109 protein-coding genes and 2 pseudogenes (1 of these 111 only partly in view) are annotated in these 111,201 nt (G+C 72.7%); 34 read left to right on the top strand and 77 right to left on the bottom strand.

Annotation, left to right across the window (positions count from 1 at the left end; translation table 11 throughout):
* Positions 1-1,437: the 3' portion of an ATP-dependent zinc metalloprotease FtsH gene (ftsH, locus tag ACFVHB_RS10205; RefSeq protein ID WP_380318099.1), read on the top strand. It extends 489 nt beyond the left edge of the window; only the last 1,437 of its 1,926 coding nucleotides appear in the window; its start codon lies beyond the left edge, outside the window; its stop codon occupies positions 1,435-1,437.
* 70 nt (positions 1,438-1,507) lie between these two features.
* On the opposite strand, the gene ACFVHB_RS10200 is transcribed toward ftsH, so the two are convergent.
* The 26 genes from ACFVHB_RS10200 to ACFVHB_RS10075 all read right to left on the bottom strand — a co-directional run bounded on the left by ACFVHB_RS10200 (position 1,508) and on the right by ACFVHB_RS10075 (position 22,403).
* The gene (locus ACFVHB_RS10200; protein ID WP_380318096.1) at positions 1,508-1,945 is read right to left on the bottom strand and encodes a universal stress protein; all 438 of its coding nucleotides are present in this window, start codon (positions 1,943-1,945) and stop codon (positions 1,508-1,510) included.
* 125 nt (positions 1,946-2,070) lie between these two features.
* Positions 2,071-2,700, bottom strand: coding sequence for a V-type ATP synthase subunit D (locus tag ACFVHB_RS10195; RefSeq protein WP_380318093.1), 630 nt, complete (start codon positions 2,698-2,700; stop codon positions 2,071-2,073).
* Positions 2,697-4,073: a V-type ATP synthase subunit B gene (locus ACFVHB_RS10190; protein ID WP_380318090.1), complete on the bottom strand. Its 1,377-nt coding sequence runs from the start codon at positions 4,071-4,073 to the stop codon at positions 2,697-2,699. The genes ACFVHB_RS10195 and ACFVHB_RS10190 overlap by 4 nt, the downstream gene beginning before the upstream one ends.
* Positions 4,070-5,788, bottom strand: a complete 1,719-nt coding sequence (locus ACFVHB_RS10185; RefSeq protein ID WP_380318087.1) for a V-type ATP synthase subunit A — start codon at positions 5,786-5,788, stop codon at positions 4,070-4,072. The genes ACFVHB_RS10190 and ACFVHB_RS10185 overlap by 4 nt, the downstream gene beginning before the upstream one ends.
* A complete protein-coding gene (locus ACFVHB_RS10180) occupies positions 5,781-6,323 on the bottom strand; it encodes a hypothetical protein (protein ID WP_380318084.1) in 543 nt (180 codons plus the stop codon). The genes ACFVHB_RS10185 and ACFVHB_RS10180 overlap by 8 nt, the downstream gene beginning before the upstream one ends.
* Positions 6,320-6,538, bottom strand: a complete 219-nt coding sequence (locus tag ACFVHB_RS10175; protein WP_380318081.1) for a V-type ATP synthase subunit F — start codon at positions 6,536-6,538, stop codon at positions 6,320-6,322. The genes ACFVHB_RS10180 and ACFVHB_RS10175 overlap by 4 nt, the downstream gene beginning before the upstream one ends.
* Positions 6,539-6,540: 2 nt before the next feature.
* Positions 6,541-6,957 carry an ATP synthase subunit C gene (locus ACFVHB_RS10170; RefSeq protein WP_380318078.1) on the bottom strand — a complete coding sequence of 139 codons (417 nt, stop codon included), beginning with the start codon at positions 6,955-6,957 and terminating at the stop codon, positions 6,541-6,543.
* Entirely contained in the window at positions 6,954-8,339 is a 1,386-nt protein-coding gene (locus ACFVHB_RS10165; protein WP_380318075.1) for a V-type ATPase 116kDa subunit family protein, read from the bottom strand. The genes ACFVHB_RS10170 and ACFVHB_RS10165 overlap by 4 nt, the downstream gene beginning before the upstream one ends.
* Positions 8,340-8,343: 4 nt before the next feature.
* A complete protein-coding gene (locus ACFVHB_RS10160; RefSeq protein WP_380318072.1) occupies positions 8,344-9,264 on the bottom strand; it encodes a hypothetical protein in 921 nt (306 codons plus the stop codon).
* Positions 9,237-9,701 carry a hypothetical protein gene (locus ACFVHB_RS10155; protein ID WP_380318069.1) on the bottom strand — a complete coding sequence of 155 codons (465 nt, stop codon included), beginning with the start codon at positions 9,699-9,701 and terminating at the stop codon, positions 9,237-9,239. The genes ACFVHB_RS10160 and ACFVHB_RS10155 overlap by 28 nt, the downstream gene beginning before the upstream one ends.
* 230 nt (positions 9,702-9,931) lie before the next feature.
* Entirely contained in the window at positions 9,932-10,174 is a 243-nt protein-coding gene (locus ACFVHB_RS10150; RefSeq protein ID WP_380318066.1) for an acyl carrier protein, read from the bottom strand.
* A complete protein-coding gene (locus tag ACFVHB_RS10145; RefSeq protein WP_380318063.1) occupies positions 10,171-11,547 on the bottom strand; it encodes a dihydrolipoamide acetyltransferase family protein in 1,377 nt (458 codons plus the stop codon). Before ACFVHB_RS10145 ends, ACFVHB_RS10150 begins: the two co-directional genes overlap by 4 nt.
* 1 nt (position 11,548) lies before the next feature.
* Positions 11,549-12,544: an alpha-ketoacid dehydrogenase subunit beta gene (locus tag ACFVHB_RS10140; protein ID WP_380318060.1), complete on the bottom strand. Its 996-nt coding sequence runs from the start codon at positions 12,542-12,544 to the stop codon at positions 11,549-11,551.
* Complete coding sequence (gene pdhA / locus ACFVHB_RS10135) at positions 12,541-13,476, bottom strand: pyruvate dehydrogenase (acetyl-transferring) E1 component subunit alpha (protein WP_380318057.1); 936 nt, start codon at positions 13,474-13,476, stop codon at positions 12,541-12,543. The genes ACFVHB_RS10140 and pdhA overlap by 4 nt, the downstream gene beginning before the upstream one ends.
* Before the next feature lie 83 nt (positions 13,477-13,559).
* On the bottom strand, positions 13,560-15,284 hold the full coding sequence (acsA, locus tag ACFVHB_RS10130) for an acetate--CoA ligase (protein ID WP_380318054.1): 1,725 nt from the start codon (positions 15,282-15,284) through the stop codon (positions 13,560-13,562).
* 276 nt (positions 15,285-15,560) lie between these two features.
* Complete coding sequence (locus ACFVHB_RS10125; RefSeq protein ID WP_380318051.1) at positions 15,561-16,241, bottom strand: CBS domain-containing protein; 681 nt, start codon at positions 16,239-16,241, stop codon at positions 15,561-15,563.
* A gap of 648 nt (positions 16,242-16,889) precedes the next feature.
* A complete protein-coding gene (locus ACFVHB_RS10120) occupies positions 16,890-18,413 on the bottom strand; it encodes an ABC transporter permease (protein ID WP_380318048.1) in 1,524 nt (507 codons plus the stop codon).
* Positions 18,410-19,078 carry an ATP-binding cassette domain-containing protein gene (locus ACFVHB_RS10115; protein ID WP_380318045.1) on the bottom strand — a complete coding sequence of 223 codons (669 nt, stop codon included), beginning with the start codon at positions 19,076-19,078 and terminating at the stop codon, positions 18,410-18,412. The genes ACFVHB_RS10120 and ACFVHB_RS10115 overlap by 4 nt, the downstream gene beginning before the upstream one ends.
* A gap of 172 nt (positions 19,079-19,250) precedes the next feature.
* On the bottom strand, positions 19,251-19,529 hold the full coding sequence (locus ACFVHB_RS10110; RefSeq protein WP_380318042.1) for a hypothetical protein: 279 nt from the start codon (positions 19,527-19,529) through the stop codon (positions 19,251-19,253).
* The gene (locus ACFVHB_RS10105; protein ID WP_380318040.1) at positions 19,526-20,305 is read right to left on the bottom strand and encodes a PspA/IM30 family protein; all 780 of its coding nucleotides are present in this window, start codon (positions 20,303-20,305) and stop codon (positions 19,526-19,528) included. Before ACFVHB_RS10105 ends, ACFVHB_RS10110 begins: the two co-directional genes overlap by 4 nt.
* A gap of 84 nt (positions 20,306-20,389) precedes the next feature.
* A complete protein-coding gene (locus ACFVHB_RS10100; protein ID WP_380318037.1) occupies positions 20,390-20,704 on the bottom strand; it encodes a hypothetical protein in 315 nt (104 codons plus the stop codon).
* 7 nt (positions 20,705-20,711) lie between these two features.
* Entirely contained in the window at positions 20,712-20,834 is a 123-nt protein-coding gene (locus ACFVHB_RS10095) for a hypothetical protein (RefSeq protein WP_380318035.1), read from the bottom strand.
* A complete protein-coding gene (locus ACFVHB_RS10090; protein WP_380318032.1) occupies positions 20,834-21,544 on the bottom strand; it encodes a methyltransferase family protein in 711 nt (236 codons plus the stop codon). The genes ACFVHB_RS10095 and ACFVHB_RS10090 overlap by 1 nt, the downstream gene beginning before the upstream one ends.
* A gap of 5 nt (positions 21,545-21,549) precedes the next feature.
* Positions 21,550-21,819 (bottom strand): hypothetical protein, encoded by a 270-nt coding sequence (locus tag ACFVHB_RS10085; RefSeq protein WP_380318029.1) that lies wholly within the window; start codon positions 21,817-21,819, stop codon positions 21,550-21,552.
* A 10-nt stretch (positions 21,820-21,829) separates the two neighbouring features.
* Positions 21,830-22,078 (bottom strand): DUF2933 domain-containing protein, encoded by a 249-nt coding sequence (locus tag ACFVHB_RS10080; RefSeq protein ID WP_380318026.1) that lies wholly within the window; start codon positions 22,076-22,078, stop codon positions 21,830-21,832.
* Between the two features lie 49 nt (positions 22,079-22,127).
* Complete coding sequence (locus ACFVHB_RS10075; RefSeq protein ID WP_380318247.1) at positions 22,128-22,403, bottom strand: SHOCT domain-containing protein; 276 nt, start codon at positions 22,401-22,403, stop codon at positions 22,128-22,130.
* A 195-nt stretch (positions 22,404-22,598) separates the two neighbouring features.
* Here ACFVHB_RS10075 and ACFVHB_RS10070 point away from each other — a divergent pair, with 195 nt between their 5' ends.
* Entirely contained in the window at positions 22,599-25,322 is a 2,724-nt protein-coding gene (locus tag ACFVHB_RS10070) for a heavy metal translocating P-type ATPase (protein ID WP_380318023.1), read from the top strand.
* A 28-nt stretch (positions 25,323-25,350) separates the two neighbouring features.
* Here ACFVHB_RS10070 and ACFVHB_RS10065 read toward each other — a convergent pair whose 3' ends face one another.
* From ACFVHB_RS10065 to ACFVHB_RS10040, 6 genes are all read right to left on the bottom strand, one after another.
* Positions 25,351-25,521 (bottom strand): hypothetical protein, encoded by a 171-nt coding sequence (locus ACFVHB_RS10065; protein WP_380318020.1) that lies wholly within the window; start codon positions 25,519-25,521, stop codon positions 25,351-25,353.
* Between the two features lie 53 nt (positions 25,522-25,574).
* Entirely contained in the window at positions 25,575-26,645 is a 1,071-nt protein-coding gene (locus tag ACFVHB_RS10060; RefSeq protein ID WP_380318017.1) for a cytochrome bc complex cytochrome b subunit, read from the bottom strand.
* Positions 26,642-27,169 (bottom strand): hypothetical protein, encoded by a 528-nt coding sequence (locus ACFVHB_RS10055; RefSeq protein ID WP_380318014.1) that lies wholly within the window; start codon positions 27,167-27,169, stop codon positions 26,642-26,644. The genes ACFVHB_RS10060 and ACFVHB_RS10055 overlap by 4 nt, the downstream gene beginning before the upstream one ends.
* A gap of 353 nt (positions 27,170-27,522) precedes the next feature.
* Entirely contained in the window at positions 27,523-28,362 is an 840-nt protein-coding gene (locus ACFVHB_RS10050; protein WP_380318011.1) for a universal stress protein, read from the bottom strand.
* 207 nt (positions 28,363-28,569) lie between these two features.
* The gene (locus ACFVHB_RS10045) at positions 28,570-31,500 is read right to left on the bottom strand and encodes a cation-translocating P-type ATPase (protein WP_380318008.1); all 2,931 of its coding nucleotides are present in this window, start codon (positions 31,498-31,500) and stop codon (positions 28,570-28,572) included.
* Positions 31,497-32,378: a universal stress protein gene (locus ACFVHB_RS10040; RefSeq protein WP_380318005.1), complete on the bottom strand. Its 882-nt coding sequence runs from the start codon at positions 32,376-32,378 to the stop codon at positions 31,497-31,499. Before ACFVHB_RS10040 ends, ACFVHB_RS10045 begins: the two co-directional genes overlap by 4 nt.
* Before the next feature lie 276 nt (positions 32,379-32,654).
* Between ACFVHB_RS10040 and ACFVHB_RS10035 the strand changes: the two genes are divergently transcribed.
* From ACFVHB_RS10035 to ACFVHB_RS10025, 3 genes are read left to right on the top strand one after another with little or no spacing between them, the layout of a single operon-like run.
* Complete coding sequence (locus tag ACFVHB_RS10035; RefSeq protein ID WP_380318002.1) at positions 32,655-32,849, top strand: hypothetical protein; 195 nt, start codon at positions 32,655-32,657, stop codon at positions 32,847-32,849.
* Positions 32,850-32,886: 37 nt separating this feature from the next.
* Positions 32,887-33,873 (top strand): Acg family FMN-binding oxidoreductase, encoded by a 987-nt coding sequence (locus ACFVHB_RS10030; protein WP_380317999.1) that lies wholly within the window; start codon positions 32,887-32,889, stop codon positions 33,871-33,873.
* Positions 33,870-34,511 (top strand): CBS domain-containing protein, encoded by a 642-nt coding sequence (locus ACFVHB_RS10025; RefSeq protein ID WP_380317996.1) that lies wholly within the window; start codon positions 33,870-33,872, stop codon positions 34,509-34,511. Before ACFVHB_RS10030 ends, ACFVHB_RS10025 begins: the two co-directional genes overlap by 4 nt.
* Positions 34,512-34,681: 170 nt before the next feature.
* Here the strand turns inward: ACFVHB_RS10025 and ACFVHB_RS10020 are convergent, their stop codons facing one another.
* From ACFVHB_RS10020 to ppsA, 5 genes are all read right to left on the bottom strand, one after another.
* On the bottom strand, positions 34,682-34,912 hold the full coding sequence (locus ACFVHB_RS10020) for a hypothetical protein (protein WP_380317993.1): 231 nt from the start codon (positions 34,910-34,912) through the stop codon (positions 34,682-34,684).
* 84 nt (positions 34,913-34,996) lie between these two features.
* Entirely contained in the window at positions 34,997-36,277 is a 1,281-nt protein-coding gene (locus tag ACFVHB_RS10015; RefSeq protein ID WP_380317990.1) for an NAD(P)/FAD-dependent oxidoreductase, read from the bottom strand.
* Between the two features lie 421 nt (positions 36,278-36,698).
* Positions 36,699-37,394 (bottom strand): helix-turn-helix domain-containing protein, encoded by a 696-nt coding sequence (locus ACFVHB_RS10010; RefSeq protein ID WP_380317987.1) that lies wholly within the window; start codon positions 37,392-37,394, stop codon positions 36,699-36,701.
* A 33-nt stretch (positions 37,395-37,427) separates the two neighbouring features.
* A complete protein-coding gene (locus ACFVHB_RS10005) occupies positions 37,428-38,309 on the bottom strand; it encodes a universal stress protein (protein ID WP_380317984.1) in 882 nt (293 codons plus the stop codon).
* 275 nt (positions 38,310-38,584) lie between these two features.
* Positions 38,585-40,945, bottom strand: a complete 2,361-nt coding sequence (ppsA, locus tag ACFVHB_RS10000) for a phosphoenolpyruvate synthase (protein WP_380317981.1) — start codon at positions 40,943-40,945, stop codon at positions 38,585-38,587.
* 361 nt (positions 40,946-41,306) lie between these two features.
* On the opposite strand from ppsA, the gene ACFVHB_RS09995 reads away from it, so the two are divergent.
* The 3 genes from ACFVHB_RS09995 to chrA all read left to right on the top strand — a co-directional run bounded on the left by ACFVHB_RS09995 (position 41,307) and on the right by chrA (position 43,850).
* Positions 41,307-41,954: an OsmC family protein gene (locus ACFVHB_RS09995; protein WP_380317978.1), complete on the top strand. Its 648-nt coding sequence runs from the start codon at positions 41,307-41,309 to the stop codon at positions 41,952-41,954.
* Positions 41,951-42,472, top strand: coding sequence for a CBS domain-containing protein (locus ACFVHB_RS09990; RefSeq protein WP_380317975.1), 522 nt, complete (start codon positions 41,951-41,953; stop codon positions 42,470-42,472). The genes ACFVHB_RS09995 and ACFVHB_RS09990 overlap by 4 nt, the downstream gene beginning before the upstream one ends.
* A gap of 193 nt (positions 42,473-42,665) precedes the next feature.
* Positions 42,666-43,850 carry a chromate efflux transporter gene (gene chrA, locus ACFVHB_RS09985; protein ID WP_380317972.1) on the top strand — a complete coding sequence of 395 codons (1,185 nt, stop codon included), beginning with the start codon at positions 42,666-42,668 and terminating at the stop codon, positions 43,848-43,850.
* A gap of 87 nt (positions 43,851-43,937) precedes the next feature.
* Here the strand turns inward: chrA and ACFVHB_RS09980 are convergent, their stop codons facing one another.
* Positions 43,938-44,681: an SDR family NAD(P)-dependent oxidoreductase gene (locus tag ACFVHB_RS09980; protein WP_380317969.1), complete on the bottom strand. Its 744-nt coding sequence runs from the start codon at positions 44,679-44,681 to the stop codon at positions 43,938-43,940.
* 176 nt (positions 44,682-44,857) lie between these two features.
* Positions 44,858-46,132, bottom strand: coding sequence for a PP2C family protein-serine/threonine phosphatase (locus tag ACFVHB_RS09975; RefSeq protein ID WP_380317966.1), 1,275 nt, complete (start codon positions 46,130-46,132; stop codon positions 44,858-44,860).
* Positions 46,133-46,461: 329 nt separating this feature from the next.
* Here ACFVHB_RS09975 and ACFVHB_RS09970 point away from each other — a divergent pair, with 329 nt between their 5' ends.
* Together ACFVHB_RS09970 and ACFVHB_RS09965 are read left to right on the top strand one after the other, a co-directional pair.
* On the top strand, positions 46,462-47,238 hold the full coding sequence (locus ACFVHB_RS09970) for a PspA/IM30 family protein (protein WP_380317963.1): 777 nt from the start codon (positions 46,462-46,464) through the stop codon (positions 47,236-47,238).
* A 28-nt stretch (positions 47,239-47,266) separates the two neighbouring features.
* Positions 47,267-47,539: a hypothetical protein gene (locus ACFVHB_RS09965; protein ID WP_380317960.1), complete on the top strand. Its 273-nt coding sequence runs from the start codon at positions 47,267-47,269 to the stop codon at positions 47,537-47,539.
* A 437-nt stretch (positions 47,540-47,976) separates the two neighbouring features.
* On the opposite strand, the gene ACFVHB_RS09960 is transcribed toward ACFVHB_RS09965, so the two are convergent.
* Genes ACFVHB_RS09960 through ACFVHB_RS09940 form a run of 5 tightly spaced genes read right to left on the bottom strand, consistent with a single transcriptional unit; the run spans position 47,977 to position 51,321 of the window.
* A complete protein-coding gene (locus ACFVHB_RS09960; RefSeq protein WP_380317957.1) occupies positions 47,977-49,071 on the bottom strand; it encodes a hypothetical protein in 1,095 nt (364 codons plus the stop codon).
* Between the two features lie 21 nt (positions 49,072-49,092).
* Positions 49,093-49,329 (bottom strand): hypothetical protein, encoded by a 237-nt coding sequence (locus ACFVHB_RS09955; protein WP_380317954.1) that lies wholly within the window; start codon positions 49,327-49,329, stop codon positions 49,093-49,095.
* A 37-nt stretch (positions 49,330-49,366) separates the two neighbouring features.
* The gene (locus ACFVHB_RS09950) at positions 49,367-50,167 is read right to left on the bottom strand and encodes a sigma 54 modulation/S30EA ribosomal C-terminal domain-containing protein (protein ID WP_380317951.1); all 801 of its coding nucleotides are present in this window, start codon (positions 50,165-50,167) and stop codon (positions 49,367-49,369) included.
* A 54-nt stretch (positions 50,168-50,221) separates the two neighbouring features.
* Entirely contained in the window at positions 50,222-50,512 is a 291-nt protein-coding gene (locus ACFVHB_RS09945; RefSeq protein WP_380317948.1) for a hypothetical protein, read from the bottom strand.
* Positions 50,449-51,321 (bottom strand): Vms1/Ankzf1 family peptidyl-tRNA hydrolase, encoded by an 873-nt coding sequence (locus ACFVHB_RS09940; protein WP_380317945.1) that lies wholly within the window; start codon positions 51,319-51,321, stop codon positions 50,449-50,451. Before ACFVHB_RS09940 ends, ACFVHB_RS09945 begins: the two co-directional genes overlap by 64 nt.
* 835 nt (positions 51,322-52,156) lie before the next feature.
* Between ACFVHB_RS09940 and ACFVHB_RS09935 the strand changes: the two genes are divergently transcribed.
* The 5 genes from ACFVHB_RS09935 to ACFVHB_RS09915 all read left to right on the top strand — a co-directional run bounded on the left by ACFVHB_RS09935 (position 52,157) and on the right by ACFVHB_RS09915 (position 54,699).
* Positions 52,157-52,579 carry an Hsp20/alpha crystallin family protein gene (locus ACFVHB_RS09935; protein WP_380317942.1) on the top strand — a complete coding sequence of 141 codons (423 nt, stop codon included), beginning with the start codon at positions 52,157-52,159 and terminating at the stop codon, positions 52,577-52,579.
* Positions 52,580-52,721: 142 nt separating this feature from the next.
* Positions 52,722-53,057, top strand: a complete 336-nt coding sequence (locus ACFVHB_RS09930; RefSeq protein WP_380317939.1) for a helix-turn-helix domain-containing protein — start codon at positions 52,722-52,724, stop codon at positions 53,055-53,057.
* A 57-nt stretch (positions 53,058-53,114) separates the two neighbouring features.
* On the top strand, positions 53,115-53,423 hold the full coding sequence (locus ACFVHB_RS09925) for a transposase (RefSeq protein ID WP_380317936.1): 309 nt from the start codon (positions 53,115-53,117) through the stop codon (positions 53,421-53,423).
* Complete coding sequence (locus tag ACFVHB_RS09920) at positions 53,420-54,292, top strand: IS3 family transposase (RefSeq protein WP_380317933.1); 873 nt, start codon at positions 53,420-53,422, stop codon at positions 54,290-54,292. Before ACFVHB_RS09925 ends, ACFVHB_RS09920 begins: the two co-directional genes overlap by 4 nt.
* Complete coding sequence (locus ACFVHB_RS09915; protein WP_380317930.1) at positions 54,289-54,699, top strand: pyridoxamine 5'-phosphate oxidase family protein; 411 nt, start codon at positions 54,289-54,291, stop codon at positions 54,697-54,699. Before ACFVHB_RS09920 ends, ACFVHB_RS09915 begins: the two co-directional genes overlap by 4 nt.
* Before the next feature lie 203 nt (positions 54,700-54,902).
* Here the strand turns inward: ACFVHB_RS09915 and ACFVHB_RS09910 are convergent, their stop codons facing one another.
* Both ACFVHB_RS09910 and ACFVHB_RS09905 read right to left on the bottom strand, forming a co-directional pair.
* Positions 54,903-56,534, bottom strand: coding sequence for a serine/threonine-protein kinase (locus ACFVHB_RS09910; RefSeq protein ID WP_380317927.1), 1,632 nt, complete (start codon positions 56,532-56,534; stop codon positions 54,903-54,905).
* Between the two features lie 376 nt (positions 56,535-56,910).
* Complete coding sequence (locus ACFVHB_RS09905; protein ID WP_380317924.1) at positions 56,911-58,308, bottom strand: flavin monoamine oxidase family protein; 1,398 nt, start codon at positions 58,306-58,308, stop codon at positions 56,911-56,913.
* A 296-nt stretch (positions 58,309-58,604) separates the two neighbouring features.
* Here ACFVHB_RS09905 and ACFVHB_RS09900 point away from each other — a divergent pair, with 296 nt between their 5' ends.
* Positions 58,605-59,144, top strand: coding sequence for a TetR/AcrR family transcriptional regulator (locus ACFVHB_RS09900; protein ID WP_380317921.1), 540 nt, complete (start codon positions 58,605-58,607; stop codon positions 59,142-59,144).
* Positions 59,145-60,242: 1,098 nt separating this feature from the next.
* Here the strand turns inward: ACFVHB_RS09900 and ACFVHB_RS09895 are convergent.
* The 3 genes from ACFVHB_RS09895 to ACFVHB_RS09885 all read right to left on the bottom strand — a co-directional run bounded on the left by ACFVHB_RS09895 (position 60,243) and on the right by ACFVHB_RS09885 (position 63,130).
* On the bottom strand, positions 60,243-61,691 hold the full coding sequence (locus ACFVHB_RS09895) for a wax ester/triacylglycerol synthase family O-acyltransferase (protein ID WP_380317919.1): 1,449 nt from the start codon (positions 61,689-61,691) through the stop codon (positions 60,243-60,245).
* Positions 61,685-61,999 (bottom strand): hypothetical protein, encoded by a 315-nt coding sequence (locus ACFVHB_RS09890; RefSeq protein ID WP_380317916.1) that lies wholly within the window; start codon positions 61,997-61,999, stop codon positions 61,685-61,687. Before ACFVHB_RS09890 ends, ACFVHB_RS09895 begins: the two co-directional genes overlap by 7 nt.
* A gap of 417 nt (positions 62,000-62,416) precedes the next feature.
* Positions 62,417-63,130, bottom strand: coding sequence for a CBS domain-containing protein (locus ACFVHB_RS09885; protein ID WP_380317913.1), 714 nt, complete (start codon positions 63,128-63,130; stop codon positions 62,417-62,419).
* Between the two features lie 461 nt (positions 63,131-63,591).
* On the opposite strand from ACFVHB_RS09885, the pseudogene ACFVHB_RS09880 reads away from it, so the two are divergent.
* Both ACFVHB_RS09880 and ACFVHB_RS09875 read left to right on the top strand, forming a co-directional pair.
* Positions 63,592-63,935 (top strand): annotated as a pseudogene (locus ACFVHB_RS09880) (phosphoribosyltransferase); the annotation flags it as partial.
* A gap of 113 nt (positions 63,936-64,048) precedes the next feature.
* Positions 64,049-64,582: a flavodoxin domain-containing protein gene (locus ACFVHB_RS09875; RefSeq protein WP_380317910.1), complete on the top strand. Its 534-nt coding sequence runs from the start codon at positions 64,049-64,051 to the stop codon at positions 64,580-64,582.
* Here ACFVHB_RS09875 and ACFVHB_RS09870 read toward each other — a convergent pair.
* Together ACFVHB_RS09870 and ACFVHB_RS09865 are read right to left on the bottom strand one after the other, a co-directional pair.
* Entirely contained in the window at positions 64,579-66,312 is a 1,734-nt protein-coding gene (locus ACFVHB_RS09870) for a SulP family inorganic anion transporter (RefSeq protein ID WP_380317907.1), read from the bottom strand. The two genes, ACFVHB_RS09875 and ACFVHB_RS09870, sit on opposite strands and share 4 nt — an antisense overlap.
* A 1,048-nt stretch (positions 66,313-67,360) precedes the next feature.
* Positions 67,361-67,771, bottom strand: coding sequence for a hypothetical protein (locus ACFVHB_RS09865; RefSeq protein WP_380317905.1), 411 nt, complete (start codon positions 67,769-67,771; stop codon positions 67,361-67,363).
* Between the two features lie 637 nt (positions 67,772-68,408).
* On the opposite strand from ACFVHB_RS09865, the gene ACFVHB_RS09860 reads away from it, so the two are divergent.
* Together ACFVHB_RS09860 and ACFVHB_RS09855 are read left to right on the top strand one after the other, a co-directional pair.
* The gene (locus tag ACFVHB_RS09860) at positions 68,409-68,576 is read left to right on the top strand and encodes a hypothetical protein (RefSeq protein ID WP_380317902.1); all 168 of its coding nucleotides are present in this window, start codon (positions 68,409-68,411) and stop codon (positions 68,574-68,576) included.
* Entirely contained in the window at positions 68,573-68,815 is a 243-nt protein-coding gene (locus ACFVHB_RS09855) for a hypothetical protein (RefSeq protein WP_380317899.1), read from the top strand. Before ACFVHB_RS09860 ends, ACFVHB_RS09855 begins: the two co-directional genes overlap by 4 nt.
* 369 nt (positions 68,816-69,184) lie before the next feature.
* Here ACFVHB_RS09855 and ACFVHB_RS09850 read toward each other — a convergent pair whose 3' ends face one another.
* The 3 genes and pseudogenes from ACFVHB_RS09850 to ACFVHB_RS09840 all read right to left on the bottom strand — a co-directional run bounded on the left by ACFVHB_RS09850 (position 69,185) and on the right by ACFVHB_RS09840 (position 70,769).
* Entirely contained in the window at positions 69,185-69,574 is a 390-nt protein-coding gene (locus ACFVHB_RS09850) for a Tn3 family transposase (protein WP_380317897.1), read from the bottom strand.
* A gap of 22 nt (positions 69,575-69,596) precedes the next feature.
* Positions 69,597-69,683, bottom strand: a pseudogene (locus ACFVHB_RS09845) (hypothetical protein); the annotation flags it as partial.
* A 24-nt stretch (positions 69,684-69,707) separates the two neighbouring features.
* Entirely contained in the window at positions 69,708-70,769 is a 1,062-nt protein-coding gene (locus ACFVHB_RS09840; RefSeq protein ID WP_380317894.1) for an amidohydrolase family protein, read from the bottom strand.
* 90 nt (positions 70,770-70,859) lie between these two features.
* On the opposite strand from ACFVHB_RS09840, the gene ACFVHB_RS09835 reads away from it, so the two are divergent.
* The gene (locus ACFVHB_RS09835; RefSeq protein ID WP_380317891.1) at positions 70,860-71,594 is read left to right on the top strand and encodes a TetR/AcrR family transcriptional regulator; all 735 of its coding nucleotides are present in this window, start codon (positions 70,860-70,862) and stop codon (positions 71,592-71,594) included.
* Between the two features lie 371 nt (positions 71,595-71,965).
* Here the strand turns inward: ACFVHB_RS09835 and ACFVHB_RS09830 are convergent, their stop codons facing one another.
* The 3 genes from ACFVHB_RS09830 to ACFVHB_RS09820 all read right to left on the bottom strand — a co-directional run bounded on the left by ACFVHB_RS09830 (position 71,966) and on the right by ACFVHB_RS09820 (position 74,134).
* Entirely contained in the window at positions 71,966-72,247 is a 282-nt protein-coding gene (locus tag ACFVHB_RS09830) for a dsRBD fold-containing protein (protein ID WP_380317888.1), read from the bottom strand.
* Positions 72,244-73,089 (bottom strand): slipin family protein, encoded by an 846-nt coding sequence (locus tag ACFVHB_RS09825; RefSeq protein ID WP_380317885.1) that lies wholly within the window; start codon positions 73,087-73,089, stop codon positions 72,244-72,246. The genes ACFVHB_RS09830 and ACFVHB_RS09825 overlap by 4 nt, the downstream gene beginning before the upstream one ends.
* 196 nt (positions 73,090-73,285) lie before the next feature.
* On the bottom strand, positions 73,286-74,134 hold the full coding sequence (locus tag ACFVHB_RS09820) for a universal stress protein (RefSeq protein ID WP_380317882.1): 849 nt from the start codon (positions 74,132-74,134) through the stop codon (positions 73,286-73,288).
* A gap of 592 nt (positions 74,135-74,726) precedes the next feature.
* On the opposite strand from ACFVHB_RS09820, the gene ACFVHB_RS09815 reads away from it, so the two are divergent.
* Positions 74,727-76,985, top strand: a complete 2,259-nt coding sequence (locus ACFVHB_RS09815) for a heavy metal translocating P-type ATPase (RefSeq protein ID WP_380318244.1) — start codon at positions 74,727-74,729, stop codon at positions 76,983-76,985.
* Positions 76,986-77,313: 328 nt separating this feature from the next.
* Here the strand turns inward: ACFVHB_RS09815 and ACFVHB_RS09810 are convergent, their stop codons facing one another.
* The 10 genes from ACFVHB_RS09810 to ACFVHB_RS09765 form a co-directional block, all read right to left on the bottom strand.
* Entirely contained in the window at positions 77,314-78,027 is a 714-nt protein-coding gene (locus ACFVHB_RS09810) for a VIT1/CCC1 transporter family protein (protein ID WP_380317879.1), read from the bottom strand.
* A 95-nt stretch (positions 78,028-78,122) separates the two neighbouring features.
* Positions 78,123-78,335: a ferredoxin gene (locus ACFVHB_RS09805; protein WP_380317876.1), complete on the bottom strand. Its 213-nt coding sequence runs from the start codon at positions 78,333-78,335 to the stop codon at positions 78,123-78,125.
* Complete coding sequence (locus ACFVHB_RS09800) at positions 78,332-79,621, bottom strand: NADH-ubiquinone oxidoreductase-F iron-sulfur binding region domain-containing protein (protein WP_380317873.1); 1,290 nt, start codon at positions 79,619-79,621, stop codon at positions 78,332-78,334. Before ACFVHB_RS09800 ends, ACFVHB_RS09805 begins: the two co-directional genes overlap by 4 nt.
* Positions 79,618-80,310: a ferric reductase-like transmembrane domain-containing protein gene (locus tag ACFVHB_RS09795; RefSeq protein ID WP_380317870.1), complete on the bottom strand. Its 693-nt coding sequence runs from the start codon at positions 80,308-80,310 to the stop codon at positions 79,618-79,620. Before ACFVHB_RS09795 ends, ACFVHB_RS09800 begins: the two co-directional genes overlap by 4 nt.
* Positions 80,307-81,248 (bottom strand): FAD:protein FMN transferase, encoded by a 942-nt coding sequence (locus tag ACFVHB_RS09790; protein ID WP_380317868.1) that lies wholly within the window; start codon positions 81,246-81,248, stop codon positions 80,307-80,309. Before ACFVHB_RS09790 ends, ACFVHB_RS09795 begins: the two co-directional genes overlap by 4 nt.
* Complete coding sequence (locus ACFVHB_RS09785; protein WP_380317865.1) at positions 81,245-81,682, bottom strand: hypothetical protein; 438 nt, start codon at positions 81,680-81,682, stop codon at positions 81,245-81,247. Before ACFVHB_RS09785 ends, ACFVHB_RS09790 begins: the two co-directional genes overlap by 4 nt.
* A 100-nt stretch (positions 81,683-81,782) precedes the next feature.
* Positions 81,783-83,138 carry a sensor histidine kinase gene (locus ACFVHB_RS09780; RefSeq protein WP_380317862.1) on the bottom strand — a complete coding sequence of 452 codons (1,356 nt, stop codon included), beginning with the start codon at positions 83,136-83,138 and terminating at the stop codon, positions 81,783-81,785.
* Positions 83,135-83,824, bottom strand: a complete 690-nt coding sequence (locus ACFVHB_RS09775; protein WP_380317859.1) for a response regulator transcription factor — start codon at positions 83,822-83,824, stop codon at positions 83,135-83,137. The genes ACFVHB_RS09780 and ACFVHB_RS09775 overlap by 4 nt, the downstream gene beginning before the upstream one ends.
* A 130-nt stretch (positions 83,825-83,954) precedes the next feature.
* Positions 83,955-84,629 carry a hypothetical protein gene (locus ACFVHB_RS09770; protein WP_380317856.1) on the bottom strand — a complete coding sequence of 225 codons (675 nt, stop codon included), beginning with the start codon at positions 84,627-84,629 and terminating at the stop codon, positions 83,955-83,957.
* 593 nt (positions 84,630-85,222) lie between these two features.
* Complete coding sequence (locus ACFVHB_RS09765; RefSeq protein ID WP_380317853.1) at positions 85,223-86,026, bottom strand: exodeoxyribonuclease III; 804 nt, start codon at positions 86,024-86,026, stop codon at positions 85,223-85,225.
* Between the two features lie 337 nt (positions 86,027-86,363).
* Between ACFVHB_RS09765 and ACFVHB_RS09760 the strand changes: the two genes are divergently transcribed.
* Positions 86,364-87,143 carry a GntR family transcriptional regulator gene (locus tag ACFVHB_RS09760; RefSeq protein ID WP_380317850.1) on the top strand — a complete coding sequence of 260 codons (780 nt, stop codon included), beginning with the start codon at positions 86,364-86,366 and terminating at the stop codon, positions 87,141-87,143.
* Between the two features lie 155 nt (positions 87,144-87,298).
* Here ACFVHB_RS09760 and ACFVHB_RS09755 read toward each other — a convergent pair whose 3' ends face one another.
* Positions 87,299-88,480, bottom strand: a complete 1,182-nt coding sequence (locus tag ACFVHB_RS09755) for an ROK family protein (RefSeq protein WP_380317847.1) — start codon at positions 88,478-88,480, stop codon at positions 87,299-87,301.
* Between the two features lie 452 nt (positions 88,481-88,932).
* On the opposite strand from ACFVHB_RS09755, the gene ACFVHB_RS09750 reads away from it, so the two are divergent.
* The 3 genes from ACFVHB_RS09750 (at position 88,933) to ACFVHB_RS09740 (ending at position 90,838) form a co-directional block, all read left to right on the top strand.
* The gene (locus ACFVHB_RS09750) at positions 88,933-89,670 is read left to right on the top strand and encodes a class I SAM-dependent methyltransferase (RefSeq protein WP_380317844.1); all 738 of its coding nucleotides are present in this window, start codon (positions 88,933-88,935) and stop codon (positions 89,668-89,670) included.
* Positions 89,671-89,806: 136 nt separating this feature from the next.
* Positions 89,807-90,109 carry a hypothetical protein gene (locus ACFVHB_RS09745; protein WP_380317841.1) on the top strand — a complete coding sequence of 101 codons (303 nt, stop codon included), beginning with the start codon at positions 89,807-89,809 and terminating at the stop codon, positions 90,107-90,109.
* Positions 90,110-90,400: 291 nt separating this feature from the next.
* Entirely contained in the window at positions 90,401-90,838 is a 438-nt protein-coding gene (locus ACFVHB_RS09740) for a GNAT family N-acetyltransferase (protein ID WP_380317838.1), read from the top strand.
* A gap of 92 nt (positions 90,839-90,930) precedes the next feature.
* Here ACFVHB_RS09740 and ACFVHB_RS09735 read toward each other — a convergent pair whose 3' ends face one another.
* The 4 genes from ACFVHB_RS09735 to bioB form a co-directional block, all read right to left on the bottom strand.
* Positions 90,931-91,377, bottom strand: a complete 447-nt coding sequence (locus ACFVHB_RS09735; RefSeq protein ID WP_380317835.1) for a hypothetical protein — start codon at positions 91,375-91,377, stop codon at positions 90,931-90,933.
* Positions 91,378-91,479: 102 nt separating this feature from the next.
* Entirely contained in the window at positions 91,480-92,220 is a 741-nt protein-coding gene (gene bioD, locus ACFVHB_RS09730) for a dethiobiotin synthase (RefSeq protein ID WP_380317832.1), read from the bottom strand.
* Positions 92,217-93,533, bottom strand: a complete 1,317-nt coding sequence (locus ACFVHB_RS09725; protein ID WP_380317829.1) for an adenosylmethionine--8-amino-7-oxononanoate transaminase — start codon at positions 93,531-93,533, stop codon at positions 92,217-92,219. The genes bioD and ACFVHB_RS09725 overlap by 4 nt, the downstream gene beginning before the upstream one ends.
* Positions 93,534-93,559: 26 nt before the next feature.
* Entirely contained in the window at positions 93,560-94,888 is a 1,329-nt protein-coding gene (bioB, locus tag ACFVHB_RS09720) for a biotin synthase BioB (RefSeq protein ID WP_380317826.1), read from the bottom strand.
* Between the two features lie 237 nt (positions 94,889-95,125).
* Between bioB and ACFVHB_RS09715 the strand changes: the two genes are divergently transcribed.
* Entirely contained in the window at positions 95,126-95,983 is an 858-nt protein-coding gene (locus ACFVHB_RS09715) for a hypothetical protein (protein ID WP_380317823.1), read from the top strand.
* A 218-nt stretch (positions 95,984-96,201) separates the two neighbouring features.
* Here ACFVHB_RS09715 and ACFVHB_RS09710 read toward each other — a convergent pair whose 3' ends face one another.
* On the bottom strand, positions 96,202-98,694 hold the full coding sequence (locus tag ACFVHB_RS09710; RefSeq protein WP_380318241.1) for a DEAD/DEAH box helicase: 2,493 nt from the start codon (positions 98,692-98,694) through the stop codon (positions 96,202-96,204).
* Between the two features lie 339 nt (positions 98,695-99,033).
* Between ACFVHB_RS09710 and ACFVHB_RS09705 the strand changes: the two genes are divergently transcribed.
* Both ACFVHB_RS09705 and ACFVHB_RS09700 read left to right on the top strand, forming a co-directional pair.
* The gene (locus ACFVHB_RS09705; protein WP_380317820.1) at positions 99,034-100,257 is read left to right on the top strand and encodes an 8-amino-7-oxononanoate synthase; all 1,224 of its coding nucleotides are present in this window, start codon (positions 99,034-99,036) and stop codon (positions 100,255-100,257) included.
* Positions 100,258-100,325: 68 nt separating this feature from the next.
* Positions 100,326-100,859, top strand: a complete 534-nt coding sequence (locus tag ACFVHB_RS09700; protein WP_380317817.1) for a hypothetical protein — start codon at positions 100,326-100,328, stop codon at positions 100,857-100,859.
* A 187-nt stretch (positions 100,860-101,046) separates the two neighbouring features.
* Here ACFVHB_RS09700 and ACFVHB_RS09695 read toward each other — a convergent pair whose 3' ends face one another.
* The 3 genes from ACFVHB_RS09695 to ligD are packed head-to-tail and all read right to left on the bottom strand — an operon-like array spanning position 101,047 to position 103,783.
* Positions 101,047-102,057 carry an aminoglycoside phosphotransferase family protein gene (locus ACFVHB_RS09695; RefSeq protein ID WP_380317814.1) on the bottom strand — a complete coding sequence of 337 codons (1,011 nt, stop codon included), beginning with the start codon at positions 102,055-102,057 and terminating at the stop codon, positions 101,047-101,049.
* Positions 102,054-102,719: a GNAT family N-acetyltransferase gene (locus ACFVHB_RS09690; protein ID WP_380317811.1), complete on the bottom strand. Its 666-nt coding sequence runs from the start codon at positions 102,717-102,719 to the stop codon at positions 102,054-102,056. The genes ACFVHB_RS09695 and ACFVHB_RS09690 overlap by 4 nt, the downstream gene beginning before the upstream one ends.
* 56 nt (positions 102,720-102,775) lie before the next feature.
* A complete protein-coding gene (ligD, locus tag ACFVHB_RS09685; protein ID WP_380317808.1) occupies positions 102,776-103,783 on the bottom strand; it encodes a non-homologous end-joining DNA ligase in 1,008 nt (335 codons plus the stop codon).
* 66 nt (positions 103,784-103,849) lie between these two features.
* Between ligD and ACFVHB_RS09680 the strand changes: the two genes are divergently transcribed.
* Positions 103,850-104,911: an ATP-dependent DNA ligase gene (locus tag ACFVHB_RS09680; RefSeq protein WP_380317805.1), complete on the top strand. Its 1,062-nt coding sequence runs from the start codon at positions 103,850-103,852 to the stop codon at positions 104,909-104,911.
* Positions 104,912-105,007: 96 nt separating this feature from the next.
* Here the strand turns inward: ACFVHB_RS09680 and ACFVHB_RS09675 are convergent, their stop codons facing one another.
* Complete coding sequence (locus ACFVHB_RS09675; RefSeq protein ID WP_380317802.1) at positions 105,008-106,348, bottom strand: serine hydrolase domain-containing protein; 1,341 nt, start codon at positions 106,346-106,348, stop codon at positions 105,008-105,010.
* 280 nt (positions 106,349-106,628) lie between these two features.
* On the opposite strand from ACFVHB_RS09675, the gene ACFVHB_RS09670 reads away from it, so the two are divergent.
* The 4 genes from ACFVHB_RS09670 to ACFVHB_RS09655 all read left to right on the top strand — a co-directional run bounded on the left by ACFVHB_RS09670 (position 106,629) and on the right by ACFVHB_RS09655 (position 110,797).
* Positions 106,629-107,594 (top strand): ABC transporter ATP-binding protein, encoded by a 966-nt coding sequence (locus tag ACFVHB_RS09670; RefSeq protein ID WP_380318238.1) that lies wholly within the window; start codon positions 106,629-106,631, stop codon positions 107,592-107,594.
* Entirely contained in the window at positions 107,591-108,247 is a 657-nt protein-coding gene (locus ACFVHB_RS09665; RefSeq protein WP_380317799.1) for a hypothetical protein, read from the top strand. The genes ACFVHB_RS09670 and ACFVHB_RS09665 overlap by 4 nt, the downstream gene beginning before the upstream one ends.
* A 297-nt stretch (positions 108,248-108,544) precedes the next feature.
* Positions 108,545-109,573, top strand: coding sequence for an L-threonine 3-dehydrogenase (tdh, locus tag ACFVHB_RS09660; RefSeq protein WP_380317796.1), 1,029 nt, complete (start codon positions 108,545-108,547; stop codon positions 109,571-109,573).
* A 30-nt stretch (positions 109,574-109,603) separates the two neighbouring features.
* The gene (locus ACFVHB_RS09655) at positions 109,604-110,797 is read left to right on the top strand and encodes a glycine C-acetyltransferase (RefSeq protein WP_380317793.1); all 1,194 of its coding nucleotides are present in this window, start codon (positions 109,604-109,606) and stop codon (positions 110,795-110,797) included.
* The last annotated feature ends 404 nt before the right edge of the window (positions 110,798-111,201 follow it).

Genomic DNA, 111,201 nt, shown 5'->3' with positions numbered 1-111,201 from the left:
GCGATCGGCCGCTCCCGCGCGAAGATCATCGAGGCGGAGCGCCCGGACACCCGGTTCGCCGACGTTGCCGGCTACGAGGGTGTGAAGCAGGAGGTCAGCGAGGTCGTCGACTTCCTGCGCAGCCCCGAGCGGTATGCGGCCGCGGGGGCCAAGGGCCCGCGCGGTGTGATCATGGTCGGCCCGCCGGGCACCGGCAAGACGCTCCTCGCCCGCGCGGTCGCCGGCGAGGCCCAGGTGCCGTTCCTGTCGGTGACCGGCTCGGCGTTCGTCGAGATGTTCGTCGGCGTCGGCGCCTCCCGGGTCCGCGATCTGTTCGACGAGGCGCGCAAGCGGGCACCCTCGATCATCTTCATCGACGAGATCGACGCCGTCGGCGGCCGCCGCGGCGGCGGCACGAGGCTCGGCGGGAACGACGAGCGCGAGCAGACCCTCAACCAGCTGCTCGCCGAGATGGACGGCTTCGACCAGTCCACCGGCATCGTCGTTCTCGCCGCCACCAACCGGCCTGACGCGCTGGACCCGGCGCTTCTGCGGCCCGGCCGGTTCGACCGCCAGGTCACCGTGCCACTGCCCAACCAGGCCGAGCGCTCCGCGATCCTCTCCGTCCATGTGCAGGGCAAGACCCTGGCTTCCGATGTGGACCTGGACCGCATCGCCCGCGCCACCCCCGGCTTCTCCGGCGCCGACCTCGCCAACCTCGTGAACGAGGCCGCCATCAACGCGGTGCGCGCAGAGCGCGCCACCATCACCGCTCACGATCTGGACACCGCCCGCGACCGGGTGCTGCTCGGGCGCAGGGAGTCCTCCAACGCCCTCCTGCCGGAAGAACGCCGCTCGGTCGCCGTGCACGAGTCCGGGCACGCCCTCATGGCCGCCCTGTGCGAGCACGCCGACCCCGTCGCCAAGGTCACCATCCTGCCCGCAGGCATGACCCTCGGCGCGACCGAGCAACTGCCCGAGGCGGAGCGGCACCTGTACAGCGAGAGCTACCTGATGGACCTGCTGACCGTCCAGCTCGGCGGCCGGGCGGCCGAACTGGTCGTCTTCCGCGAGGGATCCACGGGTGCCGCCAACGACCTGGCCAACGCCACCCAGGTCGCCACCCGCATGGTCCGCGAGTTCGGCCTGTCCACCGAACTCGGCCCGGTCGGATACGCCACCACCGCCCCCCAACACCTCGGCCCCACGCCGGAGGACCTGCTCCGCAGGCCCTACTCCGAATCCACCCAGCGCACCGTCGACGAGGAAGTCGCCCGCCTGCTCAGGCAGGCAGAAGCCCGGGCAGTGGACCTGCTGCGCAGCCACCGCCGGCAACTGGACGAGCTCGCCGCGCTGCTCGTGGAACACGAGACGGTGGACGGCACGGTCGTGCTCGGCATCCTGCACCGGCATCAGGAGCCGCCCGACCTCGGCCGATCGCAGGAAAGCGGGAAATAGCGTGTGGGGCGGCCGGGAGCGTGCGGAACGGCCGAGCTGAGGCCCCACGACGAGCACGCCGAGTGGGGCGCTACTGCGGTCGGACGATCACGACCGGGCAGGGTGCGTGCAGTGCGCACTGCTGGCTGACCGAGCCCAGCAGTGCCCTGGCGAAGGTGCCGCGGCCGCGGCTGCCGACGACCAGAGCTTCGGCTCCCTGCGCGGCGTCGAGCAGCGCCTCGGCCGGGTTTGCGCGGACCACGTGCGGCCTGACCTCCACGGGCCGGTCCTCGCCCAGCACCTTGTCCAGCTCCTCCGCGAGCCGGCGGTGCGCCACGTCGACGTCGAGGTCGGGTGGCACGGCCGGTGCCGACCATCCGTACAGGGCCGGGAACTCCCACCCCGTGACGGCGTCCACCACCCCGCCGACCAGCTTCGCGTGCTTCACCGCCCACCGGAGCGCGGCGTGCGACGACGGCGAGCCGTCGAGCCCCACCACGATGCGGGGAGGCGATTCGCTGCTGCCCATGGCCCGGCACCTCCTTGCGACGTCCCTCCCTCTTCCACGCTGCGCGACGATCGGGAATCCGCCAACTCGGGGGCCCGGGACGATCGAGGACCCGTCGGTCCTGTTCATGAGTCCGCGCGGCCTGGTCACCGGGCACTGCGGTGCCGGTTCTGTGCCGCCGCCCAGCGCCGCCGTACCGCGTCCTCGTGCTCGGCCTGCTCCAGGGCCTGGTCCGAGGCCGTCAGCTCGGCGCTCAGGCGCGGGATCCAGTGCCGGCGCAGGGCACGGAGCCGCCGACCGGTCCGCTCCGTCTCCGCGGCCATGAGCCCGGCCGCCGTCCGGGCGGCGGCGAGGGCGGCCGCTGCCCGGACGGCCTCGCGGTAGGTCGCCTCGGCCCGGAGCAGGGCGGTGTTGGCGGGCGCAGGCTCGTGGTCGGCCCGCACGGCGTCGGTGCAGGAGGGCGCGGAAGGGTGGCGTACCCCCATGGAGACGGTCCACTCGACGGCGATGTCGGCGCGGCCCGCCACCGCTGCCGTGGTCAGGGCCCGCTCACCGCTCAGCAGCAGCCCGCGCAGCAGCCAGGTCTCGGCTTCGCCCAACCGCTCGCGCCAGGTCCGCTCGGCGTCGTGCTCCTGCTCGACCAGTTTCCGGTGGTGGTCGCGGAGAATCCGCAGTTTGCGTTCCAGCAGGTCGGCGCCGCGTACCGCGATATCCAGGCTGTGCCGCAGGCGCAGCCGGGAGACCCGTCCGGGCGGCGTGCGGCGCCGGGCGGTCACCGCGCACCGCGTGCGTCGAGGAGTTCGGACGGCAGCATGGTCAGTTGACTGCGCGGCAGAGAGAGCAGGACCTCCCAGGCCTGGTTCAGTGCCTCGTCCAGCGGCCGGTTCTCGTCGGGCCGCTGGGCGAGGAATCGGTGCGGATAGGCCTCGTCGAGTTCCAGGTAGCGCAGGTCGGCGGGGCTGAGCGCCGAGCGGCCGATCAGGTCGGCGAGTTCGTGGACCTGACGGGCCCGGGCGAGCGCGGCGAGCAGCTGGGCGGCGACGTCGAGGTGGTCCTCGCGGGTGCGGCCGGGCCCGGCGCCGCGCCGCATCAGCCGGGAGAGCGAGGAGAGCGCGTCCAGGGGCGGATAGACACCGCGCGCGTGCACCTCGTGGCTCAGGACCATCTGTCCTTCGGTGATGTAGCCGGTGAGGTCGGGCACGGGGTGGGTGATGTCTCCGGCGGGCATGGTGAGCACCGGGAGGACGGTGACCGATCCCGGCCGTCCCTTGATCCGGCCGCAGCGCTCGTACAACGAGGCGAGGTCGCTGTACAGGTAGCCGGGGTAGGCCCGCCGGGCGGGGACCTCACCGCGTGCGGCCGACACCTCGCGCAGGGCCTCCGCGTACGCGGTCATGTCGGTCATCACCACCAGTACGTGCCGTCCGCCCTCGAACGCGAGGTGCTCCGCCACGGTGAGGGCGATGCGAGGCGTGAGCAGCCGCTCGATCACCGGGTCGGCGGCGGTGTTGAGCAGCAGGACCAGCTCGCCCTCCTGGGAGCGTTCCGCGAGGGCGTCTCGGACGAAGGCGGCGTCGGCGTGGGTGAGGCCCATGCCGGCGAAGACCACGCTGAACGCCTCGCCGCCGCTGGTGGACTGGGCCGCGATCTGTACGGCGAGTTCGAGGTGCGGCAGGCCCGCCACCGAGAAGACGGGCAGCTTCTGCCCGCGCACCAGGGTGGTGAGTACGTCGATGGCGCCGACCCCGGTCAGCACCGGCTCGGCGGGCGGCTCACGCCGCACCGGGTTCACCGGGGTGCCGCCGACCGCTGCGGTGGCGCGGCCGAACACCGGCGGCCCGCCGTCGACGGGCTCGCCCCGCCCGTTGCAGATCCGCCCCAGCCAGCCCGGTCCGACCGGGATGCGCAGCGGACTCCCCGTGAAGGCGACCCGGGTGGCGGCCGGGTCCACGCCTGAGGTGTCCTCCAGCACCTGCACCACGGCGAGGTCCCGGTCCACCTCCAGCACCAGGCCGTGCCGCTGCTCACCCGATTCGAGGGTGACCCGGACGAACTCGTCCCAGCCGACCCCGGCGACCCGGCCCACCACCAGCAGCGGTCCGCGCAACTCGCGGACATCGGTGTACTCGATCTCGTCCCGGGAGGTCATAGCGATCCCAGTGTGTCGAGCACCGCGTCCCGGCGGGCGAGGACGCCGGCAGCGTTCGTGGGGCCGACCTCCTCGCGGGCCCGCAGCAGCGGAGTGAAGTCGGCCTCTTCCACGGCGTCCACCGGTGTGCCGGCATCAAGCACGTCCCGGCAGCGGGCGACGACCGCGAGAACGGCCTCCGCCAGCGCCGCGGTCTTCTGTGGCGTGCAGTACGCGTCCCGGGCCGACAGCGCGCTCTGCTGGAGCAGCGCCTCGCGGACCAGCCGTCCGGCGAGCACGCTGATCCGCTCCCGGCCGGGCAGCGCGGTGATGCCGACCAGCTCGACGAGGTCGGCCAGCCGGTCCGCCTCGGCGAGCAGTTCGGCGATCCGCGTGCGGCGCTCGGCCCAGGACGGGTCGCCGCCCCGGGAGTGGGCGGCGGCCAGTCGGGCGGCGTCGCGGGAGAACGAGCCCGCCCAGGAGACCGCCGGGTAGTGGCGGGCGTACGCGAGGTCGCGGTCGAGCGTCCACAGGCAGCGTACGAAGCGCTCGGTGTGTGCGGTGACGGGTTCCGTCAGGTCACCGCCGGGTGGTGAGACGGCGCCGAGGACGGTCACCGAGCCGAGCGCGCCGCCGAGTGTGCGCACGGCCCCGGCGCGCTCGTAGAAGGCGGCCAGCTCGGAGGCGAGCCCGGCGGGGTAGCCCTCCTCGGCGGGCAGTTCTCCCATCCGGGACGCGAACTCCCGCAGCGCCTCGGCCCAGCGCGAGGTGGAGTCGGCGATCACCACGACGTCCAGGCCCATGTCCCGGAAGTACTCGGCGACGGTCGCGCCGGTGTGGACGCTCGCCTCGCGGGCCATCATCGGCATGTTGGAGGTGTTGGCCACCACGACCGTGCGTTCGGAGAGCCGCCCGCCGGTCCGCGGATCGTCGAGACGGCCCAGCTCGGCGATCACCTCGGCCATCTCGTTGCCCCGCTCGCCGCAGCCGACGTAGACGATGACGTCGGCGTCGCACCACTTGGCGATCTGCTGCAGCAGCACGGTCTTCCCGGTCCCGAATCCGCCGGGGACGGCGACCGTACTGCCCCGGGCCACCGGGAAGAGCAGGTCGATGGCGCGCTGGCCGGTGTGCAGCGGCTGGTCGGCGTCCACCCGCTCCCGCACCGGGCGGGGCCGGCGGATCGGCCACTCGGTGGCCATCCGGACCTCGGCGCCGCCGACCACCGCGAGGACATCCTCCGCCCGGTACCGCCCCTCGGGCGCGATCCGGGTCACCGGCCCCCGGGCGCCAGGTGGCGTCAGGACGCGGAAGGAGACCGATCCGCCGGTGATCTCCCCCAGCACCGATCCCTCTGCCGACGTACTGTCCTCCGCCGTTGGGACGAAGTGCCACGTTCTGTCTTCATCGGTGCCGACTCCCTTGCCGGGCGCCAGCCAGTCGTGGACGGCCGTCAGCGGCCGCAGCAGGCCGTCGAAGACGCTGCCGAGCAGCCACGGCCCCAGGGCGGCGCGCAGCGGCCTGCCCTGTGGGCGAACCGGCTGCCCGGGTGCCAGGCCGCCGGTGTACTCGTACGCCTGCACGGTCGCCGTGGCGCTGGTGATGGCCACCACCTCCCCGGGCAGCCCCGCCCGGCCGAGCAGCACCACGTCGTGCATCGCGAGGCCGCCGTCGTGCCCGATCTCGACCAGCGGCCCGGCGACTCGGAGCACGGTCGGCGGGCCGGCGTCAGCCACCGGACTCACCGGGTCCCGGGCACCAGAGCGTCTCCGCCTCCGCGCCGAGCCGGTCGAGGGCGCGCTGCACGAGCGTCGGCAGACCGAAGTCGATCAGTCGGCCGGGAACCGTGGCGAGCAGTCCGCCCTCAGGGTGGGCGGTGATCCGTGCCTCGGCGCCGAGGCAGCCGCGGGCCCGCTCAATCAGGCCTGCCGCGACAGCGGAATCGGCCTCGTACAGTTCGCGGACGCGTTCGGTCGCGCGGTGGCGCAGCTCGGCGTATGCCTCGCCCTGGGCGGTCAGCTCCGTTGTACGGGCGGCGCGGCGGGCGCGGGCGACTTCACCCGCGGCGGCGGCCCGTCCGTCCGCCTCCCCGTGCCGCCGGGCGCGGTCGAGGACTGCCTCAGCCTCGGCCCGGGCACCGGCGACGATCTCCTCGGCTTTCCGGCGTGCCTCGACGCGAAGAGCTTCGGCCTCGGCCCGGGCGGCGCGCAGCAACTCGGCCCGGACGGGTTCCAGAGCGTCCGCCTGCGGGGGCGCCACCTCTCCCGTCACGGCATCACCGCCGTGAGCGGCCGGGTGGCGGCCAGCCGTTCCGGGCCGAGCGCCCGCGCTGCTGCCGGGGTGACGATCACCAAAGCCGTGCCCTCGGGCAGGTCCGCCCACGCGTCCAGCACCTCCTGCGGACGCTCGGCTACGAGTACGGTGACCCCGGCCAGAGCGAACCCGGCCACCCTGGTCCGCTCGCCGATGGCGGCGACGGCACCCACGGTCAGGCCTTCCCGATCAGCAGGATCGCGACGACCAGCCCGTACACGGCGATGCCCTCGGCCAGTCCCACGATGACCATGGCCCGGCCGAAGAGTTCGGGTCGTTCGCTGAGTGCGGCGATCGCTGCGGCACCGGTGTAGGCGACGGCGATCGCGGCGCCGATGGAGGCGCCGGCCACGGCGATCCCCGCCCCGATCAGCGCCGCCGAGCCGGACCCTGAAGCCGCCGCCGCGACGGGCGTGTCGGCCCGGGCGGAGTCGTCGAGCGCCGTCACCAGCAGGGCGAGCGCCCCGCCGAGCACGACGGCGTTGATGCCGAGCAGCCAGCGTACGGCCGCCCGCCCGCGCCGACGGGTCAGCAGGCGCACCGCGCCGAAGGCGGTGGCCAGGACGGGCAGCGCGACCAGCCAGGTGATCACGGGGAGACCTCCGTTCGTCGGACGGGCAGGTGCCAGGGCCGGAACGGTCGGCCCAGGCTTTCGAACACCCGGGAGAACAGCTCGTAGAACTCCAGCCGCAGCGCCTGCACCCCGGCCACCAGTGCCTCCAGCGCGAAGGTCACCGCGTTGCCGACCGTGAAGACCAGTACCGCGCCGAGCACAGCCCACGAGCCGCGCTCGGCCAGTCCTGACGTGCCGTGCCAGACCACCTGCCCGAGCGCCGCATGGGTGAGCCCGAACGCGGCCAGGCGCGCGAAGGAGACGGTGTTCGCGAAGATCCGCAGCACCGCGTCGAAGAGCTGTACCGCGGTCTGCGCCGCCCCGCCGATCCCGCCGGATCCCGCGGCGAACAGGCCCGCCCCCGCCAGCCCGAGTCCGGTCGCTGCCGCCGCCGCTCCGGCGACCAGGAGCCCGGGAGCGTGCAGGTACCATCCACCGCCGACCGACACCAGGCCGAGGAAGAGCGCGCAGCCGGCCACGCCGGAGACGGCATACAGCGCCTTGGCCGGGCCGCCCTCGCGCCACCGGTTCACCGCGCCGCCGGCGTACGCGAGCGCAAGCAGCACCCCACCCAGACCGACCGCCGCCGCCAGCAGCCGCGTCGGCCGGTCCAGCGGGTTCAGCCAGAGAACCGGCAGGACCCCGCTCGGGCCGAAGAACTCGCCGTACGCCAGGCCCGCCAGAGTACTGGTCAGCCCGGCCGCGGCAACGAAGGGCCACAACCGGTGCAGCCGCGCGGCCCGCCGGGGACGGCCGAGCCGCAGCAGCAGCGCGGCCAGGAACAGCAGCGCGCCGTGCCCCGCGTCACCGAACATCAGACCGAACATCAGGACGTACACGACGCCGGCGGGCCAGGTCGGGTCCACGTCCCGGTACGGCACCGTCCCGTAGGTGGTCACCACCGGCGTGAACGCCCGGCGGACCGGCCCGGTGGCGCGCAGCACGGTCGGCGGGGTGACGCCGCGCGGCGCCCGCAGCGGCACCAGGGTGCCACCGGCGGCGGAGAGCCGATCGGCCAGGGCCGCGACCGCGCCGACGGGGCACCAGCCGGCCAGCGCGGCCACCTCGCCCTGCCGCACCGCGCTCGCCTCGCACTCCTCGACCTGGGCCTCGCCCGCGAGCAGGTCCCACCGCCCTTCCCGTTCCAAGGCGCCGGGATCGGGTCGTGCCCCGGCCAGGGCGGCGGCGGGAGCACCGGGTACGGCGGTCAGCCGCCGGAGCCGGCTCCCCGCCGGGCCCGGCGGGGGCTCCTCGACCCGGTCGACCTCGACGCAGCCCGCCTCGGCGACCAGCAGCAGCGTCTCGCGCAGGGCGGCGTCCGGCGCGACGATCGCCACCCGCTGCATGCGTACCGGCGTCATGGCCTCAGCCCAGCGCATCGAACGCCTCCAGCGGTTCGCCACCGCGACCGGCGAGCTCCAGGGCGGCGCGCACCCGCCAGGCGTCGGCGGAGAGCACCGCGACCGCTCCGACCAGCGGCCCCGGCCCGTACCGGGTGCCATGCAGCAGGTCGCCGCCGTCCCGGTCGAGCGCCGTCCACCAGCGTGCCTCGGCCTGCCAGAGGCCGTCGGGGCCGGGGATGCCCGCCACCGCCCAGGCGGCCGCAGGTTCCAGACGTTCACGGAACTCCTCGAACGATCCGGCCTCGACCGCCTGTGCCCCGAGCAGCCGGGAAGCGTGGCCGGCCGCAGCCTCGGGGAGCGGGCGGCCGGTGACGAACAGGCAGCGGGCGGCAAGCAGCGCCGCCCGTCCCAGCGCCCACCGCCGCGCTGCGGGCACGGCCTCCGCCGTACGGGCCGCCGCCGCCATCCGCAGTGCGGCGGCCACGGTCGCCGGATCCTCGCTGCCCGGGTCGCCCCATGCGGAGGCGGCCAGGGCGGCCCGCAGCTCCGCGGGGGTGCGGGCCCGCTCCACCCTTCGCCACGCCGTGGCCAGTGCCCCGAGCCGGTACGGCTGCGGCACCGGCAGACCGCCGATCGCCCGTAGCCGGTCCTCGACGTTGGCGAGCTCGAAGCCTGCAGCCAGGGCCCTCAGCGCCTGCGCCCCAGCACGGGGCTGCCAGCCCGCGAGGACCCGCAGATGCCACAGCAGAGTGGCGGAGACCGCCCGCTGAGCCTCCGCGACGGTGGCGTCCGGAGGCAGGAACCGCCGGTACGGCGTTGTCGCCAGCTGCCGCAGGGCGTCCGCGAGAGGGGAGGCCGCGAGATCCCGGGCGCCCTGCCGGCCCACGCGGCGCGAGAGCAGGCCCCTCGCCCGGGTCACCCCGCCGACCCACCCGGCGCCCACCGGGACCTCCTCGGTGCACCCACCCTGTCCAGGGCATCCTCCACCACCCGGTCGACCAGGGCAGGCATCCGTCCCGCCGCCCGGTCGCGCACCTGGGCGGCGGCGCGTTCCGCGGCTGCCAGCAGCTCGGCCGCCTGGGCCTCCGCCGCGAGCCGAGCCGGTCCGGCGGCCTCGGTGCGGGCCTGCGGCGCACGGGCACGGGCGTCATCGACGATCCGCTGCGCCCGCGCTGCGGCGTCGTGCCTCATGCGTTCGGCATCGGCGACCGCCTCGGCACGGATGGCCGCGGCCTCTTTCTGCGCCTTCGCCAGTGGCGCGAGTGAGGGGGCCAGCTCGGCCTCCAGCTCCGCCGCCCGGTCGGCGGGGACGCCGGTTACGGCCGCCCCCGGGGCGCCTCTGGGGCGGAACCGTGCGAGGTAATCCCGGAGCCGCACCAACGAGCCCTTCTGCCGGTCGATCCCCCACTCCAGTTTCCACGCCTGTCCGGTCCTGTCGCCCGCTGGTGGGCCGTTTGCGGAAAGCCGTCCGTGCCCGGCACGGCCTGGGGTCCGGAAGAGACGCACCGCGCGGCTCGGGGCGGACCGCTGCTCGGCGCTCTCACCGGTCCGCCGGCCGAGTCCGCGCCGCGCACGCGGCAGGAATTCGACGGGGCGGATGCGGCGTCCGGTCAGGCCCGCTCGGCGAGCAGGTCCGCGCTACCGGCGAGGGTGGCCAGGCGGGGGTAGTCGTCCTCGTCGATCCGGCAGCCGGCGCGCTCGGACAGCCGCTCCACCAGGTTGAGGAAGTCGAGCGAGTCGAGCTCCAGGGCCGCGCGGTAGTCGGCGTCCGGGCCGATCTCGGTGAAGTCCGCGTCCGGGACGATCTCGGTGAGCACCTCTCGGACGAGGGTGAGGGCCTGGCCGTGGTTCACAGTTCCTCCGGTGTCTGCAGCAGTCGGTCGAGTGCCGACAGGTAGCGGGCGCCCGTGGCGCCGTCGCTGGCCCGGTGGTCGGCCGAGAGGGTGGCCGTGACCACGGGCCGCACCCCGATCATGCCCTCGACGGCCCAGGGCCGCTCGACCACGCGACCCAGGCCGACGAGGGCGACCTGCGGCGGATAGATGACGCCGAACACCGCCTCGACGCCCTGGTCGCCGAGGCTGGTGACGGTGATGGTGGGGTCCGTGGTCTCGGAGGCGCGCAGCCGCCCGGCCCGCGCCCGGGCCACCAGGTCGCGCAGCCGTGCCATGAGGTCGGGAACCGCGAGGTCGGCGGCGTCGTGGATGGCCGGGGCGATCAGTCCGCCGCCGCGCAGCGCGACGGCGACGCCCAAGTGGACGGTGGGCGCGGGCGTGAAGCCGTCCGCGGTCCAGAACCCGTTGAGCTGTGGCACCTCGCGGGCGGCGAGCGCGGCCGCCTTGAGCAGCACGGCGGCGGGTACCAGCCGCTCGGGGACGGGGAGTCTGCGGTTGCGCTCACGGAGCCAGCCGGTCGCGGCGGCGAGATCGACGGTGGTGGACAGGTAGTAGTGGGGGATCTCCCGTTTGGAGCGGGCCATCAGATCGCCGACGGCGCGGCGCATCGCCTCCGGCCGGCCGACGGCTGCCTCGGGCGCGTGTCCTGGCGGTGGGGCCGCCGCCGTCCTGGCGGCGAGGGCCGCCCGTACATCGGAGGCCCGGACCGCGCCGCCCTCGCCGGTTCCCCGCACCTCGGCGAGGTCGATCCCCGACTCGGCCGCGATGCGCCTGGCCATCGGGGTGGTACGCACCCGGGTGCCGGGCCGGGGCGCGGCCTGCGGCCGCCCGCCGGCCACCGGTGCGGTCGGGGCCGCGAGCCGGGGCTCCGGTCGGGCCCGGTCGGGTCGGGCGGATCCGGGGGCGCCGGTCACATCGGCGCGGGTGATCCGTCCGCCGGGGCCGGTTCCCTGTACGGCGGCCAGGTCGACCCCGCTCTCCTCGGCCAGGTGCCGTACGAGCGGGGTGGCGGGCGGTACCGCTGCCGGCCCGGCCGGTTCGGCTTCCGGCGAGGTTCGCGCACCCGCCTTCGCCGCGGGCCGCGGCCCTGGCTCGCGGCCCGTAGTGATGACGGCAAGAGCGGCCCCGACGGGTACGGTCGTCCCCGGCTCGACGAGGAGACGTTCGACGGTGCCGGTCTCGAAGCATTCGACCTCGATCGCCGCCTTGGCGGTGTCCACGACGGCCACGATGTCGCCCCGGGCCACCTGGTCGCCGGGGTGGACGAGCCATTCCACCAGGGTTCCCTCGGTCATGTCGGCGCCGAGCGCGGGCATGGTGAACTCGGCCATCTCAGCCGACCGCCCGCCGGGCCGCCGCCACGATGTCACCGGTCTGCGGCAGAGCGGCTTCCTCCAGCTGCCGGGCGTACGGCACCGGTACCTCGGCACCGCACACCCGCTCCACGGGTGCGTCCAGGTCGTAGAACGCCTGCTCGGTGATCCGCGCGACCACCTCGGCCGAGAGGCCGCCGGTGCGCCATCCCTCGTCGATCACCACCGCCCGGTGGGTGCGCCGAGCCGAGCCGACGACGGTCCCGTCGTCGAGCGGGCGGAGCGTGCGCAGGTCGACGACCTCGGCGTCGATGTCGTCGGCGGTGAGCTGTTCGGCGGCCGCCAGGGCTTTGCCGAGCGACCCGCCGTAGGTAATCAGGCTGACGTCGGTGCCAGCGCGCCGGATCGCGGCGCTGTCGAGATCCACCGGTCCGGCGTCGGGTGTCAGGGGCCCGGAGGCGTTGTACAGCGAGCCGTGCTCGAAGATCACCACTGGGTCGGGGTCGGCCAGGGCCGGCGCGAGCATGTGCCTGGCGTCCTCCAGCGTGGCCGGTGCGAGGACCCGGATCCCGGGGATGTGGGCGTACCACCCCTCGAGGCTGTGCGAGTGCTGGGCCGCCAGCTGGCGGCCGGCACCGGTGGTCATCCGGATCACCAGCGGCACAGCGACCTGTCCGCCCGACATGTGCAGCAGGGTGGCGGCGTTGTTCAGGATCTGGTCGAGGGCGAGCAGGCTGAAGTTGACGGTCATCACCTCGACGATCGGGCGCATGCCGGCGATGGCCGCGCCGATGCCGGCCCCGACGAAGGCCGACTCGGACAGCGGCGTGTCGCGAACGCGGTCCGGTCCGAACTCGTCCAGCAGTCCGAGGCTGACCCCGAAGGCCCCGCCGTAGCGGCCGACGTCCTCGCCCATCAGGAACACCCGCTCGTCGGCCGCCAACGCCTCGCGCATGGCCTCCCGGAGCGCCTCGCGGTAGGTGACCGCCTCCGGTGTCGTCTTCGCCCTGGTCACGACGGCTCCCCGGTCGGGGTGCGGACGAAGCGCAGCAGGTCCTCGACGGGTTCGAGGCCGCCCTTCCGGGCCTGCTCGGCCGCCCGGTCCAGCTCCTCGGCGATCTCCTTCTCGACCAGCTGCAGCCCGTCGTCGTCAAGACCGCCGTCGGCGCGCAGCCGATCGGCGAGCCGGGTGATCGGGTCTCGCTGCTTCCACTCCTCGATCTCGGCCTTGTCCCGGTAGAGGTCCGGGTCGTACATCGAGTGCGCCCGGAAGCGGTAGGTGCGCAGCTCCAGGAAGTACGGCCCGCCGCCCTCCCGGACGGCCTGTGCCGCGCGGCGGGCGGCGTGTTCGACGGCGAGCACGTCCATGCCGTCCACGGCCCAGGCGACCATGCCGTACGAGGCCGCCCGCGCCGCCAGGTCAATCTGGGCGTGCTCGCGAGTCAGCGGTGTGCCCATGGCGTAGAGGTTGTTCTCACAGACCATCAGCAGGGGCAGGTCCCACAGAGCGGCCAGATTGGCGGTCTCGTGGAACTCGCCCTCGGCGAACGCGCCGTCGCCGAAGAAGCAGCAGGCCAGCCGGGGCTCGTCGCGCATCCGGTCGGCCAGGGCCAGCCCAGCCGCCACCGGCAGGCCGCCCGCGACGATGCCGTGCCCGCCGTAGAAGCGGCGCGCGGCGTCGAACAGGTGCATCGAGCCACCCCGGCCGTGGCTGCACCCGGTGACGCGCCCGAGCATCTCGGCGAACACCGCCTCTGCGGGAATGCCCCGGGCCAGCGCGTGGCCGTGCTCGCGATAGGTGGTGACCACGGCGTCCTCCGGGGTGAGCGCGCGGTTGACGCCGACCGAGACGGCTTCCTCGCCGATGCACAGGTGGACGAAGCCCCGGATCTCGCCGGAGCTGTAGAGCTCCACGCAGCGCTCCTCGAAACGGCGGATGCGCAGCATCTCACGCAGCAGACCGAGGCGGGGGTCCGCGCCGTCCGATGTTCGCGGCCTGCTCCGGCGGGGGTTCGCGGAGGTCCGGCGGGTCATGACGTGTCCTCCAGGGTCGAGAGATCGCCCTCGGGTAGGCCCAGCTCCCGGGCCCGCAGCAGCCGCCGCATGACCTTGCCGCTGCGGGTCTTCGGAAGGTGCTGGTCGAAGGCGATCTCGCGGGGGGCGATGGCAGGCCCGAGCCGTCGCCGGGCGAATGCGGTGATCTCCCGCGCCAGGCCGGTGCCGGGGTCGTAGCCGGGCTTGAGCGAGACGAAGGCCTTGACGATCTCACCGGCGACCGGGTCCGGGCGGCCGATCACCCCGGCCTCGGCCACCGCCGGGTGCTCCATCAGCGTGCTCTCGACCTCGAACGGGCCGATCAGGTGCCCGGCCGACTTGATCACGTCGTCCGCCCGGCCGACGAACCAGTAGTAGCCGTCGGCGTCGCGCCGGGCGACGTCCCCGGTGAGGTACCAGCCGTCGGCGAAGCAGGCCTGGTAGCGCTCCTCTGCTCCGAGGTAGCCGCGGAACATCGAGGGCCAGCCGGGCCGTAGCGCCAGCTCCCCCTCGGCGCCGGGTTCCGTCAGTACCTGGACCCGGCCGTCGGTCACCCTGGCGCGCCCGTCCGGCCCCCGCTCCAGCACCCCGGCCGTCACACCGGGCAGCGGCCGTCCCATCGAGCCCGGCTTGATCGGATCGCCGGCCGTGTTGGCGATCATGATGCAGCCGGTCTCGGTCTGCCACCAGTTGTCGTGGATCGGCAGGCCCAGTATCTCCTCGCCCCAGCGGACGGCCTCCGGGTTGAGCGGTTCGCCCACGCTGGCGATGAACCGCAGCGCCGACAGGTCGAAGGAGCGCGGCAGTTCGGGCGGTCGGCCGCGGGGGCTCACCCGCATCAGCATCCGGATCGCGGTCGGCGCGGTGTACCAGACGTTCACCCGCTCCTCGGCCAGGATGCCGTACCAGCGCCGCGCCTCGTACTCGCCCGCGTCCACCACCAGGGTCGCGCCGTGGGTGAGCGGCGCGATGATCCCGTACGAGGTGCCGGTGACCCAGCCGGGGTCGGCGGTGCACCAGAACACGTCGTCAGGACGGAGACCGAGGGCCAGGGCAGCGGTCGCATGGTGGGCGACCACCGCCTCGTGCACGTGGACCGCACCCTTCGGGGTACCGGTGGTGCCGCTGGTGAAGTGCAGCAGCGCCATGTCCCCGGGGCCGGTCTCCGGGATCGTGAACTCCTCGGAGGCCCCTGCGGTCAGGGCCTCGAAGGGCGTGGTGCCGGGCAGTTCCTGCGAGCTCGGGCCCACGATCAGGACGTGCTCCAGCCGCGGCAGGTGTTCCCGCCGGTCCGCCACCTTGCGGCGGAAGAGGTCCTCCGTCGTGACCAGGACCCGGACATCGCCGAGTCGCAGCCGTTCCTCGACTGGGGCAGGCCCGAAGGCGGGGAACAGCGGGCAGAACACCGAAGTGTTCTTCAGGGTGCCGAGCACCGACGCGTACAGCTCGGGGCACCTTCCGAGCAGTGAGGCGACCCGGTCGCCCCGGCTGACGCCGAGCACCCGTAGGCCGTTGGCGAAGCGGTTGCTGCGCAGGGCGAGTTCGGCGTACGTCACCGAGGTGACCGTGCGGTCGGGGGCGACGCAGCGAAGCGCGACGCGCTCGCCCCGTCCCGCCGTGACGTGCCGGTCCACGGCCTCGTGGGCGATGTTCAGCCCCCGGTGCCCCGGGAGGCCGTCCAGTAGGCCGCGCGCCTCCTGCCAGACAGGGTCGTGTCCCATCCGGGCCCCCGCGCCCGGGGCGGAAACCGCTGCCGGTGTGTGGGGTAGAAGGTGCTCACTGTCCACGGATGCTCCCTCCGGGCCGCGGACCGCGGCCCGCCTTCTCCATCCTGCGACGCGCCTCGGACCACCGCGAGCAGGAGACACCAAGGTGGATCCGGGCCGACGGGCGGATCCTGAGCGTCCGGGCGATGCCGCCAAGGCGATGTCGACCAAGCCGGCGGCCCTCGGGGCGTGGATCGAAGAGATGCGGACGGAGTCCTTCTGCATAAGTCGTCACGCGGGTTCTCCGGCGGGCGGATCAGTGCCCTGGGTGTCGTCGACGGCGTACTCGAGTCGTTGGTGAACGGCGACCACGCCGTCGACGGACGCGCACAGCCGTTCCACGATCGGCAGCAGGCTCTTCTGCCCCACCTTTCCGGTCAGGGTGACCACGCCGTCGTCGACGCTGACCCGCACGGCGTCGTGGGTGAGCCAGAGCATCTCGCCGAGCACGTCTCCGGTGATCTCGCGCTCGATGTCCTGGTCGGGCCGTAGGAAGAGCCGGAGCAGATCGCGGCGGCTGACGATGCCGACGAGCCGGCCGGTCCCGTCCACCACCGGCAGGCGCTTCACCTTCCGGGCGTCCATCACCCGCGCGGCCCGCACGATGCTCCAGTCCGGGTGGGCGGTCACCACGGGGCTGCTCATCATGCCCTCCGCGGTCTCGGCGTCGGCGCGCAGCCGGTCGCCCAGGCCCATCCGAGGCGGCCGGTACCTGCCCTCCGGCTGGCCGGCCTCCTTGCGGACCAGGTCGCCCTCGGAGACCAGGCCGATCGGGCGACCGGAATCGTCGACGATCGGCAGGGCGGTGACGCCGTGGCGGTCGAGCAGTTCGGCGACCTCCTTGACGGAGGCCTCGCGGCGGGCGGTGACCACGTCCCTGGTCATGACGTCCTGAACGGTGCGGTGCTGCATGGCGTCAGCCTCCTCGGGGCGGGCACGGTGATTCGGCATGGGGCTGGCCGCATCCGGCGGGGCGGCGCCTCGAACCGCCGAGGCGGGAGCGGCTCGCCCACGGGCTGGAGGCAGGTCGGAAACGCCGAGGTGGGCTGTGCTGGAGCGACGGCGTCGAGCCTGGCGCGGGCACAGGAATGGTGGCTGGTCCAGGAGCGGGGGTTGGGTCGCTCGTATTGGATCGCTCCCTCTGCCCCGTCCCGCGATGGGCGGTCGGCTGCGGTGGTGCGAGGCGCTGCTGCGGCCCCTCGTACCGGTGGTACGTCCAGCGTCGCATGGACGCTTCGCCCGGACCTCTGGGCCGACCGGCCCCACAGCCAGGGCCGCTGGGGCACCGGTCGACCTCGCGCTGCGAGCACAGTGCGCGGCAGCTGCAGGCGCGCCGGGCGTGCACCGGCGGGTCCGGGCCGCGGAGGCAGGGCTGACCGGCCGAGTCCACCAGGGTGCTTGCGAACCAGCCTTGTCCGCGGCTGCCGACGACCGACTGATCCGCCGCGGGTGCCTGCTCCAGCAGAACCTCGGCGGCGTGCCCGGGCTTGGCGATCTCATGGACCGGCAGCGGCGGGCCGGTCTCCGACGAGCGACTGCCCACTCGCGAGATGGGGTGGCTCAGCGCCGGGGCACTGACGATGGGTGGGGCTGGGGGCTGTGTGCAGCCGGGCGGCGGAGCAAGAGCAGCGCGGCGGCTGTGAGGGCGGTGAGCCAGGCGAGGGCGGTCAAGAGGGCGCCGGTTTCGTCGAAGGTGGGTGTGAGGCCGGCGTCGATGATGACGCGGCCGGGGCCGTAGCCGGGGAGGGCGTGGGCCCAGGCGGGTGGCTGGGCGTGGAGCATCGGGCTCTGTTCGATGCCGAGGTCGAGGAAGGGGATGAGGAAGGCGATCAGGACACCCCCGACGCGGCCGAACAGGGGGCCGATGAGGGCGCCGATCAGGGCGTAGACGAGCGCGGTCAGCGCGCTGGCGGCAATGTAGAGGGGCCACTGCTCGGCGTCGAAGACGGTGGCGGTGACGGTGAGGGAGGCGGCGGTCGCGACGAGGGCCAGCAGCGCGGTGACGGTGAGGCGGGCGGTCAGCAGGCGTAGCGGGTGCAGGCCGGCGAGGGTGAGGCGTTGGTCGGCGGTTCGGGTGCCGAGGACGGAGAACAGTCCGGCGAGGGTGGCCAGGGAGGCGATGGCGATGGGGGCCATGGTGCCGCCGTGGACGTCGGGCAGCCAGTACTGCCGGAGGACGGTGTGGCCGTGTTCGCGGACGGTGAGGGTGGTGTTCTGCTGGGGGGTGGTGGCGACGGCGAGCAGGACGAAGACCACGGGCACGATGACGAGCAGGACCCACAGGACGCGGTTGCGTCCGGCTTCGCGGAGGGCGGCGCGCAGGGCGGCGGCGGTCTGGTCGCGGGCGGAGCCGGAGCGGGTGGCGTGGCGGGTGCGGGCGCGTCGGGTGGTGGCGGTGATGACGGCGATGCCGGTGGCGGCTGAGGTGAAGGTCCAGGCGAGGGCCCAGCCGAGGTCGCCGGGGCGTCCGGCGTGGCCGGAGGGCAGGTCGATGGTCCACAGGGTGAGGTAGTGGGTGGGCAGGATGCGGGTGGCGGGGCGGCTGGTGGCGCCGAGGGCAGGGCCGAAGAAGACGTCGAGGATCCAGACGAAGAGGACCAGGACGGTGCCGTTGACGGGGTTGCGGACGAGGGCTCCGATGACGGCTCCGATGGCGAGGTAGATCGCGGCGAACATGAGCGTCCCGGCGATCACCCGTCCGGGCTGGGTGATGCTGGTGCGGGCGGCGAGTGCGGCCAGGGCCGCGGCGGTGGCGGTCAGTGCGAGTACGCCGCCGGTGGCCATGCGGGCGGCGACCAGGCGCGACGTCGGCAGTCCGGCCAGGACGAGGCGGCGGTCGGCGTCGCGGGAGCCACGGATCTGGAAGTACATGGCGTTGGCGGCGATGAACCCTGCGGCCCATCCGGCGGTGGCGGTCTGGACGGCCGGTGCGCCGGGGCCGCCGAGGAGTTCGGCGGCGTCCGCCATGGGCTTGGCGGCGACGATGACGAAGACCACCGGGACGAGGACCAGGATGAGGAGGTTGGTGGGGGTTCGGGCGGCCTCGGCGAGGTAGCGGCGCGTGAGCACGGCGGTGGTGGTCATCCGGGTACCGCCTTGCCGTCGCGCAGGTGGACGATGCGGTCGAAGCGTTCCTGGTCGGTGACGAAGTGGCTGATGATCAGGACGGTTCGGCCACTGTGGCGGCGTTCGGCGACCAGGTCCCAGAAGCGCAGGTAGGTGTCGAAGTCGAAGCCGGCGTACGGCTCGTCGAGCAGCAGGACCTCGGGGTCGGCGAGGAGGGCCAGGCCGAGGTTGAGCTTGGCGAGGGTGCCGCCGGAGAGTCGGTCGGCGCGGGTGGCGGCGTAGCGCTCGAACCCGAGCGCCTCGTACAGCTCGCGGCGGGCGGTGCGTTCGGCGTCGGCGGGCATGGCGTAGGCGTGGCCGTAGAGTTCGAAGTGCTCGTCGCAGGTGAGGCGTTCGTACAGGACGGGTTCCTGCGGGCAGTAGCCGAGGCGTCCGACGTAGTCGACGGTGCCGGTGTCGGCGGCGAGGGCACCGACGAGGATCTTCATCAGGGTGCTCTTGCCGGAGCCGTTCTCCCCGACCAGGCCTACCACTTCACCGCCGGACAGGGACAGGTCCACTCCGCGCAGAACCGGCGTCCGGCGGCGGTGGGGCCACAGGCCGCGCGGGTAGGCCTTCTCGATCCCCGCAGCGTGCAGCACCGGGCGGGTGCGCCCGGTGCCGGCCGACGGTGGTGTGCTCATGCCGGATCGCCGAGCCGCTCCGCCGTGACCGCGATCGGCACCGCGATGAACAGGGCGAGCAGGTGAGGGGCGGTCGGCATCCGGATGGCGGGCCGGGCAGAGGGCCGGTTGCCCCGCCAACCGGGCGGCTGGTGCCCCGTGGCCGCAAGCTTCGGGAGGCCGCACATCGCCGTCACCCCGGGATCAGGCCCTCGTCGCCGAGCAGCGCGCTCACCTGCGCGAGGCTCATGTCCTCATCCGGCAGGACCAGTTCGGAGGGCGTGAGGGCGTCTGCGGGCAGTGGGGTCCCGAGGCGGCGCACGGCGGCCAGGAGGTCCCGCAGCGTGTTGGCGAACTCGCTCCCGTCCCCGGCGTCGACGGCGTCCTGCAGGCGGGAGTCGAGTTCGTTGAGCTCTCCCAGGTGTTGGTCGGCCACGGTGTACTGGCCTTCTCCGAGAAGTCGCACGATCATGACGTGGCCGGCCTTTCTTCGGGCGCGGTGGCGGGTTCGCCGGTCCCGAGGGCCGGCGCTTCGGCGGACCCGGCGGACAGCTGGGCCTTCATCCGGGCCAGGTCGGCCTCGATGTCGTGGCCCGCACTCGCCGCGTCGAGCTGGGCCTGGATGTCGTCGCGCCCGGCGGGCAGGGTGGCGTCCTCCAGCGCGCCGGAGGCCATCAGCTCGTCCAGCGCCTCGGCCCGGGCCTGCAACTGCTCCGTCTTGTCCTGAGCGCGCTGCATGGCTGTGCCGACGTCGCCCATCTCCTCGGAGATGCCGGTGACGGCCTCACTGATGCGGGTCTGGGCCTCGGCCGCCGTGTAGCTCGCCTTGATCGTCTCCTTGCGGGTGCGGAACGCGTCCACCTTCTCCTGCAGCCGCTGGGAGGCCAGCGTGAGCTTCTCCTCCTCCGCCTGGAGTGACGCCTGCTGGGTTTGCAGGTCGGTGATCTGGGAGGTCACGGCGGCCCGCCGGGACAGGGCCTCACGGGCGAGGTCCTCGCGCCCGGTCGCCAGTGCCTGCCGGGCTTGGCCCTCCAGTTTGGTGGAGGACTGGTTCAGCTGGGTGAGTTGCAGTTCGATGCGCTTGCGGCTGGTCGCCACGTCCGCCAGTCCGCGCCGGACCTTCTGCACCAGGTCGAGCTGTTTCTCGTAGGAGTAGTCCAGGACCTCGCGCGGGTCCTCCGCGCGGTCCAGGGCCTTGCCCACCTTGAGCCTGAACAGGTCGGCGATACGGTGCATGATGCCCGTCATCGCGGTCCGCCTCCTTCACGTTCTCCGGGGCGGCATCCACCGGAGCCGCCTGTCTGCCACCGCGCCGGCGGCGGGGCCGGCCGTTCACGCTTGTGCTTCCGGTTCCACCTTCCGCGCCCCGAGGCCGTCGCGCGCGGCGTCGGCCAAGGCGTACACGAGGGCGGCGGCGAGGTAGCCGGCACCCCACAGGGCCCACGTGGCCGCAGGCGCGCCGGCTGCGATCAGAGCGGGAACGGGAAGCACGCAGGCGAGCACCAGCACCGCGGCGCTGCGGCGGACCGCACTGGAGAATCCCGCAACAGGGCCGAGGCTGCGCCGGTGCAGGTGACGGCCCGTGGCGACGACGGCGGCGGCCTGGAGACCGGTGAGGGCCCAGGAGGACACCAGGATTCCGTTCATGGCCCGGTCACCTGGATCGTGGGCCGCGCCGGGTGCGGTCGGCGTGGGCGAGGAATGCGAGCAGGACGGCGATGCCGAGGATGACCCCGAAGACGATCGCGGCTTGTGCGTAGCCGGGCAGGCCGGGCATCAGATCCTCCCGGTGGTGTGGGGCCGGTTCGAGCGGTCCGACGTGATCCGGTTACGGTCGGCCTCGCGGGGCGACTGCGGGCGGCCGTGGCGCATACGGGGCCAGAAGGCGGGAGTACGGGCGGCGTAGGCCGTCCAGGCGTCGCTGAACTCGGCGGCAACTTCGCGTTCCTCGCTGCGGGCGAGGCGGATGTAGACGTATACGAGGATCGGGAACATGGCGAGGGTGGGGATGGTGGGCCACTGCAGCAGAAAGCCGATCATGATGAGCAGGAACCCGTCGTACTGCGGGTGGCGGACCCTCGCGTACGGGCCGGTGGTGGCAAGGCTGCGCTGCTGGGCGGCGGCGTGCAGGACGCGCCAGGCTGCGGCGAGCAGCCAGAATCCGGCGCCGATTGCGATGTAGGAGGCGAGATGGAAGGGGCTCAGGTGCGGGTCACCCGTCCAGCCGATCAGGTCGTTCCACAGGTGGCCGCCGGCATGGGTGTCCTTGAGCAGCGGGAAGGTGGAGCCGAGCCAGCTGCCGAGCAGGTAGATGGTGAGCGGGATGCCGTACATCTCGGTGAACAGAGCGACGAGGAACGCGCTGTAGGCGCCCATCGCACGCCAGTCCCGGCGGCTTTGGGGGTGGAAGAAGCTTGCGGCGAAGACCACGAACAGGGCGGTGTTGAGGATCACCAGCGGCCACAGTCCGTACGCCGCGTCGTCCATGACCGTCACCTCCTCGCGGGAGTCGCCGGTGCGTGGTGGGTACGGTGGCCGTGGGCGAGGTCGGCCATGCGCTGCTGGTAGGCCGCCTGGTCGATGCGGCCGTGGATCCGCAGCCCGGTGCGCCAGGTCTCGGTGGCTTCCAGGGCGGCGCGCCGCCCGCGCAGGCGCGCGAGTGGCGGACGGCGGGGCTCGTCGGGGCTGATGAGGCGGGCCGCGTCGTAGGTCGCGGCCGCGAGGGTGATCGCGGCGGCGATGATCCCGATGACGGCGGCCACGGTGTTCACCTCACCGGTGGGCGGGGTGGTCGCGGTGGTCGTCCTTGGGGAACGGGTCGCGATCGTTGGTGTTGTGGCGGTGCTGGTCGTCGTCGCCCATGCCGTGCATGCCGCGCATCATGAAGAACATCATCAGCGGGCAGACGGCGACGATGCCGAGCAGGGCGAGGGTGCCGACGGGCACACCGAGGGCGAGGGCGCCGACGAAGGCAATGGCGGCCGCGATGGCGTACAGGCCGTAGTTCCGGTTGTTCTTCATGGCAGGCTCCCGGGTCGAGGAGCCTTGACACCGTTTCCGGCGCGCGGGCTCATGGGTGTGCGGTGTCGCGCAGGGCGGCGAGCCGCTTGCGGTACTCCTGGTCGTCGATCTCGCCGCGGGCGAACCGTTCGGCGAGCAGCTGCTCGGGCGGGGTCGGGCCGGGAGCGGTCGGCGGGGCCGGTGGCGCGAGGTGGGTGGTCGTCCGGTCCAGAGACCGGAAGAGCAGGACGCCGCCGATGACGAGCAGCGCGATGAACAGCAGCATGCCAAGGCTCATCCCGAACCAGCCCCAGCCGCTCATACCGCCGTCGTGCCAGTACATCATCTCGGACACCTCCCAGTGGCTCGTGGTCGGTCCGTCCGGTATCTCACGGGACCGGCCCCCACTTTCGACACTCCTCCACCCGGGCGGCTTCGGCATGGGCCGTTCGGTCCCTGCCGACCAGCCGACGGACCCCTACCTCCCGGGGGTAGGGCGGGGGGACAGTGGAAGGACGGACCGCGAGTGGGAGGTGGCGTCATGGGTGTCGCCGATCTGGTGGTCGTGGTGGCTGCCGCCGTGCTGATCGGTGCCTTGGGCTGGTTCTTCTTCGGGCCGCGCCGCGCCCAGGCGGCGCGTCTGGAGGGCCGGGTGCAGCGGGTGGACGTGACGGTGCGCGGAGGCTACCGACCGGACGTGATCCGGTTGCGCCAGGGGGTGCCCGCAGAGCTTGTCTTCGACCGGCAGGAGAGCGGGGAGTGCACTTCGCGCGTGGTCTTCCCGGACCTGCGGGTCAGTGCGGCACTGCCCGCGTACCGGCGCACCACGGTGTCCTTCCTGCCCACCGACGCGGGTCGGTTCGGCTTCGCCTGCGGGATGAACATGATCCACGGCACCCTCCTGATCGAGCCCGACGGCGAGGGTGGCCACGACGGCGGCGGCCGGGAGGACGGTGCCGGCACGGGTACGGAGCTCCGCGAACCCGGGACGACACCGGGCCCGGTCGACTCCGCCGAGGGAGAAGACGCCGAGGCAGCGGAGCGGCAGGCGGAGATCCGGGACCTGACGCGGCGGGTGGCGGTCGGTGCGGTGCTGACGGCGCCGGTCCTGTTCGCGGTGATGGCGCACGAGCTGTTCGGCGCCGACTGGGTGCCCGGCTGGATGCTGAACCACTGGTGGCAGCTGGCGCTGATCACCCCGGTGATGTTCTACACCGGCTGGCCCATCCACCGGATCGGCTGGCTCACCCTCGCCCACCGCGGCGCCGACATGAACTCACTGATCACACTCGGCACCAGCGCCGCCTACGGCTACAGCCTGCTGGTCACCCTCGCCCCCGGCCTCCTGCCCTCCGAGGTGCGGGAGGTCTACTTCGAGGCGGTCGGAGTGATCCTCACCCTGATCCTTCTCGGCCGCCTCCTGGAGGCGAGGGCGAAAGCCGGCACCGGTGAGGCGATCCGCGCCCTGCTCGGCCTCCAGGCCCGCACCGCCCGCGTCATCCGGGACGGCACCGAAATGGAGCTCCCCATCGAGGACGTGGTGGTCGGCGACGAGGTGGTGATCCGGCCGGGTGAGAAGGTCCCGGTGGACGCGGAGGTGGTCTCGGGTTCGTCGGCGGTGGACGAGTCCATGGTCACCGGCGAGCCGATGCACGTCACCAAGCACTCCGGGGACACGGTGATCGGCGCGACCGTCAACGGCACCGGGTCGCTGCGCGTCCGGGCGAGCAAGGTCGGCGCCGACACGATGCTCGCGCAGATCATCCGCCTCGTCCGGCAGGCCCAGGCGTCCAAGGCCCCGATCCAGCGGCTCGCCGACGCCGTCTCCGCCTACTTCGTACCGGCCGTGGTCGCGATCGCGATCGCCACGTTCGCGATCTGGTTCACCGTCGGGCCGTCGCCGGCGTTCACCCTGGCGTTGGTGTCGGCGGTCGCGGTGCTGATCATCGCCTGCCCGTGCGCGCTCGGCCTGGCCACCCCGCTGTCGATCATGGTCGGCACCGGCAAGGGCGCCCAGGCGGGTATCCTGATCCGCTCCGCCGAGGCACTGGAGAGCGCGCACAAGCTCGACACCGTTGTCCTGGACAAGACCGGCACCGTCACGGCCGGCACCCCCGTCCTCACTGACCTCCGCCCGATCGGCGACCTCGACGCGACGGAGCTGCTGCGGCTGGTCGCGGGAGCGGAGTCCCCGAGCGAGCATCCGCTGGCCGCCGCGATCGTCGCGGGCGCCCGCGAACGCGGGCTGACCGTCCCCGAGGCCACTGTCTTCGACTCAATCACCGGCAAGGGCGTCCAGGCCACCGTCGACGGGCACACCGTTCTGGTCGGCAGTCGGCGGCTGCTGGCCGACGTCGGCATCGACACCACCGCGTTGGAGGAGGGTGCCGCCGAGCTCTCCGCGGTGGGTCGGACGCCGGTGCTCGCGGCGGTCGACGGCCGGCCCGCCGGGGTGCTGGCCGTCGCCGACACCGTCAAGCCGGACTCGACCCAGGCCGTTGCCGCCCTCCAGCAGCTGGGCGTCGACGTGGTGATGCTGACCGGTGACAACCGGCGCACCGCCGGCGCCATCGCAAGCGAGGTCGGCATCGCCCGGGTGCTGGCGGAGGTCCTGCCCGAGCACAAGGCGGACGAGGTCCGCCGCCTGCAGGCCGAAGGCCGCACGGTCGGCATGGTCGGCGACGGCATCAACGACGCCCCCGCCCTGGCCGCCGCCGACGTGGGCCTCGCCATCGGCACCGGCACCGACGTGGCGATCGAGGCCGCCGACGTCACCCTCATCTCCGGTTCCCTCGCGGGCGTGGTCACCGCGATCCAGTTGTCCCGCGCCACCATGCGAAACATCCGCCAGAACCTGTTCTTCGCCCTCGTCTACAACGCCGTCGGCATCCCCGTCGCCGCCGGCGTCCTCTACCCGCTGTGGGGCATCCGACTCAGCCCGATCATCGCCGCCGCCGCGATGGCTCTGTCCTCCCTCTCCGTCGTCACCAACTCCAACCGGCTGCGCCGCTGGCACCCCGAACCCCTGCCCGCCGCCACCCCGGCCCCGGCCGAGCCCCGCGTGGAAGTACCCGACGAACACGCCGCCACCGCTCAGCCCGAGGCCGAGACGGTCACCGACCCCGTGTGCGGCATGACCCTCGCCCCCGAGGATGCGGCCGAGACCCGTGACACCCCCGCCGGGGTCCTCTACTTCTGCTCGGCGGGCTGCGCCGCCGCCTTCGACGCGGAGCCCGCCCGTTACGGCGGACAGGAGGCGCGTTGAATCCGTGGGCTTGCGCCGGTGACGGGGCCTACGGTCTGCGCCGCCGTCGTGGTGGGCCGGCCAGGGCGAGCCAGATCCGGGCGGCCTGCACACTTGAGGCCGCGAGGAGCGGGACGCCGACGCCCACGAGTAGGGCGCCGTACGTGGCCCGAGCTGCCTGCATGCCCTGGTAGACGGCTCCGCTCGAGAGGATCGCCACGGTGATCAGCGTCCAGAACCACCGTCGGGCGCGTGCCGTCGTGGCGCCGTCCATCAGTGGCCCTTGGGGTTGTTGATCCATACCTCGACGGTGATCGCGGTGATTGCCAGCAGGATCCCCAGCGCGATACCCATGGCGACCTTGCGCTCCTGCCAGCGGCGACGCGGGCTGCGGTCGAGGAACGGCACCAGCAGGATCAGGGCGAACAGCGCGAAGATGACGACCGCGATCGAGGTGACGCCGAACCACTCCTCGAACGGGAAGAACCACCAGAACATCCACGGCGGCCGGGTGATCTCGATCCCGTCCACCGGCGTGGGGCCGATCACCGGCGGCACGAGCACGGCCAGGATGCCCAGGGCGCCGACCAGGACCAGGCCGAAGGCGGCGACCCGCTTCAGGTGCGCGGTGAACGGCTCGGACACCTCCAGGCCCGTGGCCGGGATCTCGGGGTGCGAGGAGATCCGGTGCCGCTTCACCAGTAGTGCGTGGAGAACGAACAGCACCAGGATCAGCCCCGGGATGATCACCACGTGGGCGTTGAACAGCCGCAGCAGGATCGGCACCCGCTCGGTCAGCTTGGTGGTGAACCAGATGCCCAGCCCGCCGAGCAGCTTGGCGACGTCCAGGTTGTGGGCGAGTGCCTCGAAGCCCTCCTGATCCCACTTCAGGACGGTGCCGGTGAACAGCGCGAGGTAGGTCAGCAGGAACATCAGGGTGCCGACCACCCAGTTGCCCTCACGCGGACGCTTGTACGAGGCGTGCACGAAGACCCGCAGCAGGTGCAGCAGCGCACTGACGAACATCGCCTGCGCCGCCCAGAAGTGCAGTGACCTGGCGAAGGAACCGATCCACGCGTGCAGTACCAGGTCCCGCACCGACTGGTTGGCCGTCTCCGGAATCGGCGTGTAGTACTGCGTGATGTAGATCCCGCTGACCAGGAGGATCACGAACGCGACGGCGGTGACGCCGCCCAGACTCCAGGTCAGGTTGTTGGCGTGCTCGGGGACGGGGTAGGCGAGCGCCTTGATCCCCATCCGCTCGTCGACCGCGTCCACCATCCGCCGCCACCGGCCGGTCCGCGGCGCCGCCGGGCTGTCGGAAGCCTCCGGTTCGGCCGTCATCGCGTCCCCTGTTCGTCGCCGTGCTCGAGTTGGCGCAGAGTGTGCGGGGGCCGCCACCGCCGCGCCAGCACCAAGCCCACGACCAGGACGGCGACCGAGACCACGAGCAGGGCCACGTCACCGCCGTTGCTCACCCCTTTCGCCGGCCGGAACTCGTCCAGGACCTCGCTCGTGCCGGTCTCACTCCCCACCGCCGGCCCGGCCGTCGGACGGCTCGCCAACTGTCCGCCCACCGCAGCCAGCAGCAGACCACGGACCTGCGCCAGCTCCGCCGCGCCCGCACCCGGCTGCTCCGCCAGCTCCATCGCGGCCTGCACCTTGGCCGCGTCCACACCCATCTGGTCCGGAGCCTCGGACGCGTCGTGGAGCCGCTCGGCGACCCGGTCCGCACCGGCGTCGTTGGCGATCAGCGCGATGGCCTGCTCCACCAGCACCGCCGCCTGGTCACTCTCGTTGCCATGCGCCCGCGCGGGGCCAGCCCCTGCCAGTACCGACAGCACGGCCGCGGCGATGCATACCGCCACGCGGTTGCCGTGACGGCCCACCACACACCTCCGGCTCAGACGGACACGCGGTCCCGCGGACGGCACTGCGGGACCGCCCTCAGTGTCGGCGGCCAACAGCAGCGCCCGGCACCGCCACACGCCGAGGGTCCTCCGAACGGCCCACCGCCGTCCCCGCCGGCCAGCCCAGCTTGTCCAGCCTGCGACCGACTCCACCGCCTCCCGCGGGCCCCGCAGCGCCGCGACAACCAGCCCGGAGGGCAGGTGGAGCGGGCCATCCTCACCGAGTTGGCCGATCCCCAGCAGGGCGCTTCGGTCCGAGCACCGAAGCGATCTCACCGAGCCCAGCAGCGAGCGGGCGAACGTCAGGTGCCTCAGTCGGCGTCAGGTGCGGGCACGGTGATGACCGGGCAGTGGGCGCGATGCAGGAGGCCGTGCGGGACGGACCCGAGCCGCATCCCGGTGAACCCGCCTCGGCCGCGCCGTCCGACGACGACCGCCAACGCGTCCTCCGAGGCCTTCGCCAACTCCTCGACGGGGTGCCCGCGCACCACCTGGCGGGTCACCGCGACGTCCGGGTACGTCGCGGCATGCTCGGTCACCGCCTCGAAGAGCAGCCGGCGACACTTCTGAAGCACGACGACCTCGTCCGTGGACTCCAGCAATGACGGCTGCCAGACCCACAGTGCCAGCACGTCCGCGTCACGCGTTGCGGCGGTCTCGAAGGCGTGCGCCAGGGCGGCGTGGGAGGCCGGGCTGCCGTCGACGCCGACGACGAGGTACGGCGTCGGCTCTGCGGCGCTTTCGGGCGCCAGCACCACGACCACCGGACAGGCAGCCTGGGCGCTGACCGGAACGGCCACCGAGTTCGCGCTCAGGAACTCCTCGATCCGGTTGAGCCGCCGCGAGCCGAGGACGATCAGGCGCGCACCGCGCGAGTGGTGGCAGAGTACCCGGGCGGGGGAGCCCTCGTCCTCCAACACGAGCGCGATGTCGAGACCGGGATTCCGACGGGAGAGGAAGGCGGCGGCCTCATCGAGCGCCCGGTGGCCGGTGCCTTGCGGCCTGCGGTGGGTCGGCGGCTCCGCGTGCACCAGCCGCAGCTGCGCCCCGCGGCGCTCCGCCTCGTCGGCGGCCCAGGCGAGGGCCGACTGCGCGCTGTCCCGGGTGTCCACACCGACGACGACGGGACGGGACCTGCTGGGGCTTGTCATCGCTCCTCCAGCCGGAGTCTTGTCATGCCCCCCAACCGGCACGCTACGGGCAGGGGCGCCGTCGGCGGCAGGGCCGAGTGGCCCCGACCGGGTGGGCCGGATGCGCCTGGGCAGTACACCTACCGCGCCGCGGACTCCCGTGATCCGTGGACGGGCTGCAAGCCGCCGATCACTGGGATGGGCTCGCGGTGCGCGGGCCGGGCCGACTCAGTCGGCCCTGTGGCCGTGTTCGGCGGCGATTCTGCGGGCGTGCTCGATGATCTCGGCGGCTGCGTGCTCGCTCACGCCGAGGGCGTGGGTGAGCCGGTGGGCGTCCCAGCCGTGGCGGGCCAGCAGGACGGCGAGCGGGTGGTGGCCGCTGGGAATGGGGGCGGGCCGCGGCGGTGCGACGATGCGACGCGGCGCCGTCGGGACGGGGACGGCGCGGCGGCGGAGCAGGGCGCGGCGGAGTTCGTCGGCGCCCCAGACGATGATCGGGAACGGTGCGACCGTGGCGAGCTGGGCCGGGGTCAGGGCGGCGGTGCCGAAGACGCCGTGCAGGGCGGGGACGTAGACGATCGCGGCGGCGAAGGCGAGGGAGAACGTGATGCCGCCGAGCAGTTGGCGGTTGCTGAGAGGGCCGATCGAACGCAGGGAGGCGTGTTCGGTGCGGGCGGCGAAGGCCGTACCGATCTGGCAGAAAACGATGCCGAGCCAGGTGACGGTGGTGGCCTGCTGGTAGGTGAGGTGCAGTGGGGTGCCCGGCCCGGTCGGGTCGCCGGCGTGCCAGCCGCCGACGGTCAGGGTGACGAAGTAGCCGCCCATGACCAGGACGGCGGAGATCACGCCGAGGAACGCCCAGGCGCGGGCGAGCATCGCAGGCCGGATCACGTGCTCGCCGCGCGGGCGCGGCGGCCGGTCCATCAGCCCCGGTTCGGCCTTCTCCCGGCCGAGGGCGAGCGCGGGCAGGGTGTCGGTGCCCAGGTCGACCGCGAGGATCTGCATCACCGTCAGCGGCAGCGGGATCGCGCCGCCGGCGAGGGCGAACACCAGGAACGGGACGACCTCGGGGACGGCGTGGGTGAAGATGTAGACGATGAACTTGCGGATGTTGTCGTAGGTCCGCCGGCCGGCTTCGACGGCCGCGACGATGGTGGCGAAGTTGTCGTCGGTGAGCACCATCGTGGCGGCCTCGCGCGCGACGTCCGTGCCCGATCGCCCCATGGCCACGCCGATGTCCGCGCGCCGCAGGGCGGGTGCGTCGTTGACGCCGTCGCCGGTCATCGCGACGGTGTGGCCCTCAGCGCGCAGGGCGTCGGCGATCCGCAGCTTGGCCTCGGGCGAGGTCCGGGCGAAGATCACCTCTTCGCCGCGGGCGAGCAGGGCGTCGAGCCGGTCGTCGCCCATCGCCTCGAGTTCGGTGCCGGTGACGACGCGCATGCCGCGATGGCCGATGCCGACCTGGTCGGCGACGGCCGCCGCCGTCAGGCCGTTGTCGCCGGTGACCACGTGCACGGCGATCCCGGCCCGGTGGGCGCGGGCGATCGCGGGGGCGACCTCGGGGCGCGGTGGGTCGGCCATGGCGACCAGGCCGAGCAGGCAGAGCTGCTGTTCGGCGTCCTCGCGCCGTGCGGGGGCGGGCCGTCCGGGCGGCAGCTGCCTGCCGGCGACGGCGAGGACGCGCAGCCCGCGGGCGGCCAGTGCACCGACCGCGTGTACCACCTCGGTGCGGTCGGCCGGGGTGAGCGGGCGTTCGACGCCCTGGCCGCGGAGGTGGTCGGCGTGGGTGAGGATCTCCTCCGGAGCGCCCTTGGTGTGCAGGACGACCGCGCCGTCCCGGGCGTCGGCGGTGGTCATCAGCTTGATGCGGGGATCGAAGCGGAACAGCGCGCGCCGGTCCAGGTCCCGCTGCTGGGGCGTGGACGGCACGCCGAGCCGGTCGGCGAGGTCGAGCAGCGCGAGCTCGGTCGGGTCGCCGTGGCCGGACTCGGGGCGGGCTGTGGTGCAGGCGGCCGCCGCCTCGGCCAGCAGCCGTACGTCGTCCGGCACGTCCCGAATGGGATCGACGGCCGACTCGCCGTGCGGCGTCCAGACCGCCGTGACCCGCATCCGGTTCTCGGTCAGCGTGCCGGTCTTGTCGGTGCAGACGACCGTGGTCGAGCCCAGCGTCTCGACGGCGGACAGCCGTTTGACGACCGCGCCGCGCCGCGCGAGGTCACGGACCCCGGCGGCGAGCGCCAGGGTGATGGTGGGCAGCAACCCCTCCGGGACATTGGCGACGAGCAGGCCGATCGCGAAGCTCACCGCCGCCGAGAGCGACAGGCCGGCCGCGAGACCCGTCGGCAGGAACGCCAGCCCCACGCCCACGGCGATTACCGCGATCAGCCGAGCGGCCCGCTTCACCTGGCGCTCCAGCGGGCTCTGCTCGCGGCGGGTGCGCTGGCTGAGCGCGGCGATCCGGCCGAGTTCGGTGCGCATGCCGGTGGCGGTGACAACGGCGGTGGCCTGTCCGCCGGTGCAGACGGTTCCGGAGAACAGCAGGTCGCGCGCATGCAGCAGCGGCCCTGCGCGGTCCACCAGCTCCGCCGAACGCAGCACGGGCACGGATTCGCCGGTCAGTGCCGACAGGTCGACCTCCACGTCGCCGGACAGCAACCGGGCGTCGGCGGAGATCCGGTCGCCCTCCTCGACCGCCAGCACATCCCCGGGCACGAGCGCGGCAGCCGGTACGTCCCGCCGCACACCGTCGCGGACCACGGTCGACTGCTCCGGCAGGAACGCGGCCAGCGCCTCCACCGCCCGCTCGGCCTGCTGCTCCTGGGCGAAGGCGAGCATGGCATTGAGCACGATCACGGCGACGATCGCCACCGCCAGCGCCGGGGAGCCGCTGACGGCGGCGAGTACGGCGGCGACCGCCAGCAGCAGGGCCAGCGGGTGGGTGAACTGTGCCGCGAGTTCCCGGAGCCGGTGCCGCCCGCTGTGCCGGGTGAGGACGTTGGGGCCGTACACGGTCTGTCGACGGGTCGCCTCGCGTTCCGTCAGGCCCCGGGGTGAGGTGCGCAGGTCCCGGAAGAGCAGGCCGAGGGGCTCACGCGGGTCGGGCGCGTCCTGGGCCCCGGGCGGGCCGGTGGCCGGCGGCTGCAACGCGTCGGTGGTCACGGCGCGGACCGAGCGGTGGGTTCGGGCACGGTGACAACCGGGCAGTGGGCGCGGTGCAGCAGGCCGTGCGGGACGGAGCCGAGCCGCATCCCGGTGAACCCGCCACGCCCGCGTCGGCCCACCACCACGGCGAGGGCGTGCTCCGAGACCTTGGCCAGTTCCTCGACCGGGTGGCCGCGCAGCACGTCGTGGGTGATCCGTACGTCCGGGTACCGGTCGGACCAGCCCGCGGTGGCTTCGGACAGCTGGCGGCGGAGCTCCTGGACGGCGACGTGCTCGTCGACGGGCACGATCAGCGGAGGCAGCCAGACCCGGACGGCGTGCAGTTCAGCGCCGCGCAGGGCGGCGGTCGCGGCGGCGTACTCGACGGCTTCGGCGGAGGCCAGGCTGCCGTCCACCCCGACCACCAGGTACGGCGGGTCCTGGGTGACGTGCTCAGGGTCGCGGACCACGGCGACCGGGCATGCGGCCTGGGCGCTCACCGGCACGGCCGCCGAGGAGGCGCTGAACACCTCTTCGGCGCGGGACAGGCTGCGGGAGCCGAGAACGACGAGCTCCGCCTGGTGGGACTCGCGGCACAGCACCTGGGATGGGGTCCCGTCCCCGACGGCGGTCGAGACCGTCAGCTCCGGATGCCGCTCGTACGCCCGCTGGGCGGCCTGGTCGAGCAGGCGGGCGCCGCTCTGGCGGAGCGCCTCGTGGTAGCGGTTCCCGTCGAACCCTACGATGTCGTGGATGGCGGGTCGCACCGCGTGGACCAGCCGCAGCGGCAGATGCCGGCGAGCGGCTTCGTCGGCGGCCCATGCGGCTGCGACGCGCCCGGTTCCCACGGTGTCGACGCCGAGCACGAGGGGGCGGCGGCTGCTGGCGGATGTCATGGCTCCTCCACCGGGTTGCGCGGGCGGACCAGCGGTCCTTCAGGGCCTTACCCGCACGATAGGGAGGAGCCACCGGCGAGGGGGAGGGCCGAGCGGCCCCACCTGGGCGGCCTGCCGAACTGATCCGTTCGAACGGCCCCGGGACGAGACGGTGAGTGAGTGCGGATGGCCCATGGAAGCCGGGGTCCTGGGCCTCTCGGTGGCGTCCCGGTGGTTGGCGCACCACCCTGGGATCAGACCTCACAAGCGCGATGTCGTAGCCCGGAGGTGAGTGCGGTGATCATCTCGAGGGCTCCAGAGTTCCATCGGGGCGATCGGGTGGTGGTTCATCGCGAGTCGGCGCACGGCGTGGCCGAGAACGCGCCGGTCGTGAAGATTGACGCCGATCACAGCCTGCATCTGGAGTTCGCTGGCAGGCACCGCTGCCCGTGGCACGACGGGCACGTCGAACTGTGCACCACGGCGGGGTAGCCGGGGTGCCGTACGGAAGCACGAGGAGATGGCCGTCATGACCGAGCCGTCGCTGACCCAGGCCGAGTACCGGTTGCTGGCCGCCGCCGCTGGCGCGGCGCCCTCACTACACAACAGCCAGCCCTGGCGCTTCCGGCCGACGGCCGATGCCCGCGGCATCAAGGTGTACGTCGACCCGGCGCGGGCCGTGCCGGTCACGGACCCTGACGGACGGGCGCGGTGCATCTCGGTGGGCGCCGCGCTGTTCAACCTGCGGGTGGCGGCCGGCCACCTCGGCCGGGGTGTGTCGGTGACACTTCTGCCCGATCCGGCCGTACCGGAACTGCTCGCCACCGTGGACTTCTCCGGTCCGGCCGAAGCCGCCGAGGCCGAGCTGTACGCGGCGATCGCGCACCGGCACTCCAGCCGGCAGCCGTTCGCCAACCGTGACGTGCCCGAGGCCGTGTTCGGCGAGCTGATCGAGGCCGCCGGCGCCGAGGGTGTGGTGCTGTCCGCGCTGGAGGAGGCGGGAGTGCGGCGCGTGCTGGCGCTCACCGCCGAAGCCGAGGAACGGATCGCCGCCGACGTGGCCCGGCACGCGGAGACCCGAGCCTGGCTGCGCCTGGAGGAGCCCGCCACCGACGGCATCCCGGCCGCCGCGCTGGGCCCGCTGGACCACGAGGCCCGGGTGCCCATGCGCAGCTTCACCGGCTACCCGCCCGCCCTGCCCACCGAGCGCTTCGAGGCACTGCCGCAGGTGTGCACGCTCACGACACGTGGTGACCGGCCCGAGGACTGGCTGCATGCGGGGCAGGCGCTGGAGCGGGTCTGGCTGCTGGCGACGGCACACGGCCTCCGGGCCTCGGTGCTGCACCAAGCCGTCGAGTGGCCGGAGACCCGGCGGCTGCTGCGCGACCCCTCCGAAGGGCCGGGTCATGTGCAGTTGGTGGTTCGCCTGGGCTACGGCCCTCCCGGGGCGCCGACGCCGCGCCGCCCGGTGTCCGAGATCCTGGATCTGACGGACTACCGGGGCGGCTCGCAATGAGGCACCGGACCGTGGGCGAGCTGATGACCCGTGAGGTCGTCCGGGTCGCTCCGCAGACCGGATTCCGGGAGATCGTGGCCCTGCTGCGGGAGTTCGACATCACGGCCGTCCCAGTGGTGGACGCCGACGGGCACGTGGTCGGGGTCGTCTCGGAGGCCGACCTGATGCGGACCCAGGCCGCCCAGGAGGACCCGAGCGCCCTGTTCCCGGCTCCAGCGCCGATGGCCGCCGGTGCGTCCACCGCCGAGGAGCTGATGACCAGGCCGGCCGTGTGCACCGCCCCCGACGCGAGCGTGGTGGCCGCCGCCCGGCTGATGGAGCATCGGCACGTCAAGCGGCTGCCAGTGGTGGACGACGAGGGGCTGCTGGTCGGGATGGTCAGCCGGGGCGACCTGCTGCGCGTGTTCCTGCGGGACGACCAGGCGATCCGCAGCGAGATCGTGGAGGAGGTCCTCGGCCGGACCGAAGGTGTCAGTCCGGCCTCCGTCGGGGTCCAGGTCGACCAGGGCCGAGTCGTGCTCAGCGGCGACGTCGAGCCGCCCTACCTCGGACCGATCCTGGTGCGGCTGTGCCGGGCCGTGGACGGCGTCGTCTCCGTCACCGACCGAACCAAGTCGGCCCCCGCTGCCGGCGGGTGACGCGCCGGCCGGCGAGCCGAGCCCGGCAGCCCTCAATCGGCGAACGTGTGGGAGTGCTCCTGCTTCGACTGCCTGCTGCCCGGATGCCTCGTGCTACTCGTGCGCGAAGTGGTGCAGGTGGGTGTCCGGGCCGTCCCGATTCGAAGGCCGGGCCGTCGTGGGGGCGGAGCTCAGGAGGGTGGGACGTCAAGCGGGCGGCGGAACTCGTCGTCGCGGGCCAGGGTCTCCAGCGAATGCTGGTACTCGGCCTGCCCGATCCGGCCGGCCAGTAGAGCTGCGGACAGCTGCTGCTCGATGTCCTCCGTACCGTCCATGCCCTGGACGCGGTCGATCTTCGGGTGAGTGAGCCGTCTCAGGCCTTCGACGAGCAGGCCCAGGAGCCAGATGAGTGCGGCGATCACAGCTGCACCTCCTGCTGTAGCACGTTCCCAACCAGCCTGTCACGCCGCCGCCATGGTGCCGACCCGGCGCAAGCAAGGCGCCGCTCAACGAGGCGGGCCGCTGGCGAGCGTGCGGGACATGCCGTCGAGGGCCAGCTGCATCGCCTGCCACGGGCGGCCCTGATGGAACGGCCGGCCGGCCCGGAACTGCAGCGGCAGGTACAGTCCGAGCGCCTTCTTGCCCAGCCGCCACAGCGGCGAGGTCCCGACCCGGTAGGCGTCACCAGCGTCCGCCGCGACGCGCACCACTGGCAGTGGATCGCCGGTGGCCTCCAGCGGTACTTGGGCGAAGGTGGCCTTGTCGAACATCTCCATGACGCACATGCTTGTCGGGACGAACGGGCGCGGGCGCCGCAGCGCGGTCGGGTCGATGGCCGCTGCGATGTCGTCGGCCACCGCGTCGGCCTGCAGGAAGGCAAGAAACGCTTGCTTGACCGGGAAGTCGCCGGCGTCACCGGGGGCGTAGACCTCGGGATGTGCCGGAGCGCGGCGGGTGGCCGGCTCGGTGGTCAGGAACCCGCGGTCGTCCCCGGCCAGGCCCGGGTAGTCGACGGCGGCGACGTACGGCGGGAAGGCGACGAGCAGGTCGAAGGGGCGGGTGGTGCCGTCGGTGTACGCGGCCTCGCCCGCTGCCACCTTCGACACGACGGCGTCGGTGTGGCCGTGGATGCCCCGGTGTGTGAACTCCCGGGTGACCACCTCGTGCAGGCGCGGGCCGAACGCCTGGATGTATCCGGACTCGTACGTCGTCCAGGTCAGCTCGACACCGTCGCGGGCCTTCTGCCGGCGCAGCCAGGTGTCCAGCATGAGCGCGATCTCGTAGAGCGGTCCGGCGCACTTGTTGTTCGGCGGTACGAGGAACAGCACCCGCCGGTGCCGCCCCGCCCGTGCCGCGTCCCGCAGCTCGGCCAGCTCCCCGCGCAGGTCGAGCAGCTGGGCCGGAGTCCAGATCGCCCGGGCGTGTTGGGCCAGGCCCGGCACCTCCTGCGAGCGCATCGCCGCGCCGGTGGCGACGACCAGGAAGTCGTAGCGCAGCCGCGTCCCGTCAGAGAGGTCGACGGTCCGGCTGTCCGGCTCGACTTCGGCCACTTCGCCCGGCTGGAAGGTGATCCGCCGCCGCGAGAGCGGTTCGACAAGGGGGATGCGCAGCGATCCTTCGTCACCGCCGAAGGGGATGTAGATCGTGTTGGGTTTGAACAGGAAGGAGTCCTGATCGGCCACGATGGTCAGCCGCACCCGGTCGGCGAACCGTCGGTGCAGGCTGAACGCGGTCTCCAGCCCGGCAAAACCTCCGCCGAGCACCAGCACATGCGGCTTCGCGGCCATCTCGCGACTCCTTCCGGCCGGGCAATTCCGGGCGCGTCACCACCGTCCGGGGACGGCCCCACCCCGAGCACACCGTGCGCCGGTCCGTCGGTCGAGGGCCGCCGGACCTGGCGCTTGGGCCGTTCGGCCCTTTCACGGAGAATGCACGACCCGGGTGGTGTGCGTGCCGTATGCGATGTGCAGCGGTGCGCTCGTGGTCGAGACTTGCAACCAGAGCTGGCGGTCGGCGTCCGCGCCCTGCTCGGTGACGGCTGGTCAGCCCCCAGTAGCGGATAGCCGTTTGCCCATCGCGCACAGTGCCTCGCACACCCCTCCTCGGCGGGGTGGAAACCGTCGTACGTGAGCAGCCAGGCGTCGGATGGTGCCTGGCTGCGCCGTCGTCGGTCCTGGCTGCCCGTCGTCACGCCGTGCGCCCGGGGTGCTACACGGGCGGGGGTGGGTCGATGGTTCTGATGACGCGCCCGGTGACGCTTGTCGGCCGGATCCGGATCCAGGTGTCGCGGTGCCCGCCCGCCCAGGGGTGGGGGTCGGCGCGCTTCTCGAAGCGCTGGACGGCCTCCGGGCCGGTGACCTGCTCTGCTGTGCCGGTGAGGAGGATGCTCCATCCCGTGCTGAGTGCCTCGTCGAGCTGGTCCACTTCGAAGGCGACGCGGTGGCCGGCGACCCGCGCGAGGACGCTGTCCTCGGCAGTGCGGTAGAGCACGGTGCCGTCCAGGACGCGGTAGTTGACGGGCAGCGCCATCGGCCCGTCCGGGGTGGAGAGGGCGACCCGCCCGATGCCGCCGGGTGACAGCTTCGCCCAGCACTCCGAGGGGTCCAGCTCCGCCAGCTCGGGGTGGGCGGTCGGGCCGGTCCTTCCCGGCGGTGTGTCGAGGCCGCCGCCGAGCAGGTACCGGACGGAGGTTTCGAGTGCACCGGCCAGTCTGGTGAGCGAGTCAAGCTGGATTGCGGTGGGCTGTGACTCCAGGTACTCAAGGAATCCAGGGTCCATGCGTGCCCTGGTGGCTGCCTCTTCGCGAGTGAGCCCGAGCTGCTCGCGGCGGTGCTCCACCCGGCGGCCGACATCGCCGGGATGGCCGGCCCGGGCGTTGGCGTCGCCGGCGTTCCTGGTGCTCATGAACGTGTTCCTCCTCCCGTGGGATCACCGCCCTCAGGCGGCCGAGCGGCTGCCGCTCGGGACGATCACGAGCGGGCTGGTGCAGCGATGCACCAGAGCCCGGCCGGTGGAGCCGAGCAGCATCCCCCGGAAACCACCGAGGCCGCGGCTGCCGATGACCAGGCAGCGGGCACGGGCGGCTGCGATCGCGAGCATCCGGGCCGGATCGCCGGTGAGCACCTCGTGCCGCACCCGCATGTCGGGGTACTTCTCCCGCCAGCCGGCCAGGGCCTCGCCCAGGTCAGCCAGAGCGGTCTCGACCAGCTCGGGCCACTCGGCCTCCTTCGGCCGGCGTACCTCGACGGCCTGAAGGTCCACTCCACCTAGCGACGCCTCCTCGAAGGCGAAGCCGATCGCTGCCTCGGAGGCCGCCGATCCGTCGACCCCGACCACGACCGGCCCACCGCCGGACACGTCCGGCACGGGCTCAGGGACGAGCGCGACCGGGCAGGGGAGGTGGCCCACCAGGGACGCACCCGTCGAGCCGATGGGCAGCGCTGAATGGGCCTCCGTCAGCCGCCGGATGCCCAGCACCAGCTGAGCTGCGCCGTCGGCGGCCTCGCGCAGCACGTGGACGGGCCGGCCCTCGACCAGCCGGGCGGTGATCTCCAGGTCCGGGTGCCGCTCGGTCGCCGTCAGCCGGGCGGATTCCAGCAGCGTGTCACCGGCGGCCCGGAGGCCGATCGCCCAACGGTGGGCAGGGTGGTCCGGCCCGGGTTCGGGAGGAGTGCCGACGGGCCAGTCCTGGGCGTGCAGCATCAGGAGCGGCAGACCCCGCCAGGCAGCCTCGTCAGAGGCCCAGCGCACCGCCCAGTGGTTCGCCTCGGACCGGTCGACGCCCACGACCACGGGACGGCGAACTCCGGAGCCGTTCATCAGGAACTCCTTTCGCTCCCGCCACGGGGGGTCTCCCGGCGGCTGACAGCGGCCTGATCACCTTCATCGTCGACCGCCGCGTGGAGCGCGGGGAGGGCCGGTCGGGCCCTGCGGGCGAGGCCGGTGGGCCTGTGCGGGTCTGCCGAGTACCGGCTGACCGGGCCGCCGGGGCCGACCGGCCCCGTCCCGGTACGAGACGGACATCGGCACCGACTCCCACCCCCTGCAGCACCTCGTCCGTGTCATAGGCGAGGCCTGGCCCCGAGCTGGAGCCGTCATGCTCTCTCGGCCACCGCGACGTGGTGCTTCACGGCGGCGAAGCTGTCGGGGGTGACCGAGATCGAGTCGATCCCGGCCGCTACGAGGAAGCGGGCGAAGTCCGGGTCGTTGCTGGGCCGTTGGCCGCAGAGGCCGACGGTGCGGCCGGCTGCGTGGGCCGTGGCGATCAGGCTGTCGATCGAGCGGGTGACCGCCGGGTCGCGTTCGTCGAAGAGGTGGGCGAGCAGGTCGGAGTCGCGGTCGACTCCGAGGGTGAGCTGGGTGAGGTCGTTGCTGCCGATCGAGAAGCCGTCGAAGCGCTCGGCGAACTGCTCGGCGAGGACGATGTTGGACGGTATCTCCGCCATCACGTACGCCCGCAGGCCGTTGCGGCCACGTTCCAGGCCGTGGCCGGCCATCTCGGTGAGGACCCGGTCCGCCTCCTGCGGGGTACGGCAGAACGGGATCATCACCACGACATTGGTCAGGCCCGTCTCGTCGCGGACCTTCCGCAGGGCCCGGCACTCCAGGGCGAATCCCTCGCGGTAGCGCTCGTCGTAGTAGCGGCTGGCCCCGCGCCACCCGATCATCGGATTGGCTTCGACCGGCTCGAACGGTTGCCCGCCGATCAGCCGGGCGTACTCGTTGGTCTTGAAGTCACTGGTACGGACCACCACCGGATGCGGCCAGCGGGAGGCGGCGATCCGGGCCACGCCCCGGGCGAGGTTGTCGGTGAAGTAGTCGGTGCGGTCCGGGTATCCGCTGGTGAGTTCGTCGATCAGGCGTCGGTCCTCGGGGGACAGCCGTTCGGGGTGCACGAGCGCCATCGGGTGAACCCGCACCTGATGGGCCACCATGAACTCCATCCGGAGCAGTCCCACACCGTCGGCAGGCAGCTGCCACCAGCGGAACGCGGCTGCCGGGTCGGCGAGGTTGAGCATCACTTTCGTCCGCGTCTCGGGCAATGTGCCGAGATCCGTCTCGGACTCCTCGAACGCGACCTGTCCGGCGTAGACACGGCCCTCCGAGCCTTCGGCACAGGACACCGTGACCTGCTTCCGGTCCTCGAGGACGGCGGTGGCCCGTCCGGTCCCCACCACGGCCGGCACGCCGAGCTCGCGGCTGACGATCGCCGCGTGCGAGGTCCGCCCGCCGTGGTCGGTGACGATCGCCGAGGCCCGCTTCATCAGCGGCTCCCAGTCCGGGTCGGTGATCGCGGTGACCAGGACCGCGCCGGTCGGGAAGCGCTCCAGCTCGACCGGGCTGGCCAGCGCGCACACCGGGCCGACGCCGATCGCCTCGCCGACGGCGATCCCGCTCACCAGCCGTTCGCCGGTGCCGGTCAGCCGGTAGCGGCGCAGCACTGTCCCGTGTCGTCGGGACTGCACGGTCTCGGGACGGGCCTGGACGAGGTAGAGGGCACCGGTCGGGCCGTCCTTGGCCCACTCGATGTCCATCGGGCACCCGAAGTGCTCCTCGACGGCGACCGCCCACTCGGCGAGCGCGCGTACCTCGGCGTCGTCCAGTACCCGGCCGGCGCGCTCCTCGGGGATGGTGTCCACCGTTCGGGTGAGCCCCTCGGTGGCGTATACCGCCTTGCGCCGCTTGGCGCCGACCTGTGCCTGGATCACCGGGTTCAGAGCCGGATCTTTCAGCAGCGGCTTGAACACCACGTACTCGTCGGGGTCGACCTGGCCGCTGACCACCGTCTCGCCGAGGCCCCAGGCGGCGCTGACCACGACCGCTCCGGGGAAGCCGCTCTCGGGGTCCAGCGTGAACACCACGCCGGCCCCGCCGAGGTCGGCGCGGACCATCAGCTGCACGCCCACCGAAAGCGCCACGGCCATGTGGTCGAAGCCCATCCGCTCGCGGTAGTCGATCGCCCGGTCGGTGAACAGGGACGCGAAGCAGCGATGGCACGCGTCGATGACGGCGGCCCGGCCACGCACGTTGAGGAAGGTCTCCTGCTGCCCGGCGAAGCTCGCCTCCGGCAGGTCCTCAGCGGTCGCGCTGGACCGCACGGCGACATCAGGGTCGGTCCGCCGGACCTCCAGGCCGAGCCGCTCGTACGCCTCGGTCAGCTCGTCTTCCAGCGTGGACGGGAGAGGAGCGGCGAGGAGGGCGGCGCGGATGGCCGAGCCCACCTCGGCGAGCGCAGCGCCCTGATGCAGTCGGTCGAGTTGCTCCCTGATCCGTTCGGTCAGGTGAGCGTCTGTAATGAACTCACGGTAGGCGTCGGCAGTGACGGCGAAGCCGTCCGGGACGCGGACCCCGGCCCGGCCCAGGTGGGTGATGAGCTCGCCGAGGGATGCGTTCTTGCCGCCGACCAGGCCGACGTCCCCGCGGCCGATCTCGGTGAACCAGGTGACGCGGCGCATGGCTGCCTCCGGGGAAGTGGTACTCAGTACGGCAGTGGCCGGTCGGAGGGGGTGCGCAGGTCCAGCGGCGGAGATTGGGGGCGCGCTGCGCGCTTGGCGATCATGATCCGGGGCATCCGAGCCACCTCCTCGGTCGCCTGGCCGGTGTCCAGTGACCTCCACGATCTCCCCGGCCCCGTTCCGGGCCCCAGGGGCCGACGCCCCGAATTCCGGGCCCGACCAGGTCCTTCCCCGGTGGGCCGGACGGCCCAAGGCGATCGGAAGGGCCGACCGGCCCGTCCGGCGGGTGCCTGCCGGCCCTGGCAGCGCACTCTGGACGGCGGTTCTCCTGGAATCGAGGGAAATGGCAGGGAGGCCGGCCATGACCAGCACCACGGTTCCCGAGACGCAGAGTCTGCTTCGCACCCGATGCGGCCGGACGATTACGGTCTCCCGGTTCGCCGAGGGAGTCATGCCTCCGGATCTTGGACGGGTCGTGCTGGACATGGCCCGCGAACCCTATGACCAGGATCTGGTGTGGGCATCGCTCACACCCGACGAGGCCAGGGCACTCGCGGGCCTGCTGATCCAGCAGGCCGCCGCCGTCGAGCGGTCGCGGACAGCGCGCACCGGTGCTGTGGAGGCTCACGGGCTTCGGGGCGATGCGTACGCGATCACCGCCCGGGACCACCTGCTGACGGTTGACCAGCCCCTGGACGGCGGCGGCACCGACACCGGTCCGACGCCCGTGGAACTTCTGGTCGCCGCCCTGGCAGGCTGCGTCGCGCACTATGCCGGACGCTACCTCGACCGCCACGGGATCCCTCGGGACGGCCTGCGGGTGACCGCCGACCGCGCTATGGCGCACGACCGGCCGACCCGGATCGCGTCGATCGACATCGGCCTGTCCGTTCCTGGGCTGCCCCCGGAGCGAGTAGAAGCACTGCTCGCGGTGGTCTCGCACTGCACGGTCCACACCACCCTGCAGCACCCGCCCGAGCTGACGATCTCCATGGAGCAGCAGCGGTGAGAGTCGTCTTCCTGGTGATCGCTCCACCAGTGACGGTTCTTCCGGGTGCGATGGCGCAGCAGGCCGCCCGGCGGATGGACGACGAGGTGGTGGGCTGTGTGCCGGTCGCCGACCGGGACGTCCTGCGCAGCATCGTGACCGAGCGCGATCTTTTCGTCTGTGCCCTGGCCGTCGGCGTCTGCCCCAAGACGCCCGTGTCCTGGTTGATGTCTGCGCCCGCGGTCGGCGTGGATGTCGCCGACAACCTTTCCGTGGCCTGCCGGACCTTCCGCCAGCGGGGGGTGTGGCGGCTGGCCGTCCTCGACGGGCAACGACCGGTCGGACTCCTCGCCATCGACGACGTCTTCCTCGACGTCCTCCAGTGGCTCTCCGACCTGCTCGGCCCCTTGTCCTGGAGCGCCCAGCTGTGGGGACGGAGGTTGTGCGACGCAATCCCGGGAGAGACGGTGGGCAACGCCGAGTGGACGGGGACCGCTGACCGGGCGGCAGGTGTTTCGCGCGGCCGCCGAGCGCCGTGATCGTGGGCATCGCTGCTGGTGGTCATCTGCACGATCCAATGATCAGGATGTCCACGATCAAGGGGCAATGCCCGGGGCCGCCGGCGTCGTGGGAGACGACAGCCAGGAGGGGACTGTCCACGTCGGGTTCACCCTGGGCCGGTAGGCTCCCGCCGCACATGACAGCTGGACGACAAGGCCGAGCGGAGACCTGGTGGAGGCAGTGGAGGAGCGCGCGGTGGCGCGGGTGGGGCTGGGGACGATCGTTCGGGAGTGGGGCCGGATCGGTTCGATCGGGTTCGGCGGTCCGCCCACCCATATCGCTCTGCTTCGGCAGCTGTGCGTCGAGCGCCGGGGCTGGATCGCGGCGGCCGAGTTCGAGGACGGCATCGCCGCCACGAACCTGCTGCCCGGACCGGCGTCGACACAGTTGGCGATCTTCACCGCGTGGCGCCTTCGCGGTGTGCCAGGTGCGGTGGTCGGCGGTGCCGCGTTCATCCTGCCCGGCCTGGTGCTGATCCTGGCGCTGTCCGCGCTCTTCCTGGCCGGAAGCCCCCCGCTGTGGGTCAGCGGGGCCGCGGCCGGGGCAGGTGCTGCGGTCGCTGCGGTCGCCGTCCAGGCGGCGAGCTCGCTGATGCCGGCGAGCTGGAGACGCGCCGGGTCCGAACGGTCCGCGCGGGCACGCTGGATCGGCTACTTCGCAGCGGGCGGCACGGCGGCCGTGGTGATCGGCCCGTTGATGGTCCTGGTACTCCTCGCCGCAGGCCTGCTGGAGGTCGCCGTCCGCACCCGGCGCGAAAGTACGGCGGGCACGCAGCGGCGCGGTGCGTGGCCGCTTCCCCTGGCCGTCGCCGGACCGGCGCTCGGCGGAATGCTCGCACTGGCGTGGGTGGCGTTCAAGGTCGGCGCGCTGTCGTACGGGGGCGGGTTCGTCATCATCCCCCTGATGCAGGCCGATGCCGTCGACCGGTACCACTGGATGAGCGACGGCCAGTTCCTGAACGCCGTGGCCCTCGGGCAGGTCACTCCCGGGCCGGTCGTGCAGACCGTCGCCGTCGTCGGCTACGCGGCGGCGGGCATCCCCGGCGGACTGCTCGCTGCTGCGGTGGCCTTCGCCCCGTCCTTCCTTTTCGTCATCCTCGGCGGTCCCCGGTTCGACGCCCTGCGCGCCAACACGGCGGTGCAGGCCTTCTTCACCGGTGCCGGTCCTGCTGTCATCGGAGCGATCACCGGATCCGCCATTCCCCTGGCCTCGGCGTTGCAGCACACCTGGCAGTACGGGGTGCTCGCCGCCGCCGCGCTCTGGCTGCTCGCCGCCAGGCGCGGCGTCGTCAGCGCCCTCCTCGGCGCCGGAGCGGTCGGCGTGGCCTTCGCGGTAGCCGGCTGGCCAGTGAGCTGAACGGCATCGGGTCGGCCGGCCGTGGCCCGCACGGTGTCCGGCCCGCCGACGTCCTTCCGCGGTGGATCGCCCGTTTGCGGCCGTCGGTCAGTCCTGGGCGAGGATCATGTTGCCGGTGGTGGCTCCTCCGTCGATCACGAACTCGGATCCGGTGGTGAAGGTGGCGTCGGCGGCGATGAACAGCGCCATCACGGCGACCTCCTCGGGCGTGCCGTAGCGGGGGATGGGCTGGTCGGCGGTGATGCTCTCGTCCATGCCTGCGGTCATCGGGGTGAGGATCGGGCCGGGGTGGATCGAGCAGACGCGGACGCCGTCGGACGCCAGCTCCAGGGCCGCGGTCTTGGTCAGGCCGCGCAGGCCCCACTTGCTCGCGACGTACGCGCCGAGGTTCGCGTAGCCCATCAGGCCCGCCGTGGAGGAAATGTTGATCACCACGCCGCCGCCCGCCCGGCGCAGGGACGGCACCACGGTGTGCAGGCCGAGCCACGCGCCGTAGAGGTTGACGTCGAGCACGCGGCGGAAGGACTCGGGTGTCTGCTCCTCGATGGGGCCGAAGTCGACGACGCCGGCGTTGTTCACCAGGACCGCCACCGGGCCGTGGTCATGCTCGGCGTTCGCGACGGTGGCCGCCCAGTCCTCGGCGCTTGTGACGTCGAGCCGGTTGAACCGCGCGGAGGAACCGAGTTCGGCGGCGAGCGCCTCGCCCTCGGGGCACAGGACATCGGCGATCGTGACTGACGCGCCCTCCTCGGCGAACGCGCGGGCGATGGCAGCTCCGATACCGCGTGCGCCGCCCGTGACGACCGCGTTCTTCTCGTTCAGGCGTCCCATGACGACCACCCAGCATCCTGCGGAACCGAGCCCTTCGGTAGAAGGGCTCCCTCTGTTCCAGCGTGCGCTGCGGCTTGCGGAGCCGCCGGTCGGGAGGCCACCACGGAGTCAGCGCGAACGACCAGGGCTGTGACGAGTCCGGTCGAGCATGTCGTTGTCATCCGTGTTCCGGCCCCTCATAGGCGGACGATGACGAGGGCTGTGTCGTCATGGCCGTTGCCGCGGGCAGCTCCGAGGTCGGTGAGGACGGCGTCGGCGAGCGGGCCGGGGGCGAGGTGACGGTGCCGGACGAGGCTGTCGGTGAGGCAGCGCAGCCCGACGTCGATGTCCTCGCCGCGGCGTTCGATGAGCCCGTCGGTGTACAGCGCGAGGACGGCCCCCGGCGTGTAGCGGATGGTGGCCTCGGACCGGGTGACCGGTTCCGGGGCAGCGTTCAGCGGTGGGTCGGTGGCGGCGTCGAGGGCGTCGGCGATGCCGTCGGGGTGGACCAGGACCGGCGGTGGGTGTCCGGCACAGCTGTAGCCGACCGTGCGGCGGGTGCGGTCGACGAGGGTCTGGACGGCGGTGGTGGCCAGCGCGCCGTCGAGGGTGGCGGCGTACCGGTCGAGGGTCTCCAGCGCGCGGGCGGGATCCAGGGTGGCGCGGATCGCGGCGTTGAGGGCGGCGTGGAGCTGGCCCATGACGCCGGCGGCCTCAAGACCGTGGCCGACGACGTCGCCGACAGCGATTGCGGTCAGGTCGGGAGTGAGGTCGACGAGGTCGTACCAGTCGCCGCAGACATTGAGGGCGTCGGTGGCGGGGCGGTAGCGGACGGCTGCGGTGGTGCGGCGGGTTTCGGGGACCGTGGGGAGCATGGACTCCTGCAGGGTGAACGCGATCCGGCGTTCGCGGGCATGGGCCTCGCGCAGCTGCTGGTTGAGCTCCTGAAGTTCCTGGGCGCGGGTGAGGAGGTCGGCGGCCATCTGCTGCTCATGGGTGAGGGCACCGCCCGGCCGCTCCCACGGATGGTGCGCCTTGAGCTGGCGGACGAGTGCGGTGACCTCCTCGACCCGGTGGACGATGAGGGTGACGCGTCCGTCCGGGTCGGTCACCGGGGAGTTGATCGGGCTCCAGTAGCGCTCCTCGAAGACGCCGGGCCGCTCGGGGTCCTCGACGTCGTATTTCTGCAGAGCCATGCTGTCGCGTCGGCCGGTGGCCAGTACCCGTTCCAGCGAGGCGCGCAGGTTACGGGCGCCGCTGGCCTCGGGGTCGGCGGGATTGTCGGGGAAGGCGTCGAAGACGTTGCGCCCGACCAGGTCGTCCAGGCTGTGGCCGGAGACCTGCAGGTAGGCGGCGTTGGCGTCGACCATGATGAGATCGGGGGTCATGACCAGCATCGGGCTGGGGACGGCCTGGAACACCGCCGTGTAGTCGATCGCCGGCCCGGCCACGCCACCCCCGCTCGTACTCAACTGATCACCGCAGGTGATGCAAATGTACGCGGAGGGCACGGCCGGAGTCGGGCACTGCGTGTCGTCCATGAGTCAGTGTCACGGACCGTGCTGCTTGCGTGCCCTGCGGGTGAGGGTGGCCGGCACAACCAGTTTCGGCGCGGGCAGGTCCGTACGGACCTCATTCGCATGGCCGGAGCGTGCAGCGCCGGGTCGGACTCCGGCTTGTCCGGTGCCGGTGGCGGAGAGAGGGTTGTCATACCGCCACGACGAGCAGCAGCACCGGCCGTTCCGGGCGGGTGGTGGCGGGGCTCGGACATTCGGCTTCGGCCGCGAAGGAGTGGGAGTCCATGGCTGGTATCGCTGACCGTCTCGCGGAGCTGTTCCGGATCAAGGCGAACCGGCTGCTGGACCGGGCCGAGGATCCGCGTGAGGTGCTGGACTTCGCGTACACCCAGCAGCTGGAGCTGTTGCAGCAGGTGCGGCGCGGCCTGGCGGACGTGGCGACGAGCCGCAAACGGGTGGAGCTGCAGGTCGCCGGGCTGCGGCAGTCGGCCGGCAAGCTGGAGGAGCAGGCGCAGCAGGCGTTGGCCGACAGCCGGGAGGATGTGGCTCGTGAGGTGCTGGCCCGGCGGGCGGGTGTGCACGGTCAGCTGACCGCGCTGGAGGAGCAGGAGCCGCTGCTGAAGGCGGAGGAGGAGCGGCTCACCGAGACGTCCCGGGAGCTGGAGGCGAAGGTGGAGGCCTTCCGCGTCCGCAAGGAGACGCTCAAGGCCGAGTACACCAGGGCCGAGGCACAGGCCCATGTCGCGGAGGCGGTGTCCGGCGTCGGGCAGGACATGGGGAACATCGGCGCGGCCGTGCAGCGGGCGAGGGACCGGACGGAGCAACTGCAGGCCCGTTCGGCGGCGCTGGAAGAGTTGACTGCCTCCGGCGCGCTGGAGGATGCCACCGTCCCGGCCGGTCCGGACGACGTACGGATCGAGCTGGAGCGAATCACCTCGGATCGGGAGGTGGAGGACGAGCTGAAGCGGCTGAAGGCGAAGCTTCCCGCCGCGACGGGGACGGAGACGGACATGGGAGAGGACAGCAGGAGCGCGGAGTCCGGTGGGGAGTCATCGGTGTGATCGTCCAGCGGCCCCAGCGGAGGTCAAGGTGCAGGGGGAGACGCCGCCGGATTCCGCCGAGTATGCGCGTGTCATGGTGCGCGCCGTGGCCGGGCACGCGCACCAGCCGGTGCTGTCAGCACGGGTGAGACTGACGCAGCGGCGGGATCCGGCGGCGGGCCATTCGGCGGTAGCCCGGGCCAGTCTTGACGTGAACGGGCAGATCGCGCGGGCGCCAGCGGCGGCCGAGGCCGTGCACGAGGCCATCGACCTGTTGAAGGAACGGCTGGACTACCAGCATTCCCGCCTGGAACACCGGTAGCTGTGGCCCGGCCCGACCCCGCTCGGCCCCTACGAACAACGGAACCCGAGCGGTCCGGGCTGACCGCAGCGCGCTCCGCGGCCCTCGCGACAGGGCCTCATTCGGCGCTTGAAGGAGTCGTTCGGCCCTCGTGACAGGGGCGGGTGGCGATTAGTGTACGAAGTGACCTGCAGGGCGAGCGAGGGAGTTCGGCCGGAGCGGCGCCCGACGGTCAGTGCGCTGTCCGGAGCCGATTTCGACGGCTGGGCTGAGAGGCCGGAGGGTGGTCGACGAGACCCCGCCGGCGACCTCCATTACCTGATCCGGGCAATGCCGGTGGAGGGAGCCCACCTTGCAGGTTCCAGTCGGGGAAGGGAACAGCGGCCCGCGCGCCGGCCTCGCAGATGATCTGCGAGCAGTGTGCGGGTCGTCCTCCATCATCCCGTCCCGCCCCGCTCTCAGGCATCCGCGACGGCATAGCGGAGGAGGGCGGCAAGTCCGTCGTCCAGCGGGAGTTCGCCGCGGGGGAACACGATCAGTTCTGCGCCGGTGCCGACGATCGCCCGGACGAGAGCGGCGTCGGCCGGCTCCTGCCAGCTGGAACCGATGCCGAGGGAGGTCAGCTCGTCCTGGGTGAAGCCGATCTGTTTGGGCGCGATGCCGACCCAAAGCCGCTGGTCCAGGTCGAAGGTATCGTTGATCAGGACGGTTTCGGCCTGGCCGTGGCGCAGGGCGGCGACGGTGGCCGCGAGGCCTTCGACCACACCGCTGCGCCGGGCGCGGCGGGCCAGGAAGCGCTGGGTGTTGGCCTGGTCGCGGGCGGACAGGCGGCCGCGGAACAGGTAGGCGAGTTCGTCCTCCATGAGGGCACGTTCGGGGTCGGTGTCCCAGCCGTCGCTGTCGATGGTGACGATGCGCTTGCGCAGGCGTTTGGGCAGTTCCCGGGTGAGGGCGTTGCGTGCCCAGTGGTCGCCGGACACGATGATCGCCTCGGCCTCGCTGTTGTCGGCGAGGCCGGCGAGCTCCTCGGCGACCCCTGCGGCGGCATGTCGCCATTCGGAGGCCGCGACCCGGTGCCGGGTCAGGTGGCCGGGGGCGACCCTGGCGGTGGGCCACCGGCCTGCCTGGAGGTCGACCTCCAGCTCGGAGGCGGGGCCGCCGCCCGGTCGGGTGACGCGGTGGACGGCGACGGCGGCGTAGGGGATGTCGGGGGCGTGCTGGAGGGCGAGCGGCATGGCGTCGGGGACCATCGTGAACCGGGCGGCGTCGCGGGCTGGTGCCTCGGGCAGTTCCTCGGCGAGCGCGAGGCGGCCGTGGGCGGCGAAGACGGCCTGGCCGTGGCGGCCCGGTAGGTCGCGGTCGGTGCCGACGACGCGGGTGACGGCGCCGCGGGTGGCCATGTCGGCGCCCTGAGCGGCGAGTTCGGTCTCCAGGCGCCGTCGGCGCAGGTCGATGGCCCGGTCGGGCTCGTCGAGGTCGCGCGAGGTGTCGACGTAGGCGCAGGCATAGGGGCCCGGTCGTGCGTAGAGCGGGCCGAGGAAGGTAAGTTTCATGGCCGTCCGCTCCTGTGGGGGTCAGAGTCCTTTAGCGAGCAGGAGTTCGTGAGCCAGACGGGCGGCGCGGCCCACGCGGTCGGGATCGGGCTCCTGGTCGGGGAGGTCCTCCAGGCCCTGGATGAGGGCGCGCACGGCCTGACCGAGGGCCTGGACCCGGGCTTCGAGCAGTTCCAGACGTTCGACGGTGCTTTCGAGGTCACGGCCGGGAGGGGGGAAGGCCTCGGTCGGCGTGCCTGGGGCGGTGGAGTCGGTCATGTTCGGCTGCCTCTCCTGAGTGGTCTGCGGTGGTGGGTCACTCGGCGGGGGTGATCAGGCCGTAGTGGCCGTCGAAGCGGCGGTAGAGGACGTTGCCGCGTCCGGTGACATCGTCGGTGAAGAACACGAAGGGCTGTCCGAGGGTGTCCATGCGGCGTTTCGCGGTGGCCACGTTCATTCGCGGTGCGGGAGCGGGGCTGACGGTCAGCGGGATGGCGGTGGTGCCGAGCTGTTCGGGGTGGGGGTGGACCTGGGCGAGCCGGTAGCCGGTGGGGGCGGCGCGGTAGAGGACACTGTCCTCGCCGGTGGCCAGGTCGGTGAAGAGGTGGAAGCCGTAGTCCATGGTGTCCATCTCGAAGGCGGCCTCGTCGACGGTCTCGCGGGCGAGGGAGAAGGACTTGTGGCGAATGATCTCGCGCTCTTCGGGCGGGCGGGGGTAGTGCGCGGGGCGGTGCGTGGGCTCGGTGCCGTGCCGCCACTCGTGCTCGTGCTCGTGCTCGGCGGCTCTGGGCGTGCCACCGCGTTGGGCCTCCCAGTGTCTGCGGAGTCGGGCCAGCTTCAGGGCCAGCAGGTCGTGCAGGAGGTCGATCGCCTCGGGCATGGATTCGGCGGCGACGTGGGCGCGGGCGGCGCGCCCGTTGACGTCCAGGTTGGCCTGGGCGAGGTAGGGGCGCTCGGTGGCGGGGTTGTGCATGCGAGTGAGCCGGATCCGGACGGACAGGACGGGCTCTCGCACCTGGTCCAGGAGTGCGAGCACTTTGGTGCGGGCGAGTTCGGGCGTGCCGAGCGGGAGGTCGCCCTGGGCCTCGACCTGGACCTCGGGTGTCTGTGTGGGCATCGGTCGGTTCGCCATCGGATCTTCTCCGTTCGTCGGATGCCGGTGATGGCGGTGTCAGCGGTAGCGGGTCAGTCCGCCGATGCCCTGCGCAGGAGCACGGGGCGTGCCGGGCGTGAGGATGCGGATGTCGGCTCCGGTGAGGAGCGCGCTTCGGACGGCGGCGTCGGCCAGCCCCGTCTCCACCAGCGGTCCGGCGTCTGCTGCGAAGGCGGTGCCGAGGTCGGCGATGTCGGTGGGTTTCGGGCCGAACCACGCTGTGTGGTGGGAGGCAGGGTCGTCGGTCACCAGGAGGGTGCGCAGTTGTCCGTCGGCGAGGGCGCGCAGGGTCGCGGTGATGCCTTCCACGGCATGTCCGCGGGCTGAGCGTTCTTCGGTGTACCGGCGGAGCAGGGCCGTGGTCCCGTCGCGTCCGGCGCGGCAGGTCTCTGTGTCGACCTGGGCCAGCCGTCGGGGCTGCGGCTGCCGCTGACCGGGTGGATCGACACGTTGTTCCGGACCCAGGCGGGCAGGTGCCTGGTGAGGTACTGGCGGGCACGGACGTCACCGGCCAGCATCAGGTCGTGCGCGTCCACTTCTGCCAGCGCGGTGCCGAGGGCTTCGGCGACCCTGGCGGCGTTGTGCTCCCAGGAGTCCTCGGCGCGGTGCTGGTAGCGCATCTGGGACGTGCCGCCGGGCCGGTTGCGTTCGATCTCGTCATCGGGGCCGGTGACGGTGCGGCGGGTGCTCTCGGTGGCACCGGCGGGGTAGAGCTGGAGGTCGGCGCCGGTGCGGTCGACGACGGCGACGACGTGCGCGGGGTGGTCCTGGCGCCAGGCGAGCAGCGGCAGCAGGTGCGGCAGCGGCCCGGCCATGGCGAGATCGTGCTGCTCGCAGCCGGGCAGCACGGCGGAGAGCCTCACGTCGCCGCTGGCGGCGAAGGCCGCCAGCACGCCGGAACCCGGCTGCGAGGACAGGAAGCGCTGAGTCAGCGCGTCCAGCTCACCGGCCTCGGCCCCTCGGGCGGCGAGGCCGCGGCAGAGTTCCTGCCAGCGCTCCTCGGCGTACTGGCCCTTCTCCGGGCGCGTGTCGAGATCGAAGTAGACCGACAGGAACGGGCCGGGCTCGGCGAGCAGCTCGCGCAGGGCCTCGGTGCCGATCTCGGTTCCGGTTGTCATGTGATTCCTCCTCGGGCGGGACGAAGCCCTCCGGGGTCGGGGATCCGATGCGACAGCCCGGGACGAGGTCCGGCGGGAGAGCCCAGCGTGTTCGGCCGAATACGCTGCCGAACCGGCGCGGCCCGTTTCCAGGCCATCGGCGACCTGCAACCGACGCTAGTTCGTTCTGCTCCTGACCGCGATGGGCCGGTCGGCCCGACCGGGCCGTCGGGAGGAACCGCCTGCCGAGGGCCACCCGCCTGGCATCGCTGGGCCTCCTTGACCCCGTCGGCAGGCGAAGAAAACGGCAGGCGGGCGTACGGAAGGAACAGGCGACGAGGAACCGTCGAACAGGCCGCCGAGGTACTGGAATTCGCGCCAGGACTACGGATGCCGGGCCACTCGACCGCGAGGTGCAGCCGCCGCACGCCGACGAGGTCATCGCCGCCCCTGCAGGCGGCGTCGTCCAACGCGGCCCGCCATGCGCACGCGGCCACGGTCGAACTCGCCATGAGGAGCGGCAGCGGACCGGGTCTCTCCGTCGCCGAGGACGGCCAAGGCCCCCGAACACCGATGCCACAGCTGACCGGACGACCTCGCCGACCGGGCCGCGAGGCTCGCGGGCTCCTTCGACGCCACCTCCGGTCCTCACGCCCGGACCCGCCTGCTCGGGCACGCGCCACTCCCGGCAGCGGGCGGATCCGGGACGGCTGACCCGAGAATCGTCCTGAACCGCATCATGCGAATCAGCTGATCGGACAAGGCGGCTGCCGTGGTGGGGGGTTTCTCCGATCGCGGTGGCCGTGGTCGCGCAGCAGGATGGAAGCAGATGTCCGGACGAATGAGGAGGGCTGAGATGGCCGGCGAGTTGCTCCACAGGCGTTCGCACTGGTGGCCCCCGTTCTCGGAGTGGTTCGAGGATCTCCCCGTCGAACTGCGGATGGGTGAGCACATGATCCGCGTCGAGGAGTCCGAGGAGGAGGGAACGTACGTGGTCAGGGCCGAGCTTCCGGGGATCGACCCCGCGAAGGACGTCGAGATCACGGTCGAGGGAGGCGTGCTGACCGTCCGCGCGGAGCGCACCGAGGAGAGGCGGGAGAAGCAGCGCTCGGAGTTCCGCTATGGCTCTTTCACCCGCAGTGTCCGGCTGCCCGAAGGCGTGAACGAGCAGGACATCACCGCGACCTTCGACAAGGGCGTGCTGACCGTGAAGGCTCCGATGGGCAAGGTCGAGAAGCAGGCCCGTCGGATCGAGATCGCGAGCGGCTCCGAGGGCTGAGACGCGCATCGGTGCGGTGCGGTGCGGGGCACCGCATCGCTGTCTTCGCCGGTCCTGTGCGGCTTCTCGGCTGGGCGGATCCCTACTTGGGGACCGCCTGTCCATGGCGCTCGCCGGCTGTGCCGACCGGAGGAGTGAAGGGATGTCCACGGAGAACACAGGCGAGGACTCGGTCGAGCCCCGACGGGCGCACCCAGGAGACATCGGGCGGCGCGTGGCCGAGCGCAGGCAGCAGCTCGGGCTCAGCCGCGAGGAGGTGGCCGAACGGGCGGGTACGGCGGTCGGATACGTGGAGTACGTCGAGTCGTCGGCCGGTCCACCGGATGTCGTCCCCCTCACGCGGCTGGCTGGCGCGCTCGGCACGTCCACCTGGGAGTTGCTGGGCGGAGGAGTGGACATACCGCCTGGTCGTGCGGCGGCCGCGGCGCACCCGGTGCTGGAGGAGCTGCCGGCCTGGGAATGCTGGTCCTGGGCTTGATCCGCTTTGACGGACACCCCTGATAGGGGCTTCGGCCCCGGAGGGATGATGTCCATTATGGAGAGCGTGGGAAAGAAGAAGCCGCGTCCCAGGCGCTCGTTCACGCCGGAGTTCAAGGCGGAGATCGTCGACCTGTGCCGACGCGGCGACCGGTCGGTGGGCCAAGTCGCGAAGGACTTCGACCTGACCGAGACCGCGGTGCGCGACTGGGTGAAACAGGCCCAGGTCGACGCCGGCGAGCGCGACGGCCTGACCAGCGACGAGCGCGAGGAACTGGCCCGGCTGCGGCGGGAGAACCACCGCCTGCGCGAGGACGTCGAGGTTCTCAAGCGGGCCACGGCTTTCTTCGCGAAGGAGACCCGGTGACGGTGCACCCGTTCATCGAGGCGGAGAAGCAGGCAGGCTACAGCGTCAAACGGGCGTGTGAGCTGCTCAAGGTCTCCCGTGCCGCCTTCTACGCCCGCCGCAACGGCCAGCCCGGTCCCCGCGCCATGCGTGACGCGGAATTGACCTCGAAGATCACCCAGATCCACACGGACTCCAGGGGAAGCTACGGAGCCCCACGCGTCCACGCCACCCTCCTACAGGGCGGTGACCGGTGCGGCCGTCGCCGAGTCGCCCGACTGATGCGCCAGGCAGATCTGCAGGGCCGACACCGCAGGCGGCGCCACCGCACCACCGTCCCGGACCCGAATGCCGCCACCCGGCCGGACCTGGTCCTTCGCGACTTTGAGCCCGACCCGACCGCCCTGGACGTGCGCTGGTGCGGCGACATCACCTACATCGCGACCGAAGAGGGCTGGCTCTACCTGGCCACCGTCATCGACATCGCCTCCCGCCGCGTCGTCGGCTGGGCCACCGCCGACCACCTGCGGACCGAGCTGGTCGCCGACGCCCTGCGGGCCGCCTGCCGGACCCGCCGTCCCAACGGTCCGGTGATCTTTCACTCCGATCGCGGCTGCCAGTACACAAGCCGTGAATTCGCTTACCTGGCATCGGAGTTCGGTGTCCTCTTGTCGGTTGGCCGGACCGGCCAGTGCTGGGACAACGCGCTCGCGGAGTCGTTCTTCGCCACCTTGAAGCGGGAGCTGATCGGCGAACGGCCGTGCCCCAGCCGGGCGGCTGCCCGATCGGCGATCTTCGAGTGGATCGAGGGCTGGTACAACATACGCAGGCTGCACAGCAGCCTCGGCTACCGCAGCCCGGCCGCCTATGAGGCCGTGCTCGCCGCTTGACCAACACACCAACGGTGTCCGTCAAAGCGGAGCAGGCTCAGTCCAGGCTCGCGCCGGGCGGTATCGGCAGGGTGGCCGTGTCGACAGAGGAAGGCCCCGTCGTCCTTCCGGCCAACTTCCGGGTCCTCGACGGCACGGTGATCTACCGCACCGCCGCAGAAGGCACGCTGGCCGCGGCCAGCGGCGGCCGGGTCGCCTTCGAGGCCGACCACATCGACGAGGCCCTGCGCACCGGGTGGAGCGTCCTCGTGAAAGGCATCGCGACGGTTCTGGACGAGCCGGAGGCAATCGAGCACCTGACCCGGCGCGGCAGCCCCGACCCCTGGGCGGGCGGAGCACGCGACGTATGGGTCCGGATCAAGCCCTCCTCCATCACCGGCCGCCGGATCCGCATCGCCGACACGTAGGCCCCGGGCCGGTGACCGGTCCCGAGCGGAGGCGTCCGCCACGAAACGATGGCTCGCGAACGTGGCCGCCGCCCGGCGCCGCAGCCTTGCCTCGACCGGTTCGGTTTCGAACAGCTCATCCGCATCGCGCATTTCGGGATAATCCCGCACGAAAGATCGCGAGACGCGGGCGGGTTGCCCGTTACTGAGCCACGCTCCTGGCCTCAGGCGCCGCGTCGGTAGTAGGTGATGGAGACCTTGACCGGGCCGTCGTCGGACGCGGTGGTGAGCGTGCGGATGACGGCGATGTCCTGGCTGCCGTGGGCGCGGACGCAGAAGCTGCGGCCGGCGCGCAGGGTGGTGAAGGGCAGGGTGGAGGTGGGCTGGGTGTCGACGCCCTTGAGGCAGTCGGGGAGGGCGAGGGGGCCGGCCGGTGGGATGTAGGCGTCGCCGTCCTCGGGGATGTAGAAGGCGCCGGCTTCGCGACCCAGGTACCAGGCGGAGGTGTCCTGAGTCACCTTCCCCGCCTTGAGGTCGAACTCGTGGTCGGCGTCGGGGGAGGTGAGTTCGAGGTCCGTGTAGGCGGCGGTGTAGCCGGAGGCCGCGGCCGACTGCGTGGGTGCCGAGGATGGCGGGGCGGCCGCGGCGGACACCGTGGACGCAGGGAAGCTGCTGCCGGTGGCGGGCTTCTCGTCGCCGGAGTCGTCGAAGTAACCGGTGTAGTCGAGCAGCAGGAAGACCGCTGCGGCCCCGATGAGGAGGGCGGTGGCCGTCAGTAGTACGGTGCGGGCGCCTCGGCGTGCGGTTCCCGCGGATCTGCGTCTTGCGGTGGGAGCGGCCTCCAGCGGGGTGGGGGCCGGGGCGGGGACACGTGCGGTGGCGGCGTCGGCCGTGGCCGGGTCGAGAACGGTGGCTCGCGGGGGAGGCGTGGTCGGCAGCTCGGTGTGACGGTTCAGTTCGCTGCTGAGCTGCTGGGGCAGCCAGCCGTCGGAGAAGCGCAGTTCCCCTCCGGTCGCGGCATGGTGGCGGACGGCCTCGATCAGCCAGGCGGTGCCCGGCCGGTCATCCGGATTCTTGGCCAGGCAGTACCGGACCAGGTCGTGCAGTCCGTACGGGAGGTGGGAGAGGTCGGGTTCCTCGTGCACCGCTCGGTAGAGCGCGGCGGGCTCGGGGCCGTCGCCGAACGGGGATGTGCCGGAGGCGATGTATGCGGTGAGGGCGCCCAGGGCGAAGACATCAGTGGCCGCCGTGGCGGGCAGTCCGAGGACCTGTTCGGGGGCCATGAAGCCCGGTGAGCCGATGCGCAGGCCGGTGCCGGTGAGGGGGCTGGCGTCGGCGGCGCGGGCGATGCCGAAGTCGATGACGCGAGGGCCGTCGGCGGCGACGAGGACGTTGCCGGGTTTGAGGTCGCGGTGGACGACGCCTGCGGCGTGGATCGCCTGCAGGGCCTCGGCGATGCCGGCGAGGAGCAGCAGGACGGTGCGTTTGGGCAGTGGGCCGTGGCGGTGGACGACCTGTTGGAGGGAGGGGCCGGGCACGAACGTGGTGGCGAGCCAGGGGGTGGCGGCGTCGGCGCCGGCGTCGACGACCTGGGCGGTGTAGAGGCCGTGGATGCGCTGGGCGCTGGCGACCTCCTGGGCGAAGCGGTGCCGGAACTCGGGGTCCTCGGCGAGTTCGGGCCGTACCACCTTGAGCGCGACCGGGCGGCCTGCGGGGGTGTAGGCGAGGTAGACGCGGCCCATACCGCCGGCGCCGAGCCGCGCGCACACGCGGTAGCCGCCGACCTCGCGGGGGTCCTCGATGCCCAGCGCTTGGAAGCCGGTGGGCAGTTGGGCACCGAAGGGCTGTGTGGTCATGCTGGCTCCCAGCGGGTCGTGCGGTACGGGGCGCGGTGGAACGGGTGCGGCGGCAGTGGCGCCCCGGGTGCATGCCAGCGTCCGGAATCGCAGCGGATCATATCCGGCCGCGGTCGCTGTGGGTGTCGGCGTCAGCCCCGTCGACCGGTCGCGCAGGGCGCGGCAGGTCATGAAGGGCATGTCGTGGGCGGGCTGAGGGGTGCCGACCCAGGCGCGCCCCTGCCGGTGCTCTCGGGGGTGAGCACCGGCGGGGGCTGCCGTTCCGCGGGCGTCGGGGGTGGCCCGGCGGGGTCATGGTGGACTAAAAGCCTCGGGTTGTTCCCCGCCGCGTCGGTGGCGGGGAACCACCTCGGGGTTTCGCCGTGGGGTCAGTGGTTCAGCCGGCGATCTCCTTGGCCGCGCGGATGCCCGACAGGTAGGCGCCGTGGACGGTGGCGAAGTCGCCCTTGTCCGTGGCCTCGCCGGCGAAGTGCACACGATTGTCGACGGCGGCCGCGAGCTGGTCGCGCATGGCCGGCGTGGAGCCGAGCTTGTTGAACGAGTACGAGCCCAGCGCGTACGGATCGGACGCCCAGCGGGTGATCTGGTGGTCGAGCGGTGCAGGGATGCCGCTGCCGTACATGGTCCTCAGCGTGGCCATGGCGCTGTCGACGATCCGGGTGTCGCTCCAGCCCTCGATGGTGCGGCCGAAGTCGGCGGCGTTGAAACCGAGCAGCACCGGCTGCCCGGTGGGGCGGGTGATGTTGATCCACTGGGTCCATTGGCCGTACTTGTCGACGCGCGGCACGTAGCCCAGCCAGTCGGTGTCCGCCCAGAACACCGTGGGGAAGCGCAGGTAGCACTTGTTGAGCACCCCCATGCCGAGCTTGCTGATCGCGGCGATCTTGTCGCCGGGCAGGCCGGGGCCGAACTTCACGGCGCCGGCCTGGAGCACGCCCAGCGGCAGGGTGACCACCACCCGGTCGGCCTGGAACGTGGCCTTGTCGGTGGTGACCGTCACACCATCGTCGTTCCAGTCGATCTGCTTGACGACCTGTCCGGTCTGGACGGATAGTCCGGCCGCGAGCAGATCGGTGATCTGGTGGTAGCCCTGCGGGAACAGCACGTCCTTGCCCTTGACCTTGTTGTCCTCGTCGAAGTGCAGGCCCGACATCTGCTCAACGCTGCCTGAGTACTCGTGCTCGTAGTCGTTCAGGCTGTAGTTGAGCAGTGCCTTGTCCTCGCCCGGCAGCGAGGGCCAGTCGACGGCGCCCTCCACGACACTGCGCACCGACGCGTCCTTGTCCTCCTTGTCCTGGAACGAGGTCAGTGCGCCGGCGGCCTTCTTCCGCCAGCGTTCGAGCGCCTGGGCCTGCGTGTCGCTCAACTTGCCGCCGTCGGTGGAGTAGTCGGTGGTGCTGTCGAGATCAGTCACGACCGTCTTCGCGTTCGCCTTCGCGGCCAGCGCGGCGATCGGGTTCTTGTCGATGCCGTGGATCCACGAGGCGCCCAGATCGAGTGGCGCGCCCGCCCACTGCTGACTGGTCCAGATGCGGCCACCGATCCGGTCTCGCGCTTCGAGCACCGACACGTCGTGGCCCTGGTCGGCCAGGTAGCGGGCCGCACCCAGACCGCTGATCCCGGCGCCGACGACGATCACCTTCTGGTGCCCGGACGGGCTCGGCGTGCCGCTCTCCTCGCCGTTGTCGTCGCAGGCAGACAGGGAGGTGAGAAGCGCGAGGCCAGGCAGGCCCAGGCCCACGCTCTGGAGGAAACGCCGGCGATGCATCGTCATGGCTGTTAACCAATCTGCGGTCTGACACGGGTTGACAGGAGATCGCCGCCGAACGCTCCGTTGCGCTCGCCGAGCTGCCCGTGGGCGAGGAAGCCGCGCTGGCTTCAAGGGCACCCCGTTTGGTCGGGGACCGCCTCATGTGCGGCCGCGGGCACGGGCTTGCCGGTTCCGCTCGCGTATGCCGTGGGGACGCCGATCGCGGTGTCCGCACCCTTCAGTACAATGAGGCTGATACTGCAAAGAATACATTGACACACTGATGTGTCAATAGAGGCATTGGGGGTTTGGGCGCGACGATGCGTACCGATGCGACAGAAGTGCTGGAGTCTGCCATCCCGATCCTCGCCAAGGACCGCTCGGCCTCGATGCAGGTCATCGCCACACGCTCAGGCATCAGCCGGGCGACCCTGGTCCGTCTCTTCCCCACCCGCCAGCACCTGGTGCAGGCGATGGCCCAGAAGATCCTCGACGACTGCGACCGAATCCTGACCCGAGCCGAGGCCGACAACGCCCCCATGGAACAGGCTCTGACTGCCCTCATCGCCGACTACCCGCCGTTCGCGCAGCTCTGGAACCTGGTCTACGTCGAACCCGACGTCCTGGGCGTACCCGAGGCCAGCACCCGCGCCGAGGCGATCTTCGGCAGGACGGTCAAGCTCGTCGAACGCAGCCAGGAGGCCGGGCTGCTACGGCAGGACATGCCAGCAACCTGGCTGGCCTCAACCTTCTGTGGCCTGGCCGAGACTGCATGGGAGCTGACACTCGAAGGCCACATGGGCGCCCGCCAAGCCCCGGACTTCATCACTTCGATCCTGCTCCATGGTGCGGCCGCCTAGCTCAGGTGCCGAGTGAAGAATCGGGCCGGCCGTTTCCCTCAGGGTGGAGGCCGACTGAGTCGTTCGGCCTGTATCGAGGTGGATGGCGCCTGGTCGCGATGCTTGCCCTCGAAGCCACCTCCGCTGCAGCGCACCAGTCCGATGGCGCCACCGAGTCGGTTGAGTAACCGTCGAAGTGTGCGTGAACACCGAGCCGCGAGTCTGGCCGGCCACCGGCGCTTCCGCTGCGGTGGCATTGGTCCTGCACGGTCTGCTCCTGCGGCCGAGGATGCTGACCTGGGGCGCGACGAGCGACGAGGCCCGCGCGGTCCTATCCCGGGGATTAGCTCTTCGTCATGCAGACCCGCCAGTTCCACAACCTGCGCGCCCGGCTCGGACGGGCCGTGACCGGGCATCCAGGGAGGGCACGATGAACGCCGACTCCACCTTCGATCCCGACAGCAGCCCGTTGCTGCTGGACGGTGCGCTGCCCGGGTTCGGATTCTCCCGCCTCGAATACGTGGCGCTCGCCGCGCCACCTCCTGTCGCCTACGAGGCGGCGCGTGGGCTGGACCTGCTCACCCTCGATTCCCCGCTCCTCAACGCGGCCATGTGGGCGCGCGGGCTGCCCGATCGACTGCGCGGTTGGCCGATTCCGACTCCGCCGTCGATGCGGGTGGCCGATCTGTTCGACGGCGCTGCGGAGGCGTGGGACGACCAGCCTTGGGTGGCGCTGGGCGAGCGTCCGGGGCGTGAGCTCGTCTTCGGGGCGGTCGGCAAGCCGTGGCAGGCCTCGATCGAGTGGCGGCGGGTCGAACCGGAGGAGTTCGCGTCGTTCGACGAGGTCGGCTGGGCGAAGATGGCGGCGGCCTTCGTGGTCCATCCGTACGGCACCCGGCGCTCCCTGCTCACCTACGAGGCGCGTACGGCCTGCATCCGGAGTCCACTGTTCGCTTCGGCCGCTACTGGACGCTCGTCTCCGCGGGCGTCGGCATCGTTCTGCGCGGGACGCTCCGAGCGATCAGGGCGGCGGCCGAACAGCGTGCCCTGGCTGCTTGGTCGGACGTGTTGCCGGACCGGTGAATCGATCACCCGGGCAGCACGATTGGCCTTTGGCCGTTACCCCGCTTCGGCATGTGGCCGGGAGGACCCGAACGCCTGCAGGTGGTGCCGTACGCCGTCAGCGAGGACCTCGATGTCGGGACAGGCGTTCGCGTCGACGACAATGCCGATGTTGAACTGCTCCGCGTAGGAGAGCGCGGCGATGGCGAGGGTGAAGTTCCCGGTGATCGGCACCACTGGGAAGATCTCGGTGATCCGCGCTCCGGCGAGGTAGAGCGGGATCGGGGGGCCGAAGATGTTCCCGGCATAGAGGTTCGCCCAGTGCTGATGGCCGAGGCCGCGCATCATGGCCCGCTGGACGACGCGGTTGCGGCCGAGGATTCCTTCCGGCGGGCCGACGACGTAGTGCTTCTGTCGAGCGCTCGCGGCGGCTGTCAGCCGCAGTCGGCGAACCGGATCGGGTTCACCGATGGGGAGCGGCACGAACATCATCCCGGACCGGTTGCCGCGCGCCTGGCCGGGTTCCTCCTGGTGCAGGGAGACGGGCACGAAGGCCCGCAGGACCAAGCCCTCGACGCGCTCCCCGCGGCTGAGCAGGAGATCTCGAAGACCGCCGGCGGTGGCAGCCATCAGGACGTCGTTCAGCTTCACCTCGTGGCTGTGAGCGATCTGTTTGACGGTGTCGAGACGGTTGCGGACGAGCGCGAGCCTGCGGTGCGGGCCAACGGGGATGTTGAAGCTCATCTGCGGCGCCGACCCTTTGAAGTAGTTCTCGCGCACCGCAGGCCAGTTTTCCCGGGCTTGGTGCAGCGTGGTGGCGGGTCGGCGGAGCTTCGACAGCGTGCCTTCCATCGCTTGGACACGCCCACGGAGGTTGTCGTCGAACAGGTCGCGGTTGGAGGGCACCGGCGTCGGGGTCCAGGGCCGGGCGGGCGTCGTCGGCGCATCTGTGCTGGGATCGAGGAACGCGCTGAGCAGAGCCACGCCCGCCGCGCCGTCGGCGATCGTGTGGTGCACCTTGATGAAAACGGCCACTCGGTCGCCGGTCAGGCCGGGCAGGAACCACATCTCCCACAGCGGTCGCGACCTGTCCAGGGGGAGCGCCCGCACGTGCTCGACAGCCTGAAGAAGACCCGCCTCGTCCGGAGGAGCGGCGAAGGGGAGGACCCGGACGTGCTCGGTGAGATCGAAGGCCGGGGCGTCGACCCACAGTGGTCGGCCGAGCCCGCGCCGGGGTGTGTGGAGAAGCTGACGGAAGCGAGGGACCTGAGACAGGCGGCTTCCCACCACCTCTCGCACTGCCTCGACCCGGAAGCGACCGTCTGAATCGAGGAGCCTGGTGCCGTCGAGGACGGCGAGGGCACCGATGACCTCGGGCCAGCCGAAATCGTCCGACCACAGCAACATGAGATCCTGCGGGCCCAACCTATCCATGACCGGGCGCCGGCCGGGCGCACCAATTGACGTGCCCATAATTCCACCGCCGCCCAGGACGAAGATCAGCACCGTGCCTGTTGCACTTCAATTGTCCCGCGGGCCCGACTCGGTGAAGAGTTGCCGTCACCGTCGGCCTCAAGCTCGTTCATGAGCGCAAATGCCCAGGGCCGGCGTGCGTGCAGCTGCCCCAGCGCGGTCGATTCCCGGCAGCGGTGGAATGCCCAGATTCTCGGATGCTCGATGAGTTCGGCCTCAAGGTCGGCGATGCGCTTCTCGGTGAAGCGGACGTTGGATAGCGCGCCTTCGAGGCGTTCCTGAAGTGTGCGAGCCGATTTTTGGGTGGAACGAGGAAGCGGCCGGATTCGCTCGTCGATCATGGAGGGTCGTCATATCTGATCTTGGCCTGAGCCGGAAGAGGTCTGGAAGAGGTCGCTCTGGTCCGCGAGTACGTGGAGATTCCTCTCGGCGTGGCTGTGGACCGCCCGGACGTGCGGTGGGCCAGGCTCGCGAAGGCCATGGGCGGCTGGTTCCGGAAGACGGGCCCGGGCCTGTACCAGATCGTCACCGAGGCACCGCGACCCGTGGGGTCGGACACTGGTTCGCCGCCACCGGCCTCGACCGGAGAGGCATTACGGCGACATCTGCGGACATAGTTCGCCCGGTGTGGACGGCAGCCATCGGGGAGTGCTCGTGCAGGTCACGCTCCACGGCCGGGTGGCGCGGGAGACGTCCGGGACGGATTCTCCGCCTCCCGACCCGTGGGCCCGGCCCGGTCCCCCAGCCCGGGCGACTGGTCAGTGGTGGGGTGTCGAGTGCGGGCCGATGACGCCGTGCATCGAGGACTGCGCAGCATCGACGTGGGTGTCGTCGAACTCGAAGCCGAGCGTCTGCCGAACGGCGACCACCCCGTCCAGTGAGCGGCACATGCCCTCGATGATGGGGATGAGGCTCTTGCGTTCGACCGTGCCGGTGAGGGCGACGATGCCGTCGTCGACGGTGACGTGGACGGCGTCGGCGGGGAGCCACAGCGTGTCGAGCAGGACGTCGTGGGTGATCTCCTTGCGGATCGAGGCGTCGTCGCGGAGGAACGGCTGCAGCAGGTCGCTGCGGCTGACGATGCCGGTGAGCCGGCCTTCCTCGTCGATCACGGGCAGCCGCTTGAGCTTCTTGCGGTGCATGACCCGGGCGGCTTCGACCAGGGTCCAGTCGGCGCGTGCGGTGACGACGGGGCTGGTCATCATCTCCTCAGCGATTTCGCCCTCGGCGCGATGGTGCTCGTGCGGGTGGAGCCAGCGGAGTACCGGGTGGCCTTCCTCCAGCAGTCCGGCTTCCTTGCGGATCAGGTCGGCCTCGGACACGATGCCGACGGGGTGGTCCCGGTCGTCGACGACCGGGACGGCGGTGATGTCGTTGCGGTGGAACAGTCCGGCGATCTCCTTGAACGCGGTCTCGCGATGGGCGACGACCACGTCCCGGGTCATCACGTCCTGCACGGTGCGGTGCTGCATGGCTCTCCTCGGGGCGGTCCACGGCGCCGGCACGCGGTTCACTCGGGCGCGGCCTCGGCATCGGGTGTTTGTCGGGGGAGACCACGGCCGCCGACCGGGCTACTTCGTTCATCGTCCTCTCGTGTTGCTGCGGTGGCACGTTCGCCTCGGCCGTCACCGGGAACCGGACGGCCCGGCAGGTGGCTGCGCGCTGGGAAGCGGCCGTTCGCGTGCGCCCGCCGGGGAGAGGATCGTGGAACACGAGCGATGCGGCCGGGGGCTGAGCGACACCCGGGGAGTCCATGGGCTGAGCTCCGATTTCGACCCCCGGACGGCGTGCAGCACCGTCCGGCTGGGTGTGCGGTCCCGCAGGTCGTCCTGAGGAGGTCCGGCCGTGTATTTCGTCGACCATGTGGATGCGGGGCGCCGGTTGGCCGGGCGGCTGAAGCACCTCGCGGGCGGACCAGGACGAAACCCGCGGCCTGGCGGTCGGCTACTTCGACGCCAGCACCGGAGCAGCCGCGGCTCTCTGGGCGGCCGCCGAGCCGGACTCCCCGGCCAGGGCGGTCGTCTCTCGCGGCGGTCGGCCCGACCTCGCCAGCCCGCGGCGACCGCGCCCACCCTGCTGATCGTCGGGGGGAACGACGACGTGGTCATCGACCTCAACCGGCAGGCGCAGGCACGACTGCGCTGCGAGAACGGACTCGCCGTCATTCCTGACGCCACCCACCTGTTCGAGGAACCCGGAGCGCTCGAGGAGGCCGCGGACCTGGCCACCCAGTGGTTCACCAGCCGCCTGCGCCCCACCCCGCAGCTGGCGGGCTGACGCCCGACCGGGACCGCCCGATAAGACCGAGGCCGGGGGACTCCTGGGCACCGCGGAGCACAGTGTGAAGACTTGTTCGTTCCCGGAGAGAAGAGACGGTCAGAGGAGGCATCATGGTGGTCCTGGTCGGCTATGCGAGTGCGTACGGATCCACTCGGGAGATCGCCGAACGCATCGGTGCCCGGTTGACCGAGTCAGGATGCGCTGCCGATGTCCGGCTGTTCGACGACACGACGACCGTGGATGGATATGCCGCGTTCGTCCTGGGCAGCGCGGTCCACAGCCGGCGGTGGCTGCCGGAAGCGGCCGCCTTCCTGCAACACCACCGTGACACACTCGCACACGGCCGGGTATGGCTGTTCAGCGTCGGTATGCCCGCCGCGCTGCGCGGGCCGTGGCGCAGGTTCGCCGACCGCGAGGAGGCGATCGTCCTGGACGCGCTCGCGCCGGTGCCCGGCCTGTGCGGGCACCGCCTCTTCTCAGGTGTCGTCACCCGCGAACAGATCGGCCGAGTGGGCACCCTCCTGCTCGGCCTCCTGGGCGGCCACACCGGGGACTACCGTGACTGGGACGCCGTCGACGCCTGGGCGGGCGGGATCGCCAGAGACCTCCTCGCCACCGGGAGAGGGAAGCCGTCCGCCGGTTAGGCGTCCGCGTCGCCCTCCCCGGCTTCGCGCCAGGCCCGGTAGGCCTCGAGCGCGGTGGGCAGCGTGGGGAAGATCCGCTCGGGGCCGACGGACTCGGTCAGGCCGTAGGCGTCGAGCTGGTCGCGCAGGTCCTGCTTGACGCGTGCCATGGCGAAGACGATGCCACGCGCGATGAGTTCCCGGCGCAGGGATTCGACCGAGTCCAGCGCGGTGATGTCGACCTCGACGTTGGCCTCCGTGTTGAGCACGAACCACGACACCGGAGTCGTCTCGGCGGTGACGGCGGCCAGGGCCCTGCTGCGGAAGTCCTCCGCGTTGGCGAAGAACAGAGGGGAGTCGTAGCGGTACACCACCAGCCCGGGAATGGTGCGGGCCCGCGGGTAGTCGTCGACGTCGTGCATGCCGGCCAGGCCGGGTACCAGCCCCTGGACCGCGTCGTGCGGCCGTGCCACCCGGCTCAGCAGCTCGGCCACCGACAGCCCCACGGCCACCAGCACCCCGTACAGGACGTCCAGGGCGAGGACACCGGCCAGACAGGCGATCGCCAGCACCAGTTCCCGTCGGCGGAAGGAGGCCAGCCTGCGGAAACCCGCCAGATCGATCATCCGCACGGCGGCGAAGACGACGACGGCACCGAGCACGGCCACCGGCAGGTCCGCCAGCAGCGGGCCGAGGAACAGGAGCACCGCGAGGACACACCCGCCGGCGGTCAGCGCGTACACCTGGGTGCGTCCGCCCGTCGACTTGGCGAGCGCGGTCCGGCTGGCGCTGCTGCTGACGGGGAAGCCGGACAGGAGACCGGCGCCGAGGTTCGCGCCGCCCAGGGCGAGCAGCTCCTGGTCGGCGTCGAGGCGTTCTCCGCTCTCACCGAACGCGAAGGCCCGCGCGGTGAGGATCATGTCGGTGTAGCCGACCAGGAGGACCCCGGAGGCGGGAATTACCAGCCGGTCCAGCTCGCCCAGGTCCGGCCGGGAGAAGTGGGGGAGCCCGCCGGGGATCGCTCCGATCGTGTCGATGCCGTGCTGATCCAGGTCGAACGCGGCCACCGCCACCGTGCCCAGGACGACGGCCAGCAGGGGTGCGGGCAGCCAGGGAAAGTAGTGTGCCGTGGCGAACAGGAAGAGCAGGGCAGTGGCGCTGAAGACGGTGGCGGCCGCATTCGCCTCGGACAGGTGCCGGGCGAAGGACCACAGCTGCGGGAGGAAGCGCTCGCCCGTCACCGGGACACCGGTGAGTTTCGTCAGCTGATCACCCATCATGATCAGGGCGACGCCGGCCAGGTAGCCGATCAGGACGGGTTTCGAGAGCAGGTCGGCGACGAAGCCGAGCCGAGCCAGCCACGCCACCAGGCACAGCCCCCCGACCAGGACGGCGAGCGTCGCGGCGAGGACGGCGTAACGTCCGGCGTCCCCGCTCGCCAGCGGCCCGACCACGGTGGCCGTCATCAGCGCGGTCGTCGATTCCGGCCCGACCGACAGCAGCCGGGACGAGCCGAGAAGCGCGTACGCCCCGATCGCCGGCAGAATCGCCCACAGGCCCGCGACCGGCGGCAGGCCGGCGACGCCGGCGTACGCCATGACCTGCGGAACCAGATACGCAGCGACCGTCACACCCGCTACCACGTCGCCACGCAGCCGGCCCCGCCGGTAGCCCCGGAGCACGGCCGGTCCCGGCACCGCGGGCACGAAGCGGTGCCGGGACCGGTCTGTGCCGTCGCCGTGACGCGCCATGGATCTCCTTCCGCGCCAAGCCTCAGCATGCCGCTGCGGGACGTGATGGGGCCACCGCCATGCGCCCGGTGGGGGCGGGTTCACATCTGATCACGCGTCGGCTTCTTCACGTGGGTGTTCACTGCCGGTACCACGTCGGACCCTCGGCGTGGTAGGAGGTCGACAGGCTCTGGTCGTTCTTGCGCCGCCCGTAGCCGGGGCCTGCCGCGTCACCTTGTCCTCGCTGCCCAGAACATGCCGGGCGCGAACGGCATGCCGGTCGTGCGTAGTTTCGTAGGCGGTGTACTGCCCCTCGTCCGTGAGCGGTCCCAGGGGATGTACCACGGGTGACTCCTGGCGGTGCCGGGTGGTCCGGGCGAAGCCCCGTCGGTATGACGCGGCCGCCGCGCTGCTGGGCGCAGCAGGGCACGGTGCTCCCGGTCGTGGGCAATCGGGGGCGCGGCGGATTCACCGAGGCGCTATTCGGCTCGTTCAGCCGGCCTGGTCAGCAACGGGGCCGTTCGGCCCTGGTGCCGGGCGGGGGCGAGAGTATCGTGAGAGTTGGCCTGCAGGGCGAGCGAGGGAGTTCGACCGGATGGCCCCGGGCGATGGGCGGAGGCTCCGCGCGGGGCGTTTGTCGACGGTCGGGCTGAGAGGCTGGAAGGTCTGCGAGACCGGAAGGCGACCTCCATCACCTGATCCGGACAATGCCGGCGAAGGGAGCCCACCTTGCAGGTTTCCGTCTGCCTGCACGGCACTGCTGTGAGGCGCGATCAGTGACGAGGGATGAAGGAGCGGCGGCGGGTCTGGCAGACGGCGGCGTGCGACTTCGTTGTGGTTGTAGGGCCGCGGTCCCCGGAGCTGTGGACGGCACCTGAGGCGGCAAGCGGCGATCGCTTCGAACGGGGTGGCGGCTCGCACGGCCCGGGGGATGAGCCGTCGTCGACTCGTCCGGTCACGGCAGGAACGTCAGGCCGAATGCCGCTCGGTGTGAACCGGGTGACCGGGCCCGGCGAGCCTGTGCGGTGGCGGCAGGGCGTGACGCTTCGCCAGGTGCGTGCTACTTCGGTCACGGCTGGCCTGTGGCGTGTGGCGGACTCCCGGGCCACACTTCGAACGCTTGCGAAATCCCCGTCGGCGGTCCTGCACGGAAACGGGCGCGGATCAGCGCATCGACCTTGACGACGGCTTCGGCTCGACCGCTGAGCTCCACTTTCACCGGGCCGGCACCGGCATCTGCGAGGGCAACCAGCCGTGCGGCGGCTTCTTCGACCGGTGTCGACGTGTCCACCTGCCAGCGGGTGCGGACCACCTGATCGGCGGGTGAGACATAGGCCCCCGCTGTGCCAGGGCCAGGGACGGTGATCAGCCTGAACGACTGCCCCACGGTGTCGGCGACCACGTTCGCCACCGGTGGTGCACCGGAGATCGACATGTGCACCATCGCGCTCGGTTCCCGTGAGCCACTGGCACCGGTCATCGTGATCCTCCGAGGTTCGCTCCTCTCCCAGGTTCTGCCAGTGCGAGGTCTCCCGCATTCGTTCGGCGGGGGAGTCCCGCTCGTGTTCGCGGCCGCCGGCGGCCAGCGGTGTCACGCTTTGATCAAGTGGTCGTGGTTCCGAAGTTCTCGCCCGCGGTCACCTGCCGTGGACGTTCTTGCTGTTCAACGCGTCTCCGGACCAAGGCGATCACCTCCGGGTACCGGGGCTTCGGTGCCAACCGAGCGAGTACTGGCTTGGACTCTTCGTCCAATATGGACATATGGTCCAACCCGCGGAGGAGACTGGCGAAGAAAGCGCAGATCACCGGGTCCGGCTGTGGGCGCCCGTGGGCCGGGCTGTCGCGCTGCTGCTCGGCCCGTACGCCGAGGTCGTCCTGCACGACCCGGACACCGACCGCATCCTGGCGATCTGGAATCCGATGAGCTCCCGCGGTCCGGGGGAGCTCATCCCTGCTGGGCGAGCTCGACGCGCTGGAGTCATCCGCGCAGGACGTGTTCGGCCCCTACGAGCAACTGCTCGCCGACGGCCGGAGCCGCTGTTCGAGCATGACTGGAGCGAGCGCGTCCAGCACATCGTCGGCGCGTGGTGCGCGAGAGCGGCCGCCCCGTCGAGCGAATGACCCGCGCAGAGCGCCTGGCCGTCCTGGCCCGGCAGGACGAGGACAAGGTCTTCGCCGTGCGCCGCGCCACCCCCGTCGTCGCCGCCCTGCGGGTCTCCCGATCCACCCTCTACGGCCTGCTGGCCGAACTCCGAACCCCCGGCACCAAGGACGTCATATCATGACCCGCCTGCCCGACTTCCGCCTGGAAACCTACTTCTCCTGGTGGGAGTTCGCCGCGCGCCACCATCTGACCGCCTCCGACGCGCAGGCCATGACCCTGAGCGAGCTGCTCGCCCTGGCCGACGATGGGGACCGCGCCGAGTTCGAGAACCTGCCGCGGGGCTACACCGAGACCTACGCGACCCGGCCCTGCGCCAGGCGATCGCCGGGACGTACGAGCGGGCGGACACGGCCGACGTGATCTGCTCCGCCGGCGCCGAGGATGCCCTCTACCTGGCGATGAACGAACTGCCCCAGGCCACTCTTCACCCGCGCGGCACTGATCGCCACCGACGATCACCAGCAGTGCCTCGACCACGGCGACTTCGGCCACGCCGTGTGCGCCGGGGCCGCCACCGACACCAGCGACACACCCCTCGGCCTCCTGCTCGAAAGACCTCTCGAACGGCCGGACGGTGCCATCACTGTCGCCGACCTCACCGGAGCGGCGCATTCGACGCGGCACTCGCCTCGGCCGTCCTGCGCGAGCTGGCCCCGTAGGCGCCCCTGATCGCCGGGCCGGCGAGGCGGCGGACGGACGGTCCGCCGCCTCGCTCGGACGATTGCCGCCTCATCGTCGCCGAGCACGGTGAAGTCGACGTCCAGGTGCGGCTCGTACGCCTCCGGCGCCGGGGCGAGCTCGTGGGTGGAGTACTCGCCGAACCGCATGATCTTCTCGGTCGGGTAGGGCGAGACCTTGGACAGGTCCTCGGGCTCCACTTTCCAACCCCCGGCGTGCAGCTCGCGCACCGCCCGGGCGATGTCCAGGGTTGCGGAAGATCAGGCAGCTGCTGAGCAGGGCGTTGAACTTGGCCGTCTTCTCCTGTTCGACGGGGCCATTGTCGGTGATGACGCCCCGGTTGCCGAAACGCACCCACTCGGAGAACCCGTTGTACGCCTCGACCTTTGTGGTCGCGGCCGTCGTCAGCTCGAACCCCAGCAGGCGGGCGAGGCTGAACACCGGGTCTCCGGCCCTGGGCGTCCGCGTGGTTCGTGGTCGGCCGCAGCTCCGATTCGTTCTTCAGCAGCGCCTCGATGATGTACACCGCCTCCCACACCCCGCAGGGGATGAAGTGGGTGACGGCAAGGCATGGTCAGGCGTGTGACTGGCCTTGCCGAGGTCGCCGGGTGTGGTTTGTGGCGCGGGACATGAGGTGTTCCCAGTTGCGGTGCGCGATGTCGGCCTTCTGCTCGTCGGTGAAGGGGGCGTTCTCCAGGAAGGACCGGGCGACACCGGCGCTGGTGTCCACAAAGGGGAATCCGCCAGGGCGGAACCCATAAGTGAAGGGATAGTCAGTGGAGTACAGCATCCGTTCGGTCCCCACGACTTCGGCTGTCCAGCGGAGGTAGCGGGGGCTGACGGTGCCGCTGCCGGCGACCCAGAAATTCTGCTTGAAGTAGTCGGCGAGCGGGCGAGCCAGGCCACCGGCGTCGGCGAAGAACCCGGTGTGGTCGAGATAGAAGAGCACGACCTCTCCCCAGTGGCCGGCAATCACCTGGAGATCGGGGTACCGGTCGAAGACACCGGAGAAGATCATTCGCAGGTACTGCACGCCCAGGTCGTAGTACCAGCCGATCGCAGGCCCTGCCAGCGCGGTCCCGATGGGGCCGAAGTTGGAGTAGTAGGCGTCCATCACCGCCTGCACGGGCATCTGCGGATGGAAGTGGAGGGGGACCTGCAGTGCCTCCGCAGCGGCGTACAGCTCGTCGTACTCGGGGTCGTCGGCGAGCTTGGATCCGGTGCGCCCGTAGAGCATGGCGCCGGGGAAGCCCAGCTCGGTGACCGCCCGCTCCAGCTCCGCGGCCGCGGCCGACGGCGACTGTGTCGGGATCGCCGCGAACGCCTGGAACCGGTCGGGGTTACCGGCCACGATCGCCGCGAGCTGGTCGTTGGTGTCGCGGGCCGCGGCGACCGCATCCGCGTCGGGCAGGTTCTGCACGCCCGGCGAGGAGATCGACAGCACCGCCACGTCCACCCCCTGGTCGTCCATGTGCGCAAGCCTCGTCTCCGCTGTGTCGCGCAGTCGGCGGGCGACGGGGCTGTCGCCGAACCCCAGGTTCGGCAGCTCCGGCACCCCTGCCCGCGACCATGCCTCCATGATCGCGGGCAGGGCGACGTGCTCTTCCAGCGCGATGATCCGCAGTCGGTCGGACATGCAGTGCTCCCCATGCTTGTTTCCAGTGGAATCACAATGAGCGTATCATTGATACTAACGACGGAACCGTTCACGCGATATCGTTGATCCATGTCACTACGTCCATCCGGCGGGAGCAGCGCCTCCGACGCTGCGCCCATCGGCCGCGAACAGACCCGGCAGCGGGTCATCGAGGCGACCATCGACCTGCTGACCCGAGGCGGGCGCGAGGCGGTCACCACCCGCGCGGTCGCTGAGGCGGCGGGCCTTCAGCCGCCGGCCATCTACCGGCTGTTCGGCGACAAGGACGGACTGCTCGATGCGGTGGCCGAGCACGGCTTCGCCGCGTTTCTCGTCACCAAGCACGTCGACCCCGACCCGCAGGACCCCGTCGAGGACCTGAGGGCCGGCTGGGACGTCGCGGTCGAGTTCGGCCTGGCCAATCCCGCGCTGTACACACTGATGTACAGCGAGCCCACGAGGGCCACCTCGGCCGCCTTCAAGGCCGGCATCGAGATCCTGATGGGCCGAATCCGGCGCCTCGCCGCCAGCGGCTGGCTCCGCGTCGACGAGGAACTCGCGGCCCAGATCATCCATGCCACAGCGCGCGGCGCGGTGCTCACCTGGCTGTCCCTGCCGGAGCACCTGCGCACTCCGGCCCTGCTGACCACTCTGCGAGAGTCCATGGTCGCCGCCGTGACCAATCAACGGCCGTCCGTGCAGGACGCGGGCCCGGCGGGTGCCGCCCGCGCCTTGCGCGCGGCGCTGCCCGAACAGACGACCCTGAGCAGCGCGGAGCAACATCTGCTGAAGGAGTGGCTGGGTCGCCTCGTCGCCGACGGTTGAGGCGTCGGCGGTTCGTGCGCTCTCGCCGGGGTGAGGCTCTTCGGCGGGCTTCATGTCTGTATCGAGGTCACTGCGGAGGTTCCCGATCACTCGGCGACGGGAGTCCGCAGCCTTTCTGCAGAGCCCCGTGGCTGTATGGCTCGCAGGGCGGCGGCGAGATCCGAGCCCAGTCGGCCGCAGAGATCCGGCCGACTCACGGGGTCATGGCGAGGCGATCGATGGCGGAGTGTTGTTCCTGGCGTGCCGACCGGTGCCGGCCTTGTCCACCGGAAGCGCTCCGCAGACCAGCAGGTCCGCGAGGAGGACCGTGCCCGTGTCCGCGCCCGAGGGCCGCGAGGGAGCGGACGGGGCGCCGGTCGGAGCCGCGGCAGTCAGCCGTGCAGCCGTGGTTCGTTGGCGTCGGCGTCGCTCGTGCCGGCGCGGAGCAGCTGGTTCCCGAGGTCGACCAGGGCGCGACCAGCCGCGTATTCGTCGCCGATCTCCGGCACCGGGGGGTCGTGCGGGTTGCGGTGGGCGTCGGTGCGGCTCTCGAGCCGGTTGTCGCCGGTGCCGAGGACGGCGTGGACCCGGGTGAGGTCGCCCTCCTCGAAGAGATCCAGGCGCAGGGTCCACGTCTTGGTGCGCATCGGTGCGCGTGCCGTCTGATCGTTCATGTCCAGACCTGTCCTTTCAGGGGATTGGTGAGGGTCTCGTCCTGGGGGATGGGCCAGTCGGGTTTCGGGACCTGACCGCCGTCGGGGCGGGTCGGCGCAGTGACCGCCGGTGCGGTCGTCGCGGACCGGCTCTCCTGGTCGACGAAGCGGGTGAGCGCCCGGGCGCTCTCCAGGAACTGGGCGGGGAAGACGATGGTGGAGTTCTTCTCGGCGGCGATTTCGGCGAGGATCTGCAGGTTGCGCAGTTGCAGGGCGATCGGGTGGTCGGAGATGACGTCAGCGGCCTCGGCGAGGCGTCCGGCGCTGAGGGCCTCGCCCTCAGCTGCGATGATCTTGGCGCGCTTCTCGCGTTCGGCCTCGGCCTGCCGGGCCATCGCCCGCTGCATGCTCTGGGGGAGTTCGATGTCCTTCAGCTCGACCACCAGGACGAGGACGCCCCACTGCTGGGTGAGGCCGTCGAGGATCTCCTTGATCTGCTCGTTGAGGGTCTCGGTGTCGGTGAGCACCTGGTCCAGGAGGGACCGGCCGACCACATTGCGGACGGTGGTCTGGGCGATCTGCCCGATCGCGCTGGACACGTCCTCGATCTCGACGATCGACTTCACCGGGTCCACCCGGCGGAAGTAGGCGACTGCCGCGACGCCGATGGAGACGTTGTCCCGGGTGATGACCTGCTGGGACGGGATCGGCATGGTCACTGTCCGCAGAGTGACCTTCGCCATCCGGTCCGCCAGCGGGATCATGAACCGGATCCCGGGATCGCGCACCCCACGCAGCCGCCCCAGTCGGAACACCACCCCGCGTTCGTAGTGCCGAACGATCGCGACACCCAGGTTCGCCACGGGAATCACCCTCTTCCACCGGAGCCCGCACCTCCAGGGTGAACGAGGTCTGTCCGTCCGACATGGGCCGTACGGCCCAACGCGAAGCGGCGGTCGGATGCAGTCCGCGGGAGCCGCGGAGGCGGCCACCGCCGTCCGGCGCCGGACGGCTCTGGGCGTTCTCGCCCCGTCCCAGCTGTTACGGAAGGGCGGCGCATCAGCCGTAGGGGACCACCGCGAGCGGGCTTTGGACGTGGTGGACCGCCGCCTGCGCGACCGGGCCCAGGTGCGGCCCGAGAACCCCGGCGCGGCTGCGGCGGCCGACGACCAGAAGATCCGGGCGGCTCGCGGCCTCGACGAGCGTCGCGGCAGTGCTGCCGCGCAGCAGGGATGCCACCACCTCGACGTCGGGGTACTTCTCCCGCCAGGGCGTCAGCACGTCGGTGAAGAGCTGCATCGCCTCGGTCGACAGCTCCCTGTTGATGCTCGCGGTCAGTGCTGGGGCCAGGTCGCTGCCCATCGGCGGCTGCCAGGCGTGGACCACCCGCAACGGCACCGCGCGCAGGGCGGCGGACTCGAACGCGAAGTGGACCACCGCATCGCACCGGTGGTCGAGGTCCAGTCCGAGGACGACCTCGCCGGCGGACCGCTGCGTTTCCTTCGCGGCTCGGACGAGGACGATCGGGCAGTGGGCCCGGCCGAGGACGTGCCGGCTGACCGATCCGACGAGGAAGCCGTGGAGCGTGCCCAGGCCGCGGGACCCCAGAACCAGCATCGATGAGTGTTCGCCCGCCGAGACAAGTGCGTTCCGGGCCGTGCCGGACCGATGGACGGCGGTCACGTCGACGGCCGACAGCCGGGTGCGCAGTTCGGCCTCCTGCCGGCCGAGCTGCCTTCGGCTCTCGGCCACGGCGTCCGGGGTGCCGAGCACATGATCGGCGGTCCACGGCCAGGCCAGGAGCAGTTCCAGGCGCATTCCCCGGAGTTCGGCCTCGCGCGCGGCCCACTGTGCGGCGGCGATGCTTTCGGACGATCCGTCGTATCCGACGGTGATCAGACCGTTCACGATGTCCTCCGAGAGGCTTTGGACAGCGGGTCCGCTCTCAGTCTCACTTGACCCACGCCATCGACACCTGTGCCGGTCGGCCCTGATCGAGGGGCGCACCGGCCCCGACCGGACCCAGTGCGCCGCCGCCGTCGGTGAGCTTTCGTGGATCCCGGTGGGACGGTACTCCTCGCACGCGTCCAGGCCCTGCGCCCCACCCACCGCACCATGGCCCTCTCCCTGGTGCCAGGCAGGATCACGCTGACAGGTTCCGCGGCGCACGGGGTCACTGGCCCGAGGACGTCCGGGAGGGTGGGCTCTTGCCGTTGTTTGCGCAGCAGGGGCCGGGTGACAGGGGGCTGGGCATCAGCCGCATCGAGGTGGTCGCATCCCTCGCCGGAGTGGACCGTGGAGGGGAGGCGATGTGGACCGGGGGGCCCTGTTGGCGAGGCTGGTCCTGCGGTGGGATGGAGGTCCAGGGTCGCCGTTGCGGCTGCGTTGGACGCTACCGAGGAGGCTGGAGGCTGTCGTGGCTGATGCGGAGAGCCTGGCTGCCGACCGTGACCGGGTCCGGTCGACGGCGGCGCGCGCCCGCCGATGGCTGGAGCCGGGTCTGCTCGTGGCAACCGCCGCAGCGCTGGTAGTCGGGGGGATCGCCTGGCTTGCCGGCAGCCAGAGCGTCGCCGACCTGTGCTGGGCCGTCGGCACCGTGCTGGCCATCGTTCCGGCGGTGGCCTGGGTGGTGGTCGCGCTGCGCAAGGGGCGGGCCGGCGTTGATCTGATCGCGGTCCTGGCCCTGGTCGGCACCCTGGCGGTTGGCGAGTTCCTGGCGGGCGCCCTGATCGCCCTGATGCTGGCCACCGGACGCGCGCTGGACGCCGCCGCCGAACGCCGGGCCTCGCACGACCTGCGCGCCCTCCTGGAACACGCGCCGCGCTCCGCCCGGCGCCGAAGGGGCCAAGAGGTGACCGTCGTCCCGCTGACCGAGGCCGCCGTCGGCGACGTGCTCGTCGTCGGGCCCGGCGACGTGGTCCCCGTGGACGGCCGGGTCAGCGACGGTATTGCCGTACTCGACGAGTCCGTCCTCACCGGCGAGTCCGAACAGGTGGAGCGCGGCATCGAGGACGCCGTGCGCAGCGGCGTCGTCAACGCCGGCGGCGTCTTCGAAATCACTGCGACCGCCACCGCCGAGGACAGCACCTACGCGGAGATCGTCCGCCTCGCCGAGCAGGCCGGCGCGCAGCGGGCCCCCACGGTGCGTCTCGCCGAGCGGTACGCGGCCTGGTTCCTGCCGCTGTCCCTTGCGCTCGCCGGTCTGGCCTGGTTGCTGAGCGGCTCCGCCACGCGTGCCGTGGCCGTCCTGGTGGTCGCGACCCCCTGCCCGCTGCTGCTGGCCGCACCGGTCGCCATCGTCTCGGGTCTGTCGCGCGCCGCACGGCGCGGTGTCATCGTCCGCGACGGCGTGGCACTGGAGAACCTGGGCCGGGCCCGCACCCTGGTGATCGACAAGACCGGCACCCTCACCGCCGGCCGCCCCCGCGTCCTCGAAGTCGCCGCCGCCCCCGGCCGGTCCCCGACCGAGGTGCTGCGTCTGGCGGCCTCACTCGACCAGATGTCCACCCACGTCCTCGCCCAGGCCATCGTCCACGAGGCGCGCACCCGCGAACTCGCCCTCTCGCTCCCACGGGACAGCACGGAGGAGCCCGGACGCGGACCAACCGGAACCGTCGACGGCCACCACCTCACCGTCGGAAAGACCGACCTCGCGCCGGCGGACCTCCCCGCCTGGGCGCGGGCCGTCGACAACCGCGCCATCCTCGACGGCGCCGCCATCGCCTGGCTCAGCGTCGACGGCGCCCTCGCCGGAGCCGTCCTGCTGCGCGACCCGCTGCGGCTCGACGCCCCGCACACCGTGCAACGGCTGCGCGAGGCCGGACTGACCCGGCTGGTCATGCTCACCGGCGACCGCCCCGAACCCGCCCGCGAGGTCGGGGCCGTCCTGGGCCTGGACGAAGTCCGCTCCGAGCAGTCACCCGCCGACAAGGTCGCCGCGGTCCGCGCCGAATCCGCCCGCACGGTCACCCTCATGGTCGGCGACGGCGTCAACGACGCCCCCGCGCTCGCCGCCGCCGACATCGGCGCTGCCATGGGCGCACGAGGCTCCAGCGCCTCCTCCGAAGCTGCCGACATCGTCCTCACCACCGACCGCGTGGACCGCCTCTCCGACGCCATGGAGATCGCCACCCGGGCACGCCGCATCGCCGTCCAGAGCGCTGCGGGAGGTATGGCCCTGTCGCTGCTCGCGATGGTCGCCGCCCTGTTCGGCCTGTTGCCTCCGGCCGTCGGCGCCCTCCTCCAGGAGGCCATCGACGTCGTCGTCATCCTCAACGCCCTGCGCGCCCTGCTGCCCGCCCGTGGCGTGCGGCCCCCGATCGAACCCGACACCGAGGACCTCCTCCACCGCTTCGCCGCCGAGCACGACGACCTGCGTGACACCCTCGACGTCATCCGCGAAGCGGCCGGGCTGCTCACCACCGAGCACGGTCCACGCGCCCTGGCCGCCGTCCGCGAGATCGACCGCCTCCTCACCGAGCGGCTGCTCCCGCACGAACACGCCGAGGAACACCAGCTCTACCCCGCCCTGACCCGACGTCTCGGCGGCCCCGAAGCCACCGAGACCATGAGCCGCGCCCACACCGAGATCGATCGCCTCGCCCGCCGTATCACCACCCACCTCCACCTTGCCGACGAGGAAGGCCACCTGCGCCCGGAGCAGATCGACGACCTCACCGCCTGCCTGTACGGACTCCACGCCGTCCTGCGCCTGCACTTCCAGCAGGAAGAAGAGAGCTACTTCTCTCTCATTCCCTGAAGGCCGTTCGCGCGGCAGGCCTGGCCGCTCGGTGACTCGTTACCGTTCGACGAGTTCGCTTACTCCTTGGCACGGACGACGGCACAGGACGATGGGCGTGGTGCAGTAGAGCCTGGCTCACGGAGCCGAGTAGCAGGCCGGTGAAGCCCGCCCGCCACCGTGGTGAGTGGCGCAGTGGATGGGCCAGGGCGCGGGGCCGTTCGGAACAGCGGGGCAAAGGAGGGCCCGGGACTTCGTCCTGCCCAGGTCTTCAGGGTGGACATGGTTCATCCGAGCGTCGTCGACAGGTGACAGCCGAGGCCGTCCGGAGCGATCTGGGTCGGTCGGCTCATACCCCGGAGACGTGCGCGAGCTGGCCGACCGCTGCGGTAATGGCCATGGCGAGCCCGCCGCCGATGACGACGCGTATCGCCGGGCGCAGGACGGTGGTGCCGGCGGCTCGGGCGGCGAGAAGTCCGGCCAGGGCAAGGCCGCAGAGGGTGACGGCAATGATGAGCCACAGGCGGGCGGTGGCGGATCCGGCGAGGAGACCGAGGAAGGGCACCGAGCCGCCGACCAGGAAGCTGCCGGCGGAGGCGAGCGCGGCTTGCAGAGGCCTGGCTGCGGTGTGCTCACTGTGGCCGAGTTCGTCGCGCAGGTGGGCTTGGAGAGGGTCGGCCTCGTGCAGGGCTTCGGCGACCTGGCGGGCGAGGTCGCCCGGCACGCCTCGGCTCTCATAGATGGCGGTGAGCTCGTCGAGTTCGGCTTCGGGGGCTTCGGCGAGCTCGCGGGACTCCTTGGCGCGGTCGGCTGTCTCGACGTCGACCTGGGAGCTGACGGAGACGTACTCGCCCGCGGCCATCGACATGGCACCGGCGGACAGGCCTGCCAGGCCGCCGGTGACCACCGTGGAGGTGTTCACGCCGCTGGCGGCCAGGCCCACCATCAGGCTGGCGATGGAGACCAGGCCGTCGTTGGCGCCGAGGACGGCGGCCCGCAGCCACCCGGCACGGCCGGCGGCGTGGCTCTCCTGGTGAGGGCTGAGCATGTGGAAGAAGGTCATCGGGTCGAGTGCTCCTGTCCGCTCTTCAAGATCAGTTTCGTGGGGAGCCGGTCGGCTGTCGCCTCGGGGTGGCCGTTCGGGATCGGAGCGGTCGGTCACTGCGAGTCGGCGCGTAGGGCGAGGCGCGGGCAGCCGCGGACGGCGCGCCGGGCGTGGCCCCGCAGGCCGGGCGGGACGGTCGCGGCGTGCTGGACGGGGTAGCCCCATTCGTCGAGGCTGACGAGTTCGGGGAGGAGTTCGGCGCACAGCCCGTGACCGGTGCACGCGATCCGGTCGATACTCAGGACCACCGAGTCGGTGCCGGTCACGTCCAGTACTCCGTTCGGGTCGGGGCCGGTACGGGCAGGCCGGTGGGCCGGCCGCAGGGGCCGTGGGTCAGGTGGTGGTCGACGTCGGCTTCGAAGGCGATGAGGGCGCTCGCTGCGAGGCGGGCGGTGCCGTCGGGGTGGCGACAGGCTCCGCGTCCGGGCAGGAGGCCGATCCGCCTGTGCAGGCGGTCGAGCAGCCCGAGGGTGGCGTGGCCGTCGGCGAGGGCGGTGAAGTCGTCCGCGACGGCAGGCAGGCCGAAGCGGCAGGGCCCGCACTGCCGGGCGCCGTTGGCGGCGAGGTAGGCGAGGATCCGTGCGGTCTCGGCGACTGGGCAGGCGTCGTGCGAGAGCGCGGCGATGATGCCGGCGCCGGGGGCGGCGTGCGGGGTGAGGCCCTCGCGGCTGAAGGGCAGGTCGAGGGCCTTCGGGGTGGTCAGCCAGGTGCCGGCGAAGCCCCCGAGCAGGACGGCCTGGAGCGGTTGGTCGGTGCCGCCGGCTTGCTGGAGGAGCGTGCTGACCGGGGTGCCGGGTTCGGTCTCGAGGACGCCTGGGTGGCGCACGTCTCCGGTGACGGTGATCAGCGTGGTGCCAGGGGAGGCGGCGGTGCCGGCCTGACGGAACCAGTGGGGTCCGTGGCGGGCGATCAGGGCGAGGTGGGCGAGGGTTTCGACGTTCTGAACCAGAGTGGGCCGTCCGCGGACGCCTTTCTCGTGGGTACGGGGCCGAGAGCCGGTCGGGCGGGCGGGGCCGCCGTTCAGCCAGTGGACCAGGGCGGTGGACTCGCTTGTCACGTAGCCGTGCGGCACCGCCTCCACCAGCCTCGGGACGGTGTCGAGCTGTGCGCTGCGGCGTTCGGCGACAGCGGCGGCGAGGGTATGCAGCTGGGCGGTGCGGGTGACTGGCACGCACAGGTGGATGCGGTCGGCGCCGACGGCTTCGGCGGCCAGGACCGCCCCGTCCAGGACGAGATGCGGAGTGATGGTGAGGAGGGTCTGGTCCTTGCGGCTGAGCGGTTCGCTCTCCATGCCGTTGGCGACGACCACGGCCCGGCGGCGGCCTTCGGCGACGGCACGGAGCTTGCGCGCGGTGGGGAATTCGGCTCCGCCACGGCCGGTCAGCCCGGCTGCCTCGGTGGCCTCGATCAACCTGGGCCCGAGCCGGGGAACAGGCCCGTGGCGCTGAAGGTGCTCGGCCAGGCCAACCGACGTGCCGATGGTGTGCGGGGTGTCCAGCAGCCGCGGGATGGTATCCCCATGGTCGAGTGATCGAAGCGGCGCGGGGATCACCGGGCACCTTCCAAGGCGGTGAGGGTGTGGATGGCCGCGCGCTGGGACCAGCCGGGCTGCAGGGGGCCGGTGGCCAGAAACGCGGTGGCCAGCACGGGTACGGCCGCGACGAGGAGGGCGGCGCCCAGCCTGGCGGCGCGGTGGCCGGGGCCGGCCCGGTGGAGTCGCCATCCCGTGGCAGCGGCCACCGTCGCCAGGCAGGTGGCGTAGAGCCATAGCTGGAGCGGCATGCGGGTGTCGGTGCCAGTGCCTGCGGCGTGGAACAGGCCGATCGGCCAGGCCGCGTACGCCAGCCAGTGCACGGCTTTCCACGTCCTTCGGCCGATGCGCAGGCGCAGGGCGCTGGTGATCGCGACTGCGAGCAGCAGGTCGAGGGCGACGGTGCCGAGCCCGAGCCACAGCGGCCGGTAGGCGGCGCCGAACGGCAGGACGGCGTCGGCCCAGGTGAGGTGGGCGTAGGGGTCGATGACGGTGGTGGCGATGTGGAGGGCGAGGAAGGCGAGGCTGAGGACGGCGAGGTTGCGGTGGAGCAGGCCGATCTCGAACCGGCCGACGCGGTGGGGTGCGGTTTTGCCGCCGACAGCGATGCCGAGGGCGACGGTCGTGGTGAGCAGGAGTAGCGCGATGGTGCCGCCGGCGCGGCTGGCGTACCAGAGCGGGCTGGCGGCGAGGGTGGTCGTGGTGGTCATCTCGGTCCTCCTGCCCGGTCATGGGGCCAGCCGCCGAGGCGGGTGACGGTGCCGTCGAGGCCGACCAGACGGGCGGGCAGCCCGGCACGCTCGAGCCAGGCTGTGGCGGCTTCGCCGAGCACGATCGCGGCGGTGGTGGCGGTGTTGGCGTCCACGCAGGTGTCGGCGGCGACGGTGGCGGTGCGCCAGTACGGCTCGGTGGAGCGGCCGGTGGTGGGGTCGACGATGTGGTGGACCGGTCGGCCGGCGCGGCGCCAGGTGCGCACCCCGGTGCCGGAGGTCGCCAGGGCGCCGGAGGCGACGGTGACGACCGGGCCGGGGCCGGTGGCGGCGTGGTCGTCGGCCACACCGACTGTCCAGCCGCCGTCGGGGGCGTGGCCGGCGGTGGCGAGGTCGCCGCCGAGGTTGACCAGGACTCCGCTGCCGGTGGTCTCGGCGGTGCGGTGGGCGGCGCGGTCGGCGGCCAGGGCTTTGGCGGTCGCGCCGAGGTCCAGGGCGGTGCCTGGTGGCAGCAGGAGTCGGCGGGTGTCCGGGTGCCAGTCGATGTTCTGCCAGCCGGTGGCGGGACGTGCCGTGGGCAGTGGTGCGGCGTCCTGGGGCCGGAGGGCGGTGAAGGTGCGGTCGTAGCCGAGGGCGATCACGGCCCGGCCCACAGTCGGGTCGACGGCCCCGCCGGTCAGTCCGGCGGCGCGCAGCGCGACCTCCAATGCCTCGGCGAACAGCTCGCTGACGCTCGTCACGGTGCCGGCGGTGGCGTTGATGCGGCTGAGTTCGGAGTCGGGGCGGAAGCGGCTGCAGGTGTGGTCGATGGCGGCGAGTTCGTCCATCAGGATCCGCTCGGCCTCCGTCAGCACCTGCTGGTCGGTGGTGAGCAGGGTGGCGGTGGTGCCGAGGGCGGGGAAGGAGGTGACCGCGCCGTGGACGTGGTGGCGGTTCATGACGCACCGGTCCGGGTCTGCGGCGCCTGCTGGGTGGGGGCCGGGGCCTGTGCGGGAGGGGTGAGGGGCGTGCAGGTGACCGTGGGCTGTGGCGTGGCGGTGCTGGGCGCAGGTGCCGCAGCCGGGACGGCGCGCTCCTCGTCGTCTTCGCCGTCTTCCTGTGCCCTGCCGCCGCGCGTCGGCGCGTCGGTCGTGGTGGCAGGGGCGGGCGCGGCGGGCTGCTGCGTGCAGGCGACGGCAGTGGGCGGCGTGCCCTGGGCCGGTGCGGGAGCGCCGGAGGTGCCGGGTGTGAGGTTGGCGTAGGTGAGGCCGAGGGCGGCGGACCCGGCGGCAGCGGCCGCGACCGTCCAGCGGGTGGCGGTGGAGACCCGTCGTATCCCGTGGTCGCGGCGCGTGGGCCCGTCCGGTTCGGGTGGGTTGGGGAGGTCGGCCATGGCGGGCGCTCCTCGTGGTCCGGCTCAAGTGCTTCCACTGACCACGATGCGCTTGGGCGTCTGTGGGACCTGCTCACGATCTGCCTGGAACCGGTAAAGATCACGGCGTTCGGCGGTCGTGCCACGTCGGCAGATCGAGGACGGCGGTGAGGCCGCCGCCAGGCGTGTCCTCGAGAGCGATGCTGCCGCCGTTGGCGGTGATGAGCCGGTGCACGATCGCGAGGCCGAGACCGCTGCCGCGGGCCTTGGGATTGCCGAAGCGGCGGAATGCCTGCTCCCGCGCCTCAAGGGTCATGCCGGGGCCGTCGTCCACGACCCTCAGCCGGACGGTGTCCGGGCCCAGGGCGCTGTCGAGGGTGACCGCGCCGCCGTCGGCGACGGCGTCCAGGGCGTTGGCCAGCAGGTTGTCCAGGACCTGTTCCAGGTGGTCCGGTCCCAGCGCGACCGGAGAGCTGTCCTGGCAGTGGCTGGTGAGGTGGATCCCGCGTTCCTGCGCGATCGGCTCCCAGGCCGCCACGCGGTCGATGGCGACCTCGTTCACGCGTACCGGAACGGGTCTCGGCACGGCCTGTTCGGCCCGTGCAACCGCGAGCAGCCCGTCGACCAGACGCGAGAGGCGAGCCACCTCTTCCTGGGCGGAGGCCAGCAGCTCCGGAGCCCCGTCCGGCGTGGCGGTGGCCAGCAGATCCAGGCGCAGCCGCAGGGCCGCCAGCGGAGTGCGCAGCTGGTGCGAGACATCGGCGACGACGGCCTGGTGGCCATGGATCAGTGCCTCCATGCGGGCGGCCATGGTGTTGAACGTGGTGGCGAGGCGGCGGATCTCCGGCGGGGCGCCGGACACCGTGGCGCGCTCGCCCAGGCGACCTTCGCCGAGGTGCTGCGCGGCGGTGTCCAGGGTGGTTAGCGGGCGTCCGACCCAGCGGGCGAGCCGGACCGACACCAGAGCGGCGGCCGCGACACCGCCCACGGCGACCAGACTGATCCAGGCCCAGGCGACGGTGATCCTGGTGTCCAGTGGAGCGGTGGACCGGGACAGGACGACGGCGCCGGCGGGTTGCCGGAACGTCCCGACGGGCTCTGCGGCCAGCAATCGCCCCTCGGTCTCGGGCGGCTCCGGTTCGTGCCCTGTCAGCGTCTCGTTGACCAGGTCCCCGGCCTCGCCGGACCGGGTGATCGGGCAGGGTGTGGAGGCCACCAGCCGGCCGCGCGCGTCGAACACGGCCGCGCAGTCGCCGGCCCTCGCAGCTTCGGCGAGGTCGGCGTTCATCGCGGTAGCGGGCTCGTGGTCGGACAGGTACTCCTCAGTAGAGGAGGCGATCACCCGGGCCGCGGCCTGGGCCTTGTCGCGGAAGGCGAGGTGTTCGCGCTCGGTGATGGACAGCCCGAGCGGCACCGCCGCCGCGGCGACCACGACGACGGTCAGCGCGAGCAGCGCCAGCACGATCCGGCGGGTCACGGCGTCCCCGCGACGTCGGCGAGTCGGAAGCCTCGTCCGTAGGCGGTTTCGATCAGCCCGGGGACGGCGAGCTTTCGGCGCAGCGCGGCGACGTGGACGTCCACCACCTTCGTCGGTCCGTACCAGTGTGCGTCCCAAGCGCTCTCCAGGATCTCCTGGCGGGTGACCACCCGGCCCGGGTCGGCGGCGAGACAGGCCAGGATGTCGAACTCCTTCGGGGTGAGGGCGACTTGCCGGCCGCTCACGGTCACCCGGCGGGTGCGGCGGTCGACCGTGAGCGGGCCGTGCCGCACCGGCTCCTGCTCCGAGGGGCGGGTGCGGCGCAGCACCGCGCGCAGCCGGGCCAGCAGTTCGGCCAGTCCGAAGGGCTTCACCAGGTAGTCGTCGGCGCCCTCGTCCAGGGCCAGGACCCGGTCGGCCTCCTCTCCGCGTGCAGTGACGGCGATGATCGCCGCGTCCGACCGCTGGTGGATCCGCCGGCACACCTCGACGCCGTCGATGTCCGGCAGGCCGAGGTCGAGAAGAAGGACGTCGGGCGCGGGCGCTGCCAGGGCGGCACGGCCGGTGTCGACGCTGTCCGCACGGTATCCGGCCTGCCGCAGCCCCCTCACCAGGGAGTCCGCGATCACCGGGTCGTCCTCCACCACGAGCACCGTCAGGGAATCGGGTTCCGCCACCGTACTCATCTCGCTCGTTCGTTGTCGGGTCGGCCCGCGGTCGGGTCACCGCTCACCGCCATGGTGCCTGGCGCGGGGCCGAGCCGCTTGGGCCGAACAGTCCCGCAGTAAGCCGTGGTGCGGCCTGGCCGGAGGGCACTCAGCGCCGCGGCTCGGGGGTGTGGGTGATGGCCGGGACGGGCGCGCGGTGGTGCCCGTCCGGTGACTGGAGGGCGTGCTGGGGTCTCTGGTCGGTCCAGTGGGATGCCAGGGCCGGTCCGGAGAGTGCCAGGACGGTACCGGTGGACAGCGAGAGCAGCAGCAGCAACCAGCGCCACCCGCGTCCCCGGACCACGCCTGCCGCGTGTCGGGCCGGCCGGCGGCCCGGCAGCTCCGCGCCGACCAGCCGGGGCAGTCGCCAGACGTGGGCCAGCACGTGCACACCCATGACCGCCGCCCAGCAGACGAAACTCGCCTTGTGCAGGAACAGCATCGGGAGCCCGCCGGCATCCCGTCCGCCCAGCGCCAGCGCGCAGCCGGTGGCCAGCACCGCGACGGTGAGGGCGACGAGCAGCGGGGCGACGAGCCGCAGCAGGGGCGCGGGCGGTCCCTGGCGGCGGTAGGCCGACGACCCCGTGTAGTAGCGCACGAAGCGGTACCCGGTGACGGCCACCTTGACAGCGACCGGCCCAATGAGCGCGAGTCCGATGACGAAGTGCCAGGTGAGCATGGAATCGAGGAAGAGGACCGTCACGCCCTGGGCGGCGAACAGCACCAGGAGGACCGCGCCGACCAGCGCGGCCAGTCGTCTGTTCCCCTCCGGGCCGGATTCCACCGCCGGTATGCCGCCTGCGGTATCCACCGTGCTGATTCCGGACACCGATCCGCCCTTCGAGCTGAACATCGTGCACATCCGGCCGTCGACGGGCCGCCCATGGGGAGGAGTGTGCCCGATCGCCTCCTAAGAACCGGTTCAGGTGCGCGTCCGACGGACGGGCGACGTCGGGGCGGGCCGCCGCGATGCCTCGGGCAGACGGCGGCGGTGTCGGCACCGAGCAGAACCTCGGTGAGCGCTCAGACGAAGGTGTCGTCGATCACGACGAGGGCGATGGCCGCGGGCCTTGCAGGAGCATGCCGACGGTGATCAGGTAGTTGCGCCGATTCGGTCGGACCACCAGCTGATGGGGACTCTCGGGGCGCCGGTGGCGCTCGTCGTCCAGGCGCCAACCCTGACAGGGCGTCTTGTCTACTCAGGCCCTGGCTGCCCCGACCGTGGGTCCGCAGATGAAGAGCCAGGTCTCCGGAGTTGGAGGTGAGGGCGGTCGCCAGTGTCCGTGCGCGGCAATGGCCGCGAGGGGCGGCGGTCGGGTTTGTACCAGCCGAGCTGCCGGCCCATGGAGCGAAGCAGCTCGGCTGACCCGGCCGGAGTCAGAACTTGTGGTCGTAATGCACCGTCACAGGGGCGTGGTCGGACCAGCGTTCGGCGTGGGAGGCCGGTCGCTCCACATAGGCCTCCGTGGCCCGGGTGGCGATGCCGGGCGTTGTACAATGCATGTCGATTCGCCAACCGGAGTCGTTGTCGAAGGCGCGGCCGCGGTAGGACCACCAGGTGTAGGGGCCGGTGCGGTCGGGGTGGAGGGCGCGGACGACGTCGACGTAGCCGGCCTCCTCGTAGACGCGGGTGAGCCAAGCGCGCTCCTCGGGGAGGAAGCCGGCGGACTTCTGGTTGGCCTTCCAGTTCTTGAGGTCCTCCGGGCGGTGGGCGATGTTCCAGTCGCCGCAGACCACGACCTCGCGGCCGTCGGCGGCGGCCCGGGCGCGCAGGGCGCCGAGGTGGACGAGGAACTCCGCCATGAAGCGCTCCTTCTCCTCCTGGCGTTCGGTGCCGACTTCGCCGGAGGGGAGGTAGAGGCTGGCCACGGTCAGCCCCGGAAGGTCGATTTCGACGTACCTGCCCGAATTGTCGAATTCCGCCGACTCGAATCCGACCACCGTGCGCTCGGGTTCCTGTCGGGACAGCACCGCGACGCCCGCCCGGCCCCTGACGGCCGAGGGTGCCCAGACGGCGTGCCAGCCCTCCAGGTCGCGCAGCTCCACGGGCAGCTGCCCGGGCTCGGAGCGGACCTCCTGCAGGCAGATCACGTCCGCCTCCGTGCCGGCCAGCCATTCGATGAAGCCCTTCTTGGCGGCTGCCCGGATCCCGTTCACGTTGACACTCGTCACCACAATCACCCGGGCAGCCTACCGAGCGCCGCCGCAGGTCAGGGCCGCGACGCGGCCGAGTGCGGGGGTGGGGCGGGGAGTGGGTCGGGTGGGTGTCCGGCACCGGGACGTCGAGGTGCCGAGGAGTCGAGTGTCGTGAACGCGGCATGAATCCGCGCGGCAGGCGCACCGAGCCCCGCCATTGGTCTTGACCATCTCCGGAGGCAGCCCCTAGGGTCACTTACTGCAAAGACCTTTAATAAAGAAGGACGGATAAAAGCCCGCTCTCCCACCTGCCGCAACAGCGGACAGCGGGCCCGCATCCGCCTCCTTTCGGCAGGGCGGACAAAACAGGGTGGAGGCCACGGTGGGGAAGACAGGGGAGCTCTCGGCAGTGCCGGAGCCGAAGTACTGGCACCTGCGCACGGTGCTGCTCCGGGCGATCGACTCGGAGTTCTCCACCGGCCAGGTCCTGCCCAACGAGCGCGAGCTCGCCGCCCGCTTCGGCGTGGCCCGGGCCACCCTGCGCCAGGCGCTCGACCAGCTGGAGCTGGAGGGCCGGCTGGTCCGCCGCCGTGGCATCGGCACCCTGATCGCCGCCCCGCGGGTCGGCGTCCCGGTCAACCGGCACGAGGAGGGCTGGCCCGGCACCAGCCGCAGCCAGGCCTGGCGCACGGTCGACTGCACCACCGCCCCCGCCTCCGACCGGCTCGCCAAGGCCCTGGGCATCGCCGAGGGCGCCACCGTGCACACCGTCCGCCGGGTCCGGCTGGTCCAGGGCCAGAACATGGCCACCGAGTCGCTGCACGTGCCCGCCTCCGCGCTGCCGCACCTGCCGGGCTTCCGCGCCGAGAGCGACCGCGCCCGTTCGGTGCTGCGCCAGCTGGAGCGCCTGGAGGTCGACGGCGAGTCCCGCTCGGTCGAGCTCGGTGTCGCCGAGGCCGAGGAGGCCGCCCTGCTGGAGCGTCCGCCCGGCTCGCCCGTACTAGTGATGACCACCCAGTACGCCTCCGCCGGCCGCCTGGTGGCCGTCGCCGTCTCCACCTACCGTGCCGACACGTGCAAGCTCACCTTCGGTGAGACCGGCCTGGTCGAGGTCACCCCCGTCGGCTCCGGCTCCGGCTCCGAGGTCCGCACCGCCTCCTGAACGCTCGTTCCGGAGCGATCCCCGAGACCCCCTTCCGAAACACCCTCAGGCCCAGGCCCGGACGCGCCCACAGACGTCCGGGCCTGAGTCGTTCACCGGGAGCGGGTTCAGGGGAGACGGGTCAGGGAGTGGGGAGCTGCTCCGCGGGGCACCGCTCAGCTCCGGACGCCGGTGCCCGTCGGCGGGTCGACGGCGAACAGCTGCTCCTCGACCTGGTCCAGCGCCACCCGCAGCGCGCCCATCGCGACGACCTCCGCGCCCAGCGCGGCCAGCGCCACCTCGGGGGCGCGCAGGGTGAACTGGGCGAGCCGCTCGCGCAGCGGCTCCAGGACGCCGTCCAGGCCGGCCGCCCAGCCGCCGATCACCACCAGCTGCGGGTCGATCGCCAGCACCAGCGCCGCGACGCCCTGCACCAGGCGGGTCAGGAAGCGGTCCATCGCCACCTTCGCCACCTCGTCGCCCTCGCGGGCCAGCTTCAGCACCCGGGCGACGGCGGCCTCGTCCAGCGGATTGAGCGGCTTGCCGGTGGTGGAGAGCAGGCGTTCGGGGGTGACCTCCTGGCCGAGCAGGTGCAGGGCGCCGATCTCGCCGGCCGCGCCGCCGAAGCCGCGGTGCAGCCGGCCGTTGATCAGCGAGCCCGCGCCGGGGCTGAGACCGGCCATCACGAACACCACGTCGTCCGCGCCGACCGCCGCGCCCTGCCAGTGCTCGGCGATGGCGGCCAGGTTGGCGTCGTTCTCGATCAGCACCGGGCAGCGGAACGACCGCCGCAGCCGGGCACCCAGCTCGAAGCCGGTCCAGCCGGGCATCGCGGTGCCCAGCCGCACGCTGCCGTCCCGGTCGACGATGCCGGGGGTGCCGACGCCGACCGCCCAGAGGTTGTCCCGCGAGACGCCGGCCTTGCGCAGGACGTCGGTGACCACCGGGCGCAGCGCGGCGATCCGGTCCTCGGCGTCCAGGCTCTCCTCGATCGGCCGGCACTGGCTGCCCACCACCTCGCCGGTGAGGTCGGCCAGGATGACCCGGACGTCGTGCACGCCGATCTCGATGCCGAGGACGTGCCCGGCCTCCGCCCGGAACCGGAACCACCGGGCCGGCCGGCCGCGGCGGCCGGTGCCGCCGGACTGGCCGCCGTTCTGCGGCTGCTCCACCTCGGCGACCAGGCCGGTCTCGACCAGGCCCTCGATCACGCCCTCCACCGTGGGCCGGGACAGTCCGGTGTCCCCGACCAGTTGAGTGAGGGTCACCGATTGGCCGGCCCGCAGCGCCCGAAGCGTGACCGCCGCGTTGATCCGCCGCAGCAGCGAGGAGTCTCCTCCGGTGAGCCGATCCGCCAAAACGCTGCCCTTCGCCGTTCGCGCGACAGCCCTGGCGCGCGGTGCCGAGTGCGCGGAGACCACCGGGTGCCGACCGCCGAGTGCCGGCCACCGAGTGTTCCGCGAGAGTCCGCCGCCCGGACCACGGGCACGACGACGCTGGGCCGCCTGCGCCGGGCCCGGAGGGCACGTGCCGGATGCTACCCGGGGCCGGGCCCGGCGGGCGAGCATCTTCGCAGCTCACCCAGGCTTCGGTATCGAAATGGTACGCACCGGGGGGCGTGCGTGATCCGGGATCCGGGCGCACGCCGTGGGCCGGTGCGGGGGCCGGTGCGGGGACGCCGTGAGTCCGGTCCGCGGCCGGTGCGGGGCCGACGCGGGATGGGTACGAGGCCGGCGCCGGACGCGGCGCGCGTCCGGCGGGGGGCGCGACGGGGTCGGGCGAGCGGCCGCGGAGCCTCTATGCTGCGGGCATGCTCAACCAGACGCGGGATGTCCACCCGGGTGCAACTGCACTGTCCGACCGGAGCTTTGTGCGGCGGGAGACCAGGCCGACGCCCGTCCCGTTCGTTCCCGAGGTCACCCTGCACATGGCCGAGGACGCCATCGCCCTGTGGGAGACCACGGAGGCGGCGCGCGGCGAGTCCGGGCTGGCGCCGCCGTTCTGGGCGTTCGCCTGGGCGGGCGGGGTCGGGGTGGCGCGGTACGTGCTGGACCACCCGGAGTTGGTCGAGGGCCGCTCGGTGCTCGACCTGGCGGCCGGGTCCGGGCTGGTGGGGATCGCGGCCGCGCTGCGCGGCGCCCGGTCGGTGCGGGCCGCGGAGATCGACGCCTACGCGGTGGCCGCGATCGGGGTGAACGCGGAGGCGAACGGCGTGCGGATCGACGCGGCCGTGGCGGACCTGTTGGACGGCGACGGCGGGCCGGCCGAGGTGGTGCTCGCCGGCGACGTCTTCTACGAGCGGGCGATGGCCGCCCGGTTCCTGCCCTTCCTGGAGCGGGCGCGGGCCCGCGGCGCGGTGGTGATCGTCGGCGACCCCGGCCGGGCCTACCTGCCGCGTGAACGCTTCACCGCGCTGGCGGCGTACGACGTCCCGGTGGTCGCGGACCTGGAGGACGCCGCGCTGAAGACCACCACGGTCTGGCGGCTCGACCCGGCACCGGCACCGGTACCGGCAGGGGCACGCGCAGAGACACAGGCAGAGGCATAGAGGCACCACCGGCACCGGCGGCCGCGCGGGGCTGACGGCACGAACGGCGTCCCTCGGCGTGCGCCGGCGCACGGGTCGCGATCTGATGTCGGCGGAACCACCGGCTGGAACCACCGACCCGAAAGGTGATCTCGACATGGCCGTAGTGCTGACTCTTCGCTGGCCCGGCGTCACTCCGGAGCAGTACGACGCGGTTGGCGCCCTGGTCCGGTGGGAGCAGGACGTGCCGACCGGAGCCCTTCTGCACGTCGCCTCGTTCGAGGGCGGCGCGCTGCACGTCACCGACGTGTGGGAGACCGAAGCCGACTTCCGCCGCTTCTTCGCCGACCGGCTCGCTCCCGCGGTCAAGCAGGTGGGCATCGAAGGCGAACCGCAGAGCGGCTTCCGGCCGCTCCACCGCCGCTTCATCGCCCCGGGCGTGAGCGGCGCCGCGAGCTGAGCGGCCCCGCAAGCTGAGCCGCGCCGCGAGCTGAGCCGCGCCGCGAGCTGAGCCGCGCCGCGAGCTGAGCCGCGCCGCGAGCTGAGCCGCGCCGCGAGCTGAGCCGCGCCGCGCGCTGAGCCGCGCCGCGAGCTGACCGGCACCGCTGACCGGCTCCGCGCGCTGACCGGCCGGGGCATCCGGACAGGGCCGGCGGAAGCGTTCGCCGAAGGCCCACGGTGAAGGGCTGCGGCGCGCCCGCACTCCGGAAGTCCCGGCGCGCGGAACGGCCGCCCTGGTAGACACGCCGTCATGACCGAGGACATCGCGCTGCGGACCGCCACCCCCGACGAGATCCCCGCCGTGCTGGCCCTGTGGGCCCGCGCGGCGAAGGGGACCAGCATCACCGACGACGCCGACGGCGTCGCGGCGCTTCTCGCCCGCGACCCGGACTGTCTGATCGTCGCCACACCCGCCGCGGACACCGCCACCATCGTCGGCACCGTGATCGCCGGTTGGGACGGCTGGCGCTGTCACCTGTACCGCCTCGCCGTCGACCCCGGCCACCGCCGCCGGGGCATCGGTGCCGCCCTGCTGGCGGCCGCCGAGGCCCGCTTCACGGCGCTCGGCGGCCGCCGTGCCGACGCGATGGTGCTGGACGACAACGGCCTCGGCCGGCGCACCTGGCAGGCGGCCGGCTACGGTCCCCAGCCGCAGTGGTCCCGCTGGGTCAAGCCCTTGAACCCCTGACTCCCTGACCGGCTGAACCCCCCCGACCCCCCCGACCCCCCCCCGACCCCCCCGACCCCTGACCACGCGGACGGCCGACCGCGGGACCGGGCTCAGGCGTTGCCGAGGGCGTAGGTGCGGAAGGTGGCGAGCAACGGCAGGACGTCGGTCTTGCTCGGCTCCTCGGTGACGGCCCGCATGGCTTCGATGACCGTGCGGGCGATGACCTTGATGACCGTGAGGTCGTCGCCGGGCGCCGTCGCGCCCCAGGTCCGGAGGGTGTGGGCGAGCAGGGCGGCCATCCGGGCGCCGATGTTGGAGCTGACGGCGTCGGTGAGCTCCTCCAACTCCTCGTCCGTCATGCTGGAACGGAGGCCGAAGGCGAGTGCCATCAGGGTGTCGATGGCGTGCTCGCCGTACGCCGCGACCAGCGCCGGGAGGGGCTGCTCGCCGGGGCAGCCGGCGGACAGCGCGGTGAGCGCCTCGTCGTCGTCCTTCCACGCCGCCTCGAGTGCGGCGAGCGCCCGGAGGGACTCGTCTACCGTCAGGCCATCTGTCATGCCGAGAACGGTATTGAGCCCTCCCGGGTCACCGCCGGAGCGGACGGGGAATCTCACTCCATCGAGCGAAACGGGCCCCGTTCCGCCTCCGCGGTCCAGGAGTTACGCCGGCGAGTTTCCCGCCGCGAACCGTTCCGCGTCCCACTGCCCGTGCAGGGGCGGGGCGAGGGCTGCGCGGGCCAGGGCGGCGAAGTCCCCGGCGCCGGCGGCGCGTTCGGGCAGGGCGCCGAGCAGGGGTGCGCCGGCCGCGCGCGGCAGGTCGGCGAGGTTGCAGCGGTCGGCCAGGCCGGGGGAGTCCGGCCAGGCGCCGATGACCACGCCGAACAGCGGCAGGCCGCGCGCGGCCAGCGCCTCCGCGGTGAGCGCGGTGATGTTGAGCGTGCCGAGGCCGGCCGTCGCGACCAGCAGCAGCTGGGCGGGCAGGCCGAGTTCACGGACGGCGAGCGCCTGGTCGGCGAGCGTGCGGCCGTCCTCGTCGTAGCGGACCAGCAGGCCGCCGGCGCCCTCGACCAGCACCAGGTCGTGGCCGCCGGCGAGTTCGGCGACGGCCTCGGCGGTGCGGGCCGGTGTGAGGCAGGGCAGGCCGGACCGGCGGGCGGCCGTGTCGGGGGCCAACGGCTCGGGGTAGCGGGCGAGTTCGCGCAGCGTGAGCGGCGCGCCGACCAGCCGGGCCACCTCCTCGGCGTCCCCCGGCTCGCCGGGGGCGACGCCGGTCTGCCCGGGCTTGAGCACCGCGACCCGCAGGCCGGCCCGGACGGCGGCCGAGGCGACGGCGGCCGTGGTCACCGTCTTGCCGACCTCGGTGCCGGTGCCGGTGACGAAGAGGACCTGAGGGGCGATCATCCGGCCACCGCCGCCGCGGTCACCGCGGCCGCGATCCGCGCCACGTCCTCGTCTCCCGTCACGAACGGCGGCATGGTGTAGATCAGGTCCCGGAACGGGCGCAGCCAGACGCCCTCCCGGGCGGCCGCGGCGGTGGCGGCGGCCACGTCCACCGGGTGGTCCAACTGGACGACGCCGATGGCACCTTGGACCCGGGCGTCGTGCACGCCCGGCAGTGCGGCCGCGTCGGCCAGGCCGTCCCGCAGCCCGGACTCGATCCGCTTCACCTCGACCTGCCAGTCCTGGCCGAGCAGCAGGTCGATCGAGGCGTTGGCGACCGCGGCGGCGAGCGGGTTGCCCATGAACGTCGGCCCGTGGGCGAGGACGGGCATCTCGCCGCGGCTGATGCCGTCCGCGATCTCGCCGGTGCACAGCGCGGCGGCCATCGTCAGGTAACCGCCGGTCATCGACTTGCCGAGACACATCACGTCCGGCGAGACGCCGGCGTGGTCGGCCGCGAACAGCGCGCCGCTGCGGCCGAAGCCGGTGGCGATCTCGTCGAAGACGAGCAGGACGCCGTGCCGGTCGCAGAGTTCGCGCAGCATCCGCAGGTAGGCGGGGGAGTGGAACTGCATCCCGCCCGCGCCCTGGACCACCGGTTCGACGATGACGGCGGCCAGCTCGCCCGCGTGACGCTCCATCAACTCGTCGAAGCGCGCGGCGTATTCGGCGTCCAGCGGGGCGTCGAAGCCGGCCGGCGGCTGCGGCGCGAACAGCTGGCCCGGCAGCACCCCGCCCCACAGGTGGTGCATGCCGCCCTGCGGGTCGCAGACCGACATCGGGTGGAAGGTGTCGCCGTGGTAGCCGCCGCGCCAGGTCAGCAGCCGCCGCTTCTCCGGCCGGCCGGTGGACTGCCAGTACTGCAGGCACATCTTCATCGCGACCTCGACGGCCACCGAGCCGGAGTCGGCCAGGAAGACGTGCTGCAGCGGCTCCGGCGTGATCTCCACCAGTCGCGCGGCCAGCCGGACGGCGGGCTCGTGGGTGAGCCCGCCGAACATGACGTGGCTCATCCGGTCCAGCTGCTCGCGCACCGCCTCGTCCAGCACCGGGTGCCCGTAGCCGTGGATGGCCGCCCACCAGGACGACATCCCGTCGACCAGCTCGTCCCTGCCCTCGGCGGGCCGGGCGAGCCGGAGCCGCACCCCGGACGCGGACTCGACGACGTACGGGGTGGCGGTGCCGGGCATCGGGCCGTAGGGGTGCCAGACGTGCGCCCGGTCGAGCGCGAGCAGGGTGTCGGTGGGCAGCGGGCCACCGGGGAGCTGGGCCATGATGATCGTGAATCCTCCTGCCGTAATCAGGCGTTGGGCGCCAGCTCGGTACCGGCACCGCGGCGCCGCACCCGGACCAGGTCGCTGCGCAGCTCGTCGTTCGGGTTCGGCGCGGCGGCCCCGGCGGTCTCCACGACCCCGGCGGTCTCCACGGCCTCGGCGGTCTCCACGGCCTCGACGGTCTCGGTGACCGGCTCGGCGGCCGGCGCGGCGTGGCCGCCGCAGGGCCCGCAGCCGTGCGCCTCCGCGGGCGCCCCGGGCGCCTCGGACGCGTCGCCGTGCCCGCCGCCGCACGGACCGCAGCCGCCGCCGGTCCCGCAGGACCCGCCGGCCGCCGCCGCGGCGATGTCGGCCCGGTGCCGGGGGAGGGTGGCCTCGCCGGCACCCTCGACCTCGAAGCCGGCGTCCTTGATCATGTCGAGGTCGGCCTGCCCGGCCTGGCCCTCGCTGGTGAGGTAGTCGCCGAGGAAGATCGAGTTGGCGATGTGCAGGCCGAGCGGCTGCATCGTGCGCAGGTGCACCTCGCGGCCGCCCGCGATCCGCACCTCGGTGTCCGGGTTGACGAAGCGGACCATCGCCAGGATGCGCAGGCAGCGCTGCGGGGTGAGGTTCCACTCCTTGGCCAGCGGGGTGCCCTCGAACGGGATGAGGAAGTTGACCGGCACCGAGTCCGAGCCCAGCTCGCGCAGCGCGAAGACCACGTCCACGAGGTCCTCGTCGCTCTCGCCCATGCCCGCGATCAGGCCGGAGCAGGCGGACAGGCCCGCGCCGTGCGCCTTCTGCACCGTGTCCACCCGGTCCGCGTAGGTGTGGGTGGTGGTGATGCCGCCGTAGGTGGCCTCGGAGGTGTTGAGGTTGTGGTTGTAGGCGTCGACGCCGGCCGCCTTGAGCCGCTCGGCCTGGTTGTCGGAGAGCAGGCCGAGGCAGGCGCAGACCTCGACGGCCGGGTCGGCGTCCTTGATGGCGGCGACGGTGTCGGTGACCCGGTCGATGTCGCGGTCCGTCGGCCCGCGGCCGCTGGCGACCAGGCAGACCCGCTTCGCGCCGCCGGCGACCCCCGCGCGTGCCGCCTCGGCGGCCTGGTCGGGCTTCAGCCAGGTGTACTTGAGGATCTCGGCCTTGGAGCCCAGGCGCTGCGAACAGTAGTTGCAGTCCTCGGGGCAGAGCCCGCTCTTGAGGTTCACCAGGTAGTTGAGCTTGACCCGGCGGCCGAACCACCGCCGGCGCACCCGTCCGGCGGCCGCGACCACGTCCAGCAGCTCGTCGTCGGTGGTGGCGAGGACGGCGAGCGCCTCCTCGCGGGTGGGGGCTTCCCCGCGCAGGCCCTTGGCGGTGAGGGTATCGAGCAGATCCATGCGCCTGATCCTGCCTGCTGGCCGACGCGCGACGCCAGAGGAAACCCACCAGAAGATCCGCGGGAGGATGTGCGAGTTGTCACAGTGTCGCCGCTGACGGTAGTGGCGCAGGTCACGTCGCAGGTCATGGCCGTCGACGGGTCCGCCGCCAGTTCGGTTACCCGCAGGTAGGGTGAGTGATCGTCAGTCGCCGCCCCCGTGATCCACACCACCCGGGTACTGCTTAGAATCTGCGCCATGACCACGCAGGGGGAGCGCACCCCGTCACCGGGAGACCACGGAACCACCGATCGGCCGGCCGGTGCGTACCGGCGGCCGGCCAGGAGGATCGGCGCCCGACGGGCCGTGGGCTGGATCGTGGTGGTCGGCGTGGTGGCTGCCGGCGGCTGGATCATCACCCGCCCGACGCCCGGTGACTTCATACCCGGCCTCGGACCGTCGACCAAGGACGCGTCCAAGACGCCGCCCGTCGTCGGCAACCCGCCGCCGCACAGCAGCGCCGACCCCGAGGGCCTCAACGTCGACACCCTCTTCCCCGCCCAGCGGGTGGTCGAGGTCGGCGCCTACAAGGGCAGGCGCTCCGGCGTCCGCCAGGGCGAGAACTGCACCGAGACGCTCCAGGACCGCACCCAGGACCTGCTCCGCGAGAGCGGCTGCCAGGGTTACCTGACCGTCAGCTTCGCCGGGCAGGACAAGCCGGTGCTCAGCAGCCTCACCCTGCTGCGCTTCGTCGACCAGGCCTCCGCCGCCAAGGCCGCCGAGGCCCTGCGCGCCAAGCCCGCCGCGCTCGCCTTCATCCTCCCGGACGCCTCCACCGCCCCCGCCCTGCCGGCCGGCACCGCCAAGCCCGGCACGGAGCAGCGCGTCGAGGCGGTCGGCCGGCACGTGACCGTCACCAGCTCGCGGATGGCCGAGCCGCACGGCGGCACGCCGTCCCCGACCGCCGCGGCCACCACGGCCCCGGCCACCCCGGCCACCCCCGCCATCCCGGTACCCGTCCCGTCCGGTACGGCGACGGTCGGCCCGGAGCAGCAGTTGGAGGAGGCCACCCGGGCCGTCTCCTACTCCGCGGGCGCGCCGTTCATGTGGATGTGAGGTGAGGCGCCGCGCCGCGCGGTGACGACGGGCTGGGGCGCGCCGGCCGAGTCGGGCCGGACGGCCGGCCCGCGCGACACGGGCGACCCGCGGCGGTAGCGAGTACGGCCGGGACGAACACGGCGGGAACGAACACGGCGGGGGCCCACCACCCGGTGGGCCCCCGCCGTCGCCGTCGCCGTCGCCGTCGCCGTCGCCGCCTCTGGCGCCGGCCGGCGTCAGCCGCCCAGCCGGTCCACCGCGGTGACCCGCAGCACCGCCCGGCCCTCCTCGTCCGAGCCGTACAGGTCGACCTCGGCGCTGATGCCCCAGTCGTGGTCGCCCTCCGGGTCGTCGAAGATCTGCCGGACCTTCCAGGCGGAGTCCTCCTCCTCGATCAGCAGCATCTTCGGGCCGCGCGCGTCCGGGCCGGTGCCGAGGTCGTCGTACTCCTCCCAGTACCCGTCCATCGCGTCCGCCCAGCGGTCGGCGTCCCAGCCGTACTCGCCGTCCAGCTCGCCCAGCGCGTCGTAGTGCTCCAGCGCCGCCAGCTCGACCCGGCGGAACATCTCGTTGCGCACCAGCACCCGGAACGCGCGGGCGTTGGCCGTGACCGGCGCCGGCTTGTCGTCCAGGGTGACCTCGGCGGCCTGCGGCTCGGTCGGGTTGGCCAGCTGCTCCCACTCGTCCAGCAGGCTGGAGTCGACCTGGCGGACCAGCTCGCCGAGCCAGGCGATGACGTCCTTGAGGTCGTCGGTCTTGATGTCCTCGGGGACGGTCTGCTCCAGCGCCTTGTACGCGCCCGCCAGGTAGCGCAGCACGATGCCCTCGGTCCGCGCCAGCTCGTAGTGGCCGACGTAGTCGGAGAAGGTCATCGCCCGCTCGTACAGGTCGCGGACCACGGACTTCGGCTGGAGCTGGTGGTCGCCGATCCACGGGTGCACCCGCCGGTACACCTCGTAGGCGTGGGTGAGCAGCTCCTCCAGCGGCTTCGGGTAGGTGATCTCCTGGAGCCGCTCCATCCGCTCCTCGTACTCGATGCCGTCGCGCTTCATCTCCCCGATGGCCTCGCCGCGCGCCTTGTTCTGCTGCGAGGCGAGGATCTGGCGCGGGTCGTCGAGGGTCGCCTCGACGACGGAGACGACATCCATCGCGTACGAGGGCGACGCCGGGTCGAGCAGGTCGAAGGCGGCCAGCGCGAAGGTGGAGAGCGGCTGGTTGAGGGCGAAGTTCTCCTGGAGGTCCAGGGTGAGGCGGACGATCCGGCCCTCGGCGTCCGGCTCCGGGAGCCGCTCGACGATGCCGCCCTCCAGCAGCGAGCGGTAGATGGCGACCGCGGAGCGGATGTGCCGGCGCTGGGCGGCCCGGTCCTCGTGGTTGTCGGTGAGCAGCTTGCGCATCGCCTCGAAGGCGTTGCCGGGCCGGCCGATCACCGAGAGCAGCATCGCGTGGCTGACCTTGAAGCGGGAGACCAACGGCTCCGGGTCGGCGGCGATCAGCCGCTCGAAGGTCTCCTCGGACCAGCCGACGAAGCCCTCCGGCGCCTTTTTCCGGACGATCTTGCGCTTCTTCTTCGGGTCGTCGCCCGCCTTGGCGACGGCCTTGTCGTTCTCGATCACGTGCTCCGGCGCCTGCGCGACGACCTGGCCCACGGTGTCGAACCCGGCCCGCCCGGCCCGGCCGGCGATCTGGTGGAACTCACGGGCGCGCAGGATCCGGACGCGGTTGCCGTCGTACTTGGACAGCGCGGTGAACAGCACCGTGCGGATCGGCACGTTGACGCCCACGCCGAGCGTGTCCGTCCCGCAGATCACCTTCAACAGCCCCGCCTGGGCGAGCCGTTCGACCAGCCGGCGGTACTTGGGCAGCATGCCGGCGTGGTGCACGCCGATGCCGTGCCGCACGAACCGGGAGAGGTTGCGGCCGAACTTGGTGGTGAAGCGGAAGTTGCCGATCAGGTCGGCGATGGCGTCCTTCTCCGCCTTCGAGCACATGTTGATGCTCATCAGCGACTGGGCGCGCTCCACCGCCTCCTTCTGCGTGAAGTGCACCACGTAGACGGGAGCCTGACCGGTCTTCAGCAGCTCTTCGAGCGTGTCGTGCAGGGTGGTGCGGCGGTACTCGTAGAACAGCGGGACGGGCCGCGTCGCGGAGCGGACGACCGTGGTCGGCCGGCCGGTGCGGCGGGTGAGGTCCTCCTCGAAGCGGCGGACGTCGCCGAGCGTCGCCGACATCAGCAGGAACTGTGCCTGCGGCAGCTCCAGCAGCGGGATCTGCCAGGCCCAGCCGCGGTCCGGCTCGGCGTAGAAGTGGAACTCGTCCATCACGACCTGGCCGATGTCGGCCCGCGCGCCGTCCCGCAGCGCGATCTGGGCCAGCACCTCGGCGGTGCAGCAGATGATCGGCGCGGTCGGGTTGACGCTCGCGTCACCGGTCATCATGCCGACCTGCTCGGTGCCGAACACCTTGCACAGGTCGAAGAACTTCTCCGACACCAGCGCCTTGATCGGCGCGGTGTAGAAGGTCCGCTGCCCCTCCGCCAGCGCCGCGAAGTGCGCCCCCGCGGCGACCAGGCTCTTGCCGGAGCCGGTCGGCGTCGCCAGGATCACGTTGTTCGCGGACACCAGCTCGATCAGGGCCTCCTCCTGCGCCGGGTACAGCGTGATCCCGCGCTCCTCCGCCCAGGCGGCGAACGTCTCGTACAGAGCGTCGGGAGTGGCGGGCTTCGGCATCAGGTCAAGGAGGGTCACCCGGACATCTTGCCTGCTCGCCACGGCCCCGGGCAAAGCCCGTGGCCCGCTCGCCCCGGGGGGACGAGGGCGTCGGCGGTCCCGTGGCCCGGCCGGTCCGCCCACCGCGGCCGCCGCCAGGGCCGGCCGCCGGGTCGCCATCGGGTCGCCGCCGGGTCGGTGGTCGGGGCGCCGTCGGGCCGATGCCCGTGCGGCCGCCGGGTCGCCGCCGGGTCGGTGGTCGGGGCGCCGCCGGGCCGATGCCCGGACGGGAACGCGGCGCCGGGCATGTGCCGCGTCGCACATTGCCCGCCCCGCGCCCGCCGTGCCAGAGTGCCGACCATGGCCCACCGCACCGCGTCCGAACCGCCCGTCCGCACCCCGGCAGCCTCGCCCGCGGAGGGCGCCCCCGCCCCGGGCGCCGTCTTCGACTGGCTCGACGAGACGGCCGGACTGCGCGCCCGCGCCGGCCTCACCCGCACGCTGCGCAGCCGCCCCGCCGACGACCCGGTGCTCGACCTGGCCGGCAACGACTACCTCGGCCTGACCTGCCACCCCGCCGTCACCCGGGCCGCCGCCGACGCCGCGCTGCGCTGGGGCGGCGGCGCCACCGGCTCCCGGCTGGTCACCGGCACCACCGCCCTGCACACCGAACTCGAGGACGAGCTGGCCGAGTTCTGCGGAGTCGAGGCCGCCCTGGTGTTCTCCTCCGGGTACACCGCCAACCTGGCCGCGCTGACCGCGCTCACCGACCCGGACACCCTGATCGTCTCCGACGCCTACAACCACGCCTCGCTGATCGACGGCTGCCGGCTCGCCCGCGGCGACGTGCACCGCGCCCCGCACGGCGACCCGGACGCCGTCCGCTCCGCGCTCGCCGGACGCGGCCACCACCGGGCGCTGGTGGTCACCGACTCCGTCTTCTCGGTCGACGGCAACGCCGCCCCGCTGCCCGGACTCTCCGCCGCCGCCCGCGCGTTCGGCGCCGCCCTGCTGGTCGACGACGCGCACGGGCTCGGCGTCCTCGGCCCGGGCGGGCGCGGTGCGCTGGCCGCCGCCGGCCTGGCCGGCGAACCGGACACCGTCGCCACCGTCACGCTCTCCAAGTCGCTCGGCTCCCAGGGCGGTGCGGTGCTCGGCCCGCGCCGGGTGATCCGCCACCTCACCGAGACCGCCCGCACCTTCATCTTCGACACCGGCCTCGCCCCGGCCGCCGCCGGCGCCGCCCTCGGCGCGCTGCGCCTGCTGCGCGCCGAACCGCAGCGCGCCGAGCGCGCCCGCGAGGTCGCCCGCACCCTCGCCGCCCGGCTCACCGCCGCCGGCCTGCGGGCCTCCACCCCGGACGCGGCCGTCGTCTCGGTCCGCGCCCCCGGGCCGGAGGCCGCCGTCGCCTGGGCCGCCGACTGCCGCCGGGCCGGCCTCGCCGTCGGCTGCTTCCGTCCGCCCTCCGTCCCGGACGGCGTGTCCCGTCTCCGGCTCACCGCGCGCGGCGACCTGACGGACGCTCAGATCGCCGAAGCGGTACGGATCATCGCCTCGCTCGCCCCGGCGGGCGCCACGGCCTGACCGCAACCGCCCGCCCGGCCGGCGGCGTCCCCGCCAGGGACGGTGCCGGCGCGGCGGGGGAGTGCCACATGCGGGACAGGGACCGCGGGGCGCTGCCGCTCCCCGTCCGGCTGCTGCTGACGACGGCCGGCGCGGCCCTGTGCGTCCTCGCCCCGTTGGCCGTGGTCCACACGCTCTCCCGGATGGGCGGGGCCGCCGGCTTCTCCGGGGCCTCGGGCACCTTCACCCGGGGGATCTGTGCCCCGGCGGGCGAGGCGGCGCCGAGCGGGTGCCCCGGCAGGTTCGTCCCCGACCAGGGGGTCGATCCGGTCTACACGTTCCGGCTCGACGGCGGCGGGCGCGGGCGCGGCCCGCTGGACGTCCGGTGCGCCGGCGGCGTGTGCCGTCCGGCCGGCCAGGGGCCGGTGGTGCGGTGGCTGGCGCTGACCTTCGCCGTGCTGGCGGCCCTGCCGGTGGGCCTTTACCTGGCCGTGTTGGGGCTCGGCCGGGAGCGTGCCCGGCGGTGGCTCGTCGGCAGGGTGATCGTGACGGCGGGCGGGCTGCTCCTCGCCGCCGTCATCCTCGGGATTCGTGCGGGCCAGCTCATCGGGCGGGGCGGCTGATCCCCGGCACTCCGGCTGATCCCCGGCACCCCGGGTGGGCCCCGGCACCCCGGCTGATCCCCGGCACCCCGGCTGATCCCCGGCACCCCGGCTGATCCCCGGCACCCCGGGTGGGCCCCGGCCGGCGCTGGGCGCCCGAGCCGGCCGCCCCGCCCGTGCGCCCCCCGTGCGTCCGGCCTCCGCTCGCTCAGAGCCCGGCCAGCTCCAGCAGGAACGCCGTCTCCCGGTCCTGCCGCCCGGCCGCGGCGCGCGGGGCTGCGACGATCACCGCGGCGGCCCGGCACCAGGCGCGCACGCGCTCCGGATCGGCGCCCGGCACGAGCCCGGTGAGGCGGGCGATCCGGTGCTCCAGCGCCGGGAGGTCGGTGACGCCGTCGATCACCCAGTCCACCAGGTCGAAGTCCGGATCCCCGAGCGACGGCCGCGGGTCGATCGCCACCGGGCCGGCCGGCCCGGCCAGCACGTTGGACGGGTGCAGGTCCCCGTGGACCAGCGCCACCGGTCCGCTCGCGGCCAGCTCCCCCGCGAACGCCCGCGCCCCGGGCGACACCGCACCGGGGGCCCGCCGCTCGGTGAGGTCCAGGAGGAACTCCACCCGTTCCGCCAGCGGCGCGAGCGCGAGCCCGTCCACCGGCACCGACCGCAGCGCGCCGAGCAGCGGCGCCACCTCGGCCGCACGCCAGCCGCGCTGCCGCAGCGTCACCCCCGGACGCACGTCCGCCAGCAGCAGGGCGTGTGCGGCCGGCTCGTACTCCAGCAGGCGCACCACCGACGGCAGGCCGGCCCACGCCCGCAGTGCGACCGCCTCCTGCCGGGCCACCTCGGGATCGGGGGTCAGCTTCAGCCAGACGGTCCCGCCGTCGGCACCGCCACCGGCGCCGCCCTCCCCACGGTCACCGGAGCCGCTGTCGCCCTCGCCCGCGTGGCCGACGCCGTCGCCCTCGCCCGGGTCGCCGACGCCGTCACCGGAACCGTCCCCGTCGGTCCGCGAGCAGCGGAACACCCGGGAGGTCCCGCCGCCGCCCGCCGCCCGCACGGTCAGGCCCCAGCGCGCCGCCAGCTCCGTCACCAGCGCCGGCAGGCCCTCGCACCAGGCCTCCGCCCACGGCCCGAACCGGACCACCAGCCGGGCTCGCACCTCCGCCGGAACGGCCAGCACGTCGTCGAGGGCCTCCCCGCCCGCGGTTCCCCCGCTCACGGCCGCCCCACCACCAGCAGCGTCTCCGCGCCGACCGGCCGGTACCCGGCCGCCTGGAACGCGCGCACACTGGTCGCATTGCCCGGCGCCTGCTGCGCCCAGATCCACCCGCCCTCCGGCAGCAGGTGCCGCGCGCTCGTCGCCAGCGCACGCCCCAGACCCCGGCCGCGCGCCCGAGGGTCCACCTCGACCGCGCACTCCCACCGCCCGGCCACCCCGCGCCCGAGCACCAGCACCCCGCCGTCCGTGGTGAACACCCGCACGTCCTCGCGGTAGCGCAGCGCCCGCACCACCCGCGGGTGCTCCCGGTCCCGCACCGGCCGCAACGGCAGCGGCGGCTCGCCCGGCAGCCGCCCGGCCACCGTCAGCAGGTCGATGTTGCCGACCACCCGCCCGGTCCGCTCGCCGAACGCGGTCAGAAACGGCGGACAGAGCGGCGCCGCCAGCGGATCGCTCGGCACGGCCGCCAGCACCTCGCGCACCCAGGCAGGGTCCTCGTCGGTGAAGATCACGGCGTGCGCGGAGAAGGACAGCACCCCGGCCTCGCGCGCCGACGGCTGCGGCACCACCGTCACCGACCCGTCCGACGGCGGGAACACCCCGCCCGCCGCGTCCGCCAGGATCTCCCGCAACCCGCGCCCGCCCACCCCGGACCCCTCCACGCCGAACCCCTCCACCCCATGGACATGATCGTTCGCAGCGCGCCCAGCCTACGTGATCACTTCTTCCGGGCCCGGCTCGGCTGCACCCTGGTCGGCTCACCCGCCGCCTTCGGGTGGTCCGGCGGGTACGGGAGCTCGCCCAGGCCCTCGTCCCGCAGCTGCCGCTCGTACAGCTCCAGCACCCCGTCCAGCCGGTACGCCTTGTCGTCCATCTCCGCCTGCGGGTCGCCGAGTTCGGCGAACCGCGGCGGCAGCGTCCGCAGGTCGAAGTCCTCCGGAGCGACGTCGTCCAGCTCCTCCCAGCGCAGCGGCGCGGAGGCGGTCGCCCGTGGCCGGGCCCGCAGCGAGTACGCGGAGGCGATGGTCCGGTCCCGGGCCATCTGGTTGTAGTCCACGAAGATCCGCTCGCCGCGCTCCTCCTTCCACCACGCGGTGGTCACCCGGCCCGGGAGCCGCTGCTCCAGCACCCGGCCGAGCGCGATCACCGCGTGCCGCCCGTCGGTGAACGTCCACTCCGGTTCCAGCGGCACGTACACGTGCAGGCCGCGTCCGCCCGAGGTCTTCGGCCAGCCGCGCAGCCCGTACTCCTCCAGCAGCGCCCGCAGCTCGTGCGCGGCCCGCACCGCGTCGTGGAAGTCCGTCCCGGGCTGCGGGTCGAGGTCGATCCGCAGCTCGTCGATGTGGTCGGTGTCGCCGCGCCGCACCGGCCACGGGTGGAAGGTCAGACAGCCGAGGTTGGCCGCCCAGAGCACCGCGGCCGGCTCGGTCGGGCAGATCTCGTCGGCCGACCGCCCGCTCGGGAAGCTGATCCGCGCCGTCGGCAGCCACTCCGGAAGGCCCTTCGGCGCCCGCTTCTGGTAGAAGAACTCGCCCTCCACCCCGTCCGGGAACCGCTGCAGCGTGGTCGGCCGGTCCCGCAGCCCGCGCAGCACCCCGTCCGCGATCGCCAGGTAGTACTGCGCGACGTCCAGCTTCGTGAACCCGCGCTCCGGGTAGTACACCTTGTCCGGGTTCGACAGCCGGACGCTGCGCCCGGCGACATCCAGTTCCACGGCTGAGCCCATGCGTCCCACGCTAAGCGCGTGCCGTCCGGCGCGCGCCCCGGAAGGGTTGGCGCGAGGATCGGACCCATGGACCTGCCCGTGATGCCGCCGGTGCCGCCGATGCTGGCCAAGTCGGTGGCGAAGATTCCGCCCGGGATGCAGTACGAGGCCAAGTGGGACGGCTTCCGCACCGTCGTGTTCCGCGACGGGGACGAGGTCGAGCTCGGCAGCCGCACCGGCAAGCCGCTGACCAGGTACTTCCCCGAGGTGGTCGAGGCGCTGCGGCGCGAGCTGCCGCCGCGCTGCGTCCTGGACGGCGAGCTGGTGATCGCCCGCGACGGGCGGCTGCGCTTCGAGGAGCTGCTGGAGCGGATCCACCCGGCCGCCAGCCGGGTCAAGCTGCTGGCCGGGCGCACCCCCGCCTCCTTCGTCGCCTTCGACCTGCTCGCCCTCGGTGACACCTCGCTGCTGGACGAGCCGCTCTCGGTCCGCCGCCCGGCCCTGGAGACGGCCCTCGCCGACGCCGCCGACCCGGTCTTCACCGCACCCGCCTCCACCGACCGCGAGCTGGCGCAGAGCTGGTTCGCCGAGTACGAGGGCGCCGGGCTGGACGGCGTGGTCGCCAAGCCGCTGGACCAGCCCTACCGGCCGGGCGAACGGACCATGTTCAAGATCAAGCACGAGCGGACCGCCGACTGCGTGGTCGCCGGCTACCGCGAGCACAAGAGCGGCCCCGTGGTCGGCTCGCTGCTGCTCGGCATCAACGACGCCGACGGGCGCCTGCAGCACGTCGGCGTCTGCGCCGCCTTCTCGATGGCCCGCCGCCGCGAACTCGCCGAGGAGCTGGCCCCGTTGCGGATGGACGACGTCTCCGGCCACCCCTGGGGCGGCTGGGCCGACGAGGCCGCGCACGCCGACGCCCGGCTGCCCGGCGCGCAGAGCCGCTGGACCGGCGGCAAGGACCTCTCCTGGGTGGCGCTGCGCCCCGAGCGGGTGGTCGAGGTGGCGTACGACCACATGGAGGGGACGCGCTTCCGGCACACCGCGCAGTTCCGCCGGTGGCGCCCGGACCGGACGCCGGAGAGCTGCACCTACGAGCAGCTGGAGGAGCCGGTCTCCTACGACCTGTCCCGGGTGCTGGGGATCTGACCGGTAACTGAGGGTTCGTCAAATTGCTTGCTGTGTTGCATGGTTCGGCGCGGTCGTGGACTCCTGTCCCCGTCCGGGCTCCGGTTCCGCCCGGGCTCAGGCCATCGCGGGGGCGGCGGGCGAGGGGATGCTCCCCGGGACGGCCGGGAGGGTGAAGACGTTCCCCGGCGAGACGATCTCGGTGACCGCCCGGCCGAACAGCGTCGACGGCTGCGAACCCTGGAACGGAACGTCGGTGTTCAGCAGCACCACCAGCGACGCCTGCGCCGACGGCAGGTGGATCGTCAGGCTCTGGTAGCCCGGCAGCGAGCCGTTGTGCCCGACCCAGCCGTGGTTGACCATCAGCCCCAGTCCGTAGCCGACGTCCGGCACCCCGGTGGGCAGCGCCTTCAGCCGCTCGGCCTGCGTCGGCGGGGTCAGCAGCGTGCCGGTGGCCAGCACCTTCGCCCACTTCTGCAGGTCGGCCAGGTCGGAGACGGCCGCCCCCGCCGCCCACGCCCAGGACGGGTTCCAGTCGGTGGCGTCCGCGATCGCGCCGTCGGGCGTCTGGTTGGTGTAGCCGTGGGCGTGCGGCTGCGGGAAGGCCGCGTCGGTCGGGAACCGTGTCCGGTCCAGCCCGGCCGGGTCGAACACCTGCGCCTCCAGGAAGTCGTCGAGCGGCTGCCCGCTCAGCTTCTCCACCACCAGGCCGAGCAGGACGGTGTTGGTGTTGGAGTACTCGAACCGGGTGTCCGGCGCGGAGTTCGCGGGGTGCCGGAACGCGTACGCGAGCAGCTGCTCCGGCGTGAACGACCGGGTCGGGTCGCTCAGCAACGCCTGCGCGAACTCCGGGTCCGAGGTGTAGGGGAAGAGACCGCTGCGCATGTCGGCGAGCTGCCGCAGCGTGATCCCCTCCCCGCCGGGCACGCCCGGGACGTACCTGGTGACCGGGTCGTCCAGGCCGGCCTTGCCCTGATCGACCAGCCGCAGCAGGCCGGTCACCGTGAAGGTCTTGGTCTCGCTGCCGATCCGCATGTTCAGGCCGGTCACCATCGGGGTGCCGGCGATCCTGTCGGAGACGCCGAAGGCCTTGAGATAGCTGCCGTCCGGTGTGGTCAGACCGACGATCACCCCGGGGACGCCGGTCTCGGTCAGCACCCGCTGCACCGCGGTGTCCAGCCGGGCGGTGACCTCGGAGGTGAGCGGGACGACGGTGCCGCCGGACGGCGCGGCGGCCGAGGCCGAGGGTGGGGTCGAGGGCGGGGCGGAGCCGGTGGCCGAGGGGCTGAGCGCGGCCGGTACGACGGAGAGCGCCCCGGCGGCCGGCGGGTCGGAGGCCGCCCCGCCGGAGCAGCCGGCGCCGGCCAGCAGCCCGGCCAGCGCGAGCACCGCCGCGCCCGCCTGCGCGACGAAGCGCCGACGGAGGGCGGGGGACGGCCGTCGTCGGGTGTTCGTCATCGTCGAGGCGCCTCTCTACGGCGGGGCTGCGGCGAAGCGGCCCCGGTGCGGGGCTCCACGAGGCCGGGGGAGCGTTCGCCACCGTATGCGCGCCGGGACCGGCCCGCCCGCCGGCCGCCCGCCCCGCTGGACCGAACGGACGTACGCCCGCCACCACCCCGCGCCGCCCTGACGGTCCACGCGGCCCAGTAGGGTGCCGACGTGGTCCGACGTGGTTCGACGTGGTTCGACGTGGTCCGACGTGGTCCGACGTGATCCGACGTCATCGGGAGTCGACGTGTTGCGGTGCGAAGCGGTGAGCAAACGCTACGGTGCGGGCCGGTGGATCCTCCACGAGGTGGACCTGGAGGTCACCGCCGGGGACGTCCTGGCCGTCGTGGGCGGGAACGGCTCGGGCAAGTCCACCCTGCTGAGGATCCTGGCCGGACTCTCCCGCCCCACCTCCGGCCGGGTCACCGGCCGCCCCCGGGAGGTCGGCTACGTACCCGACCGCTTCACCGCCCACGACCGCCTCTCCGCGCTCTCCTACCTGACCCACATGGGCCGCATCCGCGGCCTGCCCACCGCCGGAGCCCGCGACCGGGCCGGCCGGCTGCTCGAACGGCTGGCCCTGGTCGGCGGCCGGGACGCCCCGCTGCGCACGCTCTCCAAGGGCAACGCGCAGAAGGTCGCCCTGGCCCAGGCGCTGCTGGTCCGGCCCGAGTTGCTCGTCCTCGACGAGCCGTGGTCCGGCCTGGACGCCTCCGCCCACGGCGTGCTGGGCGAGCTCATCGAGGAGGTGGCCGCCGAGGGCGGGGCCGTCGTCTTCACGGACCACCGGGAGGCGGTCACCGAGACCCGGGCCACCGGCGTCCACGTCATCGGCGAGGGCGGGCGGGTGACCGGGCGCGGCGGCCGGCCGGTGGCGGACGCGGCGGCGGTCGCCGAGATCGTCCTCCGCGTCGCCGCCGACGGCGCCGGTCCGGCGGGGCCCGACTGGGACGCGCTGCCCGGCGTCCTGTCCGCCGCCCGCCGCGGTGACGCGCTGGTGCTCAGGGTCGAGCGACGGCACTCGGACGCCGTCCTGCTGGCCGCGCTCCGGCACCGCTGGTCCGTCGACCGGCTCGCCCCGGCCGTCGGCCCCGCCCGTCCCGACGTCGGTCCCGCCGTCGACTGCCGCGCGGACCGCGTCGGCCACCGCGCCGACCGCGCCGACCACCGCGCCGATCGCGCCGACCACACCGAACCGAGGAAGGTGGCCCGGTGACCGCCCTGGTCCGCTACCTGTGCACCACCCTGCTGCTCTCCCAGCGGTACCTCGCGCCGGTTCTGCTCTTCACCGGCCTGGTCGCCGTGCTCACCAGCAGCGACAGCGGCCCGCTGACCGCCACCTACGGGGCGGCGGCCGGTGCCATGCTGGTCTGCTCCACCTGGCTCACCATCGCCCTGGTCGGCCTGGAGGACCAAGTCCACCGCTCCGTCGTGGTGGTCAACGTCGGCGACTCCCGCCGCGTCCTGCTCGGTACGGTCTGCACCGCTGTCCTCGGCTGCCTGGTGCTGACCGTGCTCGGCCTCGGCATCCCCTTCCTGGTCGGCAGCCACCGGCCGACCGGCGCCGCCCTGGTGGTCGGCGTCGAGGCCCAGCTCACCTGCGCCCTCACCGGCATCGCCGTCGGTCTGCTCTGCTCCCGGCTGGTCTTCCGCCGCCAGGGGTACGCCCTGCTGCTCGCCGTGGTGCTGCTGCCGGCCCTGATGGTGGCCAAGGGCGTGCCCCCGGTGAACCCGCTGCTCTCCCGGCTCGCCACCACCTCCCGCGCGGCGGACCTGCTGGCCCCCGCCGGCGCGCTGCTGGTGGTCGCCGCCGGAGTCCTCGCGGCCGGGGCGGCGCTCACCCAGGCGATCGCCGGCCGGAGGAGCTGACCTCTCCGGTCACCGCGCATGCTCCGGTCACCGCGCACGCTCCGGTCACCGCGCACGCGCCGTGCGCTCCGCCGAACGGGTGGCGACCGGCACGCCGCACGGGCCGCCCGCCCCTGCTCGGGCACGATCGTTTAGCCGAGCTGTGGCGGCCCTTAAGAATTCCTCGATGGACCGCACCCGCTCTCACCAGGCAGATTGCTGCGTGCCCGGTGCGAGGGAGGCGAGCGCCACCACCCCGCCGGGCTCCGCCGGCCTGCCCACACCAGGCCGCCCCCTCGCGCGTCAGGAGCCACCCCAGTGAAGGCACTCGTCAAGCAGAAGGCCGAGCCCGGACTCTGGCTGGTGGACGTCCCGAAGCCCGCCATCGGCGCGGGCGAGGTGCTGATCAAGGTCCTCCGCACCGGCATCTGCGGCACCGACCTGCACATCCGCAACTGGGACGGCTGGGCGCAGCAGACCATCAAGACGCCGCTCGTGCTCGGCCACGAGTTCGTCGGCGAGGTCGCCGAGATCGGCGCGGGCGTCACCGACATCTCCGTCGGCGACCTGGTCAGCGGCGAGGGCCACCTGGTCTGCGGCAAGTGCCGCAACTGCCTGGCCGGCCGCCGCCACCTGTGCCGCAACACCGTCGGCCTCGGCGTCGGCCGCGACGGCGCCTTCGCCGAGTACGTCGCCCTGCCCGCCTCCAACGTCTGGGTGCACCGCGTCCCGGTCGACCTCGACGTCGCCGCGATCTTCGACCCGTTCGGCAACGCCGTGCACACCGCGCTCTCCTTCCCGCTGGTCGGCGAGGACGTGCTGATCACCGGCGCCGGCCCGATCGGCATCATGGCCGCCGCCGTCGCCAAGCACGCCGGCGCGCGCAACGTGATGATCACCGACGTCTCCCCGTACCGCCTCGACCTGGCCCGCGAGATCGGCGTCACGCTCGCCCTGAACGTCGCCGAGCACACCATCGAGGAGGGCCAGCAGAAGCTGGGTCTGCGCGAGGGCTTCGACGTCGGCCTGGAGATGTCCGGCCGGCCCGAGGCACTCCAGTCGATGATCGCCAACATGACGCACGGCGGGAAGATCGCCATGCTCGGCCTGCCCGCCGAGCAGTTCCCGATCGACTGGGCCTCCGTCGTCACCTCGATGATCACCATCAAGGGCATCTACGGCCGCGAGATGTTCGAGACCTGGTACGCGATGTCCGTCCTGCTGGAGGGCGGCCTCGACCTCAGCCCCGTGATCACCGGCCGGTACGCGGCCACCGACTTCGAGGCCGCCTTCGACGACGCGGCCAGCGGCCGCTGCGGCAAGATCATCCTCGACTGGACCGCCTGAGCCTCCCCGACCCGCTGATTAGGAGCCACCGTGTTCGACAACGTGCGCGCCGACCTCGCCGCCACCCTCGACGAGATCCGCGAGGCCGGACTGTTCAAGCCCGAGCGGGTGATCGGCACCCCGCAGAGCGCCGCCGTCACCGTCACCGCCGGCGGCCGCCCCGGCGAGGTGCTCAACTTCTGCGCCAACAACTACCTCGGCCTCGCCGACCACCCCGAGGTGCTCGCCGCCGCCAAGGACGCCCTCGACCGCTGGGGCTACGGCATGGCCTCGGTCCGCTTCATCTGCGGCACCCAGGACGTGCACAAGGAGCTCGAGGACCGCCTCTCCGCGTTCCTCGGCCAGGAGGACACCATCCTCTACTCCTCCTGCTTCGACGCCAACGGCGGCGTCTTCGAGACCCTGCTGGACGAGCGCGACGCGGTCATCTCCGACGCCCTCAACCACGCGAGCATCATCGACGGCATCCGCCTCTGCAAGGCCCGCCGCCACCGCTACGCCAACCGCGACCTGGCCGACCTGGAGCAGCAGCTCAAGGAGACCCAGGACGCCCGGCGCCGGCTGATCGTCACCGACGGCGTCTTCTCGATGGACGGCTACGTCGCCCCGCTGCGCGAGATCTGCGACCTCGCCGACCGCTACGACGCCATGGTCATGGTGGACGACTCGCACGCCGTCGGCTTCGTCGGCCCGAACGGGCGCGGCACCCCCGAGCTGCATGGCGTGATGGACCGCGTCGACATCATCACCGGCACCCTCGGCAAGGCCCTCGGCGGCGCCTCCGGCGGTTACGTCGCGGCGCGCCGCGAGATCGTCGCCCTGCTGCGCCAGCGCTCGCGGCCGTACCTGTTCTCGAACTCGCTCGCCCCGGTGATCGCGGCCGCCTCGCTGAAGGTGCTCGACCTGGTCGAGCGCTCCACCGAGCTGCGCGAGAAGCTGGCCGCCAACACGGCGCTGTTCCGGTCGAAGATGGCCGAGGCCGGCTTCGAGATCCTGCCCGGCGACCACCCGATCGCCCCGGTGATGATCGGCGACGCGGCCAAGGCCGGCCGGCTCGCCGAGCTGCTGCTGGAGCGCGGCGTGTACGTGATCGGGTTCTCCTTCCCGGTCGTCCCGCACGGCCAGGCCCGGATCCGGGTGCAGCTGTCCGCCGCGCACTCCACCGAGGACGTCGAGCGCGCCGTCGCCGCGTTCGTGGACGCCCGCGCCGCGCTGGGGGAGTAGGGCCCACCCCGGGTACCCGCCTCGGGTGCTCATCTTGGGTGCTCATCTTGGGTGCCCACCCCGGGCGACCCGGCTGCCGGCCGGGCGCCCCGCTGGACCGCCCGTGGCACGTCCGCTCGGAACCGGACGTGCCACGGGCCCTCAACCGCCGTGCGGCGGAGGCCGGACCGGCCCGCCCCCGCCGCACGGCCACCAAGGCCGCCCGGTGGCTCTCCCCGCCACCGGGCCGCCGTCTCATCCCAAGACCATCTGTCCCACCCTCCCGCCCGGGAGTGGGTGTTAGGGCGGTGCCCGGTCCCCCACCCGCCCCCCGGCGTGCCGCGGGCCGGCCCCCCCCCCCCCCCCGGGGAAGACACCACACCCCCCACCACAACCCCCACCCCCACGACCCACACCCCCACCAC

The sequence above is a fragment of the Kitasatospora sp. NPDC127111 genome (assembly GCF_042677465.1).
Taxonomy (GTDB): Bacteria; Actinomycetota; Actinomycetes; order Streptomycetales; family Streptomycetaceae; genus Kitasatospora.
Note: the sequence above shows the minus strand (reverse complement) of the source record. Positions and strands in the feature narration are given on the sequence as shown.

Bases quoted from the DNA above. Each gene is read 5' to 3' on its own strand.
- ACFVHB_RS10200 (WP_380318096.1), bottom strand. From the start codon at position 1,945: ATGGGCAGCAGCGAATCGCCTCCCCGCATCGTGGTGGGGCTCGACGGC.
- ACFVHB_RS10190 (WP_380318090.1), bottom strand. From the start codon at position 4,073: ATGACCTCCCGGGACGAGATCGAGTACACCGATGTCCGCGAGTTGCGC.
- ACFVHB_RS10165 (WP_380318075.1), bottom strand. From the start codon at position 8,339: ATGACGCCGGTACGCATGCAGCGGGTGGCGATCGTCGCGCCGGACGCC.
- ACFVHB_RS10145 (WP_380318063.1), bottom strand. From the start codon at position 11,547: ATGGCCGAGTTCACCATGCCCGCGCTCGGCGCCGACATGACCGAGGGA.
- pdhA (WP_380318057.1), bottom strand. From the start codon at position 13,476: ATGCTGCGCATCCGCCGTTTCGAGGAGCGCTGCGTGGAGCTCTACAGC.
- acsA (WP_380318054.1), bottom strand. From the start codon at position 15,284: ATGGGACACGACCCTGTCTGGCAGGAGGCGCGCGGCCTACTGGACGGC.
- ACFVHB_RS10125 (WP_380318051.1), bottom strand. From the start codon at position 16,241: ATGCAGCACCGCACCGTTCAGGACGTCATGACCAGGGACGTGGTCACC.
- ACFVHB_RS10120 (WP_380318048.1), bottom strand. From the start codon at position 18,413: ATGACCACCACCGCCGTGCTCACGCGCCGCTACCTCGCCGAGGCCGCC.
- ACFVHB_RS10115 (WP_380318045.1), bottom strand. From the start codon at position 19,078: ATGAGCACACCACCGTCGGCCGGCACCGGGCGCACCCGCCCGGTGCTG.
- ACFVHB_RS10110 (WP_380318042.1), bottom strand. From the start codon at position 19,529: ATGATCGTGCGACTTCTCGGAGAAGGCCAGTACACCGTGGCCGACCAA.
- ACFVHB_RS10105 (WP_380318040.1), bottom strand. From the start codon at position 20,305: ATGACGGGCATCATGCACCGTATCGCCGACCTGTTCAGGCTCAAGGTG.
- ACFVHB_RS10100 (WP_380318037.1), bottom strand. From the start codon at position 20,704: ATGAACGGAATCCTGGTGTCCTCCTGGGCCCTCACCGGTCTCCAGGCC.
- ACFVHB_RS10095 (WP_380318035.1), bottom strand. From the start codon at position 20,834: ATGCCCGGCCTGCCCGGCTACGCACAAGCCGCGATCGTCTTCGGGGTC.
- ACFVHB_RS10090 (WP_380318032.1), bottom strand. From the start codon at position 21,544: ATGGACGACGCGGCGTACGGACTGTGGCCGCTGGTGATCCTCAACACC.
- ACFVHB_RS10080 (WP_380318026.1), bottom strand. From the start codon at position 22,078: ATGAAGAACAACCGGAACTACGGCCTGTACGCCATCGCGGCCGCCATT.
- ACFVHB_RS10075 (WP_380318247.1), bottom strand. From the start codon at position 22,403: ATGATGTACTGGCACGACGGCGGTATGAGCGGCTGGGGCTGGTTCGGG.
- ACFVHB_RS10070 (WP_380318023.1), top strand. From the start codon at position 22,599: ATGGGTGTCGCCGATCTGGTGGTCGTGGTGGCTGCCGCCGTGCTGATC.
- ACFVHB_RS10060 (WP_380318017.1), bottom strand. From the start codon at position 26,645: ATGACGGCCGAACCGGAGGCTTCCGACAGCCCGGCGGCGCCGCGGACC.
- ACFVHB_RS10050 (WP_380318011.1), bottom strand. From the start codon at position 28,362: ATGACAAGCCCCAGCAGGTCCCGTCCCGTCGTCGTCGGTGTGGACACC.
- ACFVHB_RS10040 (WP_380318005.1), bottom strand. From the start codon at position 32,378: ATGACATCCGCCAGCAGCCGCCGCCCCCTCGTGCTCGGCGTCGACACC.
- ACFVHB_RS10030 (WP_380317999.1), top strand. From the start codon at position 32,887: ATGACCGAGCCGTCGCTGACCCAGGCCGAGTACCGGTTGCTGGCCGCC.
- ACFVHB_RS10025 (WP_380317996.1), top strand. From the start codon at position 33,870: ATGAGGCACCGGACCGTGGGCGAGCTGATGACCCGTGAGGTCGTCCGG.
- ACFVHB_RS10015 (WP_380317990.1), bottom strand. From the start codon at position 36,277: ATGGCCGCGAAGCCGCATGTGCTGGTGCTCGGCGGAGGTTTTGCCGGG.
- ACFVHB_RS10010 (WP_380317987.1), bottom strand. From the start codon at position 37,394: ATGAGCACCAGGAACGCCGGCGACGCCAACGCCCGGGCCGGCCATCCC.
- ACFVHB_RS10005 (WP_380317984.1), bottom strand. From the start codon at position 38,309: ATGAACGGCTCCGGAGTTCGCCGTCCCGTGGTCGTGGGCGTCGACCGG.
- ppsA (WP_380317981.1), bottom strand. From the start codon at position 40,945: ATGCGCCGCGTCACCTGGTTCACCGAGATCGGCCGCGGGGACGTCGGC.
- ACFVHB_RS09995 (WP_380317978.1), top strand. From the start codon at position 41,307: ATGACCAGCACCACGGTTCCCGAGACGCAGAGTCTGCTTCGCACCCGA.
- ACFVHB_RS09980 (WP_380317969.1), bottom strand. From the start codon at position 44,681: ATGGGACGCCTGAACGAGAAGAACGCGGTCGTCACGGGCGGCGCACGC.
- ACFVHB_RS09970 (WP_380317963.1), top strand. From the start codon at position 46,462: ATGGCTGGTATCGCTGACCGTCTCGCGGAGCTGTTCCGGATCAAGGCG.
- ACFVHB_RS09960 (WP_380317957.1), bottom strand. From the start codon at position 49,071: ATGAAACTTACCTTCCTCGGCCCGCTCTACGCACGACCGGGCCCCTAT.
- ACFVHB_RS09955 (WP_380317954.1), bottom strand. From the start codon at position 49,329: ATGACCGACTCCACCGCCCCAGGCACGCCGACCGAGGCCTTCCCCCCT.
- ACFVHB_RS09950 (WP_380317951.1), bottom strand. From the start codon at position 50,167: ATGCCCACACAGACACCCGAGGTCCAGGTCGAGGCCCAGGGCGACCTC.
- ACFVHB_RS09940 (WP_380317945.1), bottom strand. From the start codon at position 51,321: ATGACAACCGGAACCGAGATCGGCACCGAGGCCCTGCGCGAGCTGCTC.
- ACFVHB_RS09935 (WP_380317942.1), top strand. From the start codon at position 52,157: ATGGCCGGCGAGTTGCTCCACAGGCGTTCGCACTGGTGGCCCCCGTTC.
- ACFVHB_RS09930 (WP_380317939.1), top strand. From the start codon at position 52,722: ATGTCCACGGAGAACACAGGCGAGGACTCGGTCGAGCCCCGACGGGCG.
- ACFVHB_RS09925 (WP_380317936.1), top strand. From the start codon at position 53,115: ATGGAGAGCGTGGGAAAGAAGAAGCCGCGTCCCAGGCGCTCGTTCACG.
- ACFVHB_RS09910 (WP_380317927.1), bottom strand. From the start codon at position 56,534: ATGACCACACAGCCCTTCGGTGCCCAACTGCCCACCGGCTTCCAAGCG.
- ACFVHB_RS09905 (WP_380317924.1), bottom strand. From the start codon at position 58,308: ATGACGATGCATCGCCGGCGTTTCCTCCAGAGCGTGGGCCTGGGCCTG.
- ACFVHB_RS09900 (WP_380317921.1), top strand. From the start codon at position 58,605: ATGCGTACCGATGCGACAGAAGTGCTGGAGTCTGCCATCCCGATCCTC.
- ACFVHB_RS09890 (WP_380317916.1), bottom strand. From the start codon at position 61,999: ATGATCGACGAGCGAATCCGGCCGCTTCCTCGTTCCACCCAAAAATCG.
- ACFVHB_RS09885 (WP_380317913.1), bottom strand. From the start codon at position 63,130: ATGCAGCACCGCACCGTGCAGGACGTGATGACCCGGGACGTGGTCGTC.
- ACFVHB_RS09875 (WP_380317910.1), top strand. From the start codon at position 64,049: ATGGTGGTCCTGGTCGGCTATGCGAGTGCGTACGGATCCACTCGGGAG.
- ACFVHB_RS09870 (WP_380317907.1), bottom strand. From the start codon at position 66,312: ATGGCGCGTCACGGCGACGGCACAGACCGGTCCCGGCACCGCTTCGTG.
- ACFVHB_RS09865 (WP_380317905.1), bottom strand. From the start codon at position 67,771: ATGACCGGTGCCAGTGGCTCACGGGAACCGAGCGCGATGGTGCACATG.
- ACFVHB_RS09860 (WP_380317902.1), top strand. From the start codon at position 68,409: ATGACCCGCGCAGAGCGCCTGGCCGTCCTGGCCCGGCAGGACGAGGAC.
- ACFVHB_RS09855 (WP_380317899.1), top strand. From the start codon at position 68,573: ATGACCCGCCTGCCCGACTTCCGCCTGGAAACCTACTTCTCCTGGTGG.
- ACFVHB_RS09840 (WP_380317894.1), bottom strand. From the start codon at position 70,769: ATGTCCGACCGACTGCGGATCATCGCGCTGGAAGAGCACGTCGCCCTG.
- ACFVHB_RS09835 (WP_380317891.1), top strand. From the start codon at position 70,860: ATGTCACTACGTCCATCCGGCGGGAGCAGCGCCTCCGACGCTGCGCCC.
- ACFVHB_RS09830 (WP_380317888.1), bottom strand. From the start codon at position 72,247: ATGAACGATCAGACGGCACGCGCACCGATGCGCACCAAGACGTGGACC.
- ACFVHB_RS09810 (WP_380317879.1), bottom strand. From the start codon at position 78,027: ATGACCTTCTTCCACATGCTCAGCCCTCACCAGGAGAGCCACGCCGCC.
- ACFVHB_RS09795 (WP_380317870.1), bottom strand. From the start codon at position 80,310: ATGACCACCACGACCACCCTCGCCGCCAGCCCGCTCTGGTACGCCAGC.
- ACFVHB_RS09790 (WP_380317868.1), bottom strand. From the start codon at position 81,248: ATGAACCGCCACCACGTCCACGGCGCGGTCACCTCCTTCCCCGCCCTC.
- ACFVHB_RS09785 (WP_380317865.1), bottom strand. From the start codon at position 81,682: ATGGCCGACCTCCCCAACCCACCCGAACCGGACGGGCCCACGCGCCGC.
- ACFVHB_RS09775 (WP_380317859.1), bottom strand. From the start codon at position 83,824: ATGAGTACGGTGGCGGAACCCGATTCCCTGACGGTGCTCGTGGTGGAG.
- ACFVHB_RS09750 (WP_380317844.1), top strand. From the start codon at position 88,933: ATGCTCAACCAGACGCGGGATGTCCACCCGGGTGCAACTGCACTGTCC.
- ACFVHB_RS09745 (WP_380317841.1), top strand. From the start codon at position 89,807: ATGGCCGTAGTGCTGACTCTTCGCTGGCCCGGCGTCACTCCGGAGCAG.
- ACFVHB_RS09740 (WP_380317838.1), top strand. From the start codon at position 90,401: ATGACCGAGGACATCGCGCTGCGGACCGCCACCCCCGACGAGATCCCC.
- ACFVHB_RS09735 (WP_380317835.1), bottom strand. From the start codon at position 91,377: ATGACAGATGGCCTGACGGTAGACGAGTCCCTCCGGGCGCTCGCCGCA.
- bioD (WP_380317832.1), bottom strand. From the start codon at position 92,220: ATGATCGCCCCTCAGGTCCTCTTCGTCACCGGCACCGGCACCGAGGTC.
- ACFVHB_RS09725 (WP_380317829.1), bottom strand. From the start codon at position 93,533: ATGGCCCAGCTCCCCGGTGGCCCGCTGCCCACCGACACCCTGCTCGCG.
- bioB (WP_380317826.1), bottom strand. From the start codon at position 94,888: ATGGATCTGCTCGATACCCTCACCGCCAAGGGCCTGCGCGGGGAAGCC.
- ACFVHB_RS09715 (WP_380317823.1), top strand. From the start codon at position 95,126: ATGACCACGCAGGGGGAGCGCACCCCGTCACCGGGAGACCACGGAACC.
- ACFVHB_RS09710 (WP_380318241.1), bottom strand. From the start codon at position 98,694: ATGCCGAAGCCCGCCACTCCCGACGCTCTGTACGAGACGTTCGCCGCC.
- ACFVHB_RS09705 (WP_380317820.1), top strand. From the start codon at position 99,034: ATGGCCCACCGCACCGCGTCCGAACCGCCCGTCCGCACCCCGGCAGCC.
- ACFVHB_RS09700 (WP_380317817.1), top strand. From the start codon at position 100,326: ATGCGGGACAGGGACCGCGGGGCGCTGCCGCTCCCCGTCCGGCTGCTG.
- ligD (WP_380317808.1), bottom strand. From the start codon at position 103,783: ATGGGCTCAGCCGTGGAACTGGATGTCGCCGGGCGCAGCGTCCGGCTG.
- ACFVHB_RS09680 (WP_380317805.1), top strand. From the start codon at position 103,850: ATGGACCTGCCCGTGATGCCGCCGGTGCCGCCGATGCTGGCCAAGTCG.
- ACFVHB_RS09675 (WP_380317802.1), bottom strand. From the start codon at position 106,348: ATGACGAACACCCGACGACGGCCGTCCCCCGCCCTCCGTCGGCGCTTC.